The sequence below is a fragment of the Pseudoalteromonas atlantica genome (genome assembly GCF_043641955.1).
In the GTDB taxonomy this organism is placed as follows: Bacteria; Pseudomonadota; Gammaproteobacteria; order Enterobacterales; family Alteromonadaceae; genus Pseudoalteromonas; species Pseudoalteromonas atlantica_A.
Genome location: NZ_JBHZRV010000002.1, coordinates 208,275 through 323,617, shown reverse-complemented (window position 1 = coordinate 323,617; position 115,343 = coordinate 208,275). Strand labels below are relative to the sequence as shown.

Annotated in this window: 84 protein-coding genes and 3 tRNA genes (1 of these 87 only partly in view); 23 read left to right on the top strand and 64 right to left on the bottom strand. The window is 38.5% G+C overall.

Features of this window, described 5'->3' with window-relative positions:
- On the top strand, window positions 1–57 hold the 3' portion of the coding sequence (locus tag ACHUE3_RS04990; protein ID WP_135475309.1) for a DUF3010 family protein. 390 nt of this gene lie to the left of the window's left edge; only the last 57 of its 447 coding nucleotides appear in the window; its start codon lies beyond the left edge, outside the window; the stop codon is at window positions 55–57.
- 195 nt (window positions 58–252) lie between these two features.
- Entirely contained in the window at window positions 253–1,989 is a 1,737-nt protein-coding gene (locus tag ACHUE3_RS04985) for an AMP-binding protein (RefSeq protein WP_394190784.1), read from the top strand.
- Between the two features lie 450 nt (window positions 1,990–2,439).
- On the opposite strand, the gene gdhA is transcribed toward ACHUE3_RS04985, so the two are convergent.
- From gdhA to seqA, 8 genes are all read right to left on the bottom strand, one after another.
- A complete protein-coding gene (gene gdhA, locus ACHUE3_RS04980; protein WP_394190782.1) occupies window positions 2,440–3,789 on the bottom strand; it encodes an NADP-specific glutamate dehydrogenase in 1,350 nt (449 codons plus the stop codon).
- 337 nt (window positions 3,790–4,126) lie between these two features.
- A complete protein-coding gene (locus ACHUE3_RS04975) occupies window positions 4,127–5,512 on the bottom strand; it encodes a M28 family peptidase (RefSeq protein ID WP_394190780.1) in 1,386 nt (461 codons plus the stop codon).
- 166 nt (window positions 5,513–5,678) lie between these two features.
- Entirely contained in the window at window positions 5,679–7,244 is a 1,566-nt protein-coding gene (locus ACHUE3_RS04970; RefSeq protein ID WP_394190778.1) for a dihydrolipoyllysine-residue acetyltransferase, read from the bottom strand.
- A gap of 8 nt (window positions 7,245–7,252) precedes the next feature.
- The gene (locus ACHUE3_RS04965) at window positions 7,253–8,230 is read right to left on the bottom strand and encodes an alpha-ketoacid dehydrogenase subunit beta (protein ID WP_058558710.1); all 978 of its coding nucleotides are present in this window, start codon (window positions 8,228–8,230) and stop codon (window positions 7,253–7,255) included.
- Entirely contained in the window at window positions 8,230–9,444 is a 1,215-nt protein-coding gene (locus ACHUE3_RS04960) for a thiamine pyrophosphate-dependent dehydrogenase E1 component subunit alpha (protein ID WP_394190776.1), read from the bottom strand. Before ACHUE3_RS04960 ends, ACHUE3_RS04965 begins: the two co-directional genes overlap by 1 nt.
- 273 nt (window positions 9,445–9,717) lie before the next feature.
- Complete coding sequence (gene astE, locus ACHUE3_RS04955; protein ID WP_394190774.1) at window positions 9,718–10,770, bottom strand: succinylglutamate desuccinylase; 1,053 nt, start codon at window positions 10,768–10,770, stop codon at window positions 9,718–9,720.
- A 74-nt stretch (window positions 10,771–10,844) separates the two neighbouring features.
- On the bottom strand, window positions 10,845–12,482 hold the full coding sequence (pgm, locus tag ACHUE3_RS04950; RefSeq protein ID WP_394190772.1) for a phosphoglucomutase (alpha-D-glucose-1,6-bisphosphate-dependent): 1,638 nt from the start codon (window positions 12,480–12,482) through the stop codon (window positions 10,845–10,847).
- Between the two features lie 15 nt (window positions 12,483–12,497).
- Window positions 12,498–13,094, bottom strand: coding sequence for a replication initiation negative regulator SeqA (seqA, locus tag ACHUE3_RS04945; RefSeq protein ID WP_394190770.1), 597 nt, complete (start codon window positions 13,092–13,094; stop codon window positions 12,498–12,500).
- A gap of 131 nt (window positions 13,095–13,225) precedes the next feature.
- Here seqA and ACHUE3_RS04940 point away from each other — a divergent pair, with 131 nt between their 5' ends.
- From ACHUE3_RS04940 to fur, 5 genes are all read left to right on the top strand, one after another.
- Window positions 13,226–13,999, top strand: coding sequence for an alpha/beta fold hydrolase (locus ACHUE3_RS04940; RefSeq protein ID WP_394190768.1), 774 nt, complete (start codon window positions 13,226–13,228; stop codon window positions 13,997–13,999).
- Window positions 14,000–14,089: 90 nt separating this feature from the next.
- The gene (locus ACHUE3_RS04935) at window positions 14,090–14,311 is read left to right on the top strand and encodes a DUF2788 domain-containing protein (RefSeq protein ID WP_058558704.1); all 222 of its coding nucleotides are present in this window, start codon (window positions 14,090–14,092) and stop codon (window positions 14,309–14,311) included.
- A 6-nt stretch (window positions 14,312–14,317) separates the two neighbouring features.
- Window positions 14,318–14,596: a LexA regulated protein gene (gene ybfE / locus ACHUE3_RS04930; protein ID WP_058558703.1), complete on the top strand. Its 279-nt coding sequence runs from the start codon at window positions 14,318–14,320 to the stop codon at window positions 14,594–14,596.
- A 14-nt stretch (window positions 14,597–14,610) separates the two neighbouring features.
- A complete protein-coding gene (gene fldA, locus ACHUE3_RS04925) occupies window positions 14,611–15,138 on the top strand; it encodes a flavodoxin FldA (RefSeq protein ID WP_394190765.1) in 528 nt (175 codons plus the stop codon).
- Window positions 15,139–15,310: 172 nt separating this feature from the next.
- Entirely contained in the window at window positions 15,311–15,751 is a 441-nt protein-coding gene (fur, locus tag ACHUE3_RS04920) for a ferric iron uptake transcriptional regulator (RefSeq protein ID WP_058558701.1), read from the top strand.
- Window positions 15,752–15,824: 73 nt separating this feature from the next.
- On the opposite strand, the gene glnS is transcribed toward fur, so the two are convergent.
- Window positions 15,825–17,486 carry a glutamine--tRNA ligase gene (gene glnS, locus ACHUE3_RS04915; protein WP_394190763.1) on the bottom strand — a complete coding sequence of 554 codons (1,662 nt, stop codon included), beginning with the start codon at window positions 17,484–17,486 and terminating at the stop codon, window positions 15,825–15,827.
- 239 nt (window positions 17,487–17,725) lie between these two features.
- Here glnS and ACHUE3_RS04910 point away from each other — a divergent pair, with 239 nt between their 5' ends.
- Window positions 17,726–18,796: a DUF3083 family protein gene (locus tag ACHUE3_RS04910; RefSeq protein ID WP_394190761.1), complete on the top strand. Its 1,071-nt coding sequence runs from the start codon at window positions 17,726–17,728 to the stop codon at window positions 18,794–18,796.
- A gap of 58 nt (window positions 18,797–18,854) precedes the next feature.
- On the opposite strand, the gene trhO is transcribed toward ACHUE3_RS04910, so the two are convergent.
- A complete protein-coding gene (gene trhO / locus ACHUE3_RS04905) occupies window positions 18,855–19,862 on the bottom strand; it encodes an oxygen-dependent tRNA uridine(34) hydroxylase TrhO (RefSeq protein WP_394190759.1) in 1,008 nt (335 codons plus the stop codon).
- 207 nt (window positions 19,863–20,069) lie between these two features.
- Here trhO and ACHUE3_RS04900 point away from each other — a divergent pair, with 207 nt between their 5' ends.
- Both ACHUE3_RS04900 and ACHUE3_RS04895 read left to right on the top strand, forming a co-directional pair.
- On the top strand, window positions 20,070–21,395 hold the full coding sequence (locus ACHUE3_RS04900; RefSeq protein ID WP_394190757.1) for a DEAD/DEAH box helicase: 1,326 nt from the start codon (window positions 20,070–20,072) through the stop codon (window positions 21,393–21,395).
- 2 nt (window positions 21,396–21,397) lie between these two features.
- Window positions 21,398–22,228, top strand: coding sequence for a CvfB family protein (locus tag ACHUE3_RS04895; RefSeq protein ID WP_394190755.1), 831 nt, complete (start codon window positions 21,398–21,400; stop codon window positions 22,226–22,228).
- A gap of 258 nt (window positions 22,229–22,486) precedes the next feature.
- Here the strand turns inward: ACHUE3_RS04895 and ACHUE3_RS04890 are convergent, their stop codons facing one another.
- From ACHUE3_RS04890 to gyrA, 11 genes are all read right to left on the bottom strand, one after another.
- The gene (locus ACHUE3_RS04890) at window positions 22,487–23,350 is read right to left on the bottom strand and encodes a hypothetical protein (protein ID WP_394190753.1); all 864 of its coding nucleotides are present in this window, start codon (window positions 23,348–23,350) and stop codon (window positions 22,487–22,489) included.
- On the bottom strand, window positions 23,343–28,079 hold the full coding sequence (locus ACHUE3_RS04885; protein WP_394190751.1) for an ATP-binding protein: 4,737 nt from the start codon (window positions 28,077–28,079) through the stop codon (window positions 23,343–23,345). Before ACHUE3_RS04885 ends, ACHUE3_RS04890 begins: the two co-directional genes overlap by 8 nt.
- A 342-nt stretch (window positions 28,080–28,421) precedes the next feature.
- Window positions 28,422–29,126 (bottom strand): orotidine-5'-phosphate decarboxylase, encoded by a 705-nt coding sequence (gene pyrF, locus ACHUE3_RS04880; RefSeq protein ID WP_394190749.1) that lies wholly within the window; start codon window positions 29,124–29,126, stop codon window positions 28,422–28,424.
- Between the two features lie 33 nt (window positions 29,127–29,159).
- The gene (lapB, locus tag ACHUE3_RS04875) at window positions 29,160–30,296 is read right to left on the bottom strand and encodes a lipopolysaccharide assembly protein LapB (RefSeq protein ID WP_394190747.1); all 1,137 of its coding nucleotides are present in this window, start codon (window positions 30,294–30,296) and stop codon (window positions 29,160–29,162) included.
- A gap of 2 nt (window positions 30,297–30,298) precedes the next feature.
- The gene (locus tag ACHUE3_RS04870; RefSeq protein ID WP_394190745.1) at window positions 30,299–30,580 is read right to left on the bottom strand and encodes a lipopolysaccharide assembly protein LapA domain-containing protein; all 282 of its coding nucleotides are present in this window, start codon (window positions 30,578–30,580) and stop codon (window positions 30,299–30,301) included.
- Window positions 30,581–30,600: 20 nt separating this feature from the next.
- On the bottom strand, window positions 30,601–30,888 hold the full coding sequence (ihfB, locus tag ACHUE3_RS04865; RefSeq protein WP_087532199.1) for an integration host factor subunit beta: 288 nt from the start codon (window positions 30,886–30,888) through the stop codon (window positions 30,601–30,603).
- 61 nt (window positions 30,889–30,949) lie between these two features.
- Window positions 30,950–32,617, bottom strand: a complete 1,668-nt coding sequence (gene rpsA / locus ACHUE3_RS04860) for a 30S ribosomal protein S1 (RefSeq protein WP_058558687.1) — start codon at window positions 32,615–32,617, stop codon at window positions 30,950–30,952.
- Between the two features lie 98 nt (window positions 32,618–32,715).
- Window positions 32,716–33,426, bottom strand: a complete 711-nt coding sequence (gene cmk, locus ACHUE3_RS04855; RefSeq protein WP_394190741.1) for a (d)CMP kinase — start codon at window positions 33,424–33,426, stop codon at window positions 32,716–32,718.
- Window positions 33,427–33,532: 106 nt separating this feature from the next.
- Entirely contained in the window at window positions 33,533–34,810 is a 1,278-nt protein-coding gene (gene aroA / locus ACHUE3_RS04850) for a 3-phosphoshikimate 1-carboxyvinyltransferase (RefSeq protein ID WP_394190739.1), read from the bottom strand.
- On the bottom strand, window positions 34,810–35,892 hold the full coding sequence (gene serC / locus ACHUE3_RS04845) for a 3-phosphoserine/phosphohydroxythreonine transaminase (protein ID WP_394190737.1): 1,083 nt from the start codon (window positions 35,890–35,892) through the stop codon (window positions 34,810–34,812). The genes aroA and serC overlap by 1 nt, the downstream gene beginning before the upstream one ends.
- A gap of 76 nt (window positions 35,893–35,968) precedes the next feature.
- Window positions 35,969–38,665 carry a DNA topoisomerase (ATP-hydrolyzing) subunit A gene (gene gyrA / locus ACHUE3_RS04840; RefSeq protein WP_394190735.1) on the bottom strand — a complete coding sequence of 899 codons (2,697 nt, stop codon included), beginning with the start codon at window positions 38,663–38,665 and terminating at the stop codon, window positions 35,969–35,971.
- Between the two features lie 189 nt (window positions 38,666–38,854).
- Between gyrA and ubiG the strand changes: the two genes are divergently transcribed.
- From ubiG to yfaE, 5 genes are all read left to right on the top strand, one after another.
- The gene (ubiG, locus tag ACHUE3_RS04835; RefSeq protein WP_394190733.1) at window positions 38,855–39,565 is read left to right on the top strand and encodes a bifunctional 2-polyprenyl-6-hydroxyphenol methylase/3-demethylubiquinol 3-O-methyltransferase UbiG; all 711 of its coding nucleotides are present in this window, start codon (window positions 38,855–38,857) and stop codon (window positions 39,563–39,565) included.
- Window positions 39,565–40,248, top strand: a complete 684-nt coding sequence (locus tag ACHUE3_RS04830; RefSeq protein ID WP_394190731.1) for an HAD family hydrolase — start codon at window positions 39,565–39,567, stop codon at window positions 40,246–40,248. The genes ubiG and ACHUE3_RS04830 overlap by 1 nt, the downstream gene beginning before the upstream one ends.
- Before the next feature lie 379 nt (window positions 40,249–40,627).
- Complete coding sequence (gene nrdA / locus ACHUE3_RS04825) at window positions 40,628–42,913, top strand: class 1a ribonucleoside-diphosphate reductase subunit alpha (protein ID WP_394190729.1); 2,286 nt, start codon at window positions 40,628–40,630, stop codon at window positions 42,911–42,913.
- Between the two features lie 71 nt (window positions 42,914–42,984).
- On the top strand, window positions 42,985–44,115 hold the full coding sequence (gene nrdB / locus ACHUE3_RS04820; RefSeq protein WP_099295944.1) for a class Ia ribonucleoside-diphosphate reductase subunit beta: 1,131 nt from the start codon (window positions 42,985–42,987) through the stop codon (window positions 44,113–44,115).
- Window positions 44,115–44,387 (top strand): class I ribonucleotide reductase maintenance protein YfaE, encoded by a 273-nt coding sequence (gene yfaE, locus ACHUE3_RS04815; protein ID WP_394190726.1) that lies wholly within the window; start codon window positions 44,115–44,117, stop codon window positions 44,385–44,387. The genes nrdB and yfaE overlap by 1 nt, the downstream gene beginning before the upstream one ends.
- 30 nt (window positions 44,388–44,417) lie before the next feature.
- Here yfaE and ACHUE3_RS04810 read toward each other — a convergent pair whose 3' ends face one another.
- Window positions 44,418–44,945: a YaeQ family protein gene (locus ACHUE3_RS04810; RefSeq protein WP_394190724.1), complete on the bottom strand. Its 528-nt coding sequence runs from the start codon at window positions 44,943–44,945 to the stop codon at window positions 44,418–44,420.
- 147 nt (window positions 44,946–45,092) lie between these two features.
- Here ACHUE3_RS04810 and ACHUE3_RS04805 point away from each other — a divergent pair, with 147 nt between their 5' ends.
- Window positions 45,093–47,534 (top strand): TonB-dependent receptor, encoded by a 2,442-nt coding sequence (locus tag ACHUE3_RS04805; protein WP_394190722.1) that lies wholly within the window; start codon window positions 45,093–45,095, stop codon window positions 47,532–47,534.
- Between the two features lie 115 nt (window positions 47,535–47,649).
- On the opposite strand, the gene ACHUE3_RS04800 is transcribed toward ACHUE3_RS04805, so the two are convergent.
- The 5 genes from ACHUE3_RS04800 to ACHUE3_RS04780 all read right to left on the bottom strand — a co-directional run bounded on the left by ACHUE3_RS04800 (window position 47,650) and on the right by ACHUE3_RS04780 (window position 50,098).
- Complete coding sequence (locus ACHUE3_RS04800) at window positions 47,650–48,267, bottom strand: FKBP-type peptidyl-prolyl cis-trans isomerase (RefSeq protein ID WP_394190720.1); 618 nt, start codon at window positions 48,265–48,267, stop codon at window positions 47,650–47,652.
- Window positions 48,268–48,360: 93 nt separating this feature from the next.
- Window positions 48,361–48,747: a hypothetical protein gene (locus ACHUE3_RS04795; RefSeq protein WP_394190718.1), complete on the bottom strand. Its 387-nt coding sequence runs from the start codon at window positions 48,745–48,747 to the stop codon at window positions 48,361–48,363.
- A 49-nt stretch (window positions 48,748–48,796) separates the two neighbouring features.
- Window positions 48,797–48,887: transfer RNA gene (locus tag ACHUE3_RS04790), tRNA-Ser, on the bottom strand.
- A 90-nt stretch (window positions 48,888–48,977) separates the two neighbouring features.
- On the bottom strand, window positions 48,978–49,355 hold the full coding sequence (locus ACHUE3_RS04785) for a hypothetical protein (protein ID WP_394190716.1): 378 nt from the start codon (window positions 49,353–49,355) through the stop codon (window positions 48,978–48,980).
- Between the two features lie 194 nt (window positions 49,356–49,549).
- A complete protein-coding gene (locus ACHUE3_RS04780) occupies window positions 49,550–50,098 on the bottom strand; it encodes an NAD(P)H nitroreductase (protein WP_394190714.1) in 549 nt (182 codons plus the stop codon).
- Window positions 50,099–50,304: 206 nt separating this feature from the next.
- Between ACHUE3_RS04780 and ACHUE3_RS04775 the strand changes: the two genes are divergently transcribed.
- The gene (locus tag ACHUE3_RS04775) at window positions 50,305–51,822 is read left to right on the top strand and encodes a DUF3360 family protein (protein WP_394190712.1); all 1,518 of its coding nucleotides are present in this window, start codon (window positions 50,305–50,307) and stop codon (window positions 51,820–51,822) included.
- A 51-nt stretch (window positions 51,823–51,873) separates the two neighbouring features.
- Here ACHUE3_RS04775 and ACHUE3_RS04770 read toward each other — a convergent pair whose 3' ends face one another.
- The 3 genes from ACHUE3_RS04770 to nhaD all read right to left on the bottom strand — a co-directional run bounded on the left by ACHUE3_RS04770 (window position 51,874) and on the right by nhaD (window position 54,884).
- The gene (locus tag ACHUE3_RS04770) at window positions 51,874–52,296 is read right to left on the bottom strand and encodes an MAPEG family protein (RefSeq protein ID WP_394190710.1); all 423 of its coding nucleotides are present in this window, start codon (window positions 52,294–52,296) and stop codon (window positions 51,874–51,876) included.
- Window positions 52,297–52,446: 150 nt separating this feature from the next.
- A complete protein-coding gene (locus tag ACHUE3_RS04765; protein WP_394190708.1) occupies window positions 52,447–53,325 on the bottom strand; it encodes an alpha/beta hydrolase in 879 nt (292 codons plus the stop codon).
- A gap of 161 nt (window positions 53,326–53,486) precedes the next feature.
- Complete coding sequence (gene nhaD / locus ACHUE3_RS04760) at window positions 53,487–54,884, bottom strand: sodium:proton antiporter NhaD (RefSeq protein ID WP_394191655.1); 1,398 nt, start codon at window positions 54,882–54,884, stop codon at window positions 53,487–53,489.
- Between the two features lie 319 nt (window positions 54,885–55,203).
- Here nhaD and ACHUE3_RS04755 point away from each other — a divergent pair, with 319 nt between their 5' ends.
- Window positions 55,204–56,403, top strand: a complete 1,200-nt coding sequence (locus ACHUE3_RS04755) for an Nramp family divalent metal transporter (RefSeq protein WP_394190706.1) — start codon at window positions 55,204–55,206, stop codon at window positions 56,401–56,403.
- 84 nt (window positions 56,404–56,487) lie between these two features.
- Here the strand turns inward: ACHUE3_RS04755 and ACHUE3_RS04750 are convergent, their stop codons facing one another.
- A complete protein-coding gene (locus ACHUE3_RS04750; protein ID WP_394190704.1) occupies window positions 56,488–56,943 on the bottom strand; it encodes a hypothetical protein in 456 nt (151 codons plus the stop codon).
- On the opposite strand from ACHUE3_RS04750, the gene ACHUE3_RS04745 reads away from it, so the two are divergent.
- Both ACHUE3_RS04745 and ACHUE3_RS04740 read left to right on the top strand, forming a co-directional pair.
- Window positions 56,928–58,109: a PQQ-dependent sugar dehydrogenase gene (locus tag ACHUE3_RS04745; RefSeq protein ID WP_394191653.1), complete on the top strand. Its 1,182-nt coding sequence runs from the start codon at window positions 56,928–56,930 to the stop codon at window positions 58,107–58,109. The two genes, ACHUE3_RS04750 and ACHUE3_RS04745, sit on opposite strands and share 16 nt — an antisense overlap.
- A gap of 160 nt (window positions 58,110–58,269) precedes the next feature.
- Window positions 58,270–58,896 (top strand): trimeric intracellular cation channel family protein, encoded by a 627-nt coding sequence (locus ACHUE3_RS04740; RefSeq protein ID WP_394190702.1) that lies wholly within the window; start codon window positions 58,270–58,272, stop codon window positions 58,894–58,896.
- A 191-nt stretch (window positions 58,897–59,087) separates the two neighbouring features.
- Here the strand turns inward: ACHUE3_RS04740 and ACHUE3_RS04735 are convergent, their stop codons facing one another.
- The 9 genes from ACHUE3_RS04735 to ACHUE3_RS04695 form a co-directional block, all read right to left on the bottom strand.
- Entirely contained in the window at window positions 59,088–59,330 is a 243-nt protein-coding gene (locus tag ACHUE3_RS04735) for a hypothetical protein (protein ID WP_394190700.1), read from the bottom strand.
- Window positions 59,314–61,314 carry an exodeoxyribonuclease V subunit alpha gene (gene recD, locus ACHUE3_RS04730; protein ID WP_394190698.1) on the bottom strand — a complete coding sequence of 667 codons (2,001 nt, stop codon included), beginning with the start codon at window positions 61,312–61,314 and terminating at the stop codon, window positions 59,314–59,316. The genes ACHUE3_RS04735 and recD overlap by 17 nt, the downstream gene beginning before the upstream one ends.
- Window positions 61,311–64,901, bottom strand: coding sequence for an exodeoxyribonuclease V subunit beta (gene recB, locus ACHUE3_RS04725; protein ID WP_394190696.1), 3,591 nt, complete (start codon window positions 64,899–64,901; stop codon window positions 61,311–61,313). Before recB ends, recD begins: the two co-directional genes overlap by 4 nt.
- A complete protein-coding gene (gene recC, locus ACHUE3_RS04720; RefSeq protein WP_394190694.1) occupies window positions 64,888–68,220 on the bottom strand; it encodes an exodeoxyribonuclease V subunit gamma in 3,333 nt (1,110 codons plus the stop codon). The genes recB and recC overlap by 14 nt, the downstream gene beginning before the upstream one ends.
- A gap of 146 nt (window positions 68,221–68,366) precedes the next feature.
- The gene (locus tag ACHUE3_RS04715; RefSeq protein ID WP_394190692.1) at window positions 68,367–69,419 is read right to left on the bottom strand and encodes an alkaline phosphatase D family protein; all 1,053 of its coding nucleotides are present in this window, start codon (window positions 69,417–69,419) and stop codon (window positions 68,367–68,369) included.
- Window positions 69,416–70,543, bottom strand: a complete 1,128-nt coding sequence (locus tag ACHUE3_RS04710; protein WP_394190689.1) for an alkaline phosphatase family protein — start codon at window positions 70,541–70,543, stop codon at window positions 69,416–69,418. Before ACHUE3_RS04710 ends, ACHUE3_RS04715 begins: the two co-directional genes overlap by 4 nt.
- Window positions 70,544–70,604: 61 nt before the next feature.
- On the bottom strand, window positions 70,605–72,956 hold the full coding sequence (locus ACHUE3_RS04705) for a TonB-dependent receptor domain-containing protein (protein ID WP_394191651.1): 2,352 nt from the start codon (window positions 72,954–72,956) through the stop codon (window positions 70,605–70,607).
- Window positions 72,957–73,093: 137 nt separating this feature from the next.
- On the bottom strand, window positions 73,094–75,121 hold the full coding sequence (locus ACHUE3_RS04700; RefSeq protein WP_394190687.1) for an EAL domain-containing protein: 2,028 nt from the start codon (window positions 75,119–75,121) through the stop codon (window positions 73,094–73,096).
- A gap of 148 nt (window positions 75,122–75,269) precedes the next feature.
- Window positions 75,270–76,316, bottom strand: coding sequence for an alkene reductase (locus tag ACHUE3_RS04695; protein ID WP_394190685.1), 1,047 nt, complete (start codon window positions 76,314–76,316; stop codon window positions 75,270–75,272).
- 138 nt (window positions 76,317–76,454) lie between these two features.
- Here ACHUE3_RS04695 and ACHUE3_RS04690 point away from each other — a divergent pair, with 138 nt between their 5' ends.
- The 3 genes from ACHUE3_RS04690 to ACHUE3_RS04680 all read left to right on the top strand — a co-directional run bounded on the left by ACHUE3_RS04690 (window position 76,455) and on the right by ACHUE3_RS04680 (window position 78,392).
- Entirely contained in the window at window positions 76,455–77,036 is a 582-nt protein-coding gene (locus ACHUE3_RS04690; protein ID WP_394190683.1) for a TetR/AcrR family transcriptional regulator, read from the top strand.
- 77 nt (window positions 77,037–77,113) lie between these two features.
- Window positions 77,114–77,509 carry a DUF2750 domain-containing protein gene (locus ACHUE3_RS04685; protein ID WP_394190681.1) on the top strand — a complete coding sequence of 132 codons (396 nt, stop codon included), beginning with the start codon at window positions 77,114–77,116 and terminating at the stop codon, window positions 77,507–77,509.
- Window positions 77,510–77,744: 235 nt separating this feature from the next.
- The gene (locus ACHUE3_RS04680) at window positions 77,745–78,392 is read left to right on the top strand and encodes a hypothetical protein (protein WP_394190679.1); all 648 of its coding nucleotides are present in this window, start codon (window positions 77,745–77,747) and stop codon (window positions 78,390–78,392) included.
- A 310-nt stretch (window positions 78,393–78,702) separates the two neighbouring features.
- On the opposite strand, the gene ACHUE3_RS04675 is transcribed toward ACHUE3_RS04680, so the two are convergent.
- The 24 genes from ACHUE3_RS04675 to ACHUE3_RS04560 form a co-directional block, all read right to left on the bottom strand.
- The gene (locus ACHUE3_RS04675) at window positions 78,703–82,440 is read right to left on the bottom strand and encodes a DUF2357 domain-containing protein (protein ID WP_394190677.1); all 3,738 of its coding nucleotides are present in this window, start codon (window positions 82,438–82,440) and stop codon (window positions 78,703–78,705) included.
- Window positions 82,437–85,124: a hypothetical protein gene (locus ACHUE3_RS04670; protein WP_394190675.1), complete on the bottom strand. Its 2,688-nt coding sequence runs from the start codon at window positions 85,122–85,124 to the stop codon at window positions 82,437–82,439. The genes ACHUE3_RS04675 and ACHUE3_RS04670 overlap by 4 nt, the downstream gene beginning before the upstream one ends.
- A 50-nt stretch (window positions 85,125–85,174) precedes the next feature.
- Window positions 85,175–87,187: a hypothetical protein gene (locus ACHUE3_RS04665; protein WP_394190673.1), complete on the bottom strand. Its 2,013-nt coding sequence runs from the start codon at window positions 87,185–87,187 to the stop codon at window positions 85,175–85,177.
- Between the two features lies 1 nt (window position 87,188).
- A complete protein-coding gene (locus ACHUE3_RS04660) occupies window positions 87,189–90,692 on the bottom strand; it encodes a DEAD/DEAH box helicase (protein ID WP_394190671.1) in 3,504 nt (1,167 codons plus the stop codon).
- Window positions 90,689–92,167: a protein kinase domain-containing protein gene (locus ACHUE3_RS04655; RefSeq protein ID WP_394190669.1), complete on the bottom strand. Its 1,479-nt coding sequence runs from the start codon at window positions 92,165–92,167 to the stop codon at window positions 90,689–90,691. Before ACHUE3_RS04655 ends, ACHUE3_RS04660 begins: the two co-directional genes overlap by 4 nt.
- 4 nt (window positions 92,168–92,171) lie before the next feature.
- Window positions 92,172–92,912, bottom strand: a complete 741-nt coding sequence (locus ACHUE3_RS04650; protein ID WP_394190667.1) for a PP2C family serine/threonine-protein phosphatase — start codon at window positions 92,910–92,912, stop codon at window positions 92,172–92,174.
- Window positions 92,884–93,408, bottom strand: a complete 525-nt coding sequence (locus ACHUE3_RS04645) for a vWA domain-containing protein (RefSeq protein WP_394190665.1) — start codon at window positions 93,406–93,408, stop codon at window positions 92,884–92,886. Before ACHUE3_RS04645 ends, ACHUE3_RS04650 begins: the two co-directional genes overlap by 29 nt.
- Complete coding sequence (locus ACHUE3_RS04640; protein ID WP_394190663.1) at window positions 93,401–94,099, bottom strand: hypothetical protein; 699 nt, start codon at window positions 94,097–94,099, stop codon at window positions 93,401–93,403. Before ACHUE3_RS04640 ends, ACHUE3_RS04645 begins: the two co-directional genes overlap by 8 nt.
- Window positions 94,087–97,050, bottom strand: coding sequence for an ATP-binding protein (locus tag ACHUE3_RS04635; RefSeq protein ID WP_394190661.1), 2,964 nt, complete (start codon window positions 97,048–97,050; stop codon window positions 94,087–94,089). The genes ACHUE3_RS04640 and ACHUE3_RS04635 overlap by 13 nt, the downstream gene beginning before the upstream one ends.
- Window positions 97,051–97,121: 71 nt before the next feature.
- Window positions 97,122–97,847, bottom strand: coding sequence for a vWA domain-containing protein (locus ACHUE3_RS04630; protein WP_394190659.1), 726 nt, complete (start codon window positions 97,845–97,847; stop codon window positions 97,122–97,124).
- 491 nt (window positions 97,848–98,338) lie between these two features.
- Window positions 98,339–98,869 (bottom strand): HEPN domain-containing protein, encoded by a 531-nt coding sequence (locus tag ACHUE3_RS04625; RefSeq protein ID WP_394190657.1) that lies wholly within the window; start codon window positions 98,867–98,869, stop codon window positions 98,339–98,341.
- A gap of 125 nt (window positions 98,870–98,994) precedes the next feature.
- Window positions 98,995–99,687, bottom strand: coding sequence for an amino acid adenylation (locus ACHUE3_RS04620; RefSeq protein ID WP_394190655.1), 693 nt, complete (start codon window positions 99,685–99,687; stop codon window positions 98,995–98,997).
- Between the two features lie 9 nt (window positions 99,688–99,696).
- On the bottom strand, window positions 99,697–100,365 hold the full coding sequence (locus ACHUE3_RS04615; RefSeq protein WP_394190653.1) for a coiled-coil domain-containing protein: 669 nt from the start codon (window positions 100,363–100,365) through the stop codon (window positions 99,697–99,699).
- Window positions 100,362–102,317, bottom strand: a complete 1,956-nt coding sequence (locus tag ACHUE3_RS04610; protein ID WP_394190651.1) for a dynamin family protein — start codon at window positions 102,315–102,317, stop codon at window positions 100,362–100,364. The genes ACHUE3_RS04615 and ACHUE3_RS04610 overlap by 4 nt, the downstream gene beginning before the upstream one ends.
- Window positions 102,310–104,523, bottom strand: a complete 2,214-nt coding sequence (locus ACHUE3_RS04605) for a hypothetical protein (RefSeq protein WP_394190649.1) — start codon at window positions 104,521–104,523, stop codon at window positions 102,310–102,312. Before ACHUE3_RS04605 ends, ACHUE3_RS04610 begins: the two co-directional genes overlap by 8 nt.
- A 116-nt stretch (window positions 104,524–104,639) precedes the next feature.
- Window positions 104,640–105,311 (bottom strand): hypothetical protein, encoded by a 672-nt coding sequence (locus tag ACHUE3_RS04600; RefSeq protein ID WP_394190647.1) that lies wholly within the window; start codon window positions 105,309–105,311, stop codon window positions 104,640–104,642.
- A 119-nt stretch (window positions 105,312–105,430) separates the two neighbouring features.
- The gene (locus ACHUE3_RS04595) at window positions 105,431–106,567 is read right to left on the bottom strand and encodes a restriction endonuclease subunit S (RefSeq protein ID WP_394190645.1); all 1,137 of its coding nucleotides are present in this window, start codon (window positions 106,565–106,567) and stop codon (window positions 105,431–105,433) included.
- Window positions 106,564–108,144, bottom strand: coding sequence for a type I restriction-modification system subunit M (locus ACHUE3_RS04590; RefSeq protein WP_394190643.1), 1,581 nt, complete (start codon window positions 108,142–108,144; stop codon window positions 106,564–106,566). Before ACHUE3_RS04590 ends, ACHUE3_RS04595 begins: the two co-directional genes overlap by 4 nt.
- 152 nt (window positions 108,145–108,296) lie before the next feature.
- Window positions 108,297–109,058: a virulence RhuM family protein gene (locus ACHUE3_RS04585; RefSeq protein ID WP_394190641.1), complete on the bottom strand. Its 762-nt coding sequence runs from the start codon at window positions 109,056–109,058 to the stop codon at window positions 108,297–108,299.
- Window positions 109,059–112,502: a type I restriction endonuclease subunit R gene (locus tag ACHUE3_RS04580; protein ID WP_394190639.1), complete on the bottom strand. Its 3,444-nt coding sequence runs from the start codon at window positions 112,500–112,502 to the stop codon at window positions 109,059–109,061.
- 70 nt (window positions 112,503–112,572) lie between these two features.
- Entirely contained in the window at window positions 112,573–113,709 is a 1,137-nt protein-coding gene (csm6, locus tag ACHUE3_RS04575; protein ID WP_394190637.1) for a CRISPR-associated ring nuclease Csm6, read from the bottom strand.
- Window positions 113,710–113,863: 154 nt separating this feature from the next.
- Window positions 113,864–113,953 (bottom strand) — tRNA-Ser (locus ACHUE3_RS04570).
- A 152-nt stretch (window positions 113,954–114,105) separates the two neighbouring features.
- The gene (gene nadA, locus ACHUE3_RS04565) at window positions 114,106–115,146 is read right to left on the bottom strand and encodes a quinolinate synthase NadA (RefSeq protein WP_394190635.1); all 1,041 of its coding nucleotides are present in this window, start codon (window positions 115,144–115,146) and stop codon (window positions 114,106–114,108) included.
- Window positions 115,147–115,267: 121 nt separating this feature from the next.
- Window positions 115,268–115,343, bottom strand: a tRNA-Lys gene (locus ACHUE3_RS04560).

Genomic DNA, 115,343 nt, shown 5'->3' with positions numbered 1-115,343 from the left:
TTTATTAACGCATATGTATACATAATGCGAAAAACATACCGCCACGACGAGGCGTAAATAACGATAGCAATCGCTATTTTATTGATTAATTAAACGCGAGAGAGCAACTCACTTTATGTGTTCTATGCTCCTCGCGTTTTTTGTTTTCTGCAAATTAAGATTGCGACATTGGTCGTACCTCACTTTCATTTGTCGACAATTTGTGCTTTTCTAACATTGTACACTCTCACAACAATGACACGGAGCACACATATGCAAGCTACTCACTACGCTAGTCAAACAGATAAAATATACGATAATAAAATTCCTCTTGAACAAAGCTATTTTAAAGGCGCTACATCTTGTTCCTTAATTAACCAAACAATCGGTAGTTATTTTGACACCATTGTCGACAATAACCCTGAACATCCCGCTATTGTCGTTAGTCATCAAAATATTCGTCTCACGTACAAACAATATCAGCAACAAATTAATCAATTGGCTATGGGATTACTTGCGTTAGGTGTAAAACCCGGGGATAGAGTGGGTATTTGGTCGCCGAATAACCTTGAATGGTCTTTAACTCAATTTGCAACCGCAAAAATTGGCGCAATTATGGTCTGCATCAACCCTGCATTTAGACCCAACGAATTACAATATGCGCTTAATACGGTCGAGTGTTCAACACTTATTACTGCGTCCAATTTTAAAGCAAGCAATTACCTTGCAATGCTTAACGAATTAATCCCAGAACTTGCAACCACAGAGCCTGGAAATATTTGTAGTAAAAACCTACCCCATTTAAAGAACATAATACGCATTGGTAACGAGTCTAGCCCCGGTATGTTTAGCTTTAGCAATGTAATGGCGATGCCTACAGATGCACATCAAAGCAAGCTAGCTGAAATAGCTGCAACCTTAAACGCCAACCAAGATATCAATATTCAATTTACCTCTGGCACTACTGGAAATCCTAAAGGCGCAACACTTACGCATAAGAACATTCTTAATAATGGCTTTTTAATGGCACAAGCGATGAAGCTCACCAAAGACGACAAGCTTTGTATTCCAGTCCCCTTATATCATTGCTTTGGAATGGTGCTGGGTAATTTAGTGTGTATTAGTAAAGGTGCGACAGCAGTTTTTCCAAGTGACTCGTTTGATCCCAAAACAACCCTTGATGTAGTTGAAAAAGAGCGCTGTACCGCCCTTCATGGTGTACCGACCATGTTTATTGCAGAGCTTGAACACAAAGATTTTGCTAATTACGACTTATCTAGTTTACGCACTGGTGTTATGGCTGGCTCCACATGCCCTGAGCATGTAATGCGTAAAGTGCACACGCTAATGAATATGAAAGAAGTAGTTATTGGATACGGCCAAACAGAGTGTAGTCCTATTAATAATGTAACAGAAACAGACTCCCCGATAGAAAAACAAGTCAGTACTGTTGGCCGTGCCTTAGCGCATACTGAAGTTAAAATTATTGATGAGGTTGGTAATATACAAAAAATAGGCCTTCCCGGTGAAGTGTGTAGCCGAGGTGCTGGTATTATGCGCTGTTATTGGAACGATGAAGAAAAAACAGCAGCAACTATTGATAGTGACGGTTGGCTTCATTCGGGCGATCTAGCTGTTATGGATGAGGAAGGTTTTGTTACTATCGTTGGTCGTATTAAAGATATGATCATCCGTGGCGGTGAAAACATTTCTCCACGGGAGATCGAAGAAGTGCTGTATACCTACCCTGGCATCCAAGATGCTGCCATATTTGGCATATCGGATGAAAAGTATGGAGAAGAAGTGTGTGCTTGGATCCAGCCAAGTGAAGGTGCTGTACTTAATGAAGACGCCATTCGTTTATTTTTAAAAGATAAGCTCGCCTATTTTAAAGTGCCAAAGCATATACGTTTTGTTGAAGAATACCCGATGACTGTAACCGGTAAACTTCAAAAATTTAAAATGCGAGAGCAAATGCAAGAAGAAATTCATGAAACTGCATTTGCGTAGTTAGCATAAATTAACAAACCTAACCTCACGCAGGTTAGGTTTGATACTGCAGCCATGCTACCGAGTGGCGCTTTGTAACTTGGTTCTTTTTATCTATCTTTTTCATCCATTGAGCACAAGAAAAATGCAAAGCACAAATAAAAGCAAACATCACAATTCTTTATAAGTAATTTGAAAGCGTTAGAGGCTGAGCCCTTTTTAAAATCTGCAATAATAAGAGTAATTTTAATTGCGCAACAAAGCTTGTTACCTAGTGGAGCAATACAAAAGTCCCGGCTGAGAACTCAACCTTAAAACCTGTTAAGGTTACAAAGTATTATTTTTGTCTCAACTGTTTAAATGCAAGAGTTACAGCTAAAGCCCAAACATAAATTGGACTTTAGCTGTAACAATTTGCAATCGATTAGTAATGCACTTGCATTGTAATTCTACAAACTTGGTTTACACATGTTATACAACGCCTTGAGCAAGCATTGCCGCTGCCACACGTTTAAACCCTGCAATATTGGCACCTGTGGCTAAATCATTTTCACAGCCATATTCATTGGCAGTATTACGAATTGTAGTAAATATATGCTTCATCACGTTTTGTAATTTTTCATCAACGTCAGATTTAGGCCAACTTTGCATACTCGCATTTTGTGCCATTTCAAATTGACTTACAGCCACCCCACCCGCATTCGCAGCTTTGCCTGGGCCAAAATAAGTATTGTTTTGTTTAAAGTGGCTAATTGCGTCTGCAGTACAGGGCATATTAGCCCCTTCACAAATTAGCATACAGCCATTGTTAGTTAAGGCTTGGGCATCAGCTTGTGATAATTCATTTTGAGTTGCACAAGGTACCGCAATATCACATTCATAGCGCCATACAGCATGGCCATCTTCTGGATAGTCATCAACCGAAGTAAATGACGCTCCTGAAAATGCATCAATATAACTGCAAAGCGATTTACCTTGAGCTTTAAGAGATTCAATATAACCAATATCTAGACCCTCGGGTGCATAAATACAGCCTTTGGAATCACTGCAACTAAGTACTTTAGCGCCCATGGTATCGAGCTTTTTCATTAAATGGATTGCCACATTGCCAGCCCCCGACACCAGCACACATTTATCTTTAACAGTGTCATTTTTAGCTTGGAGCATGTTTTCAATAAAATAAGCGATACCCATGCCTGTTGACTCATTACGTAATTCAGAGCCGTTCATTATTAAGCTCTTGCCAGTAATGACTCCTTCAAAGCGATTGGTTAATCGTTTATATTGGCCAAAAAGATAGCCTATTTCTTTTGCACCAACCCCTATGTCCCCCGCAGGTACATCGGTAGTAGGGCCTATGTGACGGCTCATTTCAGTCATAAACGATTGGCAAAAGCGCATAATTTCGATATTACTTTTACCTTTAGGATCAAAATCAGCGCCCCCTTTGGCCCCACCTAAAGGCAAACCTGTTAAAGCATTTTTAAGTGTTTGTTCAAATCCTAAAAACTTAACTACGCTGGCGTTTACGCTAGGGTGAAACCTCAAACCTCCTTTAAAAGGTCCTAAGGCTGAGTTAAATTCAATACGGTATCCACGATTAACATGAACTTGCCCATTATCATCCTGCCAAGGTACCCGAAACATGATTTGCCTTTGCGGTTCAAGTAAATTTTCCACCACTGCTAGCTGCTGGTATGCCTCATCTTCATCTAAAACCGATGTTAAAGACACAAGGACTTCTTCTACCGCTTGAATAAACTCATCTTCGCCTGAATTTTTATCTTTTAATTTAGTTAATATCCGATCCAGGTATTGCATCGTAAATCCTAATTTAATCAATACTTATATATTTATAGTGCATACATTAATAATCGATCACCTAAAAGGAGAACTACACCCAAACCACCTCAATACAGAACTCAGCGTTTGACACATAATATAAAAGTGTTTCTTTGCAAGAGTAGTTGTCACTTTTAAAAAGTAACAACTATTAAAATAAGTTCCTGTGAGACAGTTATGGGGTTGGGTTAAAGCGATTTATAATGCGTTGTTGATTTTAATAGTGGAGCAACAATTATTAAAATCAATGCCTTGCCTAAATAGCTTTTAATTCCAACGCATATCGACTCTTGAGGTGATTTAGATATATATCTTTCTATTCAAATGCACCCACATCTCCAGGAAATACCACAGGAGATTCTATACCGTCTTTATTTACTGCGGCTACACCAAAGTAATAATTATCGATAACTACATTTTTAAGCGTTGCTTGGCTTACATCACCTACATAGCGGCTAAACTGCCATTGTGGTTCACTGGTGTAACGCCAGTAAATTCTATAGCCTGCTGTTGCCTTATCGGTGTTTTTTTGCCACTTTAAATGCGTACTCGGTTGCACAGCACCTGAAATTTCTACACCCTTTGGTGGCGCAGGCGCCCATGCCATCGAAGCAAGACTTACAGCATTAAGCGATGTCAGTTTAGCTGCATAATCAAAGTCGACACCATCGATAGTATCACCATAAACAATGCCGTCTTCTGTACGTAAATCTTGGTGTTGATGGTTATAATTTTCATTGGTTTCCATAACTCGAACCGCAGCATACCCCATATCATTAAATGGACGATGGTGGCCGCCGCGGCCAAAACGGTCGAGCCTGTAGACCAACATAGTATCTAAATTTGGGATGTACCTGTCTGCCATAGTATCAATATAACGTGCAAGATTTCGACTTGCAGAGTCTACTTCACCACCGGTAAAGCGGCGTTTGTGAGCCTGCTCTTTGGTTTCAACTACTCGCGTACCTTCAGAGAATATACGTGCAGTTGTGTTATCGGTGACACCGTTAATACCGGTAATATTGCCTATCATGTCGTTATTCAATACGCCATGGACTTGCCAACCTTGCTGCTGGGCATGTTTTGCTAGTATTTTACCACCAAACAAACCTTGCTCTTCACCTGAAAGCGCCGCATACACTATAGAGCCATTAAATTTATAGTTTGATAACACACGAGCAGACTCTATAACACCTGCGACACCCGATGCATTATCGTTAGCCCCTGGAGAATCACTAGTAAAATCCATTACATCACTTACTCGTGAATCAATATCTCCCGACATCATCACCATACGATTTGGCTCATCCACACCTCGCTGAATAGCAATAATATTTACCACTTCAACAGGATTAGGAATACGCTTTTCACCAGAAATAGTATCTTTCACTTCAATGACTTCTAAGCAGCCACCACATTGTTTAGATATTGCCTCAAACTCAGCTTTTATCCAGCGCCTCGCAGCACCAATACCACGTGTATTGGATTGTGTTTCAGACAATGTATGACGAGTACCAAAGTCGACAAGTGTTTGAATATCACTTTCTATTCGTGAGGCTGATACAGCTTGAGCAATATCATGTAACTTTTGTTGATCTTGGTAGGAAGGCTGTGTAGCAAAAGTCGGACTTGCCAGAAACAAGCCACTTAACAAAAGTGCTGAATTTATACGCTTAATTTTATTATTACCTGTAGTAAACATGGTTGATGCTCTTTTCTTATTAGGTATTAACACAGTACGATAGCTAACATAATGTTAAAACCCTTTTGAGATAAACCTCCAAATTATTCGCTAAAACGCAATATTTTTTATGTACATAAAAATTCAGACATAAAAAAACCAGCCTCAGCTGGTTTCTTTAATAGTGCTAGCTCATAGCCATCATCATTTTCGCGGGCTCTTCAAGGTAGGATTTCCACAAGTTATTGAAGCGAGCAATGGTGCCACCATCTATCACTCGGTGATCACCTGACCAACTCACCTGCATAATCGCTTTACTAACCACGTTTCCTTTTGAATCAAACCGAGGTAAATGCTGCAATTTGCCCAGCGCAACAATTGCTACCTCTGGCTTATTAATAATAGGCGTGGCTATAGTACCGCCAATAGCACCTATATTTGAAATGCTGATAGTACCGCCTTTTAAGTCATCTGGACTAACGCGCCCTTCTCTTGCTGCCTCTGTTAAACGCGTTACCGCATTAGCCACATCAACAATGCTTTTAGATTGGCACTGTTTAATATTAGGCACTAAAAGACCAATCTTAGAATCAACCGCCATACCAATATTGTGATCATCAAAATACGTAAGCTCAGTACACTCGTCATTTACCTTTGTATTGAGTACAGGGAACTCTTTAAGTGCAAGTGATAGTGCTTTGATGAAAAACGGCATCATCGTAAGCTTTACACCTTGCTGCTTATATTGCTCTTTTAAAGAACTACGTAGTGTAATTAATTCTGTCAGATCTATTTCATCACAAAAAGTAAAATGAGGAATAGTGCTCACAGAAGCAACCATTTGCTTAGCCATGGCAGCTTTAATGCCTTTTATTGACTCAACACGGGTGCCACCTAATGAAGATGTATTAACACTTTGTTCGCTTGCGTCTTCTTTAAGCGGCGATGTATCAATGGTGTTTGGTACTTGGCCATTTACAAATTGTTCAATGTCTTCTTTGTAAATCCGTCCATTCTTGCCACTGCCTGGAACACATGTCAGATCAACATCCATCTCACGCGCTTTACGACGAACCGCAGGAGATGCCACTGCTTTTTTATTAACCACTTTAGCGCTCTGATTTTTTGCAACCATCGCTTTTGGCTCTATTGCATTGGTCTGTGCTTTAACAACGGCTTCGTTAACATCAACATTTTCTTGCTGCGTCCCAGCTATGCTCATTTTAAACAAAGGGCTGTGGACTTGTGCTACTTCGCCTTTTGCGTAATAAAGTTTATGAACTGTACCTGTATGCTTTGCTGGTATTTGCACCAAGGCTTTATCCGTCATCACATCACAAACAGCTTGATCTTCTTCAATCTGTTCGCCTTCTGCCACTAACCATTCAACGATTTCACATTCAACAATTCCCTCACCAATATCGGGTAAGATAAAGTCTTCGAGTTGCTCAGCAGAGCTACTATTTTCTGCGCCCTCGCTTGGTTTTTCAATCTCTGGCGTTTTTGTCTCTTCACCAGCAACTTCCATTGCAAATAACGGCGCATGAACAGCAGCAATATCACCTTTTTGATAATATAATTTTGAAATTACACCATCATGAACAGCGGGTATTTGTACCAATGCTTTATCTGTCATTACATCGCAAATCGGTTGATCTTCAGCAACAGTGTCACCTTCAGATACTAGCCATTCAACAACTTCACATTCAACAATGCCTTCACCAATATCCGGTAAAATAAAATCTTTAGCCATGATAACTCCTAAAATTCGACCGATTGCTTAATGGCAGCAAGTACTTTTAATGCATCTGGCACATATTCTTTCTCAAGTGCCAGCGGGTAAGGTGTATCAAGCCCACATACTCGCAAGATTGGAGACTCTAAATGTAGGAAGCATTCTTGTTGAATAGTTGCAGCTATCTCACTACCAAAGCCGTTCGTGATAGGTGCCTCATGGCTTATTACTAATCGCCCTGTTTTCGTAACTGACTTGGCAATGGTGTCAAGATCCCAAGGCAGTATGCTACGTAAATCTATCACTTCACAGCTGATACCTTGCTCAGCTGCTTGCTTAGCTGCATCTTCAATAATTTCCATTTGTGCGCCCCAAGCAAGTAATGTTACGTCACTTCCTTGCTCTACAACCTCAGCTTTTCCAAGTTCAATACTGTAATCTTCTTCTGGAACTTCACCTGTAGAGGCACGATATAAACGTTTAGGCTCAAAGAATATAACCGGGTTATCGTCTTTAATTGATGCACGCAATAGCCCCTTTGCTTGGTATGGGTTACGTGGTACTACAATTTTAAGCCCTGGGGTATGTGCAAAGTATGCTTCTGGAGATTGCGAGTGGTACAACCCACCTGCAATACCACCGCCGTAAGGTGTACGAATTGTTAGATTACCAACATTAAACTCATTACCACTGCGGTAACGGAATTTTGCTGATTCATTCACTATTTGGTCAAATGCAGGGAAAATATAATCAGCAAACTGTATTTCAGCTAGTGCTGGCGCACCGAACGCCGCAAGACCATTAGCAAAACCCAATATACCCTGCTCAGTTAATGGCGTATTAAAAACACGATGTTGGCCATACTTTTCTTGTAAACCCGATGTCGCACGAAAAACGCCACCAAAATAACCCACATCTTCACCAAAAATACAGGCTTGAGGATGTTCTGCCATCGTAATATCAAGGGCTGAATTAATTGCATGTAACATATTCATTTTAGCCATTACTTAATTCTCCCTGCAGTAACTGGGTATGCGTCTGGATGCTGTTTTATATGTGATTTAAGCTGCTCATATTGACGTTGCAATGACGGGATTGGCGTATCGTAAACATCCGAGATTAATTCTTCTAAGGCTGGTTTTTCAACCACTTCAGCTCGTTTCAATGCAGCTAAGATATCTTCACGAATTTGCTCTTTCGCTTTTACATCGTCTTCATCGTTAAGCCAGTCTTTTTTGATTAACCATTTACGGAAGCGTTCTATTGGGCAAGCTTGATAATTTGCTTCTTCTGCTTTTGAACGGTAGCCACTTGGATCATCCGATGTTGAATGTGCTCCCAAACGATAAGCAATGGATTCAATTAAAACGGGCTCACCTGTTGTTGAGGCAATTTCACGTGCTTTTTGTGTTGCGGCGAAAACCGCTAATGCATCCGCACCATCAACTCGGATTGTCTTAATACCGTAACCGACACCACGTGAAGCAATACCATCACCTTTAAATTGCTCATCTGCAGGTGTCGAAATAGCATAACCGTTATTACGCGCAAAAAAGATAACAGGAGACTTATGAACAGCCGCCATATTTAAGCCTGCATGGAAGTCACCCTCAGATGCAGCTCCTTCACCAAAATAACAGATAGTAACGTTGTCTATCTTGCTGCTTAACTCACCGGTTTTTGCATCAATATGTTTTATTTTTTGCCCGTAAGCGTAACCTGTTGCCTGTGGAATTTGCGTCCCTAATGGTGAAGATATAGTCATGTAATTAAGTTCAGCACTGCCATAGTGTATTGGCATTTGACGACCTTTACCTAAATCAAGTTCATTAGAAAACATCTGATTCATAAATTGGTCAAGAGTAAAACCACGGTAATGCAAGGCTGCTTGTTCACGATATTGAGCCATAATCATGTCATCTTGATCAAGTGCAGCAGCTGATGCAGTAACAGCGGCCTCTTCGCCTAAGCATTGCATATAAAAACTAACGCGGCCTTGACGCTGTGCAGCTTGCATTCGTTCATCTAAAGCACGAATAAAGCGCATCGTTTCGTATAAGCGAATAGCAGTTTTTTTCGCTATATCTGGTGCTGTTGCACCGCTAAGAATATCGCCGTCCTCGTTTAAAATGCTCAAGGTTGGAATATTTAAAGCATGACCATCTATAAAAGCAAGTTCATGACTAATATTCTGCGATACGTTATTTGGGTTGCTCATAACCTACCTTCTTTTGTTGTCGAATTTACAGTGCCAATTGGGTTAACCATTAAAGGTTAGTTATTATTATTGATGTTTTTTGCTAGGTTAAAGTTTGCAAAAACTGCACTGTAATTAAATTAAAGCTGCCATCACTTTACGTTAACGTAAAGTGTTATTCAACTAATCATAGACAAATGCAGAGTAAATGGCGAGATAAAGACTGGAAAGTTAACTATACAATATAAACTGTTATTTTAAATCATATAGTTAACTATAAATAGCGAGATGTATTTAAATGAAATTCTTATTAATTTCAAGGGGTACAACCGTTAAGAGCGCCCGTTGTCCAAGTGCTACATCGGCGTTTGGAAAGATGATTGCTTCACCATCAACGTCAGCGTAGTAACAGGTCTGACCATCTGTTGCGAGTAATTCGCCTTTAGCAAAGCCAGTAAAATTAACTGCATCGTCAGAAAAAGGAAACGAAAACGCCTCTTCTGTACGATTAATAGAACGATGCACTGAAAACAGCTCAAAGTCATTTGCATCAAACTTCTTATATTCAACACTTTCTTGACTAATTAATGCAGTTAACGTTTGCTTGGTTTGTAAAAATCGACTCATGTCATTTTGACCAAATGGCTTTACTTGACCAAGTTCAACAGTGAATGAATCTGCGCCATGAACGTACGACGAATAATAGCTAAATGTCGTTGCCGCTGACTTCATCATTAATACCGTATTCACACCACAACTTAATAGAAATTGCAGCTGTGACTTTTTCCACGGTTTACCATGAAGGTAAGGATAAACTGCAAACTTATCATTTTTTGAACCTCGAATTGCAGTGTGCAAATCGTAATGGCAACGCGAACGCCCTTCACCACCTCTAGCAAAAAAATCACTCACATATTGCTCAAGCTTTGCTGCGCGAATACGTTCGTTATTCATTGGTGTATCGTCAGTTGTATGATGGCCATTAAAGAGACGATTTAAATTCTCTTCAACAAACCGCTTACCAATATTAATTGACTGCGGGTTACCGTATATAAATAAGACTCTTTGCGCTAAAACTAACTCTTCACTAATGATAAGTTTAATTAATTCATCACATATTTCGATTGGTGCAGTTTCGTTTCCGTGGACTGCACTAGAGAGTACTATATCTTTGGTACTTGAACCCGGGGGTTGAAACTCAATAACTCCCGTATCATGGATGCTTACTTTTGTACCGTTTTTTAAAGTGAATTCACCTGCATCCAAGTGCCATTCATTTTCGCGGCTTAATGTAAGGAAATCCCCAGAGGTTTTTAATTCTTCTATATAATCTGATTTGGCTGACATGTTCATCGCCTTTTGTGTGGAGTAAATACAAAAACGGCTGATCAAGTCAGCCGTTTATACAACAATTTTTTAGGTTAGCTGATTACTGAATCAACTAACTTTTTGGCTTCTTTTTCTAGTAAAGCTAAATGCTCTTCGCCTTTAAAAGATTCCAAATAAATTTTATAAATATCTTCAGTACCTGATGGACGCGCAGCAAACCAACCATTTTCTGTAACGACTTTTAACCCACCAATTGCTGCATTATTACCTGGTGCATGAGTTAACTTTTGTAAAATTGGCTCACCTGCTAGCGTATCAGCGCTGACATCCTGCGCACTTAACCCTTTAAGGCGTTGCTTTTGTTGTGAAGTAGCCGAAGCATCAATACGCTTATACAATGGCGCACCAAATTCTTGTTCAAGTTCTTTATAAAGTGTTGACGGTGTTTTTCCCGTTACTGCTAGAATTTCTGCAGCAAGTAACCCCATGATAAAACCATCTTTATCGGTATTCCAAACTGTACCGTCAAAACGAAGGAACGAAGCGCCTGCGCTTTCTTCACCACCAAATGCCAACGAGCCTTCATTAAGTCCTTCTACAAACCATTTAAACCCAACAGGCACTTCTTTAACTTCATGCTTATTGCGAGAAACAACTCGGTCAATCATCGCACTAGAAACCAAAGTCTTTCCTATTACAACATCATTTGACCAATCACGGTGATTAAGTAAGTAATCTATAGCCACTGCTAAAAAGTGATTTGGATTCATTAGTCCATCAGGTGTGACGATACCATGGCGGTCATAATCTGGATCATTACCAATACCAATGTCAAAATCATCTTTTAATGCGATTAAATTTGTCATTGCGTAAGGAGATGAACAATCCATACGGATTTTACCGTCTTTATCTAAAGGCATAAAACCGAAACGTGGATCAACACTTTCATTTACGACCGTAAGGTCTAAATTAAACTTTTCAGCAATGATTGGCCAAAAATTAATACCTGAACCACCTAACGGGTCGATTCCCACTTTAATTTTTGCCTTAGCAATAGCTTCAACATCAACCACATTGATTAAGTCATCAATGTAAGGTGTCATTAAATCTTGATATTTGATAAAACCTGAACGGGATGCTTTTGCAAACGGGAACAACTCTACCTCAACTAAATCTTCAAGTAACAGTTGGTTTGCACGGTCTTCAACCCATTTTGTTACATCGGTATCAGCTGGGCCGCCATTAGGTGGGTTGTATTTAAAACCACCGTCTTCAGGCGGATTGTGCGAAGGCGTTACCACAATACCATCGGCAAGTTCATGTGGGTTTGCTTTATTATGACAAACAACAGCATGGCTGATCACAGGTGTTGGTGTGAAATCATCGTTTTGCTGGGTTATTACTTGAACTTCATTCGCAACAAGTACTTCTATTGCCGAATTATAAGCAGCTTCACTCAGTGCGTGCGTGTCTTTACCCAGAAAAAGCGGGCCAAATATGTTGTTTTGCTTACGATAGTCGCAAATTGCTTGAGTAATGGCGAGTATGTGTGATTCGTTGAATTTAACATCATATGAGCACCCTCGATGGCCAGATGTGCCAAAGGCAACGCATTGCTCAGGGTTCTGTTCTAAATCAGGCTCATTTAAATAATAAGCTGACACTAGTTTTGGTACATTAACTAAATCTGATTGCGTTGCAGGTTTACCTGCACCTGGGTGAATCGCCATTACATTTCCTTATATTTATAAGTAGTCTCTAATTTTTTCTGCTTGTTCGGCACTGTAACCAAGACCCAGCGCCACCTCATGTAACATCATTTTCTTGCGTGTTGTATTTGAATTTGTCATCACCCAATATTCACTATCTGTGATATTTTTTGGGTTCATACTACTACCACTGTTAACAAGATCTTCTTTACTCGTCGCAAAATAAACCCGGTCACGGCCTTGTATATCAAGTACAGAAGAAAAACCGTCTTTATGGGTGCGGTGTAGTGCTGAGAGTATAAACAAAAATCGCCCTACTACGCCTTTTTGCATGGCAAGTTCTTCTTTATTTAATACATTAAAGACACTAGCGCTTTTTTGCTGCATTTTCGTGACCGACGACACATCACTTTGCTCTTTTTTAGCTGTTGTATGCGTTTCTTCATTGGGTTGTTCAGACACATCCAGCTGTTCTTTTGTATCATTTGTTAAATGATTATCTGACGCTGTTTGTTCAATATCGCCGCTAAGGTTTAATAAACGACGCAAAATAGTTGATGCACTTTCGCCAATACTTTGCGTGTTACTCGCAATGTATTGATACAGCTCGTCGTCTATGTCAATTTTTTTCATGTGATTCCTGTCATTACGGGTCATATTATTTCTTTATCAATTTGATTATACCCAAACAAAATCTAATTCTCTATGCTTTGCAATTTGTTATTTCACTAGGCAAACTAAGCACACTTTTACTGGAGACCTAAATGCGACTTAATTATAAACAAACAGGCCAAGGTAAACCTGTTATTCTTATTCATGGTTTGTTTGGCTCACTTGAAAACCTCAATGTAATCGCCAATGCATTGAGTGACCATTTTTTAGTAACCAATATTGATTTACGCAATCATGGCCGCTCACCTCATTCTACGACCATGGATTACCCTAGCATGGCACAAGATGTTATTGAGTTAATGGATAACTTAAACATCGAGCGAGCACATATTGTAGGCCACTCTATGGGGGGTAAAGTTGCCATGCAACTGGCTCATTCATTTGAAGATAGAGTTGAGCGTTTGGTTGTGCTTGATATTGCTCCTGTTGCTTATAAGCCTCGACATACAAAAATTTTCAACGCATTAAAAAGTGTTGAAAGCCAAAAGATTTCAGACCGTAAGCATGCTGATAAGCTGATGCAGATAGATATAGAAGAACTAGGTGTGCGACAGTTTCTATTAAAAAGTTTAGCTAAAAATGAGCATGGTGATTTTCAATGGCGGTTTAACTTAGCCACACTTGATGAAAAATATGAAAATATTTTAGCTGATATTAAAGCAAATGATTCTTGTTTATGCGATACTTTGTTTATCAAGGGTAATGAATCTGATTATATTTTGCCTACGTATAGAGAAGTAATTATGTCTCGCTTTACGAACGCAAAAGCAAAAATAATTCACGGCGCTGGACATTGGTTACATGCTCAAAAGCCTGATGCAGTTAATAAATCAATACTTGATTTTTTGCGCGCTACTAAAGCATAAATTTTATCGTGTGTTTTTATACAAGCACACTAAATTATTATTATTTAGTGTGCTATAGTACGCGCCGTTTAATTTAAAGGTTATACGTTGATGGTCAGTCAGTTAATTAACGAATTTGATACCCTTGGGTTGTATTTTGGCTTAGCCGGTGTGTTCTTTTTTATCGGTATGGCTATTCAAGACGTACTCAAACGTGGCAGCGTTCCTAAATATGGTCGCTACATAGTATGGCTTGTACTTTTTTTAGGCTGTTCTGGGTTTATTGCAAAAGGACTTATTCAAGTTTTTTGGCAAGGTGCGGGTGTAGGGTAATCTACCATGGCTAAATCTGAAACAGACAGAACAACGCTCGATCTATTTGAATACGAAAAGCGCCCTGGCCGCCCTAAAACGAATCCTCTGCCTAGAGATATTCAGTTAAAGGTCAATAAACGTAATCAAATAAAAAGAGATAAAGCACGTGGTTTAAAACGTGTTGAATTTAAAGTTTCATCGCAGTTGTATCAAGCGTTAAGCGATATGGCCGATGCACAGAATATTAGCCGTAGTGCACTGATTGAAACAATTTTACAAGAAAGATTGGCTATTGATAGATAGAAGGTTTTAAGTTCATGGCAAGTGTAGGTATTTTTTTCGGAAGCGATACAGGTAACACAGAGCACGTAGCTAAAATGATCCAAAAAGAATTGGGTAAAAAGCTAGTGGCTGTTCATGATATTGCTAAAAGCTCTAAAGAAGAGATTGCAGAATTTGATTTAATCTTATTTGGTATTCCTACTTGGTACTATGGTGAAGCACAATGTGACTGGGATGACTTCTTCCCTGAACTTGAAGAAATTGATTTTGACGGTAAGCTTGTTGCTATTTTTGGTTGTGGCGATCAAGAAGACTACGCTGAATACTTTTTAGATGCCATGGGTATGATCAATGACATCGTTACTGAGCGTGGTGCAATTATTGTTGGTCACTGGTCAACTGAAGGCTACGACTTTGAAGCATCTAAAGGTATGGCTGATGACAACCACTTTGTCGGCTTAGGCATTGATGAAGATCGTCAACCAGAGCTTACTGAACAGCGCGTAAAAGCTTGGTCTGCACAAGTATATGATGAAATGTGTTTAAGCGAACTCGCTGATTAATCAATTGGTTTTTAAATATACTTTGCTGGCTAGCATTTGAGCTTTCAGGCTGTTTATTTAAATAGACCTTTGCACTTGATCGTTTTGCACGTTATTCTAGTTATTGCTAATGTGTCGTGCACACCTTTTATAGGTGTACCAGAGTAACCAATAAAAAATTGAGACAGATTTAATGACTGATCACAACTTGGAATTAAAAAAAGCCGGTTTAAAAGTAACATTACCGCGTATTAAAATTTTAGAGATTTTACAATCTCCAGATAACCAACACATCAGCGCTGAAGATGTTTACAAAATTCTGTTGGATCTAGGCGAAGAAATTGGCCTTGCAACTGTTTATCGCGTGCTTAACCAATTCGATGATGCTGGTATTGTTTCTCGCCATCACTTTGAAGGTGGAAAGTCAGTATTTGAATTATCAGGCAGCACTCACCACGATCACCTTGTGTGTTTAAAATGTGGCAAAGTTATTGAATTTGAAGATGAACTAATCGAGCGTCGTCAGGTTGAAATTTCTGAAGCGAATGGTATCAAATTAACTAACCACTCTCTTTATTTATACGGCGAGTGTACTGATACACAAGCGTGTAAAGCTTTCTCTGATAACCAATAATTCGGTTATTAGTACGTAATAAAAAAACCTGCTTAATGCAGGTTTTTTTGTATCAAGTGTTTATAGAACAGAATTACTTCTGTTCCATTTTAGCCCATGAATCACGAAGACCCACAGTTTGATTAAACACTAAAGTCTCTGATTTAGTATCACGACTAAAGTAGCCTGTTCGTTCAAACTGAAAACCTTTAGCTGGTGTTGCTTTTTCAAGTGATGGCTCAAGCTTCGCGTTGGTTAGAACCACTAATGATTCAGGGTTTAATGTAGTTGCAAAATCTTCAGCAGCAGCTGGATTTGGTACACTAAACAAACGGTCATATAAACGCACTTCAGCTGTTACTGACTCAGTCGCACTTACCCAATGAATTACACCTTTAACTTTACGTCCGTCAGATGGGTTTTTACCCAGCGTCTCAGGATCATAAGTACAATATATAGTTGTAATTTCACCCGTTTCATCTTTCTCTACACGATTCGCTTTTATTACATAAGCACCACGTAAGCGCACTTCTTTATCAAGCACTAAACGTTTAAACTTATTATTGGCTTCTTCACGGAAGTCTTCACGCTCAATATAAAGCTCGCGAGTGAAAGGAACATCGCGACGACCCATTTCTTCCTTATTAGGGTGATTAGCAACAGATAAAGTTTCAACTTCATCAGTAAAGTTTTCGATTACAACTTTAACAGGATCAAGTACAGCCATTGCACGCGGTGCATTTTCGTTTAAGTCTTCACGGATACATGCTTCAAGCATGCCCATTTCAACCATATTTTCTTGCTTGGTAACACCAATACGTAAACAGAACTCACGGATAGAAGCAGGTGTATAGCCACGACGACGAAGACCAGCAATTGTTGGCATACGTGGGTCGTCCCACCCTTCTACGTGCCCATTTACCACTAAGTCATTTAACTTACGTTTTGACATAATGGTGTATTCAAGGTTTAAACGTGAAAATTCAATTTGCTGTGGATGACATTCAAGGCTGATATTATCAAGTACCCAATCGTATAAACGACGGTTATCTTGGAACTCGAGTGTACATAACGAATGGGTAATGCCTTCAAGCGCATCTGAAATACAGTGCGTGAAATCGTACATCGGGTAAATGCACCACTTATCAGCAGTTTGATGGTGATGTGCAAAACGTACGCGATAAATAATTGGATCGCGAAGCACCATAAATGAACTTGCCATATCAATTTTAGCGCGTAATACACACTCACCTTCTTTAAACTCACCATTACGCATTTTTTCAAATAAGGCGAGGTTCTCTTGTGGTGAAGTATCACGTGTTGGGCTATTTTTACCCGGCTCTTTTAATGTGCCGCGGTACTCACGAGCTTGATCGGCTGTCAAAAAGCACACATAAGCAAGGCCTTTTTCAATAAGCTCAACAGCATAGCCATATAAGGCATCAAAATAGTTAGATGAATAATTAATTTCACCATCCCACTTAAAGCCTAACCACTGCACGTCTTCTTTTATAGAGTTTACATAGTTGATGTCTTCTTTTTCTGGGTTAGTATCATCAAATCGTAAATTACAAAGACCGTTATAATCTTGGGCAATTCCAAAATTTAAACAGATAGATTTGGCATGGCCAATATGTAAGAAACCATTAGGCTCTGGAGGAAAACGTGTATGCGTAGTTGCATGTTTCCCAGATGCTAAATCTTCATCAATACGGGTTCTAATAAAATTACTTGGGCGATTCTCAATTTCCGCCATAGGAGTACAATCCTCACATAAGTGCATGGTGATAAAACTAATGCATTATTACAAAAACAAACCTTAACATACAGCAATAGATTTAGGTTTCTTGCATATTATTAAAACTAAACGACAGCAGTATTTTTTGATTATTCAATTGTAAGGTAGGAATGAAGATAATTTGTTCTAGCGCAATAAAAGAGTCATTGAAACACGTTAAAGTAGCGCCATTATCGAAACGCAATTAGGGACAAATAATGGCTTCACTATCGCAGCATCGTGTTTATATTCCGACCACCGCACGCGCAAACCAATACATTCTCGCAGAATTTAATCCAAGCAATGAATTCTATGCCCATTTTACAGATCCTCAACAGTGTTATGAACGCTTATCACGTCAACTCTTTGCATTATGTGACGAATATGAACTGCATAATGTACATTTAATCGCGAATGACAAGTTGCCCGTTGTAAGGTTTCATGAGGAGTCATATAACTTACAAACACCTAAACAGATTTTATTTTTTTATAACCCACGTTATCACGAAGCGCACAAATGCTTTTATAACGATGGTCACAAAAGTAAAAAAATTAGATTACTCTTTTTAGCAACAGGTGATGATCTTCGTGCCAACAGTGCAATCTTTCACGCTAAAGTGGTGAAAGTTCTTTCAGCACTACAAAATAGCATTCTTGAAGGCGAAGAACAGTTCAAAGTACGTGACCATCAGCATCTAACATATGATTTATTTGCTAAAGCAAAGGGCTGTAAAGAGAGCTACGGATATAAATTGCGCGGCTTATATCAACGTTATCAAAGCAGGCATTGCTCTTTACCTAAAGAGCATAACGAGATGACTTACGCGACATTTAGAATTCCCGTTACACGTATGCTCAAAACACAATTTCAACATTTAATGAATAAACCAAATTACGTTGATTTTTATAATCACTTTTACACGTTACTTGTTCAACAGTGTGAATCTAAACAGCTAAACTTAGCAGCAATGGTTGCAAATGGCTGTATGCCTATTATACGTAACAGTCAAATTGATAAAAACGATAGCAATAGTGAACTACAAAAACTGAGTTTTTCGACTACAGACAATGTGCCGCAATATAGTCAACATTGGTTGGATGACAAACTTGTTGAAACGATGCACTTTGTAATTGTTGCAAGCGATAATGATGAGCAAGGAGTTGGGCATGGTCGATTTATGAACAAAGTTGAAAGTGTGATCCGCGAAATGGTTGAACCTTTGGCTATAAACAAAGAGCGTCAAGATCTCACTGTCAGGTTTTTTCAGCACATTAGTTATTTCGAATAAACAGGCAATAAAAAACCCCATAAAACTGGGGTTTTTTTATTAACAATACAAAGGGGTGTTACTGTTTACGTTGCGCTTCTTTTTGCGCTTTTTTTGCTTCTTTGCGTTGTTGTAAAACAGCTTGAGCTTCGTTACCAATGTGGCCTTCACCGCGTGCTTGCGCCAATTCTATTTGCTTTTGACGCTCAGCAAAGCGAGCACGTTGCTCGTCGGTTACATCATCAATACAGTGATGACATGACACCCCTTCCATATATTCAGGCTTTTGCTTTTCTTCTTCGGTAATTGGCATACGACACGCATGGCATTGATCGTAAGAGCCTTTTTGTAAATCATGATTTACCGCAACTCGGTTATCAAATACAAAGCACTCACCTTCCCACATGGTGTCTTTTTTTGGTACTTCTTCTAAATATTTTAATATGCCGCCTTCAAGGTGGTAAACCTCATCAAATCCTTGCTCTTTCATATAAGCTGTTGATTTTTCGCAGCGAATACCACCAGTACAAAACATAGCTACTTTTTTATGCTTTTCTGGATCAAGGTTTTCTTTTGCCCACTGCGGGAATTCACGGAATGTTTTTGTATTTGGATCAACTGCGTTTTCAAACGTACCTATTTCAATTTCATAGTCGTTACGGGTATCAACTAAAATTACTTCAGGGTCTGAGATAAGTGCATTCCAATCTTGAGGCTTCACATAACTACCAACCACTTTTAGAGGGTCAATACCTTCAACACCCATAGTGACAATTTCTTTTTTTAGTTTTACTTTTGTACGATAGAACGGGCATTCGTCATCATATGATTCTTTAGTCACAATATTGTCTAGATTTGGTTGAGTGTCTAACCACGCCAGTAAATTATCAATGCCTTGGCGTTTTGCAGCGACAGTACCGTTGATGCCTTCTGCGGCAATTAACAAAGTGCCACGTACGTCGTTTTGCTCCATTACATTAAGTAAAGGTTGGCGAAGTGCCTCAAAATCAGGTAGAGAAACAAATTTATACATAGCGCACACAACAAAGTGTTCACTGGTTACATTATCTTTATGGATAGCAGTCATGGTTTTCCTATTTTGCTTTTAAAACCCGCAAGGGGCGTTTACCGAATCGTAAATCCGGCGCATTGGGGCGCATATTTTACGCTTTTTCTTTTTAAATGCAAAAAAACCTATGATTGTCTGGTTTTTACTGTCAGCGATGCATAGGACTAAGCTATAATAGCGTTCAGATTTATGAAGATTTAAATTACTCATTTGGAGATAGACACTTTGCACTTTACTGATCTTGGCATTGATAACCGCCTTGAAACTCAACTTGCGCATCAAGGCATTACTCAGCCAACTGATATTCAGGCACACGCTGTGCCTACAGCTTTGGCTGGCCATGATATTTTTGCTCAATCTAAAACTGGCTCAGGTAAAACATTGGCGTTTTTATTACCAGCCGTACAACGTGTAATGAAGCAAAAAGCGCTCAGTAAACGTGACCCGCGCGTTTTAATTGTCGCTCCTACCAGAGAGCTTGCCACTCAAGTTTTTACTCAACTTAGATTACTTATCGCAGGAACAAATATAAAAGCGCTAAAAATACTCGGTGGTGAAAACTTTAATGATCAAATAAAAGCGCTAAGAAATGACCCGCATTTTGTGGTAGCTACGCCGGGTAGACTAGCGGATCACCTCACTCAACGCTCACTGCAATTAAGTGGCTTAGAGTTATTAATTTTTGACGAAGCAGACCGTATCCTTGATCTTGGTTTTACTGAACAACTTAAAATGATCAATGAATTAGCCAATCACCGTTTACGTCAAACATTATTGTTTTCTGCAACGCTTGATCATGCACAAGTTGATGCCCTATCGCGTAACTTACTTAAAAAGCCAAAGCAAATTATGCTCAGCGCCGCAAACGAGCAGCACTCTGATATCAAACAGAGTTTATATTTAGCAGATCACCTTGATCACAAAGAAGCGCTATTAGCGCACTTTGTTAAACAAGATGACGTCGGCCAATGTATTATTTTTACAGCAACGCGCGCAGACACAGCACGATTAAGTGAGCTTTTAAATAGTAAAGGATTAAAAACACAAGCCCTAGCTGGTGATTTAACGCAAAGTAAACGTCTTGAAATCATGGATGCCTTCAGCCGAGAAAACTTCAAAGTACTTATTACTACGGATGTTGCCTCTCGCGGCTTAGACTTGTTAAGTGTCACCCATGTTATTAACTTTGACTTGCCAAAACATGCTGAAGAATACGTTCACCGTATTGGCCGAACTGGTCGTGCTGGTTTTAAGGGCACAGCTATCTCATTGGTAGGTCCAAAAGATTGGCCTAGTTACAAAGCAATAAAGTCATTTTTAAATGATGAGTTAGAGTTCCATACTGTTGAAGGTTTAACCGGTAAGTTCAAAGGTCTGCGGGATAAAAAACCACAAGTACAGAATAAAGTTAATGATAAAGTAAAGCCAAAAGCTAAAGCTACACCTAAGCGAAAAGCTAAGCCTAAGAAGCCACAAGCCCCTATTAAAGCACCATTAAATATTGATGGTGATGCGCCTATGCGTCGTCGTAAAAAGCCAGAGCAGGAATAATTATGAGTTACCTTGGTACAACACAAACCTTATTTGTAAATGAAGTCAGTAATGAAGGTGCTTACCTTGATGGCCACGATTTAGGCGAAGTCTTTCTACCGAGCCATGAAATTAAACATGAGCTTGAAGCCGGTGACAGCATAAGTGTTTTTATATTTTTAGATAATGCAAATCTACCTACAGCCACAACCAAAAAGCCACACGCGCAAGTCGGTGAATACGCCCTACTTCGAGTTAAAGAAATTAATAGCATTGGGGCTTTCTTAGATTGGGGCTTAGATAAAGATGTACTTGCCCCATTTAATGAACAAAAGCCTCGTATGCAAGAAGGTCACTCATACTTAGTACGTCTTTACTTAGACAACGCCAGCTCACGTATTTGTGCATCTAGCAATTTCAATCGTTTTCTTTCTAAAGAAGAGCCGCAATATAGCCACTTACAGGAAGTTAATTTAATTGTTGCAGGCAAAACTGACATTGGTTACAAAGTATTAGTAGAAGAATCGCACTTTGGCGTGGTTTTTTATAATATGGTGTTCAAGAACTTATTTGTCGGCCAAAAACTAAAAGGCTTTATTCAAAAAGTCCGTGAAGATGGCAAAATTGATGTCATTCTTGAAAAGCCAGGAATGGGAAAAGTCAGTGAGCTTGGTGAAAAAATCATGGATAAGTTAAAGCATGAAGGTGGCGTGCTCGCAATTGGCGATAAATCAGATCCTGAACTTATCAAAAAAGTGTTCTCAACCAGCAAAGCAAACTACAAAAAAGCCATTGGCGGTTTGTTTAAGCAAGGGTTAATTGATATTGAAGCTAAGTCGATTAGGCTTAAGTAAGCTGTAAGCTTGTCAGTATTAAGTGATTTAGAGAAGAGTAAAGTGAAAGCTTTGCTCTTTTTTGTTTTATAAGTTCCATTGGCAACGATGAGCGATAAACAGACGAACTCATTTCTGGACAGAAACAATTTAGCATTTTTGATCCAGAACGTTACCTTTAAGTTAGAAAAAGTAAGCTTTGCCTCCTCCCTAAATCAGCCCATACCTCTAGAATAATATTACCATAGCGACGTTTTTCAAGGAGGATTACAGATTTAACTAGATTATTTCTGTGTAGAAAACCATATCAGGAATGATCGCCTTTAACTTTTCATAGAAGTCTTTTCTCAAAATTAAATCACAACCTTCTAATTTTGAGATATTGGAATCTAAACCAACAAAGGAAGCCCCTTTTCCGATTAAACTTTCTCTCCAGTAACGATATATCAAAACGGCTTCACCATTTTCATTTATGGCTCTGAGTCCGTTATCATGATGATCCACACTCAAGCCTAATATACTCAGCAGTTCACCATTCATCCAAATAACTTGTGCTGCCTCTAAGCTATTTTCATTAAAACAGAACCCTTGGATGATTGGAGTTCCATAACAGTATTCATCTTTCCAAATGTCTTGAGTACAAGGAAAGCTTTTCAAGGGGTTCATTTTAATTTTCTTTGGCAGGCAACCTTCACATACGACTGCGCGATTGCCTCTGGTGTTGCTGCCATAATCTCTAGTTTCAAACTGACGCTCAAATCTAGCAATGACAACAAAATCGTTTAATTCATCAGGAGCACTAAATCCAGTTGATTTATCAAGCGGCTTTACTAAGTTGGGCCTATTAACAAGAGAGTTAGATGTTGCAATCATTGTTCTAACATCTATTTTTCCATCACCTTCAAAAATGACTGATTCTCTATATTGTTGATATAAAAATTCATTTACATGCTTAAAAACTAAATCATAGATATAAGTGTTCGGAGAAAGCATCCCGTTGGATCTATTAATAAAGTGCTCAAATTCATCTTCATTAAAGTTCTGTATTATTACGTTTATTACGTCGTCCACCTCAATCTCTAATGAGATTAAGTAACTGATAGGCCTTGAGTTATTGATTGCATTTATAATATTACTATTCATTACTTAACTCACTAAAAATACTCTCAACTTCATTTTGTATGTACAAGTTTTGCGCCCCTATAAGTTTTTTTATCGATGGCTTTATCTCTAGTAATAATGACTTAAGCTGTTTTATTTCAATCGATATAAGCTCAAGGATTGAGGCAATTGTTGAGTGATGAAACATATGAAAGTTATCGAAAAACCAGCTAAGGGGTTTGATTAAAAGGTTAGTGTGATTTTTAATTAAGTAATTTAACGCACAAATAATCTCTCGTTGAACTGATGAATCTAAATTGTTTGCTTTACTAAGGAGCAACGTAATTGCTCTTTCATCATGATTCATCTCAGATATTTCAATATAATCTAAATTTTCCCATTCAAATTCACTCTCGTCTGGCAACCTACTTTTAATGAAATCAAAACCTCTTTCATACATTGATAAAATACTCTGTTTATCAATGCCTACATATTCAAAAGCGATAATTAGGTTAGCCGTCGTTTTGGATGAATAGTCTTTATTTTGATAAAAAGAATATAAAGCTGACGCTAAACAGTTTTGAGCAATATCTTTATCGATCGTAACAGCTTGGAGTAATGAATCCTTGTCGACAAAACTAGAAAACCACCCGTCTTTTGAATGCACAAAATTGTTAACCAATAATAAAACCTTATCTCTATCTGAGAGGGTAATTCCTCCAATCACTCCCCGCAAGTTTGTAAAGTACTCTTGTCCTCTTGGAAACCTTTTTCGGATAAGAGGCATGAGTATTTCATTAGCTAATTCGGTATTATTTTCCTCTTTAAAGAAAAAGTGTAAGTAATTGAGATTGTCGACCCCCAAGAACTCTTGGGAAACTAAATAATCAACTAGATCCTGCGTAGATTTATTCCTTAAGCTATCTTCTTTACAAAACTGGGTAGTTAGTTTTATAGATAATTTTTCGTTATCAAATGAGTGCGCAGTTCCATCGTTTTTTTCTTTAACTTCCTCTAAATGTAAGTTAATCCCTAATTTGTGAGCAATATTATTATATTTGCGAACGGTTTTTTGATTCAATGTATCATAAGAGTCATTCCAGTCTCTTGTAGAAAGATTAATCATAGATGCTTTGGCTAACTTATCATCCTTCTTTTCTAAACGCTCAATTACCTCCAAAAAACTGTTGAGATATGCATCTTTAATGTTTGTTGGAGTTAATCTATAAAGAAAATTTAAAATACTGGGCTCGACGTTATCGCTATGTTTCAATAAATCCACATACATAAAGTCTAATTTCCAAAAATACCCATTGGTAAGCATTTCATTGATTAAATATTTCGCAGCTAGTTTGAAATCAACTTTTATGAACATTTCAAACCATTCTATAGTTAACCACCTTGTATCTTTGCCATCTTCGGTATGCTTCATAACAGCATCAGTGAGGTATTTAAGCTTTTTAGTATATTCTTTAGCAAAACTGGGACTTATGTTATTCAGTGAGGGTAGCGGGTCGATTACTTCTGCTAAATTTCTATCTTTTCGAGATGTGTAGCTAGTTGTTAAATGAACAGCATTTTTAAGCTCTAACTTAGCATTTTCAAGATCCCCTACTTTTGCACGATAAATTGCCTTTTTGAATGAATTCTCTGCGTGTTCAAAATAATCACTATTTTCTTCATCAAAGCTATCATAAGTCTCTATCAATAAGTTGGTATTATTCTTATTGATAAATCGCTTCTCTATCATTGGGATAATAGGAAATACAATTTTCCTTCTGATATCAAAAATATTCTTCCATGCTAATTGTGAGTTAACATGCACCAATGCTTGCTCAAAGCTTCTATCAATCAAGTCTCTATTATCAAAGAGAAAACTAGAATACCTCGCTCTAGGAAAGTTAGTCATGTCATCTGCTAATATCAAGAAACTTTGAATTATTTGTTCTTCTAATGAAGAGTCCTGACAAGTCTTGTCTATGACAAGGTTCCGTATAAAAAACTTTATCCAACTGTGAGCAATATAATCACAAGAAATTGTTTTTTCGAAGCTAATCAAACTATTTAAATCGTTACTTGAATACAGCTCTAATTGTATACAAAATCTAACCAGTTCGTTTTTTTCTACAGTTTCGCTGATGAGCGGCAATGATAATGGCTCTAGAGTCACATTGCTCTCTACCTTTATCGGTATTCTCGTCGAACAATTCTCCCTTTCGAAAAGGTTATTAATGATAAGCCCCGTTGACTCTTTTTCAATGCCCGTAAGTTTGCTATGTAGATCAACTAAATAATCACTGCCTTTGAGTCTGAACACCTCTTCTAAAAGTACTCTAAGATAGGTTCTATCTTCATGCTGTATTGCTTTGTTTAGAAACGCAAAAAAATCATCATTGGTTTGGTTGAAAAAGCTAATATAGTATTTGAAATCATCTTGCCTTATCTCCCCTGAAAATAGCTCATTTACATCCTCCCAATTAGGAGAATAGTCATGCATTTCTAATACTCGAAATGCTTGCGCTGTAACTGAATTACTATGATTTTTTTCACCATTAAAATATAAAAGCGCATTTGCTTTTTCTACTCCATAGATCAAGCAAATGGCTTCAAAGTATAGTTCGAAATTTTGTAGAAACTGACTGTGGTGCTCTTCTGAGCTAGTTGTATTTATCGCTCTATTCAGTTCACTAGCATAAACAAATAGGGACCAGTTTTGTGTTTTTTTGGCGACACTTAGAAAGCTTTCGTAGTTTCTTCTAATTAATGATTCTGAGTGAGCATAATATAAGCTATTTGGTAGAAAGTTGTCAGATGCATATCTACTAATATCCTCATACTTCTTTGCTCGCATTAGGTAACTAAATAAATAACGGTAAGATTTGTCACTTTCAAAAAAGCATTCACAATTTAGCCAGTCTATGATGAATTCATAGTTTGCATCTAGAGCTTCTTCGATATCAGCTAACTTTTCCATGTTAAATCGCCTGAAACTATCATGGTAAAGCTTTAGTCCACCCCTAGCAGTATTCTCAGAAATAACGGGGGACAGTACTTTCATACTAGAATTAAAATGGTGCTTCACCGGTATTATCTCTTGCAGCTCTTTTCTGGTTACAGAAAAATCTAGGCAAGATAAGATCTCCGCTGTTGTGTTATTTTCAATTTTACTTGTTAAGTATTCGTAGTATTTTTTCAGGTTGAAATCATAAGGGGGTAGAGAATGTATGATCTCATCACTTATTACTTCGCTATTTTCTAGTGTTAATAATATATAAGTTAAATAAAGTGGATTACCCTCACTCTTTTCATGAATTAATGTGACGATATCTTCATCATTGCAATCTAATTTTGTAATTCCATGTTTTTTTGCTAACTCTTTAGTATCCTGAATGCCCCAAGCAGGCAACTGGTGCTCCCTATAACTGAAGTCCTTTTTAAGAAAATTTAACTCTTCAACAGGCTGGGAGCCTAATACTATTGTTACGTTATCGGGAATGCATACCTGAGATATATTTTCTAGAATTTGAGTTTTTTCTTTAGGTAAGCTAATGGACGAACTTAGAACTCTATTAATATGGTCTAAGCCATCTACTATTATTACAAGCGGCTCTTCTATTTTTTGCAAAAGCAAGTTTAGTTCATCTAAGTTAGCCGCAAAAGTCTGATTTTTTACTTTAGTTAGCTCCGGATATACTTTTTCTATTCCGCTTATTAGATTTCCAAAAAAAGTATTAGAGCTGACCCTTCTCTCAACAAATTCGTCTTCAGTACTTGTGAAACAATAATGGCGAAGAACATTTATTCCCTCACGTTCTAAGTAATCTATTAGATTGGTTAGAAACCATGACTTACCAGCTCCTGGTTCACCTGATAAAATTACTTTCTTGCTGTTTACAACAAAGTTATAGAATGAACTATATCTACAATCGGACTTAACGTTTTTACTCTGGTCAATTTCAAACTTTTGCTGAACTTTTCCATAATCAGTTTTAATGCGCAGATCTTTCAATACAGCTAGAGTTGCTACAACCGCAGAGTTGGTTCTATAACTTCCAACGTGCTTTACAAGTCTCACTAAAAAATCAATGGTGTTAATATCATCGTTTGGATATTGTCCAATTCCTAGCCTTGTGGCTTGCGAGATTAATATTTTTTCTAGTTCATGTGGAGAATCAAATTTTAAACTGGCTTTTGGAAGGTTAACTTCAATTAGAAGGCATTCACAAAATTTTCGGAAATCATCTCTATCAATGTTATTTTCTTTTACATATTGCTTTAGACTATCCCAACGGTTGAAATTCTCAGGTTCAACTTCCCAAAGTTGGTTTATGTCGATCTTAAAAACTTTAGTTGGAAATGAGTCGAATGACGATAGGCTTGAAGGCTGAAGGTTTAACACCTTCAGAATTTTGCTTTCAACAGGCTCATCCCAGGCTAAACATAACCTAAATTCAGTATGAATAGTGCTAAGAGCTTTCCATGATTCATATAATTTATGTAACGCTATCTTATAGTGGCTATCGGCAGAAAGGTAATCTTTGGTGAGCCTGACAGATGTCTGTTCATTGCTATATTTTACTTGCTTGCGTTGGACTTTATCCCCGTTAGTTATAACTAAGTCATCGAATCTATCCGGGGTATCTCCTGTCGTATGCTTTTTGTCTATTGAGAAGATGCTTTCTCGATTGCCATTTAGTATCTCTTCCAGTATGAAATAGCTTGTTATTAGATCTTGATAGTCATATCCTTCATGCGCATTATTTAAGCTCAAACTGTTCCTCACCTTGGATTTAGTATTAGTATTTTAATGCTCGATTTCATTCTACATACCATTGACAAATGAGTCATCAAAAAATAATGGATACAGTCACTCCATATTGCTATGCAATTAGGGTTATCAGCTAATCATTATTAAAATTTGGTCAAATACTGAAGCCAAGAAATGTTACGCGTCGTTACTCTAAGTAGGAATGGGGCAGAAAAGAGTTAATACCATAGCCCGCTTTTAGCACATTACTGACTATTCATCGTAAAGTTATTTAGTTTGTATACCCAGAAACAAAAAGAGCAAAGTAAATACTTTGCTCTTTTTTCTTATTAACATAACGCCTGTTTATTTTAACGAGTCATTAATTTCTTTAAGTGTTGCAACTGGATCAGCCGCTTGTGTAATTGGTCGCCCAATAACTAAATAATCACTGCCATCTTCAATGGCTTGCTTAGGTGTCATAATACGCTTTTGATCCCCTGCATCACTGCCTACTGGGCGAATACCAGGTGTAACAAGTTTAAAATCTTCACCTAGCTCTGCTTTTAATTTCTTCGCTTCTTGCGCTGAGCATACTACCCCATCAAGGCCAGATTCTTTTGCAAGTTTTGCTAAATAGATTACTTGCTCTTCTGGCGTTTTATCAACACCTAAACGAGAAAGCTCTGCCGCATCCATACTGGTTAAAACAGTAACAGCGATTAAAAGTGGTGCATCATCACCAAACTGCTCAAGCGCTTGTTTGGCTTTAGTCATCATTTCAACACCGCCACTGGCGTGAACATTCACCATCCATACACCCATTTTAGCCGCGGCAGTAACCGCTTTTGCAACTGTGTTTGGAATATCATGGAATTTAAGATCTAAGAATACGTCAAAGCCTAGGTCAATAAGCTCTTTAACAAATGCAGGTCCAAAATAAGTAAACATCTCTTTGCCTACTTTCAAACGGCACGTATCAGGAGAAAGCTGTTTAACAAAATTTAACGCTGTTTGCTGATCATCATAATCAAGGGCAATAAGAACTTTTTTTGATTGGTCGAGTGACATAACTTTCCTAAACAAATTGAGGTAATACTAAAATTAAAAACCGTCTAAGCCACGGCTTGGTACTATGGTTTCCCAATGCTTGCAAGATGGGCAGACCCAATAAATAGTATGGCTTGTAAATCCACAATGCTGGCATTGAAAAGCTGGCTTTGTGGCAATGTAAGAAGTAACTAGGTTATCGATCTGGTCGAGAACATCTTTAATGTTGTGATTTTGCTGTGCAAGTAATTGCAGTAAAAAACTAAAACCACGAATAGTAGGTTGACGCTTAAGACTATCAGTTAGAAACTTAATCGCCTGTTCTGTATGCCCCTGCTCTATAAGCGCTTGGCAATGCTTTATTTTTATTAACACACCACCTTTATCAATTAATTGTAAAAGCAACTCATGAAATTGGTGTGTTAAGTTTAATTGGTGGTAGCTATGCGCTAAATCTTCAATAAATAATGGTGCAAAAAAAGTAAAATTACAGATTAACTCGCGCCAATAATATATTGCTTTAACATAATCTTCTTTTGCGAATGCTGACTGACCGAGCTCAAATAATGGTCTTATTGTTTTATGGTTTAAGCTGATTGCCTTTCGCATAATTTGCGGATCGTTTTCAAGCAAAGCAGCTTCACAATAAAAGTTTGCTATAGCTTTGAAATGTTGAGGCTTTGAAAATAAGTCGCTGTGTGCCTCAAACATGTTAATCCCCTTTTCCCACTCTCTTGTTTGAGCGTATAAAGTGAGCAGTGGATCAACGGCTTGTTCATGACTTGCTTTTACTAACCAGACTAAATGTTCTTCAGCGCCATCAAGCATACCTGCCATAATATAATCTTCGGCAAGCTCCAAACGGCTAGCTGCAGCTTGTTGCTCATTCAAACTTGGGTGTTTTAAAAGTAGTTCATGAATTTTTATAGCGCGGTCAAGTTCGCCTCGACGACGAAACATGGTTGCTAGCGTTGAGTAATGCTCAACAGAGTCAGCAGCAACTTCAAGCAGATTAATAAGGTGTTCTAAACCTTGATCTTCCTCTCTATCAAGTAAAAACTTTAAGCCTTTACTGTATTCAGAGGTAATTTGGCGGTTTAATTGATGAGCTTGGTTCTTAGCACTATTTTTACCCATAATCCAACCGTAGCCAGCCGCTACGGGCAATAGTAAAAACAAAAGCTCAATCATAGTTAAGTATCTTTATTAGCAACAAGCTTTGAGTTGTTTTTTTCAGGTGCTAACTTTTTCTTCAAGCGATAATTTTGCCATTTTAATTGTGAAAATAGTTTAAAACTAATAAAACAACCAACGACAACACCCAAAGCAAAGCAGATACTTATAATCATAGCTAGAGGCAGTGTATTACTGGCAATAATATAATTAATTTGTACTAACTGCGGATTCTGTGAACCAAGCACAAATGCAAATATTAAGCATATTGCTACGAGGATAGTTTTTAATACTCGAAACAAGTAACTACTCCTGCTGGTAACTAGGCGATGCTCGCATTAACGCGATCTCTTAGCTCTTTACCAGGCTTAAAATGAGGTACGTGTTTACCATCTAACTCAACCGTATCGCCTGTTTTAGGGTTACGACCAGTGCGTGGTGAACGAAAGTGAAGTGAGAAACTACCAAAACCACGGATCTCAATACGATCTGAGCTTGATAATGAGCCGGCCATTTGTTCAAGAATTTCTTTAACGGCGTTTTCAACATCTTTCACTGGTACGTGAGCATGTTGTTCGGCTAGTTGTTCTATCAATTCTGACTTAGTCATAACGTTTCCTTAAAAAGAGATAAAGGAAGGGCAACACTGCCCTTCCAATGAAGACTAATTATTAGTCTTTTTGTGCATTTGCGAATGCAGCAGCCATTGCGTTTTCGAACACTGGCTCTTCTTTCTTAAGCTTCTCTAATGCTTCTTTCTCTTCTGCTTCGAAAAGAGCTTTAACAGATAGGCTTAAAGTGCGGTTCTTACGATCAACACCAACATATTTCACTTCGATTTCGTCGCCTACAGAAACAACAGAAGTTGCATCTTCAACGCGCTCTTGAGCGATATCAGCTACACGGATGTAACCTTCAACGCCTTCGATAAGTTCAACAGTTGCGCCTTTCGCATCAACTTCAGTCACTTTACCTTTAACAATAGCACCTTTTTTGTTTGCATCAAGGTAGTTATTGAATGGGTCAGCTTCGATTTGCTTAACACCTAGAGAGATACGTTCGCGCTCTGGGTCAACTTGCAATACGATAGCAGTGATTTCGTCGCCTTTCTTGAATTCACGTACAGCGTCTTCGCCAGGTGTATTCCAAGAAATGTCTGAAAGGTGTACAAGACCATCAATACCACCGTCAAGACCGATAAAGATACCGAAGTCAGTGATTGATTTGATCTTACCAGTAACTTGGTCGCCTTTGTTTTGAAGACGAGCAAATTCTTGCCAAGGATTAGCAATACATTGCTTAAGACCAAGAGAAATACGACGACGTTCTTCGTCGATCTCAAGAACCATAACTTCAACAGTGTCACCTAGTGAAACAACTTTTGAAGGGTGGATGTTCTTGTTAGTCCAATCCATTTCAGAAACGTGTACTAGACCTTCAACGCCTTCTTCGATTTCTACGAAGCAACCGTAATCAGTAAGGTTAGTTACACGACCAGAAAGTTTAGAACCTTCTGGGTAACGACCAGCGATAGCTGCCCATGGATCTTCGCCAAGCTGTTTAAGGCCTAGAGATACACGAGTTTTATCTTTGTCGAATTTAAGAACTTTAACTGCGATTTCGTCGCCAACATTAACGATTTCTGAAGGGTGCTTAACACGCTTCCACGCCATATCAGTAATGTGTAGTAGACCATCAACACCACCAAGGTCAACGAATGCACCGTAGTCAGTAAGGTTCTTAACGATACCTTTAACTTCTTGGCCTTCAACAAGGTTAGCAAGAAGCTCTTCACGTTCTTGTGAGTTTTCTGATTCGATAACTGCACGACGTGAAACAACAACGTTGTTACGTTTTTGGTCAAGCTTGATTACTTTAAATTCAAGCTCTTTGCCTTCAAGGTGAGTTGTGTCACGTACTGGACGAACATCAACAAGTGAACCAGGTAGGAAAGCACGGATTGAATCAACTTCAACTGTGAAACCGCCTTTAACTTTACCGTTGATAACACCAGTAACAGTCTCTTGCTCTTCACATGCTTTCTCAAGACGGATCCACGCTTCGTGACGCTTCGCTTTCTCACGAGAAAGGATAGTTTCACCGAAACCGTCTTCGATTGCATCTAGTGCAACATCTACTTCGTCGCCAACAGCAACTTCTAGTTCACCAGCAGCATTTTTGAATTGCTCTGCAGGGATAGCACTTTCTGATTTAAGACCAGCATCTACAAGTACAATGTTGTTCTCGATTGAGATTACTGTACCTTTAACGATAGAGCCTTGCTCTGCTTCAAAACCCTTTAGGCTTTCTTCAAATAACTGCGCAAAATTTTCTGACATACGAATATACGTCTCATATATTTAATACCAATAAGCAACCATGCTGCATGGGGTTGTTAAAATAGCACTGGCATCCTGCTGGTGCATGTAAAATGTGTTTAACTTCTTTTCGGAAGTTTACCCTCAGAAATAGCAGAATCTAACAAAGTCATAACTTTATCAAACACTTGCTGTGCATTGAGCTCACTAGTATCAAGCTCAATAGCATCTTCTGCGGGCACAAGCGGCGCAACTTCACGATTCATATCGCGATCATCACGTGCTTGAATGTCTTCTAATAGACCACTTAGTGTAACATCAAGACCACGTTCATTCAACTCAACATAACGCCTGCGAGCTCGTTCTTGTGCACTAGCGGTTAAATATATTTTTAGCGGCGCGTCTGGAAACACTACGGTCCCCATATCACGTCCATCCGCAATCAAGCCATTTTCTGTACGAAACGCACGCTGGCGACGAAGTAACGCTTCTCTAACGCGTGGTAGAGCTGCTACTTTAGATGCGGCTGCACCGACTTCTTCATTACGGATCGTTGTTGTAACATCTTCGCCTTCAAGAATAACTTTACCGGCGTTCGTATCACTATCAACTAAAAACTGCACATCTAAGTTGGCAGCTAAAGGCACTAGGGCCTCTTCATTGTTCAAAGCAATTTGATGATGAAGTGCCGCCAGTGATAAAACACGATAAATCGCGCCACTGTCTAGTACATCCCATCCTAATTTATCGGCTAACAAGCGACAAACAGTTCCTTTACCTGAACCACTTGGGCCATCAACGGTGATTACGGGCATTAATAACGCCTGCATTTAAACCTCCTGCAATGCACACCAAAATAAAACCGCCGTATTATACGTCAGATATTAAAATAGATCCGCTTTTTGTATGTAAGTTTTTATGTTTATTGATTTGAATCTATTCACTTACACTTTCTAATACCTTGAAAAAGGTAGGAAACGTTTTATATGTGCACTTAGGATCGTTAATTGTTATAGCTTTGCCACCTACCGCAACCATTGAAAAACACATCGCAATTCGATGGTCGTCATAGGTATCTATTGCTACATCATTGAACTGTTCAGGCGGTGTAATTTCAATATAATCTTCACCTTCAACAACATCTGCTCCTACTTTACGGAGCTCTGTTGCCATGGCATGTAGTCTATCTGTTTCTTTAACGCGCCAGTTGTAAATATTACGAATTGCCGTTGGCCCTTTTGCAAACAAGGCTACAGTTGCAAGGGTCATTGCAGCATCAGGAATTGCGTTAGCATCAATATCAACACCATTAAGCTGCCCTTTACGAACAACTAAGCGCTCATCATACCAATCAATTTTGGCTCCTACCTGTTCCATAACTTTAGCAAAGCCGATATCACCTTGAACAGATTTAGCACCCACACCTTTTATCTCAATCTCACCGCCGGCTATTGCAGCTGCCGCAACAAAATATGAAGCCGATGAAGCATCACCCTCTACCATAATACGCTCAACCGCTTGGTACTGCTGCGCGCCTTTAACATAAAAGGTTTGATAATCATCATGGCTAACCTGTATGCCAAAACGTGCCATAACATCTAATGTAATATCAATATAAGGCTTTGATACTAGCGTGCCTTTTATAGAGATTGTGGTATCACCGTTAAATAAAGGTGCGGCCATTAATAGCGCGGTTAGAAACTGGCTCGAAATACTGCCATCGATTTCTACTTGGCCGCCAGCTATTTCGCCACCGCAAATTTTCAGTGGTGGATAATTCTTACTTTTTAAATAATTAACATTACCGCCTAAAGATTGTAATGCATCAACCAAATGGCCAATTGGTCGTTCTTCCATACGCGGCTCGCCGATTAACTCATACTCCCCCTTTACAGCAGCTAATACTGCGGTTAAAGGGCGATATGCTGTTCCTGCGTTACCCAAGAACAAAGGCTCTGACGGCGTTAAAAACTCTCCACCAACACCTTGTACCGTTGCTACTGTTTTATCTTCATTGAGTTGTACATTAACGCCTAATAACTTTAGGGCACCAAGCATGTGACGAATATCATCGCTATCAAGTAAGTTTTCAACAACGGTAGTCCCTTTGGCAAGGGCTGCTAATAGAAGGATTCTATTAGACAAGCTTTTTGACCCTGGTAAAGTAACACTCCCATTAACACGTGAAATAGGTTCTAGACGAAGTTGCTCCATTAACTGTTCTCCTTTGCAAACTCAGCCATAAAGTTGACTAAAGCTTGAACCCCTGCAAGCGGCATTGCATTATAAATACTTGCACGCATCCCGCCTACAATTCGGTGACCTTCAAGCGCAACTAAACCTGCTGCTTTAGCTTGGTTTAAAAACTGCTCATTTAAGCTTTCATCATTTAACCAAAACGGTACGTTCATACGAGAGCGGCAATGCTTAGCTACTTTATTTGCATAAAACGGTGATTCGTCAATAAATCCATATAACAGCTCTGCTTTTGCAATATTTTGCTGCTCCATCGCTTTGACACCGCCATTTTGCTCAAGCCATTCGAATACTTCAGCGGCTAAGTACCAAGCAAAAGTAGGCGGCGTGTTGTACATGCTGCCTTGTTTAACTTCAAGAGCATAATCAAATACACCTGGCTTAGGGAGTCCTTGGCGTTCAAGTAGGGTTTTGCGAACTATAACAATGGCAAGCCCTGAAGGACCTATATTCTTTTGCGCACCGGCATAAATTAAATCAAACTGGTTAACATCAAATTCGCGAGACAATATAGTTGATGACATATCAGCAACAATAGGCGCGGTGGGATGACTTGGTACATCAAACACTTCAATGCCGTCAATTGTTTCATTAGGACAATAATGAATATATGAAGCATCCTTCGGGAATGACCATTCACTTACCGGTTTTATTGAAAACTGCTCACTCGTATCATTACGTACATCAAGCTCTTCAACTTGGGTAAATTTTACTGCCTCAGCTACAGCTCCTTTGGACCACACACCGTTTTCACAATAAACAGCGGTTTTGTCATCTAAGTGTAAGTTTAAAGGAACAGCGGCAAATTGACCTCGACCACCACCGTGCATAAATAGCACTTCAAACTCATCACTAATATTCATTAAACGGCGCAAGCTTGCTTCACACTTTTCAGTTAGTGCTAAAAATTCTTTACTACGGTGACTTACCTCCATCACCGACACACCTAGATTTTGCCAATCAACAAATTCTTTTTGTGCTTTTCCCATCACCGCTGGCGGAAGCATTGCTGGACCCGCACAAAAATTATATATACTCATTACCTTTCCTCATTCCAGTAATTGATTATTAATACCCATAAAAAAAGCGGCATAAGCCGCTTTTTGATAGTTAATATTATTCAACCGGTGGATTATCACCCGTTTCTTCATTAACCGTTTCGACTACTTCTTCGCTCTCGCCCTCGATAGCTATGAGCTCATCGATTTCGATCTCTTCGATACGTTGTAAACCAACTACTTGCTCTTCGTCAATAGTTCTTATCAAAATAACACCTTGGGTATTACGCCCAACGGTAGAAACTTCGTTTACACGTGTACGAACAAGCGTACCACGATTAGAGATAATCATAATTTCGTCGTTGTCATCAACTTGCACAGCACCAACAACAGCACCATTACGTTCACTCACCTTAATCGATACAACACCTTGCGTTGCACGACTCTTAGATGGGTAATCTTCAAGCTGCGTTCGTTTACCGTAACCATTTTCAGTTACAGTTAAAATAGCACCATCCGTTTTTGGTACGATTAACGATACAACACGTTGTTCGTCAGCCATCTTAATACCACGAACACCTGTTGCTGTACGGCCCATCGGACGTACACCTTTAAAGCGGATTTCAGGGTTACCATTTTCGTCAAACACTGGGTTACCGTTTTCATCAACTACTACTGATTCTTCGGCTTCTTTAAAGCGAACAACTTTACCTGCGTCAGTGAAGAGCATGATCTCGTTGCTGCCATCAGTGATATCTACACCGATAAGGCTATCACCTTCATTAAGGTTTACCGCAATGATACCGCTTGCACGTTGACGGCTGTATGCAGTTAGTGGTGTTTTCTTCACTGTACCAAATGCAGTTGCCATGAAGATGTATTTATCTTCTTCGTATTCACGTACCGGTAGGATAGCGGTAATACGCTCATCAGCTTCAAGTGGTAACAAGTTTACAATTGGCTTACCACGGGCTGCGCGGCTAGCGAGTGGTAATTGATACACTTTAAGCCAGTACAAGCGCCCTGCTGTTGAGAAACACAAAATAGTATCGTGAGTATTCGCAACCAATAAACGCTCGATGAAATCTTCATCTTTCATCTTCGTTGCTGATTTACCTTTACCACCACGTCGCTGTGCTTCGTAATCTGATAATGGTTGATACTTCACATATCCTTCGTGAGATAAGGTTACAACAACATCTTCTTCGTTGATCAAGTCTTCTAGACTGATATCGTGTGCTGCAGCGTTAATTTCAGTGCGGCGCTCATCACCATATTGATCTTTAATTTCAACCAGCTCATCACGAATAACTTCCATTAAACGCTCAGGCGATGCCAAGATATGTAATAACTCAGCAATTAAATCTAATAACGTTTGGTACTCGTTTAAGATTTTTTCATGTTCAAGGCCAGTTAGCTTGTGTAAGCGTAGGTCAAGAATTGCTTGGGCTTGCTGCTCTGAAATATAATATTGACCGTCACGAATACCTAAGTCGTCCGCTAACCAATCAGGGCGTGCAACGTTTGCTTCACCCGCTTTTTCAAGCATTGACTTAACGTTACCTAACTCCCAAGGACGAGCTGTTAATGCAGCTTTCGCCTCTGCTGGTGTCGGTGATTTACGAATTAATTCGATAATCGGGTCTATATTCGCAAGCGCGATTGCTAAACCTTCAAGCGTATGTGCGCGATCACGTGCTTTACGTAAATCAAACACAGTACGGCGAGTGACCACTTCACGGCGGTGAATGATAAACTCTTCTAGCATTTCTTTTAGGTTGAAGCATTTAGGTTGGTTATTGATCAAAGCAACCATGTTCATACCAAACACTGTTTGAAGCTGTGTTTGTGCATACAGGTTATTTAAAATAACTTCGCCTACATCACCACGTTTGATCTCAATAACGATACGCATACCGTCTTTATCAGATTCATCACGTAATGCGCTAATACCTTCAATTTTCTTATCTTTTACAAGCTCAGCGATTTTTTCAATCAAACGGGCTTTATTTACTTGATAAGGAATTTCATGAACGATGATGGTCTCACGACCTGATTTTTCGTCCACTTCAATTTCAGCACGAGCACGGATGTAGACTTTACCACGGCCGGTTAAATAGGCTTGTTCAATGCCTTTTTTACCATTAATGATTGCCGCAGTTGGGAAATCAGGGCCAGGAATGTATTCAATTAGCTCATGAATAGTTAAATCTGGGTTTTGAATTAAAGCCAAACAACCATTAATAACCTCAGATAAATTGTGTGGCGGTATATTTGTTGCCATACCAACCGCAATACCTGACGAGCCATTCACTAACAAGTTAGGAACTTTCGTTGGTAACACGTCTGGGATTTGCTCAGTACCATCATAGTTGGGTACAAAATCAACCGTCTCTTTCTCAAGGTCGGCTAATAATTCATGCGACATTTTTGCCATACGTACTTCGGTATAACGCATAGCTGCCGCAGAGTCACCATCAACAGAACCAAAGTTACCTTGGCCGTCTACTAACATGTAACGTAAAGAAAATGGCTGGGCCATACGGACTATGGTGTCATAAACCGCACTGTCGCCATGGGGATGGTATTTACCAATTACGTCACCGACAACACGTGCCGATTTTTTATATGGTTTATTCCAATCATTACTAAGCTCGTTCATTGCAAACAAAACGCGGCGGTGAACTGGTTTTAAACCATCACGTACGTCTGGTAATGCACGTCCAACAATTACGCTCATCGCGTAATCTAGGTAGGACGTTTTTAACTCGTCTTCAATATTGACTGGCAGAATTTCATTGGCGAGATCAGTCATTTGATATCACATTCCTTCAGTATTAACTCTTAACGTACCATTTTAAATGGCCTTCAGAGTATTTGTTGTTATTAAACGTATTCTAATAGACCATGCTATCACAATTAATTTAGATTTACAGGCGCTAAATCTTTGCGATTTATTAATTTAGCCCTATATAATGGCCTCAGATTGACGAGGAAGTATTTTATGACCGAACATCAAAATGTAGATAGTGCAGAAATTGCAAAGTTTGAAGCCATTGCTGAAAGGTGGTGGGACTTAGAGGGTGAATTTAAGCCTCTTCACGAGATTAATCCATTAAGATTAGATTTTATCACCAACAAAACACAAGGCTTATTTGATAAGGAAGTACTTGATGTTGGCTGTGGTGGCGGTATTTTAACTGAAAGCATGGCCAGAATGGGTGCCAAGGCAACAGGCATTGATATGGGTCAAGAGCCTCTGACAGTGGCAAAACTTCATAGTTTAGAAACGGGTGTAAATGTAGATTACATAAAAGTACCTGCGGAAGAGTATGCACAAGCTAACCCTGCTCGCTTTGACGTAATTACCTGCATGGAAATGTTAGAGCACGTACCAGATCCAGCTTCTATTATTCATGCGGTCGCTGCGCTTGCTAAACCTGGGGCAGATGTGTTTTTCTCAACGTTAAACAAAACACCAAAAGCGTATTTGTTTGCCATTGTAGGGGCTGAAAAACTGTTGAAAATGGTGCCTGAAGGCACGCATGACCATAAAAAGTTTATTAAACCGGCACAATTGATTGCTTGGGCTGAGCAAGCAGGTTTAAAAGTAAGAGCCAGTACTGGTCTCAATTACAATCCATTATCTAAACAATACACGCTAAATAACGATGTAAGCGTCAACTATATTCTCCATTTTGAGAAGCTTGCATAATGGTCACTTCAAACAAGCAGATCCACGATATAGACTATGACGCCTTTATTTTTGACTTAGATGGCACCTTACTCGATACCGCCGACGATTTAGGCGCGGCACTAAACACTGTATTAGTGTCGCATAACTTACCCAAAGTCAGCGCTGATATATACCGCCCTGCTGCTTCTAACGGCGCGGCTGCGTTATTGCAAGCCGGCTTTGGTGAACTTTGGCTTAAACAAGAAGACCCAAACACACTTCGCCAACAACTACTCAGCGCTTACAGTGATAATATTGCTGTTCACAGCCGCTGCTTTGATGGTATCGCGCAATTATTATTGGCACTTGAAAAGAAAAACATTAAATGGGGCATAATGACTAACAAGCCCAGCTTTTTAACGATCCCACTGATTGCAAAGATCAAAACGCTTCAAAATGCACAAGCAGTAGTCAGTGGTGACACGCTTGAAGTGGCAAAACCATCACCTTTACCTTTATTGCATACAGCCAAACTGTTAGCAGTAGATCCAGCCCGTTGTTTGTATATAGGTGACGCCGAGCGTGATATTCAAGCTGCAAAAGCCGCAAATATGCACAGCTCGACAGCATTGTGGGGTTATGTACCTAGTGAAGCAGACGCATTAAATTGGAACGCTGATTTTAATTGGCAAAGTCCAATTGATGGTTTTAACCACATATAGTGCATTATTAATTTAAAAACACTATATATTGTGATTAGGCTAAATTTAACTCAAACTATGTTGATAAAAAAAGCAGCCCAAATTTATTTTTAAAATGACTAAATTTAGTAGATCTTGAGTTGCTTTTTATAAATTTCATTTTAATCAAAAGGTCAAAGGTTAATGGCTACTAACACAATCATGTTATCCCAAACTTATCCACAAAGGGGCCCGTTTATGCCCCTTGCAAATGATCGCAGACCACACTATCTTGTGATCTAGAATTTGAAGAGCACCAGATATTGTGGCTAAAAGTTATTCATTTAAATTCGATTTTAACCTTAATAAATAGAATAATAATTTTCTAAGACTATATTTCCCAAGGAATACAGGCAAAACTATGAACCAACAGCTATCTGTAAGCAAACGTGACGGCCGTAAAGAGTCACTTGATTTAGATAAGATCCATCGCGTTATTGCTTGGGCCGCCGAAGGTCTGAATAACGTGTCTGTCTCGCAAGTTGAATTGAAATCACATATTCAATTTTATGATGGTATTCGTACTGAAGATATTCACGAAACAATCATCAAAGCAGCTGCAGACCAGATTTCTAAAGACAGCCCTGATTATCAATACTTAGCGGCTCGTTTAGCTGTATTCCACTTACGTAAAAAAGCGTATGGTCAATTTGAGCCTCCTCGCCTTTACGATCAAATAACAAAACTAGTAGAAGACAAGCGCTATGACGCACACCTACTAGTCGACTACACAGAACAAGAAATTGATGAGCTTGATAACTACCTTGATCATAGCCGAGACCTAAATTTCAGTTATGCTGCTGTAAAACAGCTTGAAGGTAAGTATCTGGTTCAAAACCGTGTAACAGGTGAAATCTACGAAAGTGCACAGTTTTTATATATCCTTGTGGCTGCAAGCTTGTTCTCAGATTACCCTAAAGAAACACGTTTAGATTATGTTAAACGTTTTTATGACGCGGTATCGCTATTTAAAATTTCTTTGCCTACACCAATTATGGCTGGTGTTCGTACACCAACACGTCAGTTTAGCTCGTGCGTATTAATTGAGTGTGGCGATAGCCTTGATTCTATCAACGCAACATCTTCTGCCATTGTTAAGTATGTTTCTCAACGTGCTGGTATTGGTATTAATGCGGGTCGTATCCGCGCATTAGGAAGCCCTATTCGCAATGGTGAAGCGTATCACACTGGATGTATCCCATTTTATAAACACTTCCAAACAGCTGTTAAAAGTTGTTCACAAGGCGGTGTTCGTGGTGGCGCGGCAACTTTATTCTACCCACTATGGCATTTAGAAGTTGAAAACCTACTGGTACTTAAAAATAACCGTGGTGTTGATGACAATCGTGTTCGTCATCTAGATTACGGTGTGCAATTTAATAAGTTAATGTATTCACGTTTAATAAAAGACGACTACATTACATTATTTAGCCCATCGGATGTGCCAGGCCTATACGATGCTTTCTTTGAAGACCAAGATGAGTTTGATAAATTATACGTTCAGTATGAGCAAGACGAGTCAATCCGTAAAAAACGTATCAAAGCAATCGAGCTGTTTTCAATGTTTGCTCAAGAGCGTGCTAGCACAGGCCGTATTTACCTGCAGAATGTAGATCATTGTAATACTCACAGCCCGTTTATTTCAAAAGTTGCGCCAATTCGTCAATCTAACTTGTGTTTAGAAATTGCATTGCCAACTAAACCATTAAATAACGTAAATGATGAAGAAGGCGAAATCGCTTTATGTACATTATCAGCGTTTAACTTAGGTGCAATTGAGTCACTTGATGAATTAGAAGAACTTGCTGAGCTTGCAGTCCGTGCTTTAGATAACTTACTTGATTTCCAAGACTACCCTGTTCCAGCAGCTAAAAATGCAACTATGGGACGTCGAACGCTTGGTATAGGTGTTATCAACTACGCATACTACCTAGCTAAAAATGGTAAGCGCTATTCTGACGGCAGCGCGAATGCTCTGACCCACAAAACGTTTGAAGCGATTCAGTATTACCTTATGAAAGCATCAAACGAACTAGCAAAAGAGCGTGGTGCTTGCCCTAAGTTCAATGAAACAACGTATTCTCAAGGCATAATGCCAACAGATACATACAAAACTGACCTTGATAAGATTTGTGATGAACCGCTGCATTTAGATTGGGATGCACTACGTGCCAGCATTAAAGAGCACGGTATGCGTAACTCAACGCTGTCAGCGTTGATGCCATCAGAAACATCGTCACAGATTTCAAATGCAACAAATGGTATTGAACCACCTCGTGGGCATATCAGCGTTAAAGCTAGTAAAGATGGTATCTTAAAACAGGTCGTTCCTGAGTATGACCGTCTTAAAGATAGCTATGAGTTGTTATGGGACATCCCATCAAACCAAGGTTATTTGCAATTAGTGGGTATTATGCAAAAGTTTGTTGATCAAACTATCTCTGCTAACACTAATTATGATCCAAACAAGTTCGAAGGCGGTAAAGTACCTATGAAGGTGTTACTGCAAGACTTGCTTGCTGCTTACAAGCTAGGTGTTAAGACCTTGTATTATCATAATACTCGCGATGGCGCATCAGATTCACAAGATGATACAGCTGTTCAAGCGGAAGATGATGATTGCGCAGGCGGCGCATGTAAAATTTAAGCACTGTTTTTAAAATATATTCATAGCGGGCTTTATGCCCGCTTTGCCCTGTTAGTTTTTTGAGTGATCCTATGTCTTATACTACTTTTAGCCGAAACCATAATAATCAATTACAAGAACCGATGTTTTTCGGCCAAACAGTGAACGTTTCTCGTTATGACCAACAAAAATACCCTATTTTTGAAAAGTTAATAGAAAAACAACTCTCTTTCTTTTGGCGCCCGGAAGAAGTAGATGTGAGTAAAGACCGCTTAGATTTCCAAGCACTGCCAGAACATGAAAAACATATATTTTTAAGCAACCTTAAGTACCAAACACTGCTTGATAGTGTTCAGGGTCGCTCACCGAATGTTGCTTTGCTGCCAATTGTATCAATCCCAGAGCTTGAAACGTGGATTGAAACGTGGGCATTCAGTGAAACTATTCATAGTCGCTCATACACACACATTATCCGTAACGTCACTCAGTCACCAGAACTCATTTTTGACGATATTGTAAGTAACGACAAAATCAGTGAACGTGCTGACGCCGTAACTAAATACTACGATGAGCTAATCAATAAAGTAGCAATCTATAATTTATACGGTGAAGGTAAACATGAGCTTAACGGTGAGACCGTTAATATTAGTTTGTTTGAACTTAAAAAATTACTTTATCTGGCCATGATGTCTGTAAACATCCTAGAAGCAATCCGCTTTTATGTTAGCTTTGCGTGTTCTTTTGCATTTGCAGAGCGCGAGCTTATGGAAGGTAATGCAAAAATTATTAAACTCATTGCCCGTGATGAAGCACTTCACTTATCAGGTACTCAGCATATCTTAAATATTATGCAAGATGGCAAAGATGACCCTGAGATGGCTATTGTTGCAGCGCAGTGTAAAGACGAAGCGATTAAAATGTTCGTTGATGCAGCAGAACAAGAGAAAGAATGGGCTGAGTACTTATTTAAAGATGGTTCAATGATTGGTCTTAATAAAGACATCCTTTGCCAATATGTTGAATACATTACAAATGCACGCATGAGTGCAGTGGGACTTCCTACCCAGTTTGAAAACAATAGTAACCCAATTCCATGGATAAGCTCTTGGTTAGTATCAGATAACGTACAAGTTGCCCCTCAAGAAGCTGAGATCAGCTCCTATCTTGTTGGTCAAATTGATTCGCAAGTCGATGCCTCTGACTTTGGTGATTTTGATCTGTAATGTCTGTCAGTAACACTGTCAGGCTTGACCTTGCAGAGCACAGCCAGAATATTAATTTTAATTCTGGCTGCCCTTCCCTTTTAGCTTGCCTTGAAGAGCATAAATTTGCTGTGTCATATCAGTGTCGGGAAGGATACTGCGGCGCATGTCGTGTGCAGCTCAAAGCAGGCCAAGTAGTTTATAATCAAGAGCCTTTAGCGTTCGTCCGAGAAGGCGAGATATTACTGTGCTGTTGCAAACCAGATGGTGATATAACATTAACGTTAGAATAGTATTTAGTAAATAAATATAAAGCTACTACGTTAACTCCAAACAAATTCAGTAGTCTGATAGTAATGCGCTTCATCACTAATACTGACACTGTTTTGATCAATAGTAATATTCCAATACAAATTGCGGGTTAAGTTAGACTCGAGTTTATCAATAAACTGCTTATCAATTTCTATAAAGTGGCTATTAGGTAGTAAAGATAAACGCGGTTTGGCTTCACAAAGCCATGGGCTATGTGCAATAGTTAAAATAATTAGTTCATCAACAGTCTTTGCAATTTTTATTAAGCGATGCAAATCAGCACTATCTACACACATCCATTTTTTATAATGCTCATCAAGTGCCTTTATGCTTACATCAGGCATAAATTTATTAAACTGATTATTTAGACATGCAGCATCATCGTATGACAAAAAACTGTAACCTAGTAGCTTTAATATAAAATGCTCCAGCGTTTCGCCCTTGGTCAACGCAGTAGTAAATACTTCACTGTGATTACATTGATGGCGTAAATCAGCAATTGTGAAACGAGCTTTGAATATTTGATTCTTATCACTCATAGTATCACCAAAAAGTGAGCTTATTTACTTTAGTGTAGTTTACTTATTCAAAAATAGAACCGTAAAGCTATGGTATAACATTATTGATATGGCAACATTACAGTGTTATATTATATCACAACATCGCAACCAAAAAATGTAGTAACTATGAACCGATATTCTATTCTCTCAGGCGCAATAATTACAGCTCTTAGCTCATATTCTGCACATGCAGCTATTATTAGTGGCCATGTCGTTGACCCTAATAACCAACCGATTGCTAATGCAGATGTGCATATTCACGGCAAAACACAATCAATAAAAACCGATTCAAATGGTAAATTTAGTATCGATATCGATGCAAAAAGCCAATTACATATCAGTAAAAATAATTTTGTTGATGCACGCCTTGCTGTTGATGAAGATAGTCAAAAACTCAATGTTACGTTAACTCCTACCTCAGTAGAAACTGTTGTTGTATATGCCTCTGCTCTACACAAGAATAGCCTTGAAATGATTTCACCTGTGAATGTATTAGCTGGTGATGAACTAAAAAACAAAGCTAAACCTACTTTAGGCGAAACACTAAAAGGTTTACCAGGTGTTAATGCAAGCTACTTTGGACCCGTTTCATCAAGCCCTATTATTCGAGGATTAGATGGACCGCGCGTTAAAATTACACAAAATGGTTTAGACAGCAGCGATGCTTCTCGTATTGGCCCAGATCACGCTACATCAAACGATAGCCTATCGGCTGAGCAAATCGAAGTACTTAGAGGACCAGCTACTCTTTTGTATGGCTCAGGCGCAATAGGTGGTGTTGTCAATGTAGTTGATAACAGGATCCCAACAGATAACATTGACCAATTTACAGGTGCTGTACAATACAATCATGACACTGTTTCAAATGCTAATACATATGCAGCAAAGCTTGAAACTGGGCATGAAAACTTTAACTTCCACTTTGATGGCACAAAAAGAATTGGGGATGATTACCAAACACCTCGCTTTGAGCTTCCAGAAGAAGGCCATGAAGAGCACCATGAGCATGAAGAACATGAAGAACATGAAGAACATCATGATGAGCATGAGGAAAAGGCCCATGAAACCGCTACATCTGTTGCAAATACCTTTATTGATAGTCAAACAGTTAACTTTGGTACGAGCTATGTAGGCGAGCACTTAACTGTTGGCATAGCATATGGTCGTATTGAAACAGATTATGGCATACCAGCACATGAGCATCATGGCCATGAACACGAGAATGAACATGAGCATGAGGAAGGTGAAGAAGAAGCGGTTTATGCACGCGTTGAACAAGATCGCTGGCAGGGCTTAATGAGTTATGCACTTCATAATAATTGGATTGAAACCATAAACCTTCGTCTAGGCTATACAGATTATAGTCATGCCGAAATCGAAGATGGCACGATTGGTACCATCTTTAGTAATGAAACGACTGAAGCACGCTTTAATGTGGAACATAAACTTGGCAACTGGCACGGTATAGCTGGCTACCATTTTAGTGAGTCTGACTATGATGCCAATGGTGAAGAAGCGTTCACCCCAGCAAGTAAAACAACAACTAATGCCCTATTCATTCTTGAAGAACAAATGATTGGCGATGTTACCGTTGAATTAGGCGCCCGCATAGAAGATTATAATATTGATAGTAATATCACATCCCATGACCATGACCATGATGAAGGTGAAGCTGAAGAACATCATGATGAAATGGAAGAAGATCATGATGAAGTCACTGCATACAGCAAAAGCTTTACCAACTTAAGTGCCTCTGTTGGTGCAATTTGGCAATACACACCAGGTCAAAGTGTTTCTTTAAGTGTTTCACACTCACAGCGAGCACCACTTTCGGCAGAACTACTCTCAAATGGACTCCATATTGCAACAGGTACTTACGAGCTTGGTTTAGGTTATGTAATTGAGGATGGAGAGGCACATTTTGAACCAGAAGATATTAAGCAAGAAACAGCTAACAACTTTGATTTAAGCTTTAGGCAGTTTAGCGGTGACTTTGGCTATACAGTTAACTTTTTCTACAATGATATTAAAAACTTTTACTATCAAAAAAATACTGGTTTGATCTACGACGAAGATCATGGCTTTGAAGAAGCCCAAACAGATCACGAGCACGAAGATGCGCTTGCTGTTTACCAATTTGTTAGCCAAGATGCTGAACTATACGGTGTTGAGTTTGACGCTCATTATCAAATTAACAGTAATGCCATGGTGAAGATATTTGGTGATTCAACAACAGCTAAGCTCAAAGATGAGAACTTACCTCGTATACCTGCAAATAAGTTAGGCTCTGAGTTGCAATATACTCTTAACGATTGGCAATTCACCCTAACAGGCACTCATTACTTTGAGCAAAATGATATTACTCAATATGAAACGAAAACTGATAGCTACTCGCTCTTTGATGCACAAGCTAACTATCAACTAAATGTTGGGCAAATAGATACACAACTTTATATCAACGTTGATAACATCACTAATGAGCTTGGCTTTGTACACAGCTCATTTATTAAAGAAAAAGCACCGTTACCTGGGCGTAACTTTAGTATTGGTGTTCGCGGTTACTTCTAACTCGTTTTACGATTCACTCAGTTTTGGGTTAATCAAAAATTAAGCATAAAAAAACCACTCTTAAATAATTAAGAGTGGTTTTTATTATGAGCATCAAACGCTCATAAAGAAGCCATTAAAGAATAGCGTGTAACTCAACATCAAATACAAGTGTTGAGAAAGGTGCAATTGCAGCACCAGCACCACGTTCACCATAAGCAAGCTCATGAGGAACATAGATACGCCATTTAGTGCCAACAGGCATCATTTGTAACGCTTCAGTCCAACCTTTGATAACACCGCCAACTGGGAATTCAGCAGGTTGACCGCGCTCGTAAGAGCTATCAAAAACTGTACCGTTGATAAGAGTACCGTGGTAGTCAACACGTACTGTAGATTCAGCTGTTGGCTTTTCGCCTTCACCCGTTGCTAGTACTTCATATTGAAGACCAGACTCAGTTACAGTGATTTCAGGGCGCTTTGCATTTTCTTCTAAGAATGCGATACCTTCAGCAGAAAGTACTTTTGACTCTTCTTCACGACGAGCTTGGATTTCAGCATTGATTTTTTCGAATGCAGCTTGGATCTCAGGGATCTCAACTTGAAAATCACCGCCTGAGTAAGCATCTTTCATGCCTTCAAATACTGAATTTAAGTTTAGGCCTTCAAAAGGGTTCGCTTTAAGTTGCTCGCCCATTTGTAAACCAATACCGTAACTTGCTTTTTCAGCATCTGTAGTAAAATTATCTGACATAATGTGTTTCACGTTTTTATGTACCAGCCTAGTGTGCTCTGATACCAGTTAAAAGACGCGTCTATGCTAACATAAATAAAAACGCTTTTGGGCCTAGTTTTTATTGAGTTTTCGCTTAATTAGGGTCATTCCAAAGGTAAAGACTGGTAAGCTGATTAATATTCCCCCAAGCAGTTCTTGACTTAATAAAGCATGCGTACCTACAAACAGAATTGGCACAACAATCAAACCAACAACACCGATTATTAAAGCAGCAATAACGGGCCAATAAGCATCATATTTTGTAATTAAGTGGGCACTTAATACATTAAAACCCAAGCAATAAAGTAAAGATGTAATTAAAGGTTGATCAGGCTGCGCATCCAATGCCATTTTGACCAGTAAATTAATTGCACTGTGATAACAATATGCAAACACAACCCACAATAAAGTGTGCTTTAAGATCCGCTGAAATGTATTTAATTGACGAGGCTCTGACATACTAAACTCCAGATAGCAAAAAGCCGCCCAAAAGGCGGCTTTTCAAATATGGTGGAGAGATAGGGATTTGAACCCTAGAGGGGCTACAAACCCCTGCCGGTTTTCAAGACCGGTGCATTCGACCACTCTGCCATCTCTCCGTACGGCGCGAATAATAGGCCTAAGCAGAACAGTTGTAAACCCCTAAAAGTAAATAAATAGTAATTAAACAGGTTACGAATAAAATTCAATCAATAATATTGTTTGGGTCGTTTAGCTATCCACGAACATACTAAGCACAATAATAAACTCAGCGCTGCAAAACTTAAACACTGAAATATTAAATCAAAGCGGCTTAAATCATCGCTGGGCATTATAACAAGCACAAACGCAGGCAAAATACTTAACATTAAAACGTAGCAGCACACCTTAAAAGCGCGGCCAAAATCAAAACGCTTGCTTCGTTGCATCCACCAAGTCAGAACCACAAGAATTGATACAGATGCAATTGCGACTAAATGAGGTGTTTGCGTGTTAAAAGCAGTATATAAAGTAAGAACTGCTCCCACTACACCCCAGAGTGACCACGTTAGCCATTGTTCTTTTTCACGTAAAAATAAATTTCCCATTGTTCTCGTCTTCTTTGTTGTTTTTGTTAAGACGTTCCATACAGTAGCAAAAAACAACAGATTAAAAAACAGACTGTGAAGAAAAATACTTTAAGTGTCCTTACATTTCTTACAGTGAGCAGTAATAAGTAGCTTAATAACTGCGACCTTAATCTAATCTGACTAAACAAAGAAGGTAAAGTTCAATTTGTCTATTATAAATATGTAAAAAACTGTTCTGGCTTATGTTTGGCAGATTTTTTACACTCTACAGCGGGCGTACCCAAGTATAAATACCCAACTATTTCGTCTTGCTCTGTCAGCTCTAACGCTTTTTTCACGCCTTTGCTTTGTGCAAAGTAACCTGTACGCCATACACCACCTAATCCTTGTGCAAAAGCTGCTTGTTGCATTGCAAGTACTGCACACCCTGCACTTTGAACTTGTTCAATACGAGGAACTTTTGGGTGCTGTTTGTATTTTGCGATAGCAATAATTAACATTGGCGCTCTTAAAGGTAACTCTTTTGCCCTGTTAATTACTTTTTCTTCCTGTTGCTCAGAAATAGCGCTTTGATGGTAGATTTCACCTAAACGGTTTCGTCCGTCTCCAGTCACAACAATGAACTGCCATGGAGCGATGCATCCATGATCAGGTACTCTTAATGCAGCTTGCTTAATAATTTCCAATTGCTCGCTAGTTGGTGCAGGTTCAACTAAACGTGGATCAGATTGCCTTGTTAATAAAAGCTCGATAGCATCCATAATTTTTCTCGTATAAAAGAATACAGCATACCATCTATAGCTAATACCTAGAAAGGGTGTTGTATTTAAGTTTTTTAATAACCTAGACCTTTGACTAATCCCAACTTGTTCACGCTTGCTTTACTCTAAGCACTCAATATTTAGTGCTTTGCAAAAAGCCGTATTTAAGTTTGAACAAGCGCAATAACCATGTTGCCGGAGAAGTTATGACAACATCACAGCAAGATACTATTCCACAAAAAGAAAACCTTAAAGACACACACGATAACGTGTCTGCTAGCTACCAAAGCTTACATAAACCCAGTTCACAATTTTCTACTCGCGACGAGTACCTTGAACACGAGCTGCAAATAATGCAGCCAAAACGCTGGCGGCCTAATCTTCCATTTAGAGATTATCGTTTTGAATTTGAAGATACCATTCCCGCAATGGCAGGCACTATTGGGAAAGTCGTCATGGTAGGCGCTATTGCCGCAACATTTGCTGCGCCTTTGGGTTTAAGTGATGCATTTGTACTTGAAAATGTCCGCTATGAATTGTTAATTGTCGCGCTATTTATTATTTTATTTTCTGGCTTTATATTGCCTACAGCCAACTTAGCCGGTACGCATGGCCCATTAATTCCACTTATTCCGATTGTAGTTGCTGCGGGTGGCCACCCTATGGCATTTGGCCTGTTAATAGGTGCTTTTGGTTTTATCCTTGCTATTAGCAAAGGTGGTAGTTTACTGGCACGTTTAACCAGTAAGGGCGTATGTGGCGGGTTGCTGCTTTATCTTGGCTTCATCGGCACATTATCCCAAGTCAAAAAGTTATTTGCATGGGCTGAAAGCATTAATATGAGCCATATTGCGTTTATTGTTATTCTTACCACTATATTACTTTATGCGCTATTAGAGCATTTTAAAAAGCGTTGGTTAGCAGTACCATTAAGTTGCATTATTGGCGGAGTCACTGCGTTTGCACTAGGCGCACCATTTGAATTTAAAACCGCACCTGGCTTACCTAATATGAACCCAATGTATTGGTGGGGAGAAAACACAGGTTGGATGCTCGGGTTACCGACGCTGGAAAGTTTTGTAGTTGTGCTACCGTTTGCAATTTTAGCTGTAGCAATGTGGTCACCGGATTTTTTAGGACACCAAGTTTTTCAAAAAATAAGCTACCCACAGCGTACAGAAAAAGTACAAATGAATATTGACGATACAATGCTTAGCGCGTCAGTTAGACAAACCTTTGGCTCTATCTTAGGAGGTTCTAATTTTACCTCATCATGGGGCACTTATATTGTTCCTGCTGCTATTGCTAAACGCCCCATTCCCGCTGGCGCAATTTTAACAGCTCTATTTTGTATTATAGCTGGCGTATGGGGTTACCCGATGGATTTAGCAATTTGGCAACCCGTATTGTGCGTTGCTTTAATTGTCGGGGTATTTATTCCACTGCTCGAGGCTGGAATGGAAATGACCCGAGAAGGTAAGACAACCCAATCAGCAGCTATTGTGGTATTTGCATCTTCATTGGTAAACCCTGCATTTGGTTGGTCACTCACTATGTTACTTGATAATTTAGGCCTTATAGGGTGTAAAGAGCGAAGTGCTGATTTAACACCTATGAGCCGCTGGAAAATTCCATTATTTATGTTTGTACTTTTAACGAGTGTGATGGCCATGGTAGGCATGCTACCTGGTATTCCTGCTCTTTTAAGTGATTTTAGACACTAAATACAAAAAGCAGCAAGGTAAACTTGCTGCTTTTAGTTTTGAATCAATGTATTAGTAAGCAATTAACCGCAACCCTATTAGTACCAACATAACAAAATTAGCGACTACACCCACTAAGAAAAAGTAACTTCGTGGACTTGGGTTCTTTTCTGTAGCGATAACATAATAAAGCGTCATATGAATCAAGCGTGAGATGACATAAACCCACATACACATAGCAAATATTCCACTGTGATACCCCATTGTGAAAGCAAACAATACACAGCCTAAAAACAAGGCACTGTTTTCAAGTGTATTATGGAACGTTCTGTGGGCTCTAAAAACAAAGCTTTCATGGCTTAAATCAGCATCAAGTTTACCGGGCACTGCATTGTCTTGGCTTGCTTTGCTAAAAGTAGCAACAGCCCATTGTACGAAAATCATAATTAAATAGATGTAAAGTGCAAAATATGCAGATAAAGCGAGTTCAGTCATTGTCATTCCTATTATTTTTAAGATAAACAATATCAGCAAAAAACAAGCCAAACATAACCAATTGAATAATAACGACTTTAAAATGAAAGGATTTTTTTAGTGTAAATAGTTACCTTCAACCTATAAAATCTACATGAGGTTAAACCCTATTTAATCACTGAAAGTTGCATCTCTAAACTGATAATATTCATGCAATGCTTTGGGGACAGACACGTAAGGGTTTTCATTGTGACCAGCGCCTTCACTATAACTAAATTTCCACGTTATAGTGTGCTCTTTATTTTGCTCAAGCGCGGCTAGCAAACCTTTAAATGACCCTGTGATGATTGGGTTTTCATCTGCACCTAGGCTTAAATATAAAAAATTATCGGCCTGATTGAGCGCAGGTAGACTGTTAGTAAACTCATTTACCACAACGCTGTCGTCGTACCACGCCGCCGGGCTAAAAGCAAAATAACCGTCAAACAACGCAGGCTTTGTACTCAATGTGTATAACACAAAACTACCGCCTGCTGAAAACCCTGTCAAAATACGATTATCATTTAAACTGTAATTAGCTTCTAAAAAAGGCAGTAACTCTTTTTCAATAAATGCTAGAAATACATCGGCTCTACCAAATATTGCAGGGTCATTTTCAAACGCTGGTCGCGCTTCAATATTGACTTCTTTTCGGGCGTATGGCGGCACTAAGTCGCGATTACGGGTATCTGTCCAAAATTGATTTGGTAATGCGACTAAAATTGACTCCTCTACTATGCCTTGCTCGGCATAAATAGTTAATGTGTTGTGCCATCGATTGAGATTGAAATTACCATCGGTTTTTATAATTAATGGGTATGCTTTAGTGGCATCATAATTAGTCGGTAGGCGAATAAATAGCTTACGATTTTCATCTAAAGAGGATGAATAAAGTGTGTGTTCTTCAAATTCAGATGTGTAATTTTTCAAATAAGCGCGTGTCGTTAAACTCAATGCAATAGCAAGAGTAGACAAAACTGTTATTAGCAGCACTTTATATTTAAAAACCATGTATAACTCAATATTAAATTAATTATAACTAATTTAAAACAATAACTTATTAATTTAAAGGTAAACACAGGTGTAAAATGTAAGCAAACATGTCGCATGCTTGCCTACGTAAAAAGCAATGACGCGAGTGGCGACATTGCTGGGTGTTTTTCTACATTACTTTAAAAAAGTGACGCATTTAACCATAAATGCAGTGCAATACTTGCAGCATAACCAAGCGCAATAACTGGAGCCCACTTTAAATGGCCAAAAAAGGTATAATAACCGCGCGCTTGCCCCATTAACGCAACACCCGCCGCTGAGCCTATCGATAATAGACTGCCGCCTACACCCGCAGTAAGAGTGATTAATAACCACTGCCCATGAGACATTTCAGGCTGCATCGATAGCACTGCAAACATGACAGGAATATTATCTATTACGGCTGAAATTACGCCCAAAAAGATATTGGCAGAAGTCGCAGACCAATTACCATATAGCATTTCTGACATAAGATTCAAATAACCTAAAAAGCCAAGGCCGCCAACACACATAACAATGCCGTAGAAAAACAATAAAGTGTCCCATTCAGCGCGAGATACTTTGCTAAATACGTCAAACGGTACAACACTACCCAGTTTAGCTAAGCGATCATTATCACCAACTTGTTCAGCATGTGCCTTTTTACGTGCTAATGAACCCGGCAACGTCATTCTTAAAAAATAACCAAAAAACTGTAGATAACCTAACCCCATCATCATGCCAAGTACCGGCGGTAGATGTAAAAAGCTATGACACGCCACGGCTGTCGCTATGGTTAATAAAAATAAAGTTAAAATGCGAAGTGCCCCTCGTTTTAGCTCTATTTCTTCGTACTGCGCCGAAGGCTGCTTATCAGCAACATAAAAACTCATAATAGCAGCGGGTACGAGGTAGTTTGCTAATGAAGGGATAAATAACACTAAAAATTCATTAAAATGAACCAGCCCTGCTTGCCAAACCATTAATGTTGTAATGTCTCCAAATGGACTGAATGCACCACCAGCATTAGCGGCAATGACGATATTGATACAACTTAAATTTATAAATGGTTTATCACCCTCAGCAACTTTCATCACTACGGCGCACATTAACAATGCAGTAGTCAGGTTGTCCGCAATAGGCGAAATGAAGAAGGCTAGAAACCCAGTGATCCAAAACAGGTTTTTATAATTAAAACCTTTTTGTATCATCCAAGATCGCAAAGCATCAAAAACACGCCGTTCCTCCAATGCATTAATGTAGGTCATAGCCACTAATAGGAATAACATCAGCTCTGCAAACTCTAACAAATTATGCCTAAATGCAGATTCTGTAATGCCAGGCATATCATTATTTACATAGAAAGCACCTATCAAAATCCAGATCAAACCAGCGGCTACTAAAACGGGTTTTGATTTTCGTAAATGGAGTTTCTCTTCAAGCATGACCACAGCATAAGCAATACAGAATATAAAAATGCAAAGCATGCCTATGGTTGAACTGGTTAAATCTAATTGACCCTCACTCGCCCACGTTGGGGAGCAAAATAAAAGTAACACTAAGCTAAATAAGTTAAAGCCTCGTAGTAAGTTTTTCACACGGTACGTCCTGTTTTAATTTCAAAAACGGTATTTTTATAACAGTAGTTTTATTATTAATTCTTATGAATGATGAGTTGTTACAAAAAAGTTGCTGTAAGTTACCATGATTTAACGGTAAGGCTATTATACTCAAGTCTAAATATTCATTGTTAACCGTTATATTTACGATAAAAACTATGAATATACCCAAACCACCTCGCTGCACTTTTAACAATCATGCTTTATATGTATGCTCTGCAAGGTAAATTCAATTTAAATAACAATTTTAAGGTATTGTATGCGATTCGGACCAGGCCTCTTAGTCACTGCCGCTTTTATCGGACCAGGCACAATTACTAGTGCAAGTATTGCGGGAGCAAATTTTGGTTTTACTTTGGCATGGACTCTATTATTTTCAGTAATAGTAACCATCTCATTGCAATCAATGGCAGCGCGATTAGGTGTAGCAACAGGGCAAGACTTAGCGCAAGCATTACGTGCTCACATACACACACCTCTTTTTAAAATAATTGCAGCTATATTAGTGATCAGTGCCATTGGTGTTGGTAGTGCAGCTTATGAAGCCGGCAACCTTAGTGGTGCAAGTTTGGGCTTGGTAGGTATTTTCCCAGAGGTTAACTCACAAATCTGGACACCTTTAATTGCCATTTTTAGCGCTTTGCTTCTTTATAGCGGAAAACATAAAGTGGTGGAGTCTGCCCTCATAATACTCGTACTTTTAATGAGCTTAGTGTTTATCTCAACGTTGATTATCGCAGCGCCCCCTATTGAACAATTACTGAAAGGGTTTATACCCAGTATTCCTGATGGTTCTATGACTACCGTACTTGCATTAATAGGCACCACCATTGTGCCTTATAACTTATTTTTGCATTCGGGTATTCTGGCTGCAAAACACGACAAAAACAGCGATACTGACAAAGTCATAAAACAGACCAATCTCGATACAGGTATATCAATTACTTTAGGTGGGGTTATTACGCTAGCTATATTATCTACAGCATCGGTAGCATTTTATGGCACCGATGCTGGTAAGATAAGCGCAGCCAATATGGCTTCACAATTAGAGCCACTACTTGGTAATGCCGCACAGTACTTTTTTGCAGTTGGTTTATTTGCTGCAGGCTTAACAAGCGCAATAACAGCACCATTAGCGGGTGCATATGCCGTGTGTGGCATGCTTGGGTGGTCAAATGATATGAAGAGCCGTCAGTTTAAGTGGGTGGCGCTGGTTATATTAGTATTTGGGGCAACAGTCGCTTCTCTTCGCTTAGACCCCATTGCAGTCATCATATTTGCTCAAGCTGCTAATGGCTTGCTTTTACCTATTGTTACTTTTTACCTTGTTTGGCTGGTTAACCAAAAAGCAGTAATGGGAAAATACACTAACTCTGCACTTGTTAACTTACTGACATTGCCAATGTTATTACTCATACTTGGATTAAGTAGTTACAAGCTTATCAATATGATTGTTTAGAAATTGTGAGTTAATACCGCAACCTTTGTACCTTTAATTTTTATTTATTTTAAAGGCACCTTAGGCTTACCGACACACTATAAATTAATATTCAGCGCCTTTTTTTAAAGTGCGCTGAGTTATCTCTGAAAAAACATACCCCCCTACTGCACCCGCTAATAGTTGAGTATAAAACCCCCAACCTCTGGCGCCAGCAATAATGTGTATATTCATAATTGATTCGATAGCAATAAGTACGACTGAAAAAGCGGTTAGCCCTGCTACTATAAATAAAGGGGACCTTAAATTAGGATGTTTTTTCGCAAACCATTGAGCAACGGTAAATGCAATTGCCAATGCAATGGCGATGATTGCCCCATAAGTAGGTAGTAACCCTAACCAATCAGCAAGAGTTAAGCTAATACGATCACTTAAAGCAATTTCAACATCTACATTAACTAATTGATTGACAACGTATTGACTATGAAACAAGCTAGCAAGCGTGAAAGTAAGTAACCAGGAAGCTAAAAATGAAGGCAATAAACGTGTTAAAAATGGCATGGTTTTCTCAACTTAAAGTAAATCATTTTATTCACATTACCAAAGGCTTTAACACTAAACAATGTGCCTGTTGTTTATTACTTTTTGGCCTATTTGCAGCCTCAGTAAATGCAGCTTCTATATTACCCACAAAAAACTACAAGGTCACAACAATTGCAAGTGAGTTAAAGTCTCCATGGAGTATGGTAGAACTACCTAATGACGCATGGTTAGTTACTCAGCGCGACGGCCATGTAGTTGTCGTAAAAGAAGGCCAGCAGTTACATATTAAATTAGACTTACCAGGGCTATATGTTGGCGGACAAGGCGGCTTACTCGATGTAGTACTATCGCCAGACTATAAACGTTCTAAAGAAATTATATTTACTTATGCTCAAGGTGAACTTGATGCAAACCGCTTAGTTATCGCTAAATCTATATTTGATGGTGTTCAATTTTCAAAGCCAGAGGTTATTTATAAAGTCGCGACAGACAAAAATACACCACAACATTATGCTGGTCGCGCACTTGTGTTACCTGATAATACCCTATTGTTTTCAAGTGGCGATGGCTTTGACTTTCGCGAGCAAGCACAAGTTTTGACTAGTCAACTTGGCAAAGTTTTACGCATACATTTAGATGGCACTATACCCAAAGATAACCCGTTCATTAATCATGAAAACCGTCGTGCTCACGCTATTTTTTCACTTGGCCATCGAAATACTCAAGGGCTTATTTACGACTACGACGCTAATCACATCATTAGTCATGAACACGGACCTGCAGGGGGAGACGAACTAAATTACTTAACCGCAGGCACTAATTATGGTTGGCCAGTTATAACCTATGGCAAAGATTACTCACAAGCACGTATATCTCCTTTTCAAGATTATCCTGGGATGAAACAGCCATTAGTCGATTGGACACCTTCAATAGCGCCTTCAGGAATGGCTTATTACGGCTCAAAACACACAGCATTTCCTTCATTACAAAAGCATGCAATTATCACCACGTTAGTTGATAAAAAGTTATACGCTATTGATTTAGCTACGGGTCAGTTTAATCAATCAGTGGCTTTTCCTGACGTGTCTGGTCGTTTAAGGGATGTTTTTATTACTTCCCACGGCAACATTGCTATCTTAACCGACGGCGAAAATGCCAAGCTATTACTTTTAAAACCGCATTAACCATGTGTACAAAATTGCTATGAGGGTGATAAAAAGCATCCTACCACGTACTTTACGAGCTATATAGAGAGCGACTGTGTACATTTTTACTGCTATTCAGCGTAATTAAAGGAAACTTTCTTTAACGTTATCATTATTGCTAAACAAGGAATGTGTTTAAATGACTGCGGAGTACTTTAATTTTTTAAGCTTGATTGGTGTTGCTTTCTTTGCTATTTCTGGCGCGTTACTCGGGCACGATAAAGACATTGGCGGGTTTGGTGTAGTTGTCGTTGGAACTGTCACTGCTCTTGGTGGCGGTACATTACGTGATGTATTGCTTGATCAAACGATATTTTGGATTGCAGAGCCAAACTATCTATATGCAACCTATGGCTCGATATTTGTAGCCGTTATGTTTATTCGCTACCTACCCGATGTATCTAATTATTATATGTTATTAGTTGATGCAATCGGCATGGCTATATTTAACATAGTGGGCATAGAAAAAGCGCTTATAGAAGGCACCACTATGATTGTCGCTCTCACTATGGGCATGACCACAGGGATATTCGGCGGTTTAATGCGTGATGTAATATGCCGTGAAGTGCCACTTGTCATGCGAGATGAGTTGTATTCCACCACCTGCTTCTGTGGTGGCCTCACTTACGCTGCACTGTTTTTACTCGAAGTAAATTACCTGTGGTGTATTATCGGCTCGCTATTTGTCACCGTATTTTTAAGGCTTAGCGCCCTACACTGGGGCTGGCAGCCTAATATATTTAGAAAAAGAACGGTGAGAAAATAGGTTTTAGGTTTTACCTTGAATTACAACAATTATAATTGCTTGGTCAACTTAGAACTTCATCACCGTGTTGAAACTCAAATTTGTAATTCAACAACCGTAAACTATCTAGAAACAGGTTCCATGAATCCGCATTAGTATCAAGTGCATATATATCTCTTAAGCTTCCATCATTTTCAAACTCTGATTTTAATTTACTCCATTGGTACATAGCTTTTATTTACACCTGATTTTCGATTCATATAACGCCTTGTATCACACGTACAAATAATTCCATTTAAAAATATCAAAGTAAACAGTATTGTTATTTCAGGAACACTCTGCACAATTTTACGCGCTAAAGCACGTCCTACTATATTTAAAAAAAACACAGCTAAAGCAAGTTCCCACATAATAAATTTAACACCGAGCAGCTTAAACTTACCGCTTACAGCCATATAACTCCACCAACCTCTCATACAACCCTGATGCGCGGCTGACTGATTTATTCATGGCCATGAGTAATACTTTTTTGTCGGCCACCAGCTCAAAGGTTTGTTTTGCACGAGTGATGCCGGTGTAAACCAATTGGCGGTTTATGCCTGCGGTTGCTTGGTTTGCTGGTGGCAGCACCATTGCAGTGTAGGCAAATTCTGAGCCTTGTGATTTATGTATGGTCATTACATACACTTTGTCATGGGCAGGGAGTCGTGCCGGTGAAAATGCCCGTTCATTACCCTGCTCATCAATAAATACTGCTTTTAGCTGCGCGTTTTCATCGTGCAGTAAAATACCAATATCACCGTTGAACAGTTTTAATTGGTAGTCGTTTTGCGCAATCATTATAGGTAAACCTAAATAATGGCGGTTATTTGCATGAGTATTAATTAAGCCGAGGTTATGTAATTGCTTTTCAATGCGAAGGTTTAAGCTGTTTACGCCATAATCACCTTCACGCACGGCGGCGAGTAATTGGTACTGAGTAAATGCTTGATGAATATCTGCACTCGGCGCACCTTGTTTAATGAGGTTTAAATACTCACTGTAATGACTGGCAGCACTTTGCACCAGTTTTTCAATTGGCTTAGTAACAATATCGTAATCTAAAACAACGTCGTTAAACTTACCTGAATAGATTTCCTGCTCAACATACTTGAGCTTACCCATATTGTTGGTGTTAACCGCAAAAGCCAGCTCGCCAATTCCGCTTTTAGCATCAAAACGATAACTATGTTGTAAAAACGCAATGCAATCGGCCAGTGCAAATGGGCTTTGTTGTGGTTGAAGCTTTTGCTCGCCTTTAAAACACAGCTGATTAAGCTCCCTACAACGCGCATCTGAATAACTCGGCGTTTGCCCAAGAGCCAAGCCTTGGCATAAGTCGCTCATTACACTGCCGGTATCTACCGACGCTAATTGGTCTTTATCGCCGAGTAATATTAACCTTGCGCGAGCGGGCAATGCCTCGATTAATTTAGCCATGAGTGATAAATCAACCATCGACGCTTCATCGATGATCAATACATCAACATGTAATGGGTTGCTGCTGTTATGTTTAAATTTATTGGTAAAGGGTTTAACCCCAAGCAAACGGTGAATAGTTTGCGCCGTTTGCGGAATATGTGGCTCAACATGACTAGGGATATGCGCTTTTAATTGCTGCTTTGCTCCTAAAATAGATTCACTTAACCGCGCGGCGGCTTTACCTGTGGGTGCCACCAGCTTTATGCTTAGCGGCGCACTTTGGTACAGTGATTGTAATATGGCTAATAACTTGGTCACTGTGGTGGTTTTACCTGTGCCTGGGCCGCCGGTGATGACACTAAAACCTTTTGTGGCCGCCATAGCACAAGCTACTTTTTGCCAATCGAGCCCTTCTTTTGGTGCTTTATCTTCCGGGAAATAGTCATTGAGTAACTTAGCAAGCGCTGCGTTATCTATTTTGATTTCGCGTTTACTCATGGCTAATAAGCGCGAGGCTAGCGTTTGTTCGTACCCTGCAAGGCGCGCAAAGTAGAGTCTATTACCAAATAAACACAGTGGTTGTTGCTCACCCACACTTGGGTGCGACTCTAAACAGCGAACCGCTTGCTGAATATCAAACGCATCATTAAATGGGCTAACTGTGTCGGGTGATGAGCCTTGTGCTTTATTAAAGTCAGCCTTTCGTAAGTTAAAAGGATTTTGCCAATTTACATCATCTAAATTTAAGCAGCTGTGTTGGCTTTGCCCTGCTAAGCACAGCAGTAAAATTAAATTAAATACATCACTATTATCAGCGCCGCTATCTACATGCTCGGTTAAAAGTTCAGCGAGTTTTACATCAACTACTCGTATGCGGTTCTCGCTCACTAAATAGTCAATTAACGGTACGGTATCTACTGTGTTATCAGGCTCAGCAGCTAATAATGGTAATTCATTTATTGCATCGACTTCGCTCATGATGCCTCTCCTTTTATAACCACGGGTTGAGTAAATAAACCATCTAAAATAGCCACTTGATCTGTGGTGAGTTTATTAAAGAAGATGCCTTTCCCTTCACCCATGCCCCGTAAAAAGGTGTAATACACGCCGCCTAAGTGCTGCTCAACGCTGTAGTTTGCAATGCGCTGTTTTAACAAACGGTGCAGCGCTACAGTGTAAATTAAATACTGTAAATGGTATTGATGGCTGCTCATGGCTTGCTCAAGGGAGTCTTGCTCGTAGTCGCTTGGCTTGTTTCCTAAGTAATTCGATTTATAGTCCAAAATATAATATTGCCCTTCAAAGCAAAATATTAAATCGACAAAGCCTTTTAATAAGCCCTTAACATCAAAAAACTCAAGGTTACTTTGGTTAAAACCAAAATGCTTTATAAGCACCGCATTGAGCTGTTTAGCGTTTAAGCTCTCAAGGGGTAAATTAAACTCCATTTCCACTAAACAATCACTCGGTGGCAATACACTTAAGCTTAGCCCTATGTTATTAAGTGGGCATTGTAGGGCGCTCTGTATCCACTGCTCTGTAGTTTCTTGCCAGCTGCTATCTATATGATATTTTTTTAAGCTTTTTTCAACGACACACGCGAGGTTTTGCTCACTGTTAGTTGGGTGTGTTATGGGGCTGGTAAAATCAATCTGTTCAAAAATTTCATGTAAGCAACTACCGGGTTTTGCGCCTTTAGGGAAACTGTATGGCGATTTAACGTCTTCTTGCTCTGCGGCAAACTCGTCTTTTTCGTGATCTTCGTCACTGCGCCCTGGTTGTATGTGATCGGTGTGTTTTTTAAAGCTCAAGGCACTAAAGCTAGTGGCACGCCAATCTTTTTCAATTTCAACAGTTACGTTATTAACGCTGAGATTGTGCTTCGAGCTTTGCATTGATGCTAATTGCAACGTGCCCTGCTCTAGCAACTCAGAGCTTGTAAATTCAGTGTATTGCATCGCTTTGTTTTCATCACAGAATGCTTTTAGATGATTTCGCCATACTTCGCTACTGGTAATATCAAGCCCTGCAAATAAAACATGACCCAGCGAGCTACTTTGAATAGCCAATCGCTTACTTTGCCCTTGCCCTAAGTTATACATGCCAATGGCGCAAAAATGAATGGCTCGTGTGAGTGCCACATACAATAAGCGTAAATCTTCAGCTAGGCGTTCTTGCTCGGCTTTTTGCAGGGCATCATCCGCCTTACTTAAATCGTAAATAAGTTGCCCATCTTTATGATACAAAGCCTCTTTAGTTTCACGATAACCACTAGCAAATGGCATAAACACCAACGGAAACTCAAGCCCTTTTGATGCATGCATAGTCACAATGCGCACTAAATTAGCGTCACTTTCAAGGCGTACTTGCACCGCCTCACCATCTTGCTGGCTAACCTTTTGTGCAAACCAACGTAATAGCCTTAATGTGCCTTCAAGCTCAATTTGCTTTTGCTGGAGTATTTCACTTAAATGGCGGTAATCGGTGAGCCAACGTTCTACGTTATACCCTAAACCTTGCCATTTCGCGCTTAGTTGATTGTGGCTTAACAGGTGCTCTAGCATCGCCATGGCACCTTGTTTATGCCACAGCGCCGTTAGGTAGGCAAAAAAGTTAAGGTACGATTGCCATTGCTCTTCATCATCAGCCAGCGCGTAAATCTCGTTATAACTTAAACAAAACAGCGGCCCCGCCAATACACCGCGCAGTAATGATTCATTGTATTGACCATGTAGCGCGGTTAAAAAGTTAAGTAGGTGATGGCTAAGCTCTTGGCTAAATACGCTATCACGGGATAAATACACACTGGCAATTTTAGCGTCGCTCAGTGCTTTTTTAATAATTTGTGCTTCTAACCGGTCGCGTACCAAAATACAAATATCGGCAGCGGTTACCGGTACCTCACCAATGCAGGCACGGCCTTCTTGAGCTTGGTTGAGTAAGATGACAACTTTGTTGGCAAAATGGCTTGCTAAATGATGCTGCCCAACCCCTTTGCTGGTGGGTTTTTTACTGTCATCGGCTGCTGTGTCGTTGAATACACAAAACTCAAAAGCTTTGGCGGGTTTGCCGTCGATTAAAAATGATTTATCGGCTTCTTTCCCTTTTGCAGCCACCGGATTAAATGGGATTGCATCATTATAAATAAAGCTATTGTCGTGCTTAGCAAATAGTTTATTAACACTGCTTACTACATCGCTACTTGAGCGAAAGTTAGTGCCTAAGGTAAATTGCTGTTCATTTTTAACCGCATGTTTTGCCCCAATATAAGTAAAAATATCTGCGCCCCTAAAGCCGTAAATCGCTTGTTTAGGGTCACCAATCATCGCCAGCGTTGTTTTTTCTTGGCCATAAATTTTACTAAAAATACCGTATTGAATTGGGTCGGTATCTTGGAATTCATCAATCATCGCCACTGGGAATAGCTGGGCTATTTTTTGCGAAAGCGTATCGCCTTGCTCACTGTTAAGTGCACTGTGTAAATTACTTAATAGATCATCAGGGGTGATCACACTTTGCTCTGTTTTACGTTTAACGATGGCTGATTTCACCCAGCTTGCAGCGTTTTGAACGATGGCTATGCCAAGCCCTTGGTTAATGGTACTACTGAGCTTTGCAAGCTCATCAAATTGAGGCAGTAATTCATGACTAAATAAAGGCTGATTCTTTTTATAATTACCCGGGTCGCTTAAGTTATCGCTACTCCAAACTTCAAACGAATACTTACTTGTACCAAATTTAAAAAATAGCTCATCACCACGGCAAAAATCCTCAAGCGCTTGTAAGCTGCCTTTGCGCGCTGGTGTTTTAGAGCCACTGAGCCCTGATGCTTTTACGGCAGCAATAAACTCGCTGTCTAAACACGCTTTTTTAAAAGTGGGTATTTTAGCTAAGTACTCTTCACGTGCTTGCCATACATCATCAAGTTTAACCGTAGGGGTAATGAGCGCATTGCCTTTATTAAGCAAACTCGATACCTGACTAAACAGTGATTCAGGGGCTGGGAATACATCTAAAATAGCGTCGGTTTTTTCTTTATTCAGCGGGTAGACAAAAGTACGCCAAAAATCTTTAATGGTCTCAAGTAGGATTTCGCGCTCGTCGAGTATAAATTCTAAATTAAACGCCACGCCAGACTCAAACGCATGTTGCTTTAGCATGCGCTGACAAAAGCCATGAATGGTAAAAATGGCTGCTTCGTCCATCGATTTTGCCGCAGCGTCGAGTAAATCAAAGGCGCGGTGTTTATCTTCGATGTTTTGGATGAGCTCGCTTACCAAATCATCTTTGGTTTTTAAGCCAAGTAATGCATCACGCGCGGAGATTATACGCGCACGTACCCTGTCTTTAATCTCTTGCGTGGCGGCTTCGGTAAAGGTTACAACCAAAATTTGTTCAACACTCAGAGGTTTATTTACCTCACAATGCGGATCATCCGCTATTTGCATGCCGAGTAAGTAACGTAAATATAAGCCGGTAATAGTATAGGTTTTACCGGTGCCAGCACTGGCCTCAATTAAACTTTGGCCCGTAAGTGGCATTTTGAGCGGGTTAAGCGCTTGCATAATCGCTCTCCTTAGCGTGATCGATTAATGGCGTAAGGAGTGTATTGCTCCACTGGGTGAATTCTTCTTGGCAATCTAATAATGACTGTGTGGTTAAACGAATATAAGGGTTTTCTCCCTCACCGCGGCCAATGTACTGCGGGCTAAATTTATTAATCGCTTTATTAATATCACCCTCAGATTTTACGTATTCATAACTACTGGCCGGAAAAAACGCCACCGGCGATTGCCTAAGTGCCGCGTATAAACCAAACCACTGGTTTAATTGTTGCTGTGCATACTCTGCATCTAATGGTGTAAAAGCGATTTGTTTATCTAACCCTAAAATTAAGGTTTCCACAGGATGGCCCATCACTTGAGCCGTTAAATGATAAATAAAACCTTTAATTAGGTCTTTAGCTTTAATACTGGCACTTCTGTAAAACACTTGTTTTTGTAGATAAATATGATTGAGCCAGCCTTCAAGCTGGCTGCTTTGCGTTTTGCCATCAGCACCCTCACATTTGAGTGTTAAAGACACCTCAACGGGCTCATTTTTGCCATTCGCAATATGTGTTTTCACTTGCCCTGCAAGCGCGTCAACTCGGTGCTCCATACTTTCAAAAATCAAGTCACCGACATGAGCTTGAGGCAGTTCCCCTCGTTGCAGTATTTGTTCACGACTCAGGGGCCTATCGAAAATGGCCGCTTCGAGTATTTCATCTAAATAAAAATAACGTTTCAGTGCATCAACACTAAACGGCTCTTCATCTTTGGCTACATCATTAAACTCAGGTAAGCGAAGCCCCAATGTTTGCTGATAAAAGCTTTCATGCGGGTTACATACACTGCGAATAAATACATCAAGATCAAGACTCTCAGGCATAACTATATCGAGTTTGCTAAGTGGCTCAGGCGTTATAGCCTCTGCTGGCAACCACACAGGATTATAGCTGTGCTCATTAAACGCCAATTGCGCAGGTGACTGCTGGCTTGGCATATAATAATGGTGATTAAATGGCTGTAGTCGCTGCGCTTTAACTAAACAACCTGGCAATATTTGCTCGCTTTGCTCAGTTAAGGTGAAGCTTCGACCAATGTATTCTAACAACTCACTCACCAACGTTGATGGCATGCGTGGTTGGTTGTCAAAACACGAGCGACCAATGTAACTCATATATAAATTATCGCGGGCACTAAGGAGCGCTTCTAAAAATAGATAACGATCATCAAGTTTTCGTGATCGGTCACCTTTTTGTTTTTTAGAATACGGCACTAAATCAAAACCAATGGGCTGCACAGTACGTGGGTAGTCGGCATCGTTTAGCCCTAGCATACACACCACTTTAAATGGCACGGCGCGCATCGGCATCAAAGTACAAAAGTTAACTTGACCTACTAAAAAGCGCTGGCCAACGCCTTTTTCTTGAATGCCTTGTTTGATTAAATAACTCACAATGCGCTGCGACACAGCCTGAGTGTAATCACCGTTTTCATGGTGTTTTTTCAGCTCATCGAGCACTTTTTTGAGGATGAGTAAGTCCCAGCTGTCATCGCTTTCACTTTCATAAATGGCTTCAAGTAGTTCATCTAAAATATCGGCTTTATTAATCAGGGTGTCATCGGGGCTTAAGCGTTCTTTAAATGTTTGCAGTACATCAATAAAATGCACCAGTTTATTGAGTGTATCGAGCGCCATCCCTTCAACTTCATCGGCGCTGTAAATGCCCTCAAACGGGATTTGCTCATCGCGCTGTGCAATACCGAGTAATAAACGGTTCAAGCCATGCTGCCAAGTGTTTAAATCTATCGCAGGTAAGTCAAAGCCACTTTTGTGCTCGGCGTTAATGCCCCATTTTACCCCTACTCGATCAAGCCAGTATTGAATTTGCTCGTACTCATGGGGCTCTAAACTAAATTTTTCGGCAATTTGTGTAACTTGCAGTAAGTCTAAAATGTCAGACACGCCAAAGCGCGAAAATGGTAAATTGGCTAAACTGGCAAACGAGCTCAGTACTGGTTTTTCTTGCTCTATGGCTAAATCAGCTAACGCATACGGAATATGGCGCTTACCATGCGCACCACCAAATACCGCCTCAATATAGGGGCTGTAGGTGCCCACATCGGGCATCATTACGATGATGTCTTTTGGTGTAAGTGCTGGGTTTTGATGAAACAAGTTAAGTAAATAATCATGCAGGCGCTCAACTTCGCGAAGCGGCGTATAACAATCGCTTACGATAATACTGGTGTCAGCCTCGCTTATTGGCAATTTGCCTTCGTCATTGATAAACCACTCTTTACCTAGCGTTAATGACTCACCTTTAAATGCTAGTTGGTATATTTCGCTTTGAATTTTACCCAATAATGAGTCATCAAAACTGTCAGTGAAGCCGTCAATCCAGCGGGCATCCAACTGCACTAGTTGCTCAAAATAATCACGGCCTAATTTACCCCACGATGACAGCAGCGGATTACCAATAAAATAATATTCATCGTCTGGTTTGCTCGGCGTATGCTCAGCGGCATCAATTAACGGGGTTTTAGCGTATTTAGCGGCAATTTTTGCTGCGGTTTTTTCATCAACCACATCACCCCAATAATGCTCACTGGGGTTAAAAAAGAATAAAAACACTTTGGTTTTTTTACTTAATGCATCAAAAATTTCCAGTTGAGAGCTGGCTATGGCCGATATACCAAATAGGCTAATGCGTTTTGGCAATAAGCTCTCGTCCATGGTCTCAAGTGCTGCCAGTAATTTACCTTGCATATTGGCACGATGAAACTGGCTTTGGCCAAGCTCAACACTTAAAGCAACAATGCGCCGCCATAAATCGGGCTGCCAAGGAGAAATACTAATATCTACGTCATCAAGGTCATCTTTACCGCTATCCCACGTTGCAATCCAGTGCGGGCGATACATTAAGTATTGGTCGTACACATCGGCTATTTTTTCACACAGAGCAAAGGTTTTTTGCCCGTCTAAATCACCTTCAAGATACGTTTTAAGGGGTAAATATAACGGCTCATCAATGCAATCAGGTAAAAGCGTAAATATTTTCCATGCAAGGTTGGGTTTATTAAACGCAGACTCTTTGGGTACGTTTGGCAATAATTGCTGATAAAGCTGCCAAATAAAACTTGAAGGCAAAGGAAAGTCCACCTGCGCTGCAATACCGAGGTTTTCACTTAAGCCTATTTTTAGCCACTGCGACATACCCGGGGATTGCACCAGTACCACTTCTTTTTCAAATGGGCTGGTAAGTGGGTCAACAGTTAACAGCTTATGGAACTGCGCTTGCAGGGTTTCCATTCGGTTAGATTGAATAATATTGAGCATTGCGACACTGTCCTTGCATGAGATAAAAGCAGTGTAAGATATTTTCAATTACAGCGGTAGCCATTAACGGTTAATGGCTCTAATAAATCAGGTGGTTAGCTTTAAAGTTAATCGCACAGAGCAACATTTACCCTGTGCATAGCATTTTAGTTATATGGGCTAATGCTCGATAAGACAAAATTAGTTTGCATAATTACTTTACCATCAAGCCCTTTTAATTTAAGTGAAATCGCAGGATCAGGCTTTTGCCAATCAATGCTTAAATCGCCATAGTTAACTTGATGAGTAAAATCGCCTACACGATGTTTATTTGGGCTAACGTCTTTCCATTTTTCTGTTAGGCCAGAGCTGGTCATTTCAACTAATGGGTAGTTAAGGTCCTCACTATATTTTGATATTTCTCCCCAGTGCGTATCACCACTTGCGATAATGACCCCATTCACTTTATGTTTTTTTATCAATGAAAATAAACGAGCGCGGTCTTCAGGAAAGTTTGCCCATGACTCCCAACCAGTAAAATCAGTTAATAATTGTAAGCTTGAAGCAATGAGTTTAATAGCAGCAGGCTTTTGTAACTCTTGTTCAAGCCACTGCCACTGCGCCTCACCCAGCATTGATGCACCTTTAACCTCTGTTGGGCTGTAAGGCCCTTGGTTATTCGCTTTGCGTTTGATGTAGTACTGTGTTTCACTGACATGATTAAGTGCATCACGGTTCCAGCGTAAATCAGGCATAATCACCTGCACTGTTTGCTCGCCTTCGCCATACATGTACGAGGTATAAATACCATCAGGACGCGTGCGGCGTATTGAATCTTTTGCTTCGCCAAAAAAGTCGAGCATGATTTTCCGTGATTGCTCTTTGTGTGGGTATTCTTTGCCTGCATCGTTTTGACCAAAATCATGGTCATCCCACATGGCAATAAGAGGTGTGTTCGCTTTTAACGTTTTAAACCCTGGCTTTGCTCCCAACTTTTGGTATTTATTAGCAAGCACAGTCATATCATTAGTATCGCCATAAATGTTATCCCCTAAAAAGATAAACAAATCAGCATTTTCTTTATTGATGGCATCAAATATAGGAATAGCTTTATCTTGGTGGCCACATGAGCCAAACAGAATTTTATTCGGAGCTATTGCAGCAGCTGCACTAAAGCTGAAAAATACACATGTTATGAGGGCTGTTTTAAGTTGTTTCATTTTAAAATCTCGTTAATCGCAGGTGCCATATTTGGGTTAAGTTGCTGTGGCTTTTGCCCTAAGGCTTTTAATACAGTAGCTGCAACTTGTGCTTGTTTAAATTCTTGTTCTGCTCTCACTAAACCAGCTTGCTTTATAGCCGGCCCCATTGCTGCCAGCCATATGTGTTCAGAGCCAACAATCCCATCAGGAAACGCTTTACGGCCTTGTGCTGATTTAGCCAGTGCACGTTTTGAGCTATGGTGCTGCCAGTCATTAGCATGACTGCCGCGGCCATGATCTGTAGTAACAATCAAGGTCGTGTTATTTTTATAGCCATCGGTTGTTTGTAGCGTTTGCCATAAGTCTTTAATAAACGCATCGCTTTGTTTAGCCGATTTTAAATAATGATCGTAGTGGCCGTCATGGGCAAAATCATCGGTTTCACCAAGACTTATGACTAATAGCTTGGGCTTTTTAGCCAGTAAATAGGCTTTAGCAAAGCGATAAGTAAAACTGTCTAAACGTACATTATGCCAAGGGCTCGGGATCTCATTTTGCATGGCATTGAGTAAGTGCGCATCATCTGATAGTTCATCGTCGATAGGCATAAAACCCGCATTCACGTACACGTCGCTGCGCTTATCATTAACGATATAAGGAAACACATCCCAGCTACCAAATAATGCCGTTTTATTTTTGTATTCTGGCTGCTCGTGTAACAGCTCTAAAATAGTTTTATTTGGGTTATAGTTTTTATCGTTACTATTAATGCTCTCATCAACAGTGCCGGTTAAAATTTCGTTATACCCCGGGTATGAAAAATACCATGGATTACTCACCGACATACGTGAGCCATTTTCTCTATCGCCTATAATAACGCCGTTTTTTGTCATTGTTTGAGTTACAAAGGGCATCAATAATTGCTGGCGTTGTTTAGGGTTGGTATGCCAAAACTCATTGTTTAATTGTTCTTTATTTTTTACAAAATCCACGTTGTTGATTAATGCTTTGTCAGCGCCAATAAACACTTCTTGCCAACGTACGCCATCGAGTGTCACTAACACCACATTTTGTGCGGCATTTGCCAATGTACTCGTTATAGTAAGTAGCCCTAGCACTGTTATTTTTATTAATGTGTTCATGTTATTACCTTAAAAAGTAAAAAGCCCATCAAAGATGGGCTTCATGATTTATAACTAATTTTTAAAAGTTAGCTGTAAATGTTAGTGCTGCAGTTCGTGGTGCACCAATAAAGTAGGTAGAGCCATTACCAGTACCACCGGCAAGATATTGTTTATCTGTTACGTTAGTCACTGCAAAGGCAATATCAATTGAGGTAAATGCGCCGGCATTTACTTCTGCGTAGTAACCTGCGTTAAAATCAATCACTGTGTAACCATCAACCTCATTGCGAGCGCGAGTTTGCTCGTCAGTCCATGAACCTAATCGCTCACCAGTGTATTTAGCCGACACACCAAAGCGGAAATCACCACTGTAGTAATCAGTAGAGAGCACAAACATGTCACTAGGTGCATCAATTACATCATCACCGGCTCTAAAGCTTGGACCGGCACCCTCAATCAGTTCGCCATTAGCGTATGAACTTGGGTCGTCAGATGCATATTCAGAGCTATTATTAGTATACGAGGTGTAGATATTCCACTCATTGGTTAGCATATAACTTGCTGATAATTCAATGCCTTGTGATTCAATACCGCCCACATTTATGTATGAGCCATTGGTGCCAATAGTGTAATCAATACCACTAGTGTCACTGCCTGGTGCAATAAAGGTAATACGGTTTTCAAATTCAATTGAATAAGCGGTCGCTGTTAAACTTAAGCGGTCAGCTTGGTAACGTACACCAAAATCAATATTCTCTGCTGTTTCTGGCTCTATGTCTGTCAGTGCTGAACTATCTCGTTCTAGAACACCGTCTTTAATCGCGGCAAAGTTTTCACTGTAGCTGGTAAACAATTCAGTGCTGTTATTTAGCTGATAAAGCACACCTGCGCTAAATAATACGTCTGAATCACTATTTACTTTATCAGAGGTTATATCGTTAAAGTGGTCGTACTTTTGTAATTCAACCAAGTATTGCTTAGCACCGAGATTTAAAGTGAAATCCCCTAATGCCATTGAGTCTTGGATATACCATTTGAACGTATCCGTATCAAAGGTGTTTTTGTATTGTGTCCAGTACGGTGTACTATCAAAATGATGATATACGCGAGCATCAATAACTTTGTGCCAATCACGTGATTCATCGCGCTCTGATTGCTCATACCAAATACCTGCTTCAATATCATGCATACCAAACGTTACACTATAATCTGCAGTTAAACCTAAGCGGTTTTTATTATAGTGAGTATGACGATATGACATAACCGGGGTTGCTGAATCATCATAACAAGCAGGGTTTAAACCAGGGCCTGAAGCCCACGGCCAACTTAGGCTCTGCGTGCAGTTTGCATCAGGTGCGAGTGGATTACCTTCACTGTCTGCAAACCCGTATGAACCCGCATTTGAGCCACCTTCTGTTGTAGGGTTTCCTTCATCATCTACAGGAGATGTTAAATAAGGTGGGATCCAATCTCCACGGCCTGAGTTTTTATGATAATAAGGGCTGATAGTTAATAATGAAGATGGAAAAAGAGCGTATTCAAATTTTACATAGCCTAAGGTATTTTCACGCAGTGTACCCCAGCCTTCAGCAAACATTTGGTCAAAATGTGGCACACCGGTCCAATTCCACGTAAGTTGGTCCCAATCGGGTGTTTGTGCAAATTGCTCAAGGCTGACACTGTTGTAGTTAGTTTCGCTAACATCATCATACGATAAACGGCCAGTAACCGTTAATGCATCAAAGTTAGAGACAAACTTAGCTTCAGCGTGTTGATTGTCTTTACCGCCATTACTGCCATCGCCAATCCAGCGGCTGGTGTCAGTTTGTGAATAGCTCACATAGGCTTGGGTATTATCAAAAATAGTGCCGGTTTCATGCTTAAAGTAATAACGCGTGGCGTCGTGATCGCCATTGGTGTAAGCAAATGTAGTGCTTTTATCAAGACTTGGGTCTTTACTAACAAAGTTAAATGTACCGCCAAGTGCTTCAAGCGAAGCAGATGCGATATCTGACGTACCTTGGCCTACTTCTACAGTGGCAAGGTTCTCACTGTCTAAGTAACGATTCGCTTTAGCGCCACCGCCATAGTTTGAGCCACCATTAGGTATACCATCAATGGTCATACCCAATTGCTGTTGGTTCGCGTCAATACTAAAACCACGCATAGTGATCGTTGTTGACCAATCATCACCGCCAAAAGCATCGCCTTCGTTTATGCTAATACCTGGCAGATTGTCGATAACAGCGAGTACGCTAGACACCGAACTTTGCTGCTCCAACATAGCAGGCTCAATAACGTTATTTGCATAGCTGGTGGGTTTTGCTATCACCGTTACTTCTTCTATTTCATTGTTATTGGCATAACTATTCGAGGAGAAAGCTAATGCGATTGCTAAGCTCAGTGCGCTTTTATTTTTAAGAGTGTACATCATTGTCCCATTTGCAATTATAGTGTTGTTTACGGGGACATTATGGTGATAGTAAGTGACAGAAAAACGCGTTTTTATTTACGGAACAGTTACGGCTGTATGTATTTTTTATGTCTAAGCAGATGATTAAGAATGAGTTATTTATTAAGCTTTGACGCAAAATCATGAATCTCATTCTTTGGCAGCGCAGGTGCGTAAAGCCAGCCTTGTGCGGTTTGAATACCTAAACATTTAACCCAAGCAAGTTCATCTTCGGTCTCAATACCTTCAGCCACAACTGAAAAACCAAGCTGCGAAAATATCTCTGCTACTTGCTGATAAAGCACCTTGCCAGCCGGTTGTTCGCATTGCAGCAAAAACTGGCGATCTAGTTTGACATGTTTTACGGGTAGGTTAGCCAACATTGATAAGCTTGAATAGCCTGTACCAAAGTCATCAAGTACAGTTTCTATTTTATTATCGCGCAGTTTTTCAATGTGTTTAGTCACTAAAGATTGTTGCGTTAAATAGCTTGATTCAACAATTTCAATTTTAACTTGATCAGGAAAATCAGTGAACAAATCACATATTTTATTGATCATTGATTCACTGGTTAATACATCAGGATTAACGTTAATACTGATCACTGGCTCAAAACCTATATTCTGCCATTGCCGAAGATCGCGCTGAGCTTGTTCGATAACCCAGTGATCTATAATTGCTGTTTGCTTATGGGCTATTAAGGTGTCTAAAAAGTAAGGTCCGGTTATCGAACCATCTCTTTTTACTAACCGTAGCAGCGCTTCAAACCCATTCACTTGGCCTGTATTGATATCTATTTGTGGCTGATAATAAAGCGCCAAGCGTGACTTAGAAATTGTATTGAGCACATCGGTAAGGCGACCCATTGAGTTATTTGTTTCTCGTTGCTGTTGAATAAACCGCTGTTCAGATTTTGCAGCAAACCGCTCGCTTACGTTTAATTGGCCACTGAGTTTATTAAATGCTAGCTGAAAGTCATTACGTTCACTGCTTAACTTTAAAAATGGATAGTAAATACATGCATTACAAATTATTAAAAAAACCTGCAATATCGGCGCAACAACATCGGTTCCAACCAGACTGCCGTTTATAATTGTAGGAGTCATCCAGCTTATAGACACTTCTTGATAACCTACAGCGCCAGCTGAAATTAAAAAATAACTCACAATAAAGTTAAAACAGGGTGCCAGTATAAAAGGGACTAATAAAAGCGGATTTAAAAATACAGGCAAGGCAAAAAGAATGATCTCACAAAAATTGAACACCGAAAAAGGCAAAGATAAACGCGCTATATTTTTCTCATGGCTGGCATTTGACATAAAAAATGCGGCAAGGATCAAACCAATAAAACAACCAGTTCCCCCTATTAGTACAAATGTATCGTAAAAAGTTTTTGCTGTTAAACCGGGAAATATATCAGCATCTAAAAATGCTTGGTTAAACATCATTGAGTAAACGTTGTCGCCATGTACACCAAAAAACCAAAAGCCATGTATCATCACCATTCGTTTAAATAGCTGCTCAACAACAGAGCTGCCGCTTTCCATAGGAACTAAGTAAACTAGTAATGTATGCATTACCTGTTCAATGATCGGCACTATTACAAACAGAGCAAAAAATGCGACTGTAAACGGCATGATCAACATTAATTTTTCTTTTAAAAAACCACTAATAAGGCTTGAATCAAAATACTTTTGTGGCAAGAGCCGATAAGATAGCATTAACAAGTAACTCGTCAATGAGGGGATCAAAATAGCGTATGCTGATGCCCCAGTAGCATCAACAAAGACGCCCCCAGCGCTAAAAACGAGAAAGTTGCTATGGATAGTAAAAGAGATTATTGCCAACATGCTGCCAACAACAGCACTCTGCCCTAAATTTTTTGATAAATGATAACCGACAGATAACACCACCATAACCGGAAACAATAATAAAATTGCACGGGAGCTTTTTTGGACTATTCCATAAGTTGAATCCGCTGGTGACAAAAAAGAAAAATTAAGAGCAACGTTAAGAGCGAGAATAGCTAATGCAGAGCAAACAAAATAAGGTAATAAAGCGATAAAAGATTCACGTAAAGATAATACAAATCGCGAATGCGCAAAGCGTGTAAAACCATTATTTATGTACGTAATAGCCGCCAACTTCTATTCTCATTGGAATGTTTTATTAGATTATAAGTTAATTATCTCTAAAAAGTTAGTTAATAGCTTGGCAGTAAAGAAAAATCCCCTTTTAGTATCAATCAAGTGCAGTATTTTTGTACTGCACTTAGTAATTAATTCTCGCTATTTACACTAATTCACTCAACATAGAATCATCATAAGCCACTAACTCTTCATCATTAGTCACTTTGCTGATGTAATCAGGGTTCGCAATAAATGGACGTCCGATTGCAATCAAGTCAAATTTATTGTCACTAATTGCTTGTTTTGCAGAATCAAAACTGTAACTTCCAACGCCAACAAGATTGCCGGTATAATGGGCTCTTAAGTACTCTGAAGTCGTTTGATTATCTAAACTTGCAAAACGCATGCTGTCGTCAAAAATACCGCCGTGTACGTAAGCTAGTTCACGCTCATTAAGGGCAGCCAATAAATAGTCGAATACCGCTTTGTCACGGCTATCCTCTTCCATGTTAAAATAAGCACCAGGAGAAAGTCTTAGCGCTGTTTTGTCTGCACCTATAGACGAGATAACAGCATCAACTACTTCAAGCGCAAAACGCGACATATTTTCTGGCGTTTGTCCGTACTCATCTTCACGAGTGTTTGCTGTGTAATGTAAAAATTGATCAATTAGATAACCATTGGCTCCATGAATTTCCACACCATCAAAGCCTGCTTCAAGCGCGTTTTCTGCTGCTTTTGTATAATCGGCTACCAGTTGCTTTATCTCATCAACAGTCGCTGCTTTAGGTGTTTGGTAAGTTAATTCACGCATTCTTGGCACTGAGCCTTCAACACCAATAGCCGAAGGAGCTAACACATCACCACCGTCAAAAAAGTAAGGGTGTGCTACACGTCCAACATGCCACAGCTGAGCAAACATCTTACCGCCTTTCGCATGGACTGCATCAGTTACCTTTTTCCAGCCTTGTATTTGTTCACTGGTAAATAAGCCTGGCGTATTTGGATAACCTTGTGCATCTGGACGAATAATTGTAGCTTCACCAATTATAAGACCGGCATCTGCGCGGCGCGCATAATAATCTACCATAGCCTGTGTTGGCACTAAATTGTCATCGCTCATACAGCGGGTCAATGGCGCCATCATCACGCGGTTTTGTAATTCAATGCTGTTATTTAACTTGTAGGGTGTTAGTAAATCGATAGTCATTCTTGTGTTCCTTATCTTGAGTGTACATTCAAGATAAGGTCGTTAAAGCGATTATTCAAGTCTATTTTGAATATTTGTTCAAGATTAAGTAAACTGATACCTCTTATTAAGTAAACATATTAATAGTAGCGAGAATTTATGAGGGTAGCCGAGTTTGACCGTGAGTTTGTTTTACGACAAGCCATGCTTGCATTTACACAATGCGGGTATGCAAAAACAAGCATGCAAAAGTTAACCCAAGTAACTGGATTGCATCCGGGTTCTTTATATGCGGCTTTTAAAAATAAAAAAGGCGTATTCTTAGCAGCTATAGAACAATACCAAACCGACAAAAATCAGCAATTCAATGCTTTATTTTGTGCAAACACACTCGTTTTACCAAGCTTACGCGCATACTTAGAATTAGTAGTAGCGGAGTGTTTAGGGGGTGATAGCATGAAAGTATGCTTACTCACTAAAAGCATTACAGAGGTAGAAGGACAAGATAGCCAGATAAGCAAAGTTTTAAGCGATAACTTAAATGCCTATGAACAAGCCCTCGCTTTTCAACTTAACCGTGCTATAGAACAGCAAGAAATAAGCACGAAGCGTTCAGCTAAACAACTTGCTCGCTTTTTTGCAATGAGTTTATACGGACTTAGAACTTACGCTTTAACAAATAACAACCCCGAAGACATCAACCAGCTAGCTGATGATTTATTCAACGCCATTAGCAATTAATTTTTAAGCAATCGACAAGCTGTCATATTTTTCAATATACTAATTAAGAAGACAGCCAAACAAAAGTGAGCCTTTATATGAATAACGCAACAGCGAGCGCAACCGAAAAGTTTGAAACTATCTTGGGTTTAGGAGCAAAAAAAAGACTGGCATTTATGTTTGAAACCGTTCAAGAGTTTAAACAAGTTTGGATATTAAACGACGATGATGGATGTGTCATGCTCGCAAACGAAGATGACGACTGCGTTCCAGTATGGCCAGAACGAATTTACGCAGAAGCATGGGCAACTGGGGAGTGGGAAGGCTGCACTGCAAAAGCAATTAGCATTAAAGACTGGCAAAGCCGATGGACACCGGGCCTAGAGCAAGATGACTTACTGATTGCCGTATTCCCTACTGAAGAAGACGACGGCACCATTTTATTCCCTGATGAGTTTGATTCACAATTAAGAGCGAAAAAGAAACGTTTTTAGAATAGTTAAAACCCCCTCAACACAGATAAAGCGGCTACCGTAGCCGTTTTATTGCCTGTTCAATTATTGCTAATAACCCCTATCTATTAGCCAAAAACTCCGGTTAAGTGAGTTACTCAATACAATTTTATCCAATAAGCTAGGTTGCTGAAATTTAATTTAAGACAAATACCTAGATTTTATATATCTTTATCAGTATGTTATTAGTTATTGATTTAAATGGATTTAAGATGTTATGAAACACATGAAACTAAAAGAAAAACAACGTCAATTACGAAACACCTTCCCCGAAGGACTAGCACTACGTGTACACAGAGCATTAAGCTGGTTAAATAAGTCTGAGCAATGTGATGACCTTGATTCGCAATTTATTTTTCTTTGGGTGTCATTCAATGCCGCTTACGCTCAAGATACAGAATGCTTGAACCTAAATGAAACACAATCATTCACCCAGTTTTTAGAAAAACTCAATTCACTCGATCAACAAAAACGGATCTATAACTTGCTATGGAATGAGTTTCCTAACAGCATTCGCGTGTTATTAAACAATAAGTTCGTTTTTCAGCCCTTTTGGCAATTTCAAAATGGCAACATCACTGAGCAAGAATTTAAACACAAATTGAGTGAAGCCAAAAAATTTGCAAACTTTGCTCTAGCAAACAACGAAACAGCCAAACTCACCTCCATCGTATTACAACGCTTATACACACTGCGCAACCAACTTATGCATGGCGGCGCAACATGGAACAGCAGCGCAAATAGAGAGCAACTAAAAGACGCAGTGCAATTTTTATCGCAACTTGTACCATTTATTATCGATATTATGATGAATAACCCCAAAGAGCTTTGGGGCGATGCACATTACCCGCTTATTGATGGGTAATGTGAATCGTCCTCAGTCAGCCGCACGCACCAATTAAGTTCATATTTCAAATTGCTTAAATAACGTTTCTAATTAAGTCGTTTAATCTTATGTACTACTAGTTGAATTTTCAGCATTTGTTAAGGACCTGCACCAGAAGATGGTGCAAGTACAAAAATTAGTTGAGCCCAGTGATTCTTACCTTAACAATGTAATATTTACAAGTTCAAAACACAGTGATTTAATTGATACTCTTGATGCTTGCTTGGCCCATTCGTGTCGTGAATTTATTTAAGTGATAGCTAATTACTATGGCTGAAACTATCCATTACTATTCCGCAGAAATTTCACTAATCATGATACTACTAGCTCCATCATCACCAGATAAATACATATTAAGAGCATATAGTAAATCAGGGGTTTTATTAAATGCTTCTGGCTTATTAATATTACCTAAATGAACCCGACTCTTTACTTTGTTATCTCGTTCCATAACATTAAATAATGTGCCGCCTACATTTTCATTTAATAATTGTATTGCATTTAATAATTTATCTGAATTTACACTACCTACAGCCATAGAGCCTGCTATACCTAGTTTATCGCTTTCTCGAAGACGTATAAGTGCAAAGACTAGCTCTAATCGACGTAGTAAAGAATTCCATTTGAAGTGCTTATCATTGCTTTTAATGTTTAACTCATCCTTGGTTATGAAATCAGAGACTCTATTTACCAAAACATCAATTTGCTTACTTGATAATTGGAAGACCAAAGATTTACTTCGCCAGATAGCTGTACCCAATATCTCTAAACTAACAGCGCGCGTACCGCCTATATCATCAATTGGCATTAGAATATTATTAAGCAGCTTTTTTTGCCATTCAGTCGAACAATCACCCAGGGCATAGGAGATATTCAACATTGATTGTCGTAACCCCTTTTTACACTTAGTATCTTCGATCCATTGATTCGCAATATTTTCAGGCACCTTACAATGAAAGTAGCTGATGAACTGCCTTAATTCCTGTTCCAATTTATTTGGAACATTGAGACCTAAAAGCTCTACTGCATTATTCAAAGCAAGGTTAGCGCTTATGTGTAAGTTCTTAGGGAAATCAAGGCTCGATATCTCTCGCTCTTGGTCAAATAGAGTTAAAATAGGGAATCGCCATTTTCCAGATAAACGATTAACCTCACTCATAGGTATTGCGCCAATTTCTGTTATATCATTAAGTTTATAGCGGCCCCTATCATTTTTAATTAAATTCCCTGAAATCTTATCCGGTAATTGCGCAAATAAACCATCTTCAAATTGGGCTTGATGTATAAATACTTCACCTATACCCAAATTAAGTTTTTGGCATTTATTACCATTTTTATCTTGGAAATAGCTAGAAGGATCTATTTGCATAGAAATACGTTTTGAACTTTTCCCATTAACTAAAAACTCATAGTAATCATGGACTTCATTGAAAACACGTTCAGACCATTCTAATATGTCTGTCTCTCTTCTACCTTGAGAAGTAAATTCAGCAAGCTCAGGAATTGTTTGTACTTTGGGATATTCTGGACATACTCTTTTTTGCTCTTGAGTCATCTCCCAATTCGACCACTTTGCAATTACCTGATTAAAAGGGGCATTACCGCCAGTTGGTCTAAAGACTAATTGATAAGGTTCTTCATCGCCGTAGGTATAACCTAAATCCAATATACACTCTATATCAGTTGTTAGTGGAAAGGCAGAGTGCTCTAGAGTCAGGCTGTAACGCTTAACATCTTTTCCTTGTCCCTGAAAGATTGGTAACGTAATTTTTGTTTTTCCAGCAGGAATTGTAAACTTGTTCTTTAGTTCAAGCGAAATACGCTTGCCTCGTTTAGGCTCTATTGTTGTTTTATCATCTACAAATACCAATTCAACCTCTCTACCCTCCATTGGCAAGCGAGTTAATAATTTAGGGAGATGATCTCGCCAATAGACTGTATTTCTTTTTGTTGACATTAATTCAAAAAGGGCTTGGGAGCCATGAGTGATATCTAGGTTTTTATAGGTATTTTTACTATCAAAACCATTCGTTTTTATCGATGGATCTAATGTAATAATATTCAGCGATGTAAATGCATTAATACCATTTTCTTTGAGTGAGTGAGATAAAGTACTTTTAGCAATATCAACATGATGAGATGCTAGTTTATTCCTATTACTTTCACTCAATGTATACCAGTTTCTTTTATACTTTATCGCAGGCTTTCTATTATTTTTTATCAACTCTGCATAACTAAATGACGAACAGAAAGCATCTATGACATCCTGGGGGTATTCCCCCTTGAGAGCTTGATTAATAAGTTTAATTGTTCCTTTATTATCTAATTTAAAAGACGGATGCCTCTCCCAATAAATTTTTTGTTTGCTATTTTGACCAATAACTGGTGTTGCATAAAGCCCATTTCCCCCATGCTCTAATACAACAAATAACTCTCCTTTTTTTATGGGTAACATTGTTTTAGCTTGCACGGCAAAAACGGCTGCAATACTTTTTGGTAAAGGCGTCGCTCTGTAGAAAGCACGATTGAACTCACTGCGAATTACCTTAGAATCAAAATCACTAATGTAATCACTAACTAAATAATTAACCTTGGGTGTTTTTAAACTTTTAGCAATTAGGTCTACTATTACACTTGCATTATCTTCATCATAAACAGATCCGTAGGTTAATAACTCGGCATCTTGGTCTAAGTCAATTGCGGTTGATAACGAGAGATCTAACACTTCTCCGGTATGATTATCTTTTTGGGCAAGCAATCGTAGTGGCAAAGGGCTTTCACTTTGTAGTTTTTTTACTGACCCTTTTTCTTTAGCTATATCAGAAGTCATGAAGCGAACATATGGAATACTGGATGACAAATTAATCGTTGCAAAAAAATCAGAGTTTATCGCCTTAAACACTCTTGGTAAACCAGACTCTCCAAGCCAAGATTGAACAATTTGATCACCCATCATTTGCAAATCTTGATTGAACAATGAGTAAGATTCTATTTGACGATTTTTTTCATCAAATACTACAACCCCAACACTCGAAATATTTATCGTATAATATTTTTTCACATCAAAATTAGCGACTAATATTATTTTAGATTCTTGATCATTAAATGAAACACTTATATCAATATATTTTTTTTCATTTAATCTATAAGAGCCTCTAGCCTCTAGGTTTTTACCAAGTATTTCAACTGAGCCATAAGCATATTTATAGGTCAAATCAGTTACATCGGATGACAACATGCTTTCTAACAGGTGAGCCCCGTTAACAGATTGAATATGCGTAACAATTCCTAACCACAATCGATGTAAAAAACTAATCTCAACATGATTATAAATATGTGCAATTTCATCATCAAGTCGGTTAAGTTTATTACCAACTCGCCATATTTTTTGGTAGCTTTTGTCTTCGAGCAATACATTATTGGGTGGCATTGCCTGCCATGCCTTAATTTCTTTGACTTCTTCTTTACTGCCCCATAAATCTAGCTCTTGTGCTAACCAATCTTGCTCATCATTTAAACCACCATTTTCGCGCTTACTCTCTAACAAATAATCAAGGTATTGAATCGTATTGTGAACAAATCTATTTTCTAATGTATCCAAACTATTACACCGCGTTAATGCTAAAACATGGGGATTAGCAGAAAATTTTTGGCGAATATTATTCCCTGGTTGACGTGATAACCATTGTACAGAACGGCTATCTAACTGCTGCGCCTTATAAATAGGCACAAAATCATGCTTTCGAACAACTTTATAGCGCGGATGGTTGATCACCGTTTTTAACGCAGCATCACAATAAGATAATAGTTGTGTAAATTTATCTTGAGATTGTAGCTCAGGAGCGGTAGCAAGGTGACTCAATGCCATTAAATTAGGTTCACCGGTAACAGGCTCAATAATATTTTTTGATAAGAATATATCTTGTAAATAAGCGACAAGCAGGGCTTTGGCATCTTTGTTATTCAAAGCACGGTAGAATTGAGCAAAAGTGCTCAATTCTACCGTGCTTTTTATCTCATTATTCATGCGTGCACCTTAGGTGCGCTCTCTACTAAATATTCTTTAATATCTTTGGCATCAAATCCACTTATTTGAAGACAATTTGCAATTTGTTCGAAGGACAAATCGGAAATTTCAACCTTATTGTTCCTTGCATATGTATTTAAATCGTTAAATTGTTCAGGACTTAGACTTGTTTTTTTGGCTATTTTCTTCTGTATATTATTTTGTAATTTTGGTTGTTGTTGTTTGTTAACATCATTAGGTATTGCTTTAACAAGTTCTAGATACTCTTTTTTGCTCTCATCATCATTTAAGTAGTCAGCGCTACACCACATAAATTGACCATGTCCCATAACCATAGCACGCTCAAAATCAGCAACTATGTTGAATTTTTTATCGTCTAATAAACTTAGAATAGGTGATAAACAGCGCTCCTTACCAATCCCACGGGTTTCAATGCCTCGTAATTTTGGCATAACTTTTTGCACTAACTGATCTTCAAAAGCAAAGTGTAATGCTTTTTTATAATTAGCATCATCAAATCCATTAGCTGAAAATGCTAAAACAAGCGGATGATTAACCATAAAATATTCTATCGATTGCCAAACACGATGACCTAACGCTTTACCAACCTCCCCAAGATGGTTATTAATACTCTCAATAATGCCTTTGTATTTTTTATGCTCTGCACCAGGTAAGCTACTTTCTAACTTAACCCAACGATGCCACTGTTGCGTTGATAAAAAATGACTTGGAGCCTCTTTTTTTTCTAATTTTTTACGGGCGATTAATGTCGTTGGCCTTGGAAAGTAAATAGTTACTCCACGATCCAGTACCTTATCAGATAGTGCCTTCGTGGTTTCATCTTGATTCATGGTCCCAGCGAATAGCATATTTCTACCCAACGCCAATTTATGTGGTTCGTGTTTAGCACCAAGTTTAATTTCTATCGTAGGTAAGTTATCTTTTGTCGCACCACGTCTATCTTCTAATTTACTCAAAAAGTCAGCAAAATACATTTCTACATGCGCAAGATTCATTTCGTCCAATAACACTAGATTCATCATGTCTTTTAAACCATTCGGGTTAATAGACTTTTCCGTTTGACTTTGGATTAAAAACTTTAAGATGGGTTGTGCATCAAAGACATTATCAATAGCATTGAAATAACCAAGCATCGATTCTTGGCTATCCCAATTTGGCTGAACTGGTACGCTCATAAAGTTAATACCACCAAAGTGAGCATATAATTTTGGAAGCTCAGATTTACCAGTTCCACTAACACCCGCTAATACTGTTAATGGAGACCATTCAGAAATTTTAAGTGCCGTATGAAAAGAATATAAAATTCGGTAGTCAAACTCTAACCCATAATTTGATATCTTCTTCTTAATAGTATTAAGCCAAGATATCTCCTTAGTGTCAGCAGGCCAAACGGGTAATTCATTTTCGCCTTTTAGTCGACTAATCACGCCGCTTTGAATCTGTTGCAAACGCTCTTCACGATTACTTTCATCTTCATAGCTTACTTTTAACCGATCTATTTCAGCTTTCAATTTGTTATTCTCAGCTTCTTTAGAACTAAAAAGACTTTCCGATGTATCAAGTTCACTTTCCGCACGTTGTAATTGATAACTAAGCTGTTCTATGTCTTTTACTTGGTTTTGTAACTGTTGATTTTCATTAGCAAACCGATCAGCACGATCTTGAGCATTAATGAGTTCAGCTTTAGTCTTATCATAATAATCCTCTATCTCTTTCGTTGGCCTTTCTAACAACTCACCATTTAAACGATTCAATTCCTCTTTCGTTGCCGATAATTCTGCGAGTACTCGAGCGGGTTCAGCACCAAGTTGTTTCTCAAGATCTTTATACAAACCGAGTGATATTTGTGCACCTTCTAAACTGTTACGTAAGCGCACTATTTCATCTTCTTTTTGTTTTAAACTTTTATCTAAGCTTACCCTTATATCTGCTACACCTTCACTGATATGCTGCTCAAGCGCTTCCCTCTTTGCTTTAATATCTACTTTTTTAAGTTGATTTTCTGCTTTTTGCTTGGTGACAATTTCAGTTTGCTTAGCTAATTCTTGGTATTGAAATTCTAATTGTTCTCTTTTTTCTTTCAGCTCATTATCAAGGGCATTATGTGCGGTATTTTTACTCGCTGTAATTTCTGCATTAACAGCATCTCGCTTTGCTGTAATTTCTGCATTAACAGCATCTAATAATGCTTGCTTTTCTGTTTGACATGTAAGCTCAAAATTTTGCTCATTTTGCAATAAACGATCGGCCCTATCGATTAAAGCTTGCTGTTCCTTTAATAATTTATCACGCGATTGTTCAAGAGTATTTTTCAATAAATCCAATTGTTTTTCTTTGTGTTTAACTTGTTCATCGAGTTGCCTCTTATAGTTAGCAACTTGATGTGGTAATCCTTTTTCAACATTAATACGCTCGTTACTAAGTGCTATTTTTTCTTTTTCTAGAACACTCTGTAATTCTTTAGCTTTAGATAGTTCAATCGATAGCTGTTTTTTTTCTTCTAAAAGCAACGCTCTCTCTTGATCAATATCTTTTTCCTTTCGCACAATTTTACTTTTCTGCGCATTAAGTTCGTTTTCACGTTTAGCCAATAATTCTTCTATATTATTTTGTTGTTGCGCTTGTTCATTATTTTTAACTTGCTTTTTTTCTATTTTATTCATGAGATTACTTCCTTAAAAATACTTTTGGTTAACCTTTTGATTGGTTATGTTTACTCACCAAAACGTTCCATTAAATCATTGATCATTTTAAATACGGTAGTGACTAACTTCTCTAAATCTACTAACGATATATCAGCCTCTGTTAATCTTCTATTGTGCCCTCTGAGCTCAATCAATCGAGATGTAACTAACACTAAGTTATCCAGATTAGACAACATTGCTAAGTCATTAACATCAGCCCGATAGATAAATGCCATCGCATTCGCACCTAGAGTACTATCAACTCCTTGGCAAGCCCGTTCGAGGCGTTCTTTACTCGAATTAAGTCCATGCTTAATTTTGGTTGGTGTGATTTTTCTTGCAATCACATCAGAACGACTTTCCGCGAGTAACTCAGAGATATTGCGCACTGGTTCAAAATATTTCATTGCATGGTAAAAGCTCTTCTGTAGTGCCGATGCACAATCAGTCACTGTATCGCTCAAATTATTTTCCAATTGTTTTTTTAATGCACTACGAATCACTTCAACTACATCAGGAGGAAGAGAAGCCTTTTGATGCCAATTAAAATGTTTATCTATTTCACGACTCAGAGTTAGTTCTAAATTTGTTCGGTGATCAATACCATTTTTTACAGTTCGGCAAGAAATATCATTTCCAAATACTTTGCATACAGACTCTATCCACTGGTACCATTCTTTAATTTCTAATTTATCTTTAATTTCACTAACAATATCGCCATGGCTTGCCGCATCTCTCAGTTTTTTGAGCACATTGATTCTTTCAAAGAAATCAGGATTCTCTTTTGCTAACTTAATAAAAGGATGACTCACTGCTTGTTCTGCAGATATCACATTTAACGCAATCATTGCAGTCATGTTGGGATCGTTATAATCTAAGTAACTAAACGTACCTTTTTTAACATTAAAGAAGTAATTAGGAAGCTTGTTAGTATTAAACCCTATTTCGTTGACTTTATTCGCAATATTTCGACCATTAACTGATGCATTAGTTGAATGAATATGCGTTAATACATTCTTAGCAGGTATCAATGACGCAGATCTTGCTAGTAAATTTTCTAATTCGCTATACACAGTTTTAAAGAAATCAGCTTGGTTATCAACCGCTAAATTGCGCTTTGCTGATGACGTTATTGTATTGCTTATTAATCGTTGGTATGCGCTATTTAACTTCTCTAATGAGCTGTAGTCCATAGCAGCCTCAATACGATTAGAACGTAATGTTTTATTATCTGCCTTCTCTTTAAGTTTGTTATATAGCCAATTGTTATGCCATTCAAAGCTTCTACTTGCTGCAGGATTAATACTTCCATTAAAACCATTTGTAACAAATACATCTGCACTATTATCAGGAATAAAAACCCGCTGGTGTAAATATACAAGTTGAGGAGATTTATCTACTTCAATACTAGTTTCTGGAATGTTTAAATATTCATTAGGTTCGCTATTTGTTAAGCGCTCTTTTTTTAATGTATTACGGTAATTACGAATAATATTTAAAGCATCGGTGGGAATTAACTTTGGGGCAGTTTGCTTGTCAAAACTTATGCACGTAGCTCCTATTTCCTCTGACTCACCACTAGTGCCAATCTTAAATTTATACTTGTTTTTATCTTTTTTTGCATAAAAAATGGGCATACCTTCTTTAACTACCCTCGGTAAATACATCTTATTCTTTATGTCATAGTAAACTGTCGCTGCAATATATTTAATATCATTATCTAAGATATTTTGCTGAGTACTTTCTATTGTTTGTAGTCGACTATTAATGAATCCTATTTGCTGTAGGCGACTAATAATAAATTCGACTAACTCGCCTTTTAATCCGATAAGCATTGCAATCTTTTCGGCATCATTTTCTTTATTTGCGATAAGTTCATAAACTACATTTTCTAAAGGGTTAAGCTTGTTATTTGAAACCACCGGTAAGGTAATGTTGTACGCCCATAATGGATAAAGAAGGTCATAATCGGCTATCGGATTATGTCTCGTGATCGATTCATCACCACTAATAACATCAATATAATCAGGAGAATTACTCACGTTAAACCACCTCTACTTTTTCATTTTTGTCGTTAATAACTAATCCGTGCTTCTGACAAAGCTTTAAATAACTTTCCACTTCAGGAATCGCATTGTGAGCCCTATCTGACGAGACAAAATTTACGTCCCCAAAAGTAATTAACGTTCTTTTTTGTCTTGTCATGCTCACACACAAACGGTTAACCGACATTAAATGTCCAAAAATAGAGTGCTGTTTTACATTTTTTTTATTTAGTATTTGCTCGTTACAACTACGCACAATAGATAGCAGTACAATATCAAATTCCATACCTTGAAAAGAATCAACAGTACCTATGCGTAACCGTTCTTCAATGGGCTTACCAGTTGTATCCCTGAGCATTTTATATTGCTCACAAATTTGATATTCATCGCCGTTTTTTTCAGTTATTCCATATTTGACTAATTCCTTAAATACTTCTCTAACTTGTGCTTTATAAAAGCTTATTACGCCGAATGATAGCGTCTTGCCTTCCTCACTATTTATCCATTGACTCAGTTTTTTAGCTATTTTTTTCGCTTCAGCTGTTCGGTAGGTACTCTTATTACCATCCTTTTCTTCTTTTCCTGAAATATTAGGAACATCAACCCAAACTGCAGCTTGGTTTTCAATACCCTTTAACTGATGACAAAATAAGCTAGCAGGTAAATCAGAGCGATATGCTTCACTATGAGGTTGATAAAAAGTATCACTTGCAAATTTACCAAGTAAGGGATGACTGCGAAATTGTGCATCAAGCGTAATAGTCCGCGTTATACCGTCCTGTTTTTCTAGTTTTTTTAATCTATTAAATAAATATTGAAACATACTGTGTTTAATATGCTCCTCATATATTTTGCTATTACCATCTTCATCTTTCAGAGCTTCAACAATTCGATCTTCTACCATATGTGGTAATTGACGATGATCTCCTACTAAGATAATCCGATTTTCCGCTTGTACCATTGGAATCATAAGGTCCCTTGGCGCAGCTCGCGCAGCTTCATCTATAATTACGGAATCAAAAATAATGGATCCTTTACCGCCAGCTTTAGCCTTCCTTAATGATTTCCCCTCTGACTGACCTGTCGTTGCTCCATAAACAAGATTGTATTCACTTATAGCTTTCTTAATTCCTAAAGGGTTATTCTCTAACTCGAACAAGTAATTTGATAAAATTTTATTTTGAGGATCTTTAATACTAGTACTTGACTCAAGCTGTGCTAAACAATCTTGAATGAGTTCAACAACATCCCGGCGAACTTTAGACGTATTCAGACGAATTTCTTCTCTAAATCTTGCTAATAAATTCTTTTTTAACTGTTTCAATTCGTCTAAGAAGTCTAGATTATTACCCTTTTCCCAGATCATAGCCTTTTTTAATAATGACGAGTCTGACTCTGAAAGTTCATCAGAAAACTTATCTAAAAGAACTGAAGCTCGAGCGGGGCCATCATCTAAAAAAGCATTGAGAGTTATGCGAAGTGCGCGAACACATCTTAACTCGCTTTGATTTTTAGGACGTGATTGTTCAACGAGCTCATCTGATAAAGCTTTACATCGCTCTGAAAGTGACTGTGGTTCAAAATCTGTAACCACATCTAATCCCAGCTTTAATAATCTCAATGCTTTATGCGTATCAGGCGCAGATAAATAATTCTGATATAAGCGATGCAATGAATCGTAACTAGTACTAAGGGTTAATTCTGGATTAACATTCCGTACATCTTGAGCAACATTATGACGCCAAAAATCAATTTTACTATCGCTACTAGATGCATTTAACTCTTCACCATTTTTTTGACCAAACTTGACTGACGGCAAACTATTAACACTTAACCTTGATAAGACGTTATCAACAGCATCGTGCTGATAACCAGATATTAAAATATCACCTTGCACCCCTTCTTTTTTATCAGAAATTTCATTTAAACGTTCAATAATAGCTGAGATTACTGTCGTTTTCCCTGTTCCAGGAGGTCCCTGAATAATGCAAATATCTGGAGTATTTAAAGCAAGTTTAATAGCTTTTTCTTGCATCTCTGTCGGTCGATTTTTAGGGAATATTTTACTCTCAACATGGCTAGTAAGTGGTTTTATTGTGTTTGCTTTTTTACGCTGAGGAACCACACCGTCTTCTTCAATAATGAGCCCTAACAATGGCATTGCGCTAGTGCCCTGACTAATGCGCTCCCTCGCTGCCATGCGTCTTTCAACTTGTATCTGGTCACCCATTATTGAGTAAATTAATTTTGCATTATCAGGTAAGGTGTCGACATCTAACACCAAGCTATGCTGATTCACCTTTTTAATACTAATGATAAGGCTATCATTATCTTTTTTCTGGGTAATCTTGTTACTATTTCTTCCATCGATTTGAGCATTTTCCTCTAGAGTTTGCTCTTGAGGATCAAATTTCCCCCATTCGATTCCTGAATTTAGACCATGTTTTTGTTTATATTTCTCAAATTGAGTTTTGCTATATTGATCCCATGTCATTTCTTTATCTACTAAATACTCAGGATCTTCTGAGACTAACTCTAAGGATTCACCTGATTGCAATTGTTTGCGATAATCTTGATTTACAAATACTTCAATACTGCTGCCATCTTTATATAGTTCAAAATTTGTATACGACACGTAATCAATCCATCTCGCTTTTTCAAGTAAGATGTTACCCTCTTCATTACCGTATTTATCCCAAGTACTTAAATACCCTTGTTCTTGATTAGATAAAGTTTGCATTTGTTGTTTAGCATAAGCCCCTAAAACAGCAGGGTTATCAATATCTGAAAAGCTTAAGTTAATTTTAATTAATCGAATGGCTTTATTAACTTCTTTCCTGCTTTTTTCAACTAACCTTTTACAACCTAAATAAGTATCTTCACCTATATTGTATTCACCAACCGCAAGTTGAATACCTTCACCAATAAGAACCATATTGTTAGTTAAAGCAAGCTCTTTAAATGAATCCTGCTCCACAGCATCATCACCATTTAAAGCTTTCTTCTCTAAATGTTCGATTTGTCTTATTTCATCGAAAGCAACCTGGCTCAGATAGGATAATGCATAGTAGTCATTACTATTACTATCAAACCTAAACATAAATTTAGACTTTAATGTCTGTGAAATTTCCTTAAAATTATTTCCTACTTTTAGTTTTTTAGCTTGTTCTAAGGTATTAGCATCTAAAGCTAAATCAATATTAGAAAGATTAATAGTGCCACCATGAATATAAACAATTCGCACTAAGTATGTACCGTTAGGTGCTATATTTGTCACACTAGCAAGGGCGCTATACCCCTTAGCAAATTGCATCACTATATCATTTTCTTCTCTGGTTTGAGTGCACTTGAACATCATGCACTGGCCATTCGAAATAAGTTGTAACTTTCCATGATCATAAGATAATGCACACAATTGCTCTCGTTTTAATACATTAGAATCATTTAATAGGCGTATCCATACTTGACACTCAATCTCTGTTCTTATTTCTGAAATATTCATTTAACATCCTTAAGCATGATCGTTACAAGTTGCGGATAAACACAGTCAATCTGTAATAAAATTCCCTTTTTAAGCTCTTCCTCAGTTAACTCTAATTTTGAAACAAATTTTGAAAAATGTTCTCCAGGAGCGTTTAACGCAACATTTATTTGTTGGCTATAACTGAAGGATAATGATAATACCCAGTGATCACTTTCTTTGTATATCCTAGCGAATTCATCATCAAAATCATCCAAACAGAAAGGTGTAAATAACCGTTTAGGCAAACAAATTTCGTCTTCCTGACGAGGTATAGCTGCACGCCATAGTTCAGAGCCAGTGAATTGATTAATAGCATGTCGCTGTATCAAAAAATAACGAGGAGTTTTAGCTGAGCAATAGGGGCATTTATTTTCCGCTAAAGCATACTTTTCTAGATAGCTCATATTGCATGATTCACATTCAATACTTAGATCTACGGCTTGAGCTAGCGCCTTTGGCCAATGAAACATTAGTGGACGTTTCCAAGAGTGTTTCTGTGATTTATTAAATGTATGGTTAAAAAGTACTTGAAGCTTTTCTGTTAAAATTAATGTTCGAGGCAACCCAGATTGATTGCGGTTAGAGTCATCATCAGGAGCGTCTATAAAAGGCAGTAATCCAGCACTAGCTTGCTCATCGAGTGACATATTTGATGTTGATTCTTCTTCATCTGCCCAGTCTACCCCATTATCTCCTTGCAATTTTTCTCCATCAAAAGGATGTAGTAGTGATAACAATTTAAATGCTAAAACGGCAAAAGAATATGCATCAGTGCGTGTACTTGATCCAACTAATCCCAATACCAGCTCTGGAGCACCATATCCCGGTGTATAAACTGCTTTTTTCGAGTTTTTATTTTCAAAACGTAAATTATCAGCATCAATAAACCAAACATGGTTAAATGCTTTATTTTCACTGAAGAAAACATTTTCATTTGAAATATCACCATAGACAAGCCCCTGACCATGGAGCTTTGCAAGTTGTGTAGCACACTGCATCAATACTTGAAAACGCCTTTTACTACTGCCTGTTTGAGCATAATTAGCTAATGCATGTGCGTCCTGAAAACGCTTTTCCTTCACAAAACCATCAAGCCATTGCGGATATTTTCGTTTTTCAAGATCTTTAGAAGGAATGGCAAAAAAATCTTCTATAGGTTTCATGTCACGTAGCAGTTGCATAACATAACCAGCATGATCTTTTAGTTTATAGATTGGCCTTGCTAAGTTGATATCTTGGTTTACAGGTAATGTTAGTAAGTTATTTAATTGTTCTTGATAGCGATGGATATAGTGCTTATCTGTATAAGGTTCGCCGTCATTAGTTAATACTAGTTTGATTGCAATATCAGGATCACTAGTTGTATAAACAATGCCTTGCCCACCTCTTCCTAACTCTGCCCCTATTTCGTGCTGTTGATGGTATTGATCCGTTACCTTACTGCCTTGATTCATTGCATTAATCCTTCACTGTGTAAATACATGCGATAGTTTTATCATCCTGATGATTAGGGACTGGCCATGATTTAAGCCACCATTGGATTTCTTCTTTTGCTTGCTCTTTATCTAATGTCGAATAACGCTCAACAACACCTTTTACAAATGAAGTTTTTTGTTCTTGTAATAAATCATCACTAATACCATCAGTCATTAATAAAAAAGAGGTAAACTCTTCAGCACTTCTTACCTTCCAATTCCATTGGTTTTCATGATATTTTTCTTGTAGAGCAAACGTTTGATTACTAAAAGATACTTCATTAAAATTATCTATTAAAAAACCGACTTCATCTTGCGGATTAATGAACGATAAAAGCCCATCTCCCAGTTGCGCCATAAAAATAAGACCATGGCAGTGAATCACCCACAAACTTGTGCAGCTACATTGGTTAGGGTTTCTATTTTTTAGTGCATCAATCCAATATTCATGAAATGTACTCAACAACATATCAGGTTGATAATTTATATTTTCATGCCAAAGATGCGCAAGTCTAATAACCGCTTGGCATACGGCTTTGCTACCAAATTCTGAGAGTGGTTTACTACCAACGCCATCTGAAACGACAATAACTTGTCCCCAGTCAAAATGTTTGACACACCATGCATCTTGATTATTAACTTTATTTTTAACATGACTTGGTCCAATTTCGCTATGACCAAAGTAGCCTAAGTATTTACCATTCATCATCGTCACTGAATGCATCTTCAGTTGCCGCTTCTTCAACCACTTTAGGCAGTACGGCCACATTAGAAATAGGCATAAAAAATTGATCTAACGCAGCATCTAAATTATCCACGAGAAACAGACTAGATTGAAAACGTTTCAGCTGATCAATATCAGCATCGCAACCTAAGGCGACAATAATTAGATTTGATTTCTTACATAAATTTAACAGTAACTCTTCGCTGAAGTTTGTATAACCGTCCGTTATCCATAAAATAAAATTATTACTATTTGACTTAAGCCAGTCAGATATAACTTTTCCAGAGGCTTGGCCTGCTGGCTCTGATATAACAATGTCGTTGTTTTTTTCGAACTGAATATGCTCAATATCATTACTTGCCTGATAATACTCAACAGACTCTTTAATATTGTTTAATTCAATATATTGACGACAAAATCGCAATGTATTAATGAGTAACTGCTCTTTTCCTAATTCAGACATGCTGCCACTATTGTCAAACAATATCTTATGCATTGGTAATGCCTTTTTTATATTCACTATTTCTTTGTATAATAAGCTCTTCCGGCGTATTCACCACATTATCTGAGTCAACGTTTTTTAAGGCATCAGCCAAAATACTATAAACAGACTTGTTATCCCCCAACGATAGGTTTCGCTCAGTAAAAGATCTTAAATCAGCCGGTATCCCTATCACTTTATAACCATCTAATATTTTATATACCTGATCTGAAGACAAAGCAGACAAAGCAACTTCTCCCCAAAAAGTTGCCGGTATATCCATCGTATAATTTTCCGAAACTCCCTTAGCAAGTAAACTAGCTCCAATTATTTTATGTATATTTTTCTTTTCATCGGAAAGTGAATTGATCTCTTCACGACTAATTTCAATGCTGTTTCGCAGGTGGTCAATATATTCCTTAGCACTAGAAAAAGCTTCCGAATTCAGATCACTTTTATCTACTCGAGCCCCAAGGTCAACCATGTCATTTTCGATATTAGCTTGCACAGGCATTATATTAAAAGCTTTAGCTAATCCTCCAATTATATTGAAGGCGGTAGTAATTACTCCGCCTTTCATATTTAACATTGGACCTAAAACACCACCAATTGCACCACATGCGGCACCAAGCGCTCCTCCTATTGCGCTACAACCGGCACTAATTGCCCCACCAATAGCACTACAAACGGCTCCTATACCAAACATATTATCTTCCTTCTATTCGACTGATCTAAATTATACTGCTGGAGTGAAAAAGGTTTTTGCTCTTTTTGAGCTTCCAACATCGCATGTACGGCTTCTTGCCAATCTGATAATTCATCATTATTCTGTTCAAAATAAACATTGGCGGCAATGAAGTGTGATATCCAACTTAAATTAATACTTTGATCTATTAATACGTTAATTTTATTAGCTAAATCCATTTTTTTTTCACTATTATCAAAACCGTAACTAATAACGTTTTCGTAAGCAGGTAATAAATTACTTTCCAAAAGTGCTTGCCATGTTGTAAAAGAATATTCAACATCCTCTATACGCTTCAATAACTCGTATGAAAATTTAGCATGTTCAGATTTGATTTTAGATATTACAAGCTTGCGATCTGGTAGTGCATTGGTTGAACCAGGGTTTACTTTCACCTGAACAGATTGTCGCCAGCCTTGGCTGAAAATAACGGCATGGCCAACATCTAGTTGCGATAAGTAATTTTGTTGCTGTTCATTCAATGCCATCCCGTTACCAACAGCATCTTTATCATCTTTTGCAATCAGCTTATGAATAATTTTTGTATTCGTACTTTTTATGACTTCTGGCATAAGTTTATTAGGGATCTGATCAACAATAATTAAACCTTCGCCATATTTACGGATCTCAGCTAACATGTCAGCGAATATTTCGACACCTAATTTTTCATTACTACTAGCGGCAATGCTTGGGTTAGCTAATAGCCGATGCGCTTCTTCAATTAAAGTCAGATGCCTGAAACTTGAGTCTTTTTCATGCCTATTTTTAACAGCCTGCATTAAATTAGTAATAACAAATCCCATCAGTAAGGATTTTTCTTGATTATTACGAATTTCTTCCAGTTCAATAACGACTCTCTTATCAAGTAAGGCATCAAAATCAATAGTCTGAGTACAATTGAGCATTTGCCCTTTCGCACCAACCATCAATCCTTGAAGCCTTGACTTAATCGAGGCTATATAATCTTTCTTTAAACGCTCATCAAAATTTTGACGTTCAACTTCGTTGTCAATTTCTGCAGATAGATTACTCAGTGTTGGGTAAATAGCTATTTCTTGAACGCCCATATATTTGGAGTAACATAAATTCCAATCAAGATTTTCGTAACATTTGTATAATGCAGCTTCAAATATTTGCGGTATGGCAGCTTCCATATCAAACGAAGCCATAAATGCAGCCTTAATCGTATCAACGCGGTTATTAATTGTTTCATTAGGTAAGAGTGCGAGAGGATTTAACCTCATAGGCGCTAAATCTTCTCTTCCTATAGTAAATACAATCAAATCATCATATTCGGTGATCAACTCTCGATATTCAGTTTTAGCGGGTTCAATAACCAAAAAAGGTAACTTACTTTCTGCTAATAAATATTTACAGGTCGTGGTTTTTCCGTTACCTGTAGCCCCCGCAATAAACACATGTTTATTCAATTCATTTTTATTAATGGCAACGGGGTGCCCTTCACAAACGTGAGAGTTTTTCACCAAGCTACCAAGCGTAAGACGATCACTTTTTTCAGTAATGTATGGAGGATTTAAACCAAATGTTACCTTAGGCTCTAGGGCAATACCTGCAACTTCATCCTGCGGAATACCCGCCACTAGACTAAGCTCTTTTGTTGAATAAACAGCACCTAGCATCAAACTTTTTTTATTAAAAATACAACGAGATTTAAGCCAATGATTCATTTTATATTGCGGGTTACTAACTTGTTTTTTTTCAACGTCCGCAATCGGAATTTGAAATTGCTGCGCAGCATGAACAGCTTGTTGACTATTGGAGATTGTGACTAATTGTAGTGGATAGCAATTATTACTATTACCTGAAAAAATAGATTTACAACTATTTCCAAGCGCTAATAACGTGGGGTTACTTTTAGTAAACAAGCTAATACTACTAACAAACAGGCCACGACTTCGCCCATAGTCAACTCTAGGTAATAAAACATCTTCAATATAGCTTGCCCATTTTTTAGCTTGAGGGTTGATAACCTCTAAACTTAGGGTTTCACTCGCCCCCAGTGTTTGGCTACAACTTTCTGAGCTACCTTGAGTATCACTATGGTTGCTGCCTTCTGTGTTAGTTTCTCCTTTGCTTTTGGTGTGGCTATCGCCCCCCGTTTCGCTAACATCTTCAGAATTCTTAGTTGTTTTCCCATGATTCTCTGTATCACTGCTTCCGGTATTTTTCGCAAGGCTATTATTTAGGCCATCAGAATGACTTTTATTAGTCGAAGCTGAGGCATTTGCACTGCTATTTTTAGCTAGTTGCAATGAATTTTTGGCTAATAAACTAAGTTGTTTAAAGGCATCGTGTAAGCCGTTTTCTATTTCGTCTATTTCACTGGGTTGAAGAGGAGAGTATGTAATGCTTAGTGCAAATGGTTTACCCATCATTATATTAATAATGGTATCTACACTTTGATATTTTAAAGCTTCTCCTGCTTCTTGATCCCCTACTGCCCCCTGTAAAAGACCAACATGGGAATAATTTTTAAGGGAGTCTACAATTTTATTTTGATCATCAAGTTCTACTAATTCACTGCCAAAAAAGTTCCCTTCAAAGCTTGGCTTCAAAATCATTTCCGCAGCAAGCTTCGCTGTCATAGGTGCAGAAATACGTGAAAAATTCCGTACGAGGCCAAAATATAAACTGACCCCGTATTCATCACCTTCCAATATATAAACACCATTAAGCCCTAGCCCAGATATAACACTAAATATATTTTCCAGTGATTGACGACTACTTTGTTCTTCAGCTACAGAAACACGAGTCAATTTATAGAAATGATATTCACCACTCTCAAGAGAGATTGTTGGTAAAATATTTTTAAATATATCTGGAGAAATTGGTTTTGATAATGCAGTCAATACCTTATTTAAATTCATCTCATTTGCTACGGTAGTTGTCATAATCGTCCAAAATATAAAGAGAAATTTCCATTGAATACAAAAATGTATTCAATGGTTAAAAATAATAAATTCTAGATAAAATCAGACTCACTATCTTCCACAGACATTGACTCTTCAACAGAATCAACAAGCGCTTTTGCTGCAGGAGAGATGTCTTTAATTTCTTGCTGAGTAGGCAATGAATTTGGGTTTTGTGATGCAGTACGTGTGGTTATTGACATAGTGACAAATTGGAAGAATTTTTTTATTTCTGTACTTTCTTTTGCTGTAAACACCCCGTTTTCAGTGCCTTCTACAAAACGATTCAAAACGTTATTATCAGCATCAGTTCCTATCGCCATTGCCATACGGTCACATTTCCTAGAACGTCCTTCATTCACGAGCGCCTGCAAGGGCCGTTGCCATTCATCATTTGGAGCACCATCAGAAACTAAAACAATAGTAGGACGATATGCACGTGATGGCGTAGTTTCTTTATCTTCAATCATAGACTTTGCCATCTTAAATGCAGACCCCATAGGAGTAGCTCCACTCACCTGGAGATCCTTCCATTCTATATTTGACGCAGATGTATAAGGTAATTCTAATTTAACTTCAGCACCAAAAGTGATAATAGAAACTAACAATTCTATTTCACTTTTTTCTGCCTTAGCAAAATCTACAACCATTTCTTTTACTGCTGAGTTTAAGTTCTCAATTGAAGAACCACTCATGCTAGTACTAACATCTAGTAAAAGAATGACAGGTAATGGTTTAGCTTTAGGTGCTGTAAATGCACTAGGATCGAACGCTTTCATATAAATTCCTTTAATTTAACTTCTAAAAATACAATCTTGTTCTTCTAATAAATATTGGCTAACTAGGCTTTATTACATAAAGTTCTATCTGCATTTTTTACATTGACTTTGATTAGTCACTCCACTTTTTTGATTTCGGTAACCAAAAATTGTTTCTAATTCAGAAGCAGTTGTGGCTGCAACACCACATTTCGGGCATTTATGAGGTAACGATATTTTTCCTGACATATTTGTATCCATAAAATAATGAGTAAAAGTTTCGTTTACTTTTAAGGTACTTGATTATTTTCTTCAATTAATATTGGTCTTACAACTCAAGACTTAAAAATCAAACTAAAGCTTAATGAAAAATGTGCATATTTTTAGGGAGAGGAATCTCCATATCAATTAACGAATATTACTATTTGTATGTCCTTTTAGTGTCTGCATACCTACTGAAATTTGATCAATTAATTTTTTTATTCTTGTTTGTAAACTCATTACTTGTTCCTTTAAATTACTGCTAATGCTTTGTCTGTTGCTTGTGCAAGTGCTTTAAAAAAGCGCAAACACTTTTCAAGCTCATCTTTTTTAATTATTTGTGGTTGAGTAGTATCAAGCTGTGCGCGATGTACGGCCTCGCCCCGTTTAGAAATCCATTTATTCAGCTGCTCCCTGGCATCTTTTGGTAACACGTTTGGCCATATCCACTGCTCGGTAATATCTACACCAAAAAACTCTTCAAAAAGCTTTTTGGTTTTATTTGAATTTGGATTATGAAAAAACTTTAATCGTTCATGTAATTGTTTTTCTGCAAAGCGACCAAATTGAGAACCTTTAATTAAGCTAAATTTGGCATCAAAAATTTCAGTTACTACATCTTCAACATAGGTTTCCCATGCTGTTAACGTCATTATTAAGCTCGCTTTTTTTAAAACATCATATGAGCATAATTCTGGATGGTTATTTAACGTTTCATAGCATGCTAATAGTTGCTCAGCTTCGGATAGGGCTCTATTAAAATTTTGTAATGAGAGGGTCATTTTCTTCCTTAAATATTTAACTAACAATGAGGTGTTTGTTAGTACTGCTTTATTTTTTGTAATGCTATACAAAAATTTATGAAAATATAATTTCACAAGCTTGTGAAAATTTAATCTAGCTGGCTTTAATCTTTTTTATAATCACTAAAATTAATGATATTACTGGTATCAACTATTTCGTTTGATGATCCATCATCCAGATGACGTGCAGTGGCAAGCAATTGGCAATAAGTTAATAAACGCTCTATGGGTATAAACTTCTCTTTTCGTCGCGTTGCTTTATTCGTAATACGCTTTGGCTGAGTGTTTAAATATACTGCTAACTCAATAGCAAGGGCCCTTGGTAGATTATGGAGTCGCTCTTCCTGTAGTGTTTGTGTAACCCAAATTGCGGCATCGTTAATATGGCCGCTGATGCTTAAATCAGTGTTCTTAACCCATTGTGGGCTAAAGTCAATTTGTGAAAGGTCACTTAGCAGTGTAGCAATATCGCTGCGAGGGATAAGTCGATATACCTCAAGCGTTTCAGCCATCATTAACTGCCATTCATATTGTAAGTGCTCAGTTAATTCTTGTTGTGATAACTTTAAATTTACGGGTATAAAGAACGTAAAGCGACTATTCGCTTCGCAAACAATGATTGTTTTCTCACGGGACTTATAGCTGTTATCAATAATCTGCAATTGCCAGTTAAAACAATTACTATCGCTAATGAGGGTATTTACCCCCGCTTGTTTACCGTGTTCATGTGGTAAGCGAGGTAAATCAGCTTTTAGGTATTTGTTGAGTGCGTTTGAGGCGCTGAATTGGAGTTTCATTCTGAGCTGTTAATTGCTAAGTGTTCGAAAACAATAATAAGAGGTAGCAATTAAAGCTGATACTAATAAAACGAGTGAAAATAAATTAATCTTTTTGTTAACTTTAAATATTAGGCCTTTAATTTCATCATTTTTGCTAGTCAATTCCAATATTGTTTTCTCTTGTTCTTCAATAATTTTAGCTATTTTATTATTAGTGCCTTCTAACCCATCTACTAATGCATCAATCTTAGAATCTAAACAACCATTCCTATCTAACAGTTCTTTATGACGCTCATCTATCTTGTTACCAAAAGAAGCCAACATATCTTTAACGGCATTACTTGAGCATATTGTTTCAGACACCGCACCTTCAATAGACTTATTAAAAACTAACTGCTGATGTTCGACTAAATCTTTATTGTCACTAATAATTTCTGCGCTATTTTTAGCTATATCGTTTAAAACACGCTCTTCTAAACGTGAAATTTTTTTTGTTAATTGTTTTAGTAACTCATCTTTATCTGTACTCACTAAATCCAGCTTTTCATTGGCCTCTTCTAGCGCATCCCCTAGAGATAAAAGATCATTTTTTAATTTTTCCAAATCATTGATAATAGGAGCTAGTGGTTGCTCAACGATTCTTCTCATTAAATCAGTTAATTGCTTTTCTTTATTAGTCTCACTATTTGTAATCATAATTTAATCTCTTTTTCCGTATCTAATAACTCTAACACTTTTCTTTGAGTACTTAATTCATAAAATGAAACCAACTGCATAAAAGCATCACATTCATCATCTTCACCTAAAAATGCATCAATTTTCTTTGTTATTGATGCATGATACTCTTGCTTCAATATATTAATAAAAGTTTCAAACTTTGTTATATCTTCCTTCATTAATTTTTCAGTATTTATAACTCTTACTTTCAACTTATTTAATAAAACTTTTTTCAAATGAGATTCTTTTTGTAGCTTTTTTTGTTCTTCTTTATTTATCAAGACACTCGTCTCAAGTTGGCTTTTTTCAATATTAAGTTCTCTATTCAATGTTTCAATTGCTTTAATCCAAGAGTTTCTCCACTGTGAAAGAGTAAACTCTTCTGATTTACTCCTAGCCGCTTCTATTTTATTTTTATCATGGTGGTAGTTTATACTTGATAGGTATTTTTTTATTAAGTATTTATCTAAATATTTTTCCACCTGACCAAAAATAGATCGAACCTCATTATTAATCACGTTAGGATTTGGCTCAATAAAAGTTTTCTCAACATCTCTCTTGTATGATTTATTATTAATAATTAAGGATTGGCTTAAATCAATTCTATTCAATTGAGATTTATAAATAACTATCAACCTTTTGAGAGAAGTAACATTTTCTTCCTCTGGATTTCTATCAATTTTAGAGCGACACTCACTTTTATTATCAGCTATCAAGTTATTAATACTGCTTTTTAAATTTTCACTTGTACCGTACTCAATTAACTTAATTTTTTTATTTAATTGTTCAAGCTCTCGTTCATTTAATTTTTTATAGATTTGAGCATCTTCATCAATAGCTTGAATCTCTCTGATGATTTTTTTTTCATCCTGTTTCAACCTCTCTAATTTCTTTTTATAAATATATTCGATTCTTACATGACTATCGAGCATATTACGAAGACGACTAAGAGGCGATACAGAAGCATGTATTTCAACAATTAATGTTGCTCGAAGACTATTTATTAATGGTTTTAATTTTCTGTAAAGTACAGGTTCCTGCTTTTCTAGATTCTGCCAGCTATTTCCAAATTCAAGAGGGAAAAATAGGTTCTGATTTTTACCTTCATTACTTAGCTCTCCAAAGCGCTGAATTTGCTCAATCAGTCTCGCTCTAATATCACTAATATTAACTTCTTCTTTCTTACGAATTAGGTCTCTTATTGATTGAGCTGAATAAGAAAATGTCGTTACTATACGAAAACGCCCCAGCATAGCTTGCCAATTTTCTAGCCCCGGAAGACTCATAGCCTCTGAGTTTAGAAAACTCAAATCATCTCCCCTTCCAACTAATAAAATTAAATCAGCAAAAGGGAGATAAGCTTTTGCCATAGCATATACATGCTTTTGCTCTGTAGCATTCGCAGGATTATCACCGGGTAAATCTAAAATACGTATATTAGCGCATTTTTTAGCCGCGATAGGAAAGAAACGTGTTGGTATATCTACAATACATGGAGAATTAAAAGACTGAGTTTCATTTTCCATACTCTCTCTTAAATCACTTAGAGCTATTATCATATCGGACTCAGCAGCAAAGAACTCTTTTTTAGAGTTTATTGTTAGAGCCCAATCTTCACCTGTAGAACGACAGTATTCCATAGTAGTTGCAGTGGCAGACTTCCCAGCCTCTCTTCCTCCCCTTAGTACTTGGGAAACATCACTTATTTTATCTGAATGAATACCGAGTAAATCAAGAAGAAGTGTCGTTTTTCCAACTTGAGTCTTGCCGAAAACAACTACAAAAGGATCTACCTGCTTTCCTTTCATCGATAAGGTTTTTTTTATATCGTGACTCATAGAGCTTATTAATCGCTCGTATGCATCAAACGCCCAGCCCAAATTTGATAGGTATAACTCAGACCAGTATTCAGTTAGCCAATCATTAATCATACTCAGCAGTTTGCCCAACTAATAATGGATTTAAACCGCTTGCTGAAGAATCAATTTCAGCTTTAAGATCATTTGATAAAACAATTACATCAGCTAAAGCCTTTGTTAATCTTTCCTTACGCATTAAGTGTTCATCTAAGTGATAGCGTTGTCGTAAAGTAAACTCTAATCTAGTTCTTGCTGAGCGCATTACTTCATCAAAACTGCTGCAAAAGTTTTCGTAGTGAGAATCGGAAATTGCATTAAGCAAAGAGTGTGCTTGAATACTTAACTCTTGCTCTTGTTTCCTAAGTCCTGATATAGCTTTGGTTGTTATATAGCAAGCAGCAACAACGGCAGTAACAGCAATGGCAGCAGGGTGAAGCATAACAGGGGGAACACTGCCGCCCTCTGTCTCACTGGTTGATTCTTCGCTTGTAGAATCATCATTCGAATTGGTTTCAGATTCTTTATCTTTACTATGACCAAAAAGTGTACCTAGTATGTCTGAATCACCATCACTAATCACGTCTACAGCTAATAAAGCAGCGACAGCTTTGAGAGCATTTCTACCTTCATTTGCGCCTTTACTAATTGCCTCCACACTCTGCTCTATTAACTCACCATTATCATTCATCTTTAATTTAAGTTCATCAGCTAACAATTTTGGCACAGAGTATGACAACCTTGTATATTCAAGGGAAATAATAGGTATCAACCTTACACTTTCAGCTAGTTTTTTACTTGTTTCGCTACTGGTATTAGCGTTATGGCTTAGTACTATTTTGATGTCGTTCTTTATTTCTTCACTTAATACTTTAAACTGAATTGGTTGACCTGATTTCCCAGCATAACCAAGTTCAATAAGTTTTTTAGTGTTCGGTAACTTAGGAGTTTCATTTTTACTTATCTCTATCTCAGAATTGTTTACTGCTCCTAATTTTTCTAAAGTCAAACCTTTTAATTTAGTAGCATAACCAGAAAAAAAGTTGTTTCCTTCTTGTTGCCAAGCTTCTTCAACAGTTTGCTGTGCTTTTGTCTTTATTTCAGTCGTGCTGTCAAACGCACTAGTAATCCAATTTTTCAAACCTTCATGATCTGAAGCTAATTTTTTGTCTAGGTTCTTAGTCGCATTTTTCAGGTTATCGTTTACATGTGTTCTTGCAATTTTTTTGTGCTCTTCTCTTAATGATGCAACCGCATCATCAAATTCACCTAGAAGCTCTTTACACATTAATGCACTCTCTGTTGCTTCAGAACTATTAAAGATAAGCCTAGCCTTAGATCTAATACTATTTAAAACTTTAGTTAAATCTCGGCCAATTAACTGTGCTAGATTATTAATTTGAAAAACACGATTCGATTGCCCTGTATAATTTAGTTCATCGATCATACTTCGTAATTTTGGCATCCACTCTTCACAGTAATCAGAATCATCCGTTCCAGTCAATATAATCTGCTTATCAATTCGGTTCTCATCTATTTTGAAAGTGTTCATCGCACTATTTTTTAATTGATTTTGGCGATCTAAGTCATTTTTGTATGACTCCGTTTTAGATATAACAACGCAAGGTTCGCAATGCTTTAAATCATTTGCAAGAATATCCTTTGTAATATCAAGCTGTTGTTGATTTGCCACTCTTGTTTCGTCTGTAACAACTATACAACCGCCTGCAGCTATCATTGCTTGACGCATTAACTCTTGCCAATCTTTATTATCGCGATCTTGTTTTTCATAGCCTGGTAAAAGTAGCCAAGACTGATTCTCCCTCTTAAAATAACGTTTTGGTACTTTTAAGACTGGGAGTAAATCTTCTGCTGAAGGGTCTGTTATAACTCGATTAAAATTTTCGACATCAATAGGTACATCTTTTACTATTAACTGATTTTCACTATGACCGCTTTTTAAACGCCTCACATAGCCCTTCGGTGCATTTACTTCATCAGTTTCTATAATCATAATTGGCAATTTTTCACCGCGCCCTTCATTCCCTTGCAACCAATCCCCACAGTCATAAATTTTAGACATTAAAGTTGTTTTACCAACCCCTTGCGAGCCACCGACTGCAATTATCCATTCATTACCTAATATTTCTGCTAAAAGTAAGCGTCGCATCACAGCTAATAATTTTTTATCTATTTCATCATTAGCTAGTACATTGCATGCACCACGTAATCTGCGTAAAGCACTATTAAGCTCTTTTAAAAAAACCTCTGGTGATTCCATGTCCACAATCCTCATTTTATAGATATGTATATGTTTTTAATCAAGTCATAACAACTTAAACTATACTGTTAAACCACGGTGTATTAACAACATAATTTCATCTGTCTAACTGTTTATCATTTTCTTCTTGGGTTGGTTAAAAATAAATTGGTGCCGTTGCTTTCATAGCGGTTATTCCAAACCAAATCAAAATAAATACGGTGGTTTAAACCTATTTTTGCCGCTTTATTTTTTAAAAATTTTTGTATATCAGCGTAGTGCTGGGCTGTTTTAATATCTTTATAAGTAAAACGGCGTTTAATGTCTAAAGCCATGGCTTCTTGGGCGGTGAATATAAATTCTGACTGAAATATTTGGCTATCAAGGGGTAAAAATAGCCATGGTGTGACGGTTTTTCTTGCTGGTGCAAAGTCTTCCCCCATTGCTACAAAGTGCTCGAATACAATATCAACGGGCTTTCGCGCTTTATTAAACGACTGCAACTGCGAAGGTTTAATGTTTTTACTCAGTTCAATTTTTAGCTCACTACATAACTCGTTTGCAAGTTTGTTTAACTCTATTTCAGAGGTGAGATTATTGAGTGCGTTTATTAAATAATCCTTTTTTTTAGTTAACACATCTCTAAAGGTATGTGATGCGCCTAAGCAAGTATTATTTTTACGATGAAAGCCACGGTAGGTATTCGAGCCTAAGCTTTTTAATACCAATTCCTCGTAGCCGAGTAATGGCGTGGGTGCTAAAAATACCGTATCACCCACTTCATTCATGCGTCTTATTTGTCCCTGCACTTTTATTTATCCTTCCGTGTTGAATAAGCGGCTTGTCTTAAAAGCGGGGTCTCAGTTATGTTTTTATTTAATTTACGTTGGGTCATGTAACATCCATGTTGTTATTTTTATAACTAGCGTTATAGTTCGCCCGCAAAGGCTTTTTGGCTTAGTGCATCGAATAAGTTATTAGATTCAACATAACTACTTTTTATACTTTTAGTACCCTGATGTGATTTTTGTACTACCGCAGTAAATTTTTCAATCTTGGTGTAATCAGGTAATGAAAATTTAAATGCTGCTAATTCTGTTCTATTAAGTTTTGGTATGTTAGCTCGCGCTGGCAATGAAGAAACGTAATTATCAAAGTAATCTGATAGAAGTAACATCCACATAAATTCACGTGTTACCTTTCCTTTAACAGGCTTAATCGGGTACATGTCCGCAGAACATAATGCTTTAAAATCAGGAACGGCAACCTTTCTTAAATAGGGACGAATCTTAGAGTAAAGTATATATTGGTTATCGAATAAGAATTTTTTGCTTATTAGTTGCTCTTCTCTGGCTGTTAATGCAGGTAATAATTTCCCTGTGTTTTTTTCAATACGATCTGGTCCTATATGTAATAAATCTAAATATTCTTCTTCTCGTGGATCTACCATCTTTGCGTCAAGAATTGATACATCGCCAAATGTTGTAACACTAGTACTTCGCTGCAAATCAGTTCCGAACATCTCTAGGAATACACTGCGTAGGAAGTCGTCGGCGAGTTGGATTGCTTGTTGGCGTTTGCGGCGGATAGCATCGGCTTTATCTAAAATCGCAGCAATGCGCTTTTGCTCGTCCAGTGGTGGGAGCAGCATGGGATAGCTTTTTAATGCATCCATATCAATACCACTTTGGCCAGCAGTTCTTTGCGATAAACCATCTATAAGTCTAAATAAAGTATCTTGTCTCAGAAAGTAAAACAGATAATCTCTATCGACGCTTTTACTTGGCTCCGCTTTCATTAAAGCAACATTATAGGCCCCCTCTAACCCTCGAAGTATTTGAAATACAGGAGGACCATAACGTCCTATCATAATATCTTTTTTAGAGCAGAACTTTTTGGTTGATGATTCTGGTATGAACGTTAAATTATTATCCGATTTATAATCTCTAATTTGCAATAAACGAATATAGCCTTCCATTGGCTCATATTTAAATGTTGATTTAGGGGGCTGTGATCCACCAATAAACTTAACTACATCACCTAGTTTTACAACAGACCAGCTCACAACATCCCCTCCAGCTCTTTCAAATCAGCGAGTATTTCGTTTTCCAAGCTCACTAGCTTACCTAAAACCTCTTTTGGCGGATCGTACGTTTCTTCTTCATACACCACTTCTTTGTAGCGGTTGATTGAAAGGTCGTATTTATTGCTGGCTATGTCTTCTTTACTGACCCAAAACGCCTTTTGGGTTTTGTCATTTTTATCACTTGTTGCCTGAGCTTTATCGCGGGCTTTAAATTCGCTGATTAGGCTTGGTAAGTCGTTAGCTTTTATTGGGGTGCGTTTGTCATCCAAGCTAAAACCATCGGCTTGTACGTCGTAAAACCATACGTGGTCTGTGCTGCCGCCTTTGGTAAATATAAGTATAGCTGTAGATACACCAGCGTAGGGTTTAAACACGCCACTTGGCAGTGAGATTACGGCTTCTAGCTGGTTGTTATCTACCAATAGTTGGCGCAGTTGTACGTGCGCTTTTGATGAGCCAAAGAGTACGCCGTCGGGCACAATAGTAGCCGACTGCCCGCCCACTTTTAGCATGCGCTCAATAAGGGCAACAAACAGCAGCTCGGTTTTTTTGGTTTTTACTTTGCGTAATAACTCAGGGCATACGTCTTCTTCGTCTAGGCTGCCTTTAAATGGCGGGTTGGCGAGTATTATGTCGTACCCTTCTTTTGCTTTTTGCGGGTAGTGCTCTTTAAAGTTTTGGCTTAAGGTATCTTGATAATGAATGCCCGGTTGTTTAATGCCGTGCATTACTAAGTTCATGGCGGCTACGCGCAGCATAGTGGCGTCAAAGTCAAAGCCGTTGAACATGTGAGCATCTATGTGGCTGCGCTGCTCTGGGGTTATTAAATCCCCTGAGTAGAGCAAATTTTCGAGCGGTTTACCGCTGTCGTCCAATTGAACGTTGCCATCTACATCAAGCACGGGTTCACGGTCGATGCCCTCGGCTGATGTGTATTTTTGTAATAGGTATTCGTAACTTACCGATAAAAAGCCACCGGTGCCGGTTGATGGGTCACAAATTTGGCTGGTAACATCTGGGTCCATCATTTCAACCATGGCGCGTATAATATGGCGCGGGGTTCTAAATTGGCCGTTAATGCCTGCGGTAGTAAGTTTACTAAGCAAGTATTCGTATAAATCACCTTTGGTATCGGCATTTTCAAGTGGTAAGTCGTTTACCATTTCAACGGCTTTTACCAATAAGCTTTGCTTTTGGATCATCAATTGCGCGTCTTTCATAAACTCGTTAAATACCACGCCTTCTGGCGATACGTCGTCTGATGTTTTTGAAAAGTACGGAAACAGCTCATCTTTAACCAGTTTGTATAACTCTTCGGCCCCTAAATGGCGCAGGTTTTGCCAACGAATGTGTTGCTCGTCGTCGTTAAAGCGGCGGTTAAACGGCTGCTTAGTACGTGCACTTCGTTTTTCGTCGGCTTGCTCGTTCATGTCGAGCATGCGGGCGTACATTAAAAAAGTAATTTGCTCTACTACGGTCAGCGGGTTAGTTATACCGCCTGTCCAAAATTCTTCCCATAGTTTGTCTATTTTACTTTTTAAAGGTCCGGTGATCATAGTATTCCTAGTCTGAGCGCTTTATAGCGCTCGTTGTATTGATTAAATTTTTTATCATGGTGTCGGATGGCGCTTTGGCTTATCCGACTACGTTTTATGCTATTTCAGTTTGGCTTAATAAATTTTCGATTAAGCGAATAATGGTGTCTTTTTCACAACAAAGTACAATAAATGCGCGCTTTACTTTCTATACTTGGGTAGGCAGGCTCACCAAATACACTTTGATCTAATGCGCCCCAAATGGCGCCTAGGCCGTTGTTACGTTCTTGTGCAAATAGCTTGGTGGCTTCACCTTTGTTTATAAGGTTTTGCTTAAGCTGTGAAATCGCGATTTTTGCATCATTAAGTGGTGTAAGTGCGCCGCCTAATTCCCCTTTTGATGAATTAAGCAGTCCTTCATCATACTGTTGTAGCCATAAGAAGGTTTGCGTGTAACTGGCAATTATATTTACAAGCCCTGCACCAAACTCACTGTTTTGTGGCAAAACAGCTATACGTTTAACGAGTTGTAATGCGTTATCTAACTCTGTTGCGTTTTGTGCTAGTCGCTCTTGGTTTAAGGTGTAGCCTTTTAATAAGTGCTGCTTTAACGTTTTAGTCGCCCATTGGCGAAAGCGCACCCCATTTTTAGATTTAACGCGATAACCCACAGAAATAATAACGTCGAGATTATAATGGCTTACAGTATAGCTTTTACCATCTGAGGCAGTTGTCCGGAAATTCCGGACAACTGCCTCTTCTATTAACTCTTCATCTTTAAAAATATTACGAATATGTTCAGACACTGTACGTTTGTTTTTATCAAACAATACTGCCATATCTGCTTGAGTAAGCCATACTGACTCGTTCTTTAATGAAACTGATAATTGTAAGGCACCATCATCAGATTGAAACACTTCTACATGATTAGCCATTTACAGCCGCACCTCTTTTTCAACAGATTGATTTTTATCGCCCAATTCTACATCAAACTGCTTAATAAATTGTTCGATTACGTCGGCTTGTTGCTGACTAAATATGCCGTCTAGCCCCATGTCGTGTATTTGGGTAAAAGGTGCATCGTAAAGCTGGGCTATTTCAATAGAGCCGTGGCGAATTAAATGGTTTTTTAGCATACCAATAAAGCGCTGTTGTTTAGAGTTTACGTGAGTATGTATTTGCTGAACAAAGGCAGTAAAGCCCTGCTCTATGACGTTTTTATCCATACCGACAATGGTACGCAATATTTTGTCGAGCGTGGCGGTTGATTCGGGAAAAAACTCTTTTAATGTATTTAAATCTACACTTGGGTTTTGCGTATGCACTAACGAGCTTAATTGCGCTAAGTCAGCTTCGGTTACTGGTTCGCCACTGCGAATTTTTTTCAGTACACTGTCGGTTTCAAATAACGGGGTAAGTGTTTTTTCAACCTCTTGGCGGTATATTTGATAATCAATAGAGACTATTTTTGTCAGCCTGTCGGTTTCGTGTATTTGGTTTGTGTCTTCTTTTATATCAAGTACAAAATCATTTGTCGGCGGCGTTACGCTTTTATTGCGTAAATGTATAATGCTGCGTAAATCAGTGCGACTTTGCTCAAGTGCTGCATGTGTTAGATATTGCCAATATTGCTCGGTTTGTATGTCTGCTATTGCAGGGGCCTTTGTGCGTACTTCGTTTAAGTGCATTTGTAGCGACTCAACTTTACTCATCACATTTTGTTTGGCTAGATCAATTTGATTTGCATCAGTTAATAACAGTGTTTGGATAATTGTTAGCTCAAAATCAAGTTTATACGCTTCACTTTGCCCCATTATGTTGCGCCATTGCATAAGTGGCGCGACTTTTTCGAGTAAGTCGCTGGCTGTATTAGGCGTAAATTGGTTAAGGCGCTTTAGATCTTTATAGGTTTCGACCACTTGCCAGTTGTCGCGCACAGAGATTGATTCCATCGGCAGTAAACAAATATCGTCGTGTATTAATTTAATTGTTTGATCAAACACATCCATATTGGCTTTTTTGAGGGCGGTTTGTGCAAGGTTTACGCGCGCTTCAAACAGTTTTTGTAGTAATGATTTAGCTTGTTTTACGTCTTCTTCTTCTGGGTTTTCGTCAAAGTATTCAAAGTTTGCCCAGTGGTCGAATATTAAAAAGTGAGTTTTGTGCTGCCCTGGGCCATATAGGTTTTCACATAACCGCGTGCCGCGGCCGATCATTTGCCAAAACTTTACTTTTGATTTTATGGGTTTTGCAAAAACGAGGTTTACGCACTCGGGTACATCTATGCCGGTGTCGAGCATATCGACCGATACCGCAATACGCATGCTGTTTTCGTCGCTTGATTTAAAGTCGTCTATTAGCTCTTCGGCGCGTTCATACTTTGAGTGAATAACGCGACAAAAATTAGCACCGTGCTGTGGGTAAAGCTCGCTAAACAGCTGCGCCATTAATTCGGCATGGGCTATGTTACGGGCAAATATAATTGTTTTACCGGGCAGTTGACCATCTTTATCACGCAGGCCTTTTTCCATTAAGTTACGCAGTATTAGCCTGTTGGTGTCTTTATTTTTAATGGTTTCGTCTATTTGTTTTGCGTCAAAGTCGAGCTCGTTAGGGTCAATGCCCTGCTCTTCTAATTGCGCTATTTGTTCATCGGTTAAGTTGTCTTTTTTAATGCCTTCGCGTAAAAACTGTGTGGTGTAACTTACAATTTTGTAGGGCACTAAGTTACCTTGTTCGATGGCGTCTTCAAGTGGGTAGTTTGCGGTGGGTAGTTTATAATCGCAACCAAACAAATCACACGTTGACCGCGATACCATTTCTACTGGCGTGGCGGTTAAGCCGACTTCTAGCGCGTCAAAGTATTTAAAAATATCACCATAAATATTGTAAATTGATCGGTGCGATTCATCGGCAACGATTAGGTCAAAATGGCCTACATCGTACTTGTTCATTATACGCAGCATACCTGGATACGTTGCGATAAATACGCGGGCACTGGCTGCAGTGTTTTTAGCGCTTTTGCCCACAATATGTACTGGCTCATTCGTAAATTCTGTAAAGGCGTTTCCTGCTTGTTTACGCAGCTCTTTTCTGTCACATAAAAACAGTACGCGCTTAGCCCAACCAGCATCAAGTAATCGTTTTGCAAGGGCAATAGATACACGCGTTTTACCCGTTCCTGTAGCTTGCACAATAAGCGCTTTACGGTGTTTATCGCTAAAGCGTTCACATACTCGGGTGATTGTTTCCATTTGATACAAACGCCCTGCCACAGTTGTATCAATCGGCGTTTTATTTAAATCTTTTTTAAGTGTGCGCTGCTTTATGAGGTATTGCAGTGAGTCTTTTGAGTAGTAACCGTATAAACCTCGGCTGTTATAGCCTTGTGCATCGTCGAGTATTTTAATATCCCAGCCGTTCGAGTAAAAAATAACGGGTCGCTGGCCATATTGTTTTTCAAGCGCGTTGGCGTAAAGCGTTGCTTGCTGGCGGCCTTTTTCGATATTTTCGCGTGAGCGCTTTGCTTCAATAACGGCTAGTGGCTTGCCGTCGTCATCCCATAAAACATAGTCGACATAGCCAATACCTGTTGGCGTTGGTTGCTCATCTACTTTTACCTCTTTACCAACCTCTTCTGTTGATTCGTCATCAAGTGCAACATGCCAGCGTGCATTGCGTAGGTCTAAATCAATGATTCGTTTGCGGGTTTCGTCTTCGTTAAAATTAAAGCTAGAGTTAACTATTTGCTCGTTACGGGTTTGCACCTGTTTAAGCTTTTCTTGATCAATCACTTGCTTTAATTTTGCAGCCTGTTGCTGGGCTTGTTTTTGCGCAAGCTCTGCGGCCTCTAGCTCTTCAAGTGCACGCTTTAGACGAGCTTGATTCTCAGCTAATTGCTTGGACAGTTGTTTGTTCTTTTTTGCAAACTGGGCATCAGTTTGATCACTAGGCTGTGTTTGCTCTGGCGCTTTAAATTCAGGGCACTCTTGTTGCGTGCCATCTGCGTAAGCCATATACAAATAAGAGGCAATAAAATAGCTTTCTTTTAATATCCATATAGCTTGTTGTTGGTCTACTTTGCCTTCGTGGGCTGCTTGATTACCACTTTTACGGATTGCGTGAAGTTTATCGGTGATTTCTCGCGGTACTGCACTGGTAAAGTCATCGGCGGTGAGTTTATCGAAAATGTTCGAGGTAGGTAAAACAGGTAATCGCAGCTCTTTATATAAAAAACCAACGACTTTCTCAGCAAAGCAGCGCAATTTAACCAATGAACTTTGTGGATCAGTAATCGCATACTCTTCTGCAAAAGCGGCTAATTGGTGTAGCTCTGGCCATTTTGTTTGAATGTGTTCAAAGTTCATTGATTGCTTCATACTTCGTTACTTCCTTATGTACTAATCTACCAAGCATTTTTATTTTTAGGCGTTTACAAGCTTGCGAAATTTAATCTATTAACTTTATTTTTATGTTGTGTGTTCTTGCACTCAATGAATAGTGAGTAGCCAACCCTTGTTTATTAGAGCGTATATCTATTTTGCTGGCAAGTTCATTTGGTAACGCTTTGTTTATTTTATTATTAATGCGGCTACGTGCTTGCTGAATAAAGGTTTTTTCCATACATTTTAATGTATGGTGCAAGCCATCTCGAAAGTCTTCGGGCTCGATGCTAAATGTGTCTCTAAACACACGTAAGTCTGCACTATGTTGCTGTAATAACGTTAAGTATTCTTTGCTGTAGCGCAAGGTTTCTTCGAATTTGCGGCCAACAGTTAATTGAGCTTGTTCACTTTGGCTGTATTGGTGTAACCATAAATAAAAAGCGCTCTCTTTTGCGGTTAGTTTTATTTCAACCCCCGCAAATGTGAGTGTTTTTGCTTTGGCATTTACTTCGAGGATTAAATCTTTTTTATGTGCTGAGTTTAAACTTGCAACCGTTTGGCTAAACGATGCGCTTTTCATGGCTGAAATTAGATTTTCATCAATTGATTGGCGCATTCGTACAAATGGTATTTCAGCAAGTGTGACTTGGGCATTTTTGCAATTTATTGTAGCTCCACTTTTCCCTTGAATAATGTGATCATAAGGTGTGGGATAGTAAAAGTCAGCAACAAACTCAAACTCGTCGTTCACAAATACATGGCTTAGCAAATCTTGCTCACGCCCTAGTAGCGACATAGCATAACCTAAATAAAACGCCATTGTTTTGCGGCCACCCGCAATAGAAGCATGAATACTAATATCGTTATTATTTGTAAGCTCAAACACTTTACGAGTGATAAAATCTGCCATATATGTTTGTTCAATTTCAGATTTTGCATCGTTAATAGGTTGGCAGTTATCATCTTCTATTAGCCATATATTCTCATCGGGGAGTTTAATATCAGGAAGTTGATAGTCCTCAATCAGTTTAGCTAAATGGCCTTGAACAAATAACCCATTAATTAACGTGTCTTTTGTACTTTTAGTTGTTATGACAAATACTTCATCTGGGAGCTGCTTGTTTTGTGCGTGAAGAGCGAAAAGGGTTTCGGTCAACACTTGTGGGCTTGCACCTGTGACTATAAGGAGAATATGCTTCATCAAGAATCCTTTTGTTGAATAGCCAGCATCATAGCCAAGTTTTAAACTGAATGGAACTTGTTTGAGTTCAATGGATTATATTGATGTTTTTGTAGAGGAAGATATTTAACCGAACACAAAAAAGGACGTCCTGAGACGTCCTGATATAGAATAATGGCGGTGAGGGAGGGATTCGAACCCTCGTTAGGGATTAACCTAAACACACTTTCCAGGCGTGCGCCTTCAGCCACTCAGCCACCTCACCACATGCGTTAATGTGTAACGCGATGCAATAGTATGAAATAGCGCACACTCGTGCAAGGTGTTTTTCAGCATTGTATTTCAATTGCTTAGTATATAAACAAAAAAGGCCGTTAATGTTTAAATTAACGGCCTTTTGTAATAACACTTACGATATTAACGCTGTAATGACGCTGAGAAATCAAGCATACGATTAAGCGACTTGAGTGCGCCTTCACGAAGACCCATATCAACGAACACTTCTTTACCATTTACATCTATTAAAGCTTCCTCAATGGCTTTGAGGCCGTTCATTGCCATCCACGGGCAATGCGCACAGCTTTTACAGGTTGCGCCTTCGCCTGCTGTTGGTGCTGCAACAAATTCTTTATCAGGGCATAGCTGCTGCATTTTATAAAAAATACCGCGATCTGTGGCAACAATAAACTTTTGGTTATCCATTGTTTGCGCTGCTTTTATCAACTGACTGGTTGACCCTACTGCATCAGCTAAAGCAACAATTTCAGCAGGTGACTCAGGGTGAACCAATACGCCTGCATCAGGATATAGTGCTTTCATGTCCTTCAGTGCTTTGGTTTTAAACTCGTCATGCACAATACAGGCGCCATCCCACATGATCATGTCTGCGCCAGTATTTTTTTGAATATAAGCGCCTAGGTGTTTATCCGGGCCCCAGATGATCTTTTCACCCATTTCATCTAGGTGCTCTACTATTTCAAGCGCGCATGATGACGTAACAATCCAATCAGCTCGTGCTTTAACGGCTGTTGAAGTATTTGCGTATACAACCACTTTACGATCAGGGTGCTGATCACAAAATGCTGAAAACTCATCAATTGGACAACCAATATCAAGCGAGCATGTTGCTTCAAGTGTTGGCATAACCACAGTTTTATTTGGCGTTAAAATTTTAGCTGTTTCGCCCATAAAGCGAACCCCAGCAACAATGATCATATCTGCATCATGCTTTGCGCCAAAACGAGCCATTTCTAGTGAATCAGCAACACAGCCACCGGTCTCTTCAGCAAGCGCTTGAATTTCAGGATCAGTATAATAATGGGCAACCAGTACCGCATTTTTATCAATTAATAGTTGTTTTATACGTACCTTATACTGCGCTTGCTCATCAATATTCAATGGAGCTGGCTTAGGAGGAAAAATATATCCTTCAGGCATAATAGTTTGAGCTAAACTCATTTCTCGACCACTTAAATTTACAGTGCAATTATGGGGTGAATTATACGAGAATCTAGTACTAAATAACAGTATTGGTGTGAACTCAGAGGGAATTAAATATAAAAATAAGGGATACCAAGAATGGTGGGTCATGATGGACTTGAACCATCGACCAATGGATTAAAAGTCCACTGCTCTACCAACTGAGCTAATGACCC

Bases quoted from the DNA above. Each gene is read 5' to 3' on its own strand.
- ACHUE3_RS04985 (WP_394190784.1), top strand. From the start codon at position 253: ATGCAAGCTACTCACTACGCTAGTCAAACAGATAAAATATACGATAAT.
- gdhA (WP_394190782.1), bottom strand. From the start codon at position 3,789: ATGCAATACCTGGATCGGATATTAACTAAATTAAAAGATAAAAATTCA.
- ACHUE3_RS04975 (WP_394190780.1), bottom strand. From the start codon at position 5,512: ATGTTTACTACAGGTAATAATAAAATTAAGCGTATAAATTCAGCACTT.
- ACHUE3_RS04970 (WP_394190778.1), bottom strand. From the start codon at position 7,244: ATGGCTAAAGATTTTATTTTACCGGATATTGGTGAAGGCATTGTTGAA.
- ACHUE3_RS04965 (WP_058558710.1), bottom strand. From the start codon at position 8,230: ATGGCTAAAATGAATATGTTACATGCAATTAATTCAGCCCTTGATATT.
- ACHUE3_RS04960 (WP_394190776.1), bottom strand. From the start codon at position 9,444: ATGAGCAACCCAAATAACGTATCGCAGAATATTAGTCATGAACTTGCT.
- astE (WP_394190774.1), bottom strand. From the start codon at position 10,770: ATGTCAGCCAAATCAGATTATATAGAAGAATTAAAAACCTCTGGGGAT.
- pgm (WP_394190772.1), bottom strand. From the start codon at position 12,482: ATGGCGATTCACCCAGGTGCAGGTAAACCTGCAACGCAATCAGATTTA.
- seqA (WP_394190770.1), bottom strand. From the start codon at position 13,094: ATGAAAAAAATTGACATAGACGACGAGCTGTATCAATACATTGCGAGT.
- ACHUE3_RS04940 (WP_394190768.1), top strand. From the start codon at position 13,226: ATGCGACTTAATTATAAACAAACAGGCCAAGGTAAACCTGTTATTCTT.
- ACHUE3_RS04935 (WP_058558704.1), top strand. From the start codon at position 14,090: ATGGTCAGTCAGTTAATTAACGAATTTGATACCCTTGGGTTGTATTTT.
- ybfE (WP_058558703.1), top strand. From the start codon at position 14,318: ATGGCTAAATCTGAAACAGACAGAACAACGCTCGATCTATTTGAATAC.
- fldA (WP_394190765.1), top strand. From the start codon at position 14,611: ATGGCAAGTGTAGGTATTTTTTTCGGAAGCGATACAGGTAACACAGAG.
- fur (WP_058558701.1), top strand. From the start codon at position 15,311: ATGACTGATCACAACTTGGAATTAAAAAAAGCCGGTTTAAAAGTAACA.
- glnS (WP_394190763.1), bottom strand. From the start codon at position 17,486: ATGGCGGAAATTGAGAATCGCCCAAGTAATTTTATTAGAACCCGTATT.
- ACHUE3_RS04910 (WP_394190761.1), top strand. From the start codon at position 17,726: ATGGCTTCACTATCGCAGCATCGTGTTTATATTCCGACCACCGCACGC.
- trhO (WP_394190759.1), bottom strand. From the start codon at position 19,862: ATGACTGCTATCCATAAAGATAATGTAACCAGTGAACACTTTGTTGTG.
- ACHUE3_RS04895 (WP_394190755.1), top strand. From the start codon at position 21,398: ATGAGTTACCTTGGTACAACACAAACCTTATTTGTAAATGAAGTCAGT.
- ACHUE3_RS04890 (WP_394190753.1), bottom strand. From the start codon at position 23,350: ATGAATAGTAATATTATAAATGCAATCAATAACTCAAGGCCTATCAGT.
- pyrF (WP_394190749.1), bottom strand. From the start codon at position 29,126: ATGTCACTCGACCAATCAAAAAAAGTTCTTATTGCCCTTGATTATGAT.
- lapB (WP_394190747.1), bottom strand. From the start codon at position 30,296: ATGATTGAGCTTTTGTTTTTACTATTGCCCGTAGCGGCTGGCTACGGT.
- ihfB (WP_087532199.1), bottom strand. From the start codon at position 30,888: ATGACTAAGTCAGAATTGATAGAACAACTAGCCGAACAACATGCTCAC.
- rpsA (WP_058558687.1), bottom strand. From the start codon at position 32,617: ATGTCAGAAAATTTTGCGCAGTTATTTGAAGAAAGCCTAAAGGGTTTT.
- cmk (WP_394190741.1), bottom strand. From the start codon at position 33,426: ATGCAGGCGTTATTAATGCCCGTAATCACCGTTGATGGCCCAAGTGGT.
- aroA (WP_394190739.1), bottom strand. From the start codon at position 34,810: ATGGAGCAACTTCGTCTAGAACCTATTTCACGTGTTAATGGGAGTGTT.
- serC (WP_394190737.1), bottom strand. From the start codon at position 35,892: ATGAGTATATATAATTTTTGTGCGGGTCCAGCAATGCTTCCGCCAGCG.
- gyrA (WP_394190735.1), bottom strand. From the start codon at position 38,665: ATGACTGATCTCGCCAATGAAATTCTGCCAGTCAATATTGAAGACGAG.
- ubiG (WP_394190733.1), top strand. From the start codon at position 38,855: ATGACCGAACATCAAAATGTAGATAGTGCAGAAATTGCAAAGTTTGAA.
- ACHUE3_RS04830 (WP_394190731.1), top strand. From the start codon at position 39,565: ATGGTCACTTCAAACAAGCAGATCCACGATATAGACTATGACGCCTTT.
- nrdA (WP_394190729.1), top strand. From the start codon at position 40,628: ATGAACCAACAGCTATCTGTAAGCAAACGTGACGGCCGTAAAGAGTCA.
- nrdB (WP_099295944.1), top strand. From the start codon at position 42,985: ATGTCTTATACTACTTTTAGCCGAAACCATAATAATCAATTACAAGAA.
- yfaE (WP_394190726.1), top strand. From the start codon at position 44,115: ATGTCTGTCAGTAACACTGTCAGGCTTGACCTTGCAGAGCACAGCCAG.
- ACHUE3_RS04810 (WP_394190724.1), bottom strand. From the start codon at position 44,945: ATGAGTGATAAGAATCAAATATTCAAAGCTCGTTTCACAATTGCTGAT.
- ACHUE3_RS04805 (WP_394190722.1), top strand. From the start codon at position 45,093: ATGAACCGATATTCTATTCTCTCAGGCGCAATAATTACAGCTCTTAGC.
- ACHUE3_RS04800 (WP_394190720.1), bottom strand. From the start codon at position 48,267: ATGTCAGATAATTTTACTACAGATGCTGAAAAAGCAAGTTACGGTATT.
- ACHUE3_RS04795 (WP_394190718.1), bottom strand. From the start codon at position 48,747: ATGTCAGAGCCTCGTCAATTAAATACATTTCAGCGGATCTTAAAGCAC.
- ACHUE3_RS04785 (WP_394190716.1), bottom strand. From the start codon at position 49,355: ATGGGAAATTTATTTTTACGTGAAAAAGAACAATGGCTAACGTGGTCA.
- ACHUE3_RS04780 (WP_394190714.1), bottom strand. From the start codon at position 50,098: ATGGATGCTATCGAGCTTTTATTAACAAGGCAATCTGATCCACGTTTA.
- ACHUE3_RS04775 (WP_394190712.1), top strand. From the start codon at position 50,305: ATGACAACATCACAGCAAGATACTATTCCACAAAAAGAAAACCTTAAA.
- ACHUE3_RS04770 (WP_394190710.1), bottom strand. From the start codon at position 52,296: ATGACTGAACTCGCTTTATCTGCATATTTTGCACTTTACATCTATTTA.
- ACHUE3_RS04765 (WP_394190708.1), bottom strand. From the start codon at position 53,325: ATGGTTTTTAAATATAAAGTGCTGCTAATAACAGTTTTGTCTACTCTT.
- ACHUE3_RS04755 (WP_394190706.1), top strand. From the start codon at position 55,204: ATGCGATTCGGACCAGGCCTCTTAGTCACTGCCGCTTTTATCGGACCA.
- ACHUE3_RS04750 (WP_394190704.1), bottom strand. From the start codon at position 56,943: ATGCCATTTTTAACACGTTTATTGCCTTCATTTTTAGCTTCCTGGTTA.
- ACHUE3_RS04740 (WP_394190702.1), top strand. From the start codon at position 58,270: ATGACTGCGGAGTACTTTAATTTTTTAAGCTTGATTGGTGTTGCTTTC.
- ACHUE3_RS04735 (WP_394190700.1), bottom strand. From the start codon at position 59,330: ATGGCTGTAAGCGGTAAGTTTAAGCTGCTCGGTGTTAAATTTATTATG.
- recD (WP_394190698.1), bottom strand. From the start codon at position 61,314: ATGAGCGAAGTCGATGCAATAAATGAATTACCATTATTAGCTGCTGAG.
- recB (WP_394190696.1), bottom strand. From the start codon at position 64,901: ATGCAAGCGCTTAACCCGCTCAAAATGCCACTTACGGGCCAAAGTTTA.
- recC (WP_394190694.1), bottom strand. From the start codon at position 68,220: ATGCTCAATATTATTCAATCTAACCGAATGGAAACCCTGCAAGCGCAG.
- ACHUE3_RS04715 (WP_394190692.1), bottom strand. From the start codon at position 69,419: ATGAAACAACTTAAAACAGCCCTCATAACATGTGTATTTTTCAGCTTT.
- ACHUE3_RS04710 (WP_394190689.1), bottom strand. From the start codon at position 70,543: ATGAACACATTAATAAAAATAACAGTGCTAGGGCTACTTACTATAACG.
- ACHUE3_RS04705 (WP_394191651.1), bottom strand. From the start codon at position 72,956: ATGTACACTCTTAAAAATAAAAGCGCACTGAGCTTAGCAATCGCATTA.
- ACHUE3_RS04695 (WP_394190685.1), bottom strand. From the start codon at position 76,316: ATGACTATCGATTTACTAACACCCTACAAGTTAAATAACAGCATTGAA.
- ACHUE3_RS04690 (WP_394190683.1), top strand. From the start codon at position 76,455: ATGAGGGTAGCCGAGTTTGACCGTGAGTTTGTTTTACGACAAGCCATG.
- ACHUE3_RS04685 (WP_394190681.1), top strand. From the start codon at position 77,114: ATGAATAACGCAACAGCGAGCGCAACCGAAAAGTTTGAAACTATCTTG.
- ACHUE3_RS04680 (WP_394190679.1), top strand. From the start codon at position 77,745: ATGAAACACATGAAACTAAAAGAAAAACAACGTCAATTACGAAACACC.
- ACHUE3_RS04675 (WP_394190677.1), bottom strand. From the start codon at position 82,440: ATGAATAATGAGATAAAAAGCACGGTAGAATTGAGCACTTTTGCTCAA.
- ACHUE3_RS04670 (WP_394190675.1), bottom strand. From the start codon at position 85,124: ATGAATAAAATAGAAAAAAAGCAAGTTAAAAATAATGAACAAGCGCAA.
- ACHUE3_RS04660 (WP_394190671.1), bottom strand. From the start codon at position 90,692: ATGAATATTTCAGAAATAAGAACAGAGATTGAGTGTCAAGTATGGATA.
- ACHUE3_RS04655 (WP_394190669.1), bottom strand. From the start codon at position 92,167: ATGAATCAAGGCAGTAAGGTAACGGATCAATACCATCAACAGCACGAA.
- ACHUE3_RS04650 (WP_394190667.1), bottom strand. From the start codon at position 92,912: ATGCATTCAGTGACGATGATGAATGGTAAATACTTAGGCTACTTTGGT.
- ACHUE3_RS04645 (WP_394190665.1), bottom strand. From the start codon at position 93,408: ATGCATAAGATATTGTTTGACAATAGTGGCAGCATGTCTGAATTAGGA.
- ACHUE3_RS04640 (WP_394190663.1), bottom strand. From the start codon at position 94,099: ATGTTTGGTATAGGAGCCGTTTGTAGTGCTATTGGTGGGGCAATTAGT.
- ACHUE3_RS04635 (WP_394190661.1), bottom strand. From the start codon at position 97,050: ATGACAACTACCGTAGCAAATGAGATGAATTTAAATAAGGTATTGACT.
- ACHUE3_RS04630 (WP_394190659.1), bottom strand. From the start codon at position 97,847: ATGAAAGCGTTCGATCCTAGTGCATTTACAGCACCTAAAGCTAAACCA.
- ACHUE3_RS04625 (WP_394190657.1), bottom strand. From the start codon at position 98,869: ATGACCCTCTCATTACAAAATTTTAATAGAGCCCTATCCGAAGCTGAG.
- ACHUE3_RS04620 (WP_394190655.1), bottom strand. From the start codon at position 99,687: ATGAAACTCCAATTCAGCGCCTCAAACGCACTCAACAAATACCTAAAA.
- ACHUE3_RS04615 (WP_394190653.1), bottom strand. From the start codon at position 100,365: ATGATTACAAATAGTGAGACTAATAAAGAAAAGCAATTAACTGATTTA.
- ACHUE3_RS04610 (WP_394190651.1), bottom strand. From the start codon at position 102,317: ATGATTAATGATTGGCTAACTGAATACTGGTCTGAGTTATACCTATCA.
- ACHUE3_RS04605 (WP_394190649.1), bottom strand. From the start codon at position 104,523: ATGGAATCACCAGAGGTTTTTTTAAAAGAGCTTAATAGTGCTTTACGC.
- ACHUE3_RS04590 (WP_394190643.1), bottom strand. From the start codon at position 108,144: ATGATCACCGGACCTTTAAAAAGTAAAATAGACAAACTATGGGAAGAA.
- ACHUE3_RS04585 (WP_394190641.1), bottom strand. From the start codon at position 109,058: ATGGCTAATCATGTAGAAGTGTTTCAATCTGATGATGGTGCCTTACAA.
- ACHUE3_RS04580 (WP_394190639.1), bottom strand. From the start codon at position 112,502: ATGAAGCAATCAATGAACTTTGAACACATTCAAACAAAATGGCCAGAG.
- csm6 (WP_394190637.1), bottom strand. From the start codon at position 113,709: ATGAAGCATATTCTCCTTATAGTCACAGGTGCAAGCCCACAAGTGTTG.
- nadA (WP_394190635.1), bottom strand. From the start codon at position 115,146: ATGAGTTTAGCTCAAACTATTATGCCTGAAGGATATATTTTTCCTCCT.